Annotated in this window: 103 protein-coding genes and 2 pseudogenes; 57 read left to right on the top strand and 48 right to left on the bottom strand. The window is 70.2% G+C overall.

The window, feature by feature from the left end:
* The 3 genes and pseudogenes from AB4112_RS30670 to AB4112_RS30660 all read left to right on the top strand — a co-directional run.
* Positions 1-315, top strand: a pseudogene (locus AB4112_RS30670) (hypothetical protein); the annotation flags it as partial.
* 256 nt (positions 316-571) lie between these two features.
* The gene (gene lepA, locus AB4112_RS30665; RefSeq protein WP_441725233.1) at positions 572-2,380 is read left to right on the top strand and encodes a translation elongation factor 4; all 1,809 of its coding nucleotides are present in this window, start codon (positions 572-574) and stop codon (positions 2,378-2,380) included.
* 239 nt (positions 2,381-2,619) lie between these two features.
* A complete protein-coding gene (locus tag AB4112_RS30660; RefSeq protein WP_441725231.1) occupies positions 2,620-2,931 on the top strand; it encodes a hypothetical protein in 312 nt (103 codons plus the stop codon).
* A 6-nt stretch (positions 2,932-2,937) separates the two neighbouring features.
* Here AB4112_RS30660 and AB4112_RS30655 read toward each other — a convergent pair whose 3' ends face one another.
* Positions 2,938-3,354 (bottom strand): ester cyclase, encoded by a 417-nt coding sequence (locus tag AB4112_RS30655; RefSeq protein WP_441725228.1) that lies wholly within the window; start codon positions 3,352-3,354, stop codon positions 2,938-2,940.
* Between the two features lie 212 nt (positions 3,355-3,566).
* Here AB4112_RS30655 and AB4112_RS30650 point away from each other — a divergent pair, with 212 nt between their 5' ends.
* The gene (locus tag AB4112_RS30650) at positions 3,567-5,003 is read left to right on the top strand and encodes an MFS transporter (protein ID WP_441725225.1); all 1,437 of its coding nucleotides are present in this window, start codon (positions 3,567-3,569) and stop codon (positions 5,001-5,003) included.
* Positions 5,004-5,007: 4 nt separating this feature from the next.
* Here AB4112_RS30650 and AB4112_RS30645 read toward each other — a convergent pair whose 3' ends face one another.
* The 4 genes from AB4112_RS30645 to AB4112_RS30630 are packed head-to-tail and all read right to left on the bottom strand — an operon-like array spanning position 5,008 to position 8,807.
* Positions 5,008-6,078, bottom strand: a complete 1,071-nt coding sequence (locus AB4112_RS30645; RefSeq protein WP_441725222.1) for a sulfate/molybdate ABC transporter ATP-binding protein — start codon at positions 6,076-6,078, stop codon at positions 5,008-5,010.
* Between the two features lie 5 nt (positions 6,079-6,083).
* Positions 6,084-6,974 (bottom strand): sulfate ABC transporter permease subunit CysW, encoded by an 891-nt coding sequence (cysW, locus tag AB4112_RS30640; RefSeq protein ID WP_441725219.1) that lies wholly within the window; start codon positions 6,972-6,974, stop codon positions 6,084-6,086.
* Entirely contained in the window at positions 6,962-7,837 is an 876-nt protein-coding gene (gene cysT, locus AB4112_RS30635; RefSeq protein WP_441725216.1) for a sulfate ABC transporter permease subunit CysT, read from the bottom strand. The genes cysW and cysT overlap by 13 nt, the downstream gene beginning before the upstream one ends.
* A complete protein-coding gene (locus AB4112_RS30630; RefSeq protein ID WP_374710673.1) occupies positions 7,800-8,807 on the bottom strand; it encodes a sulfate ABC transporter substrate-binding protein in 1,008 nt (335 codons plus the stop codon). The genes cysT and AB4112_RS30630 overlap by 38 nt, the downstream gene beginning before the upstream one ends.
* A 300-nt stretch (positions 8,808-9,107) precedes the next feature.
* On the opposite strand from AB4112_RS30630, the gene glpD reads away from it, so the two are divergent.
* From glpD to AB4112_RS30595, 7 genes are all read left to right on the top strand, one after another.
* Positions 9,108-10,646 (top strand): glycerol-3-phosphate dehydrogenase, encoded by a 1,539-nt coding sequence (gene glpD / locus AB4112_RS30625; protein WP_441725213.1) that lies wholly within the window; start codon positions 9,108-9,110, stop codon positions 10,644-10,646.
* A complete protein-coding gene (locus AB4112_RS30620; protein WP_309800702.1) occupies positions 10,643-11,755 on the top strand; it encodes an ABC transporter ATP-binding protein in 1,113 nt (370 codons plus the stop codon). Before glpD ends, AB4112_RS30620 begins: the two co-directional genes overlap by 4 nt.
* Before the next feature lie 4 nt (positions 11,756-11,759).
* Positions 11,760-12,845 (top strand): ABC transporter ATP-binding protein, encoded by a 1,086-nt coding sequence (locus AB4112_RS30615; RefSeq protein WP_441725210.1) that lies wholly within the window; start codon positions 11,760-11,762, stop codon positions 12,843-12,845.
* 3 nt (positions 12,846-12,848) lie between these two features.
* A complete protein-coding gene (locus tag AB4112_RS30610; RefSeq protein ID WP_309800706.1) occupies positions 12,849-13,721 on the top strand; it encodes a carbohydrate ABC transporter permease in 873 nt (290 codons plus the stop codon).
* Positions 13,718-14,521 (top strand): carbohydrate ABC transporter permease, encoded by an 804-nt coding sequence (locus AB4112_RS30605; protein ID WP_441725207.1) that lies wholly within the window; start codon positions 13,718-13,720, stop codon positions 14,519-14,521. The genes AB4112_RS30610 and AB4112_RS30605 overlap by 4 nt, the downstream gene beginning before the upstream one ends.
* 12 nt (positions 14,522-14,533) lie before the next feature.
* Positions 14,534-14,812 carry a DUF2160 domain-containing protein gene (locus tag AB4112_RS30600; protein WP_441725204.1) on the top strand — a complete coding sequence of 93 codons (279 nt, stop codon included), beginning with the start codon at positions 14,534-14,536 and terminating at the stop codon, positions 14,810-14,812.
* Positions 14,813-14,899: 87 nt separating this feature from the next.
* The gene (locus AB4112_RS30595; protein WP_374710675.1) at positions 14,900-16,690 is read left to right on the top strand and encodes an ABC transporter substrate-binding protein; all 1,791 of its coding nucleotides are present in this window, start codon (positions 14,900-14,902) and stop codon (positions 16,688-16,690) included.
* A gap of 319 nt (positions 16,691-17,009) precedes the next feature.
* Here AB4112_RS30595 and AB4112_RS30590 read toward each other — a convergent pair whose 3' ends face one another.
* The gene (locus AB4112_RS30590; protein ID WP_441725201.1) at positions 17,010-17,381 is read right to left on the bottom strand and encodes a hypothetical protein; all 372 of its coding nucleotides are present in this window, start codon (positions 17,379-17,381) and stop codon (positions 17,010-17,012) included.
* 149 nt (positions 17,382-17,530) lie between these two features.
* The gene (locus tag AB4112_RS30585) at positions 17,531-18,913 is read right to left on the bottom strand and encodes an FAD/NAD(P)-binding protein (RefSeq protein WP_441725198.1); all 1,383 of its coding nucleotides are present in this window, start codon (positions 18,911-18,913) and stop codon (positions 17,531-17,533) included.
* 160 nt (positions 18,914-19,073) lie between these two features.
* Between AB4112_RS30585 and AB4112_RS30580 the strand changes: the two genes are divergently transcribed.
* The 3 genes from AB4112_RS30580 (at position 19,074) to folE (ending at position 20,946) form a co-directional block, all read left to right on the top strand.
* On the top strand, positions 19,074-19,541 hold the full coding sequence (locus AB4112_RS30580) for an OmpA family protein (RefSeq protein ID WP_441725195.1): 468 nt from the start codon (positions 19,074-19,076) through the stop codon (positions 19,539-19,541).
* Positions 19,542-19,799: 258 nt separating this feature from the next.
* Complete coding sequence (apaG, locus tag AB4112_RS30575; RefSeq protein WP_309800715.1) at positions 19,800-20,192, top strand: Co2+/Mg2+ efflux protein ApaG; 393 nt, start codon at positions 19,800-19,802, stop codon at positions 20,190-20,192.
* Between the two features lie 106 nt (positions 20,193-20,298).
* The gene (gene folE / locus AB4112_RS30570; RefSeq protein WP_441725191.1) at positions 20,299-20,946 is read left to right on the top strand and encodes a GTP cyclohydrolase I FolE; all 648 of its coding nucleotides are present in this window, start codon (positions 20,299-20,301) and stop codon (positions 20,944-20,946) included.
* A 21-nt stretch (positions 20,947-20,967) separates the two neighbouring features.
* On the opposite strand, the gene AB4112_RS30565 is transcribed toward folE, so the two are convergent.
* The 4 genes from AB4112_RS30565 to AB4112_RS30550 all read right to left on the bottom strand — a co-directional run bounded on the left by AB4112_RS30565 (position 20,968) and on the right by AB4112_RS30550 (position 22,449).
* Positions 20,968-21,405, bottom strand: coding sequence for a DUF6984 family protein (locus AB4112_RS30565; RefSeq protein ID WP_441725188.1), 438 nt, complete (start codon positions 21,403-21,405; stop codon positions 20,968-20,970).
* Positions 21,406-21,447: 42 nt separating this feature from the next.
* Entirely contained in the window at positions 21,448-21,690 is a 243-nt protein-coding gene (locus tag AB4112_RS30560; protein ID WP_441725185.1) for a hypothetical protein, read from the bottom strand.
* Positions 21,691-21,752: 62 nt separating this feature from the next.
* On the bottom strand, positions 21,753-22,103 hold the full coding sequence (locus AB4112_RS30555; protein WP_441725182.1) for an MmcQ/YjbR family DNA-binding protein: 351 nt from the start codon (positions 22,101-22,103) through the stop codon (positions 21,753-21,755).
* A gap of 157 nt (positions 22,104-22,260) precedes the next feature.
* The gene (locus tag AB4112_RS30550) at positions 22,261-22,449 is read right to left on the bottom strand and encodes a zinc-finger domain-containing protein (protein ID WP_441725179.1); all 189 of its coding nucleotides are present in this window, start codon (positions 22,447-22,449) and stop codon (positions 22,261-22,263) included.
* 116 nt (positions 22,450-22,565) lie between these two features.
* Between AB4112_RS30550 and AB4112_RS30545 the strand changes: the two genes are divergently transcribed.
* Positions 22,566-23,564, top strand: a complete 999-nt coding sequence (locus tag AB4112_RS30545) for an ABC transporter ATP-binding protein (protein ID WP_441725177.1) — start codon at positions 22,566-22,568, stop codon at positions 23,562-23,564.
* A 262-nt stretch (positions 23,565-23,826) separates the two neighbouring features.
* Here AB4112_RS30545 and AB4112_RS30540 read toward each other — a convergent pair whose 3' ends face one another.
* On the bottom strand, positions 23,827-27,399 hold the full coding sequence (locus tag AB4112_RS30540; RefSeq protein WP_441725174.1) for an ABC transporter ATP-binding protein: 3,573 nt from the start codon (positions 27,397-27,399) through the stop codon (positions 23,827-23,829).
* 168 nt (positions 27,400-27,567) lie between these two features.
* On the opposite strand from AB4112_RS30540, the gene AB4112_RS30535 reads away from it, so the two are divergent.
* Entirely contained in the window at positions 27,568-28,476 is a 909-nt protein-coding gene (locus tag AB4112_RS30535) for a LysR family transcriptional regulator (protein WP_441725171.1), read from the top strand.
* Positions 28,477-28,642: 166 nt separating this feature from the next.
* Positions 28,643-29,590: an alpha/beta hydrolase gene (locus AB4112_RS30530; protein WP_309800734.1), complete on the top strand. Its 948-nt coding sequence runs from the start codon at positions 28,643-28,645 to the stop codon at positions 29,588-29,590.
* On the opposite strand, the gene AB4112_RS30525 is transcribed toward AB4112_RS30530, so the two are convergent.
* The 8 genes from AB4112_RS30525 to AB4112_RS30490 form a co-directional block, all read right to left on the bottom strand.
* Positions 29,550-30,746, bottom strand: coding sequence for an adenylate/guanylate cyclase domain-containing protein (locus AB4112_RS30525; protein ID WP_441725168.1), 1,197 nt, complete (start codon positions 30,744-30,746; stop codon positions 29,550-29,552). The two genes, AB4112_RS30530 and AB4112_RS30525, sit on opposite strands and share 41 nt — an antisense overlap.
* A gap of 341 nt (positions 30,747-31,087) precedes the next feature.
* Positions 31,088-32,077: an N-acetyl-D-Glu racemase DgcA gene (dgcA, locus tag AB4112_RS30520; RefSeq protein ID WP_441725165.1), complete on the bottom strand. Its 990-nt coding sequence runs from the start codon at positions 32,075-32,077 to the stop codon at positions 31,088-31,090.
* Positions 32,074-33,087, bottom strand: coding sequence for an N-acetyltransferase DgcN (gene dgcN, locus AB4112_RS30515; protein WP_441725162.1), 1,014 nt, complete (start codon positions 33,085-33,087; stop codon positions 32,074-32,076). The genes dgcA and dgcN overlap by 4 nt, the downstream gene beginning before the upstream one ends.
* Before the next feature lie 335 nt (positions 33,088-33,422).
* The gene (locus tag AB4112_RS30510) at positions 33,423-34,004 is read right to left on the bottom strand and encodes a F0F1 ATP synthase subunit B family protein (protein ID WP_309800742.1); all 582 of its coding nucleotides are present in this window, start codon (positions 34,002-34,004) and stop codon (positions 33,423-33,425) included.
* Positions 34,001-34,492 (bottom strand): F0F1 ATP synthase subunit B family protein, encoded by a 492-nt coding sequence (locus AB4112_RS30505; protein WP_309800744.1) that lies wholly within the window; start codon positions 34,490-34,492, stop codon positions 34,001-34,003. The genes AB4112_RS30510 and AB4112_RS30505 overlap by 4 nt, the downstream gene beginning before the upstream one ends.
* Before the next feature lie 60 nt (positions 34,493-34,552).
* The gene (locus AB4112_RS30500) at positions 34,553-34,780 is read right to left on the bottom strand and encodes an ATP synthase subunit C family protein (RefSeq protein ID WP_309800745.1); all 228 of its coding nucleotides are present in this window, start codon (positions 34,778-34,780) and stop codon (positions 34,553-34,555) included.
* Between the two features lie 60 nt (positions 34,781-34,840).
* The gene (locus tag AB4112_RS30495; protein ID WP_309800747.1) at positions 34,841-35,563 is read right to left on the bottom strand and encodes a F0F1 ATP synthase subunit A; all 723 of its coding nucleotides are present in this window, start codon (positions 35,561-35,563) and stop codon (positions 34,841-34,843) included.
* Between the two features lie 3 nt (positions 35,564-35,566).
* Positions 35,567-35,938, bottom strand: a complete 372-nt coding sequence (locus AB4112_RS30490) for an AtpZ/AtpI family protein (RefSeq protein ID WP_309800749.1) — start codon at positions 35,936-35,938, stop codon at positions 35,567-35,569.
* Between the two features lie 246 nt (positions 35,939-36,184).
* Here AB4112_RS30490 and AB4112_RS30485 point away from each other — a divergent pair, with 246 nt between their 5' ends.
* The gene (locus AB4112_RS30485) at positions 36,185-37,468 is read left to right on the top strand and encodes an MFS transporter (protein WP_441725155.1); all 1,284 of its coding nucleotides are present in this window, start codon (positions 36,185-36,187) and stop codon (positions 37,466-37,468) included.
* 100 nt (positions 37,469-37,568) lie between these two features.
* Positions 37,569-38,363 (top strand): exodeoxyribonuclease III, encoded by a 795-nt coding sequence (locus AB4112_RS30480; protein ID WP_441725152.1) that lies wholly within the window; start codon positions 37,569-37,571, stop codon positions 38,361-38,363.
* 153 nt (positions 38,364-38,516) lie between these two features.
* Here the strand turns inward: AB4112_RS30480 and AB4112_RS30475 are convergent, their stop codons facing one another.
* The 3 genes from AB4112_RS30475 to AB4112_RS30465 are packed head-to-tail and all read right to left on the bottom strand — an operon-like array spanning position 38,517 to position 42,157.
* On the bottom strand, positions 38,517-39,011 hold the full coding sequence (locus tag AB4112_RS30475; protein WP_441725149.1) for a class I SAM-dependent methyltransferase: 495 nt from the start codon (positions 39,009-39,011) through the stop codon (positions 38,517-38,519).
* A gap of 8 nt (positions 39,012-39,019) precedes the next feature.
* Complete coding sequence (locus tag AB4112_RS30470; protein ID WP_309800757.1) at positions 39,020-39,472, bottom strand: cyclic nucleotide-binding domain-containing protein; 453 nt, start codon at positions 39,470-39,472, stop codon at positions 39,020-39,022.
* Between the two features lie 30 nt (positions 39,473-39,502).
* Positions 39,503-42,157 (bottom strand): ABC transporter transmembrane domain-containing protein, encoded by a 2,655-nt coding sequence (locus AB4112_RS30465; RefSeq protein ID WP_309800759.1) that lies wholly within the window; start codon positions 42,155-42,157, stop codon positions 39,503-39,505.
* 295 nt (positions 42,158-42,452) lie between these two features.
* On the opposite strand from AB4112_RS30465, the gene AB4112_RS30460 reads away from it, so the two are divergent.
* The 11 genes from AB4112_RS30460 (at position 42,453) to AB4112_RS30410 (ending at position 55,320) form a co-directional block, all read left to right on the top strand.
* Positions 42,453-43,655 (top strand): glycosyltransferase family protein, encoded by a 1,203-nt coding sequence (locus AB4112_RS30460; protein WP_309800762.1) that lies wholly within the window; start codon positions 42,453-42,455, stop codon positions 43,653-43,655.
* A 21-nt stretch (positions 43,656-43,676) separates the two neighbouring features.
* The gene (locus AB4112_RS30455; RefSeq protein ID WP_441725144.1) at positions 43,677-44,963 is read left to right on the top strand and encodes a glycosyltransferase family 4 protein; all 1,287 of its coding nucleotides are present in this window, start codon (positions 43,677-43,679) and stop codon (positions 44,961-44,963) included.
* Positions 44,960-46,069 carry a glycosyltransferase family 4 protein gene (locus AB4112_RS30450; RefSeq protein WP_441725141.1) on the top strand — a complete coding sequence of 370 codons (1,110 nt, stop codon included), beginning with the start codon at positions 44,960-44,962 and terminating at the stop codon, positions 46,067-46,069. Before AB4112_RS30455 ends, AB4112_RS30450 begins: the two co-directional genes overlap by 4 nt.
* Positions 46,066-46,650: a histidine phosphatase family protein gene (locus tag AB4112_RS30445; protein ID WP_441725138.1), complete on the top strand. Its 585-nt coding sequence runs from the start codon at positions 46,066-46,068 to the stop codon at positions 46,648-46,650. The genes AB4112_RS30450 and AB4112_RS30445 overlap by 4 nt, the downstream gene beginning before the upstream one ends.
* Positions 46,647-47,801, top strand: a complete 1,155-nt coding sequence (locus tag AB4112_RS30440) for a glycosyltransferase family protein (RefSeq protein WP_441725136.1) — start codon at positions 46,647-46,649, stop codon at positions 47,799-47,801. Before AB4112_RS30445 ends, AB4112_RS30440 begins: the two co-directional genes overlap by 4 nt.
* Before the next feature lie 125 nt (positions 47,802-47,926).
* Entirely contained in the window at positions 47,927-48,721 is a 795-nt protein-coding gene (locus AB4112_RS30435; protein ID WP_441725133.1) for a polysaccharide deacetylase family protein, read from the top strand.
* The gene (locus AB4112_RS30430) at positions 48,718-49,284 is read left to right on the top strand and encodes a hypothetical protein (protein WP_441725131.1); all 567 of its coding nucleotides are present in this window, start codon (positions 48,718-48,720) and stop codon (positions 49,282-49,284) included. The genes AB4112_RS30435 and AB4112_RS30430 overlap by 4 nt, the downstream gene beginning before the upstream one ends.
* Positions 49,285-49,303: 19 nt before the next feature.
* Entirely contained in the window at positions 49,304-51,190 is a 1,887-nt protein-coding gene (locus AB4112_RS30425; RefSeq protein WP_309800777.1) for an ABC transporter ATP-binding protein, read from the top strand.
* Entirely contained in the window at positions 51,187-53,100 is a 1,914-nt protein-coding gene (locus AB4112_RS30420; RefSeq protein WP_309800778.1) for an ABC transporter substrate-binding protein, read from the top strand. Before AB4112_RS30425 ends, AB4112_RS30420 begins: the two co-directional genes overlap by 4 nt.
* A gap of 37 nt (positions 53,101-53,137) precedes the next feature.
* Entirely contained in the window at positions 53,138-54,136 is a 999-nt protein-coding gene (locus AB4112_RS30415) for an ABC transporter permease (RefSeq protein WP_309800781.1), read from the top strand.
* Entirely contained in the window at positions 54,133-55,320 is a 1,188-nt protein-coding gene (locus tag AB4112_RS30410) for an ABC transporter permease (protein ID WP_309800783.1), read from the top strand. The genes AB4112_RS30415 and AB4112_RS30410 overlap by 4 nt, the downstream gene beginning before the upstream one ends.
* Before the next feature lie 110 nt (positions 55,321-55,430).
* Here the strand turns inward: AB4112_RS30410 and AB4112_RS30405 are convergent, their stop codons facing one another.
* From AB4112_RS30405 to AB4112_RS30395, 3 genes are all read right to left on the bottom strand, one after another.
* Positions 55,431-56,321: a class I SAM-dependent methyltransferase gene (locus tag AB4112_RS30405; protein ID WP_441725125.1), complete on the bottom strand. Its 891-nt coding sequence runs from the start codon at positions 56,319-56,321 to the stop codon at positions 55,431-55,433.
* Entirely contained in the window at positions 56,318-57,151 is an 834-nt protein-coding gene (locus tag AB4112_RS30400) for an MBL fold metallo-hydrolase (RefSeq protein ID WP_309800787.1), read from the bottom strand. The genes AB4112_RS30405 and AB4112_RS30400 overlap by 4 nt, the downstream gene beginning before the upstream one ends.
* A 214-nt stretch (positions 57,152-57,365) precedes the next feature.
* A complete protein-coding gene (locus AB4112_RS30395) occupies positions 57,366-58,067 on the bottom strand; it encodes a response regulator transcription factor (protein WP_309800789.1) in 702 nt (233 codons plus the stop codon).
* 56 nt (positions 58,068-58,123) lie between these two features.
* On the opposite strand from AB4112_RS30395, the gene AB4112_RS30390 reads away from it, so the two are divergent.
* Positions 58,124-58,651: a L,D-transpeptidase family protein gene (locus tag AB4112_RS30390; RefSeq protein ID WP_441725120.1), complete on the top strand. Its 528-nt coding sequence runs from the start codon at positions 58,124-58,126 to the stop codon at positions 58,649-58,651.
* Here the strand turns inward: AB4112_RS30390 and AB4112_RS30385 are convergent.
* Positions 58,611-59,318, bottom strand: coding sequence for a YggS family pyridoxal phosphate-dependent enzyme (locus tag AB4112_RS30385; RefSeq protein ID WP_441725117.1), 708 nt, complete (start codon positions 59,316-59,318; stop codon positions 58,611-58,613). The two genes, AB4112_RS30390 and AB4112_RS30385, sit on opposite strands and share 41 nt — an antisense overlap.
* Before the next feature lie 364 nt (positions 59,319-59,682).
* On the opposite strand from AB4112_RS30385, the gene AB4112_RS30380 reads away from it, so the two are divergent.
* The 5 genes from AB4112_RS30380 (at position 59,683) to holA (ending at position 65,712) form a co-directional block, all read left to right on the top strand.
* Positions 59,683-60,855 carry a porin gene (locus AB4112_RS30380; RefSeq protein ID WP_309800794.1) on the top strand — a complete coding sequence of 391 codons (1,173 nt, stop codon included), beginning with the start codon at positions 59,683-59,685 and terminating at the stop codon, positions 60,853-60,855.
* A 74-nt stretch (positions 60,856-60,929) separates the two neighbouring features.
* The gene (locus tag AB4112_RS30375) at positions 60,930-61,466 is read left to right on the top strand and encodes a DUF3576 domain-containing protein (RefSeq protein ID WP_309800795.1); all 537 of its coding nucleotides are present in this window, start codon (positions 60,930-60,932) and stop codon (positions 61,464-61,466) included.
* Between the two features lie 145 nt (positions 61,467-61,611).
* Positions 61,612-64,191: a leucine--tRNA ligase gene (gene leuS / locus AB4112_RS30370; RefSeq protein WP_441725112.1), complete on the top strand. Its 2,580-nt coding sequence runs from the start codon at positions 61,612-61,614 to the stop codon at positions 64,189-64,191.
* On the top strand, positions 64,178-64,690 hold the full coding sequence (gene lptE / locus AB4112_RS30365; RefSeq protein ID WP_309800798.1) for an LPS assembly lipoprotein LptE: 513 nt from the start codon (positions 64,178-64,180) through the stop codon (positions 64,688-64,690). Before leuS ends, lptE begins: the two co-directional genes overlap by 14 nt.
* Complete coding sequence (gene holA, locus AB4112_RS30360) at positions 64,687-65,712, top strand: DNA polymerase III subunit delta (RefSeq protein ID WP_441725107.1); 1,026 nt, start codon at positions 64,687-64,689, stop codon at positions 65,710-65,712. Before lptE ends, holA begins: the two co-directional genes overlap by 4 nt.
* Before the next feature lie 337 nt (positions 65,713-66,049).
* Here the strand turns inward: holA and AB4112_RS30355 are convergent, their stop codons facing one another.
* The 4 genes from AB4112_RS30355 to mnmG all read right to left on the bottom strand — a co-directional run bounded on the left by AB4112_RS30355 (position 66,050) and on the right by mnmG (position 70,405).
* Positions 66,050-66,940 carry a ParB/RepB/Spo0J family partition protein gene (locus AB4112_RS30355; protein ID WP_309800801.1) on the bottom strand — a complete coding sequence of 297 codons (891 nt, stop codon included), beginning with the start codon at positions 66,938-66,940 and terminating at the stop codon, positions 66,050-66,052.
* A complete protein-coding gene (locus AB4112_RS30350) occupies positions 66,937-67,770 on the bottom strand; it encodes a ParA family protein (protein ID WP_441725102.1) in 834 nt (277 codons plus the stop codon). Before AB4112_RS30350 ends, AB4112_RS30355 begins: the two co-directional genes overlap by 4 nt.
* Positions 67,763-68,392, bottom strand: coding sequence for a 16S rRNA (guanine(527)-N(7))-methyltransferase RsmG (gene rsmG, locus AB4112_RS30345; RefSeq protein WP_441725099.1), 630 nt, complete (start codon positions 68,390-68,392; stop codon positions 67,763-67,765). The genes AB4112_RS30350 and rsmG overlap by 8 nt, the downstream gene beginning before the upstream one ends.
* A 129-nt stretch (positions 68,393-68,521) precedes the next feature.
* Positions 68,522-70,405 (bottom strand): tRNA uridine-5-carboxymethylaminomethyl(34) synthesis enzyme MnmG, encoded by a 1,884-nt coding sequence (gene mnmG / locus AB4112_RS30340; RefSeq protein WP_441725096.1) that lies wholly within the window; start codon positions 70,403-70,405, stop codon positions 68,522-68,524.
* A gap of 68 nt (positions 70,406-70,473) precedes the next feature.
* On the opposite strand from mnmG, the gene AB4112_RS30335 reads away from it, so the two are divergent.
* Positions 70,474-71,037 (top strand): SecDF P1 head subdomain-containing protein, encoded by a 564-nt coding sequence (locus tag AB4112_RS30335; protein ID WP_441725093.1) that lies wholly within the window; start codon positions 70,474-70,476, stop codon positions 71,035-71,037.
* A gap of 222 nt (positions 71,038-71,259) precedes the next feature.
* Here the strand turns inward: AB4112_RS30335 and mnmE are convergent, their stop codons facing one another.
* Together mnmE and AB4112_RS30325 are read right to left on the bottom strand one after the other, a co-directional pair.
* Complete coding sequence (gene mnmE / locus AB4112_RS30330) at positions 71,260-72,579, bottom strand: tRNA uridine-5-carboxymethylaminomethyl(34) synthesis GTPase MnmE (RefSeq protein WP_441725090.1); 1,320 nt, start codon at positions 72,577-72,579, stop codon at positions 71,260-71,262.
* Between the two features lie 244 nt (positions 72,580-72,823).
* Positions 72,824-73,072, bottom strand: a complete 249-nt coding sequence (locus AB4112_RS30325; RefSeq protein WP_309800812.1) for a DUF6489 family protein — start codon at positions 73,070-73,072, stop codon at positions 72,824-72,826.
* A gap of 119 nt (positions 73,073-73,191) precedes the next feature.
* Between AB4112_RS30325 and AB4112_RS30320 the strand changes: the two genes are divergently transcribed.
* On the top strand, positions 73,192-75,219 hold the full coding sequence (locus AB4112_RS30320) for a thioredoxin domain-containing protein (protein ID WP_441725087.1): 2,028 nt from the start codon (positions 73,192-73,194) through the stop codon (positions 75,217-75,219).
* Positions 75,216-75,707, top strand: coding sequence for a methylated-DNA--[protein]-cysteine S-methyltransferase (locus AB4112_RS30315; protein ID WP_441725084.1), 492 nt, complete (start codon positions 75,216-75,218; stop codon positions 75,705-75,707). The genes AB4112_RS30320 and AB4112_RS30315 overlap by 4 nt, the downstream gene beginning before the upstream one ends.
* Positions 75,708-75,854: 147 nt before the next feature.
* Here AB4112_RS30315 and AB4112_RS30310 read toward each other — a convergent pair whose 3' ends face one another.
* Positions 75,855-76,256, bottom strand: a complete 402-nt coding sequence (locus tag AB4112_RS30310) for a type II toxin-antitoxin system VapC family toxin (protein WP_309800818.1) — start codon at positions 76,254-76,256, stop codon at positions 75,855-75,857.
* Positions 76,256-76,501, bottom strand: coding sequence for a type II toxin-antitoxin system VapB family antitoxin (locus AB4112_RS30305; protein WP_309800820.1), 246 nt, complete (start codon positions 76,499-76,501; stop codon positions 76,256-76,258). Before AB4112_RS30305 ends, AB4112_RS30310 begins: the two co-directional genes overlap by 1 nt.
* A gap of 393 nt (positions 76,502-76,894) precedes the next feature.
* On the opposite strand from AB4112_RS30305, the gene AB4112_RS30300 reads away from it, so the two are divergent.
* From AB4112_RS30300 to AB4112_RS30285, 4 genes are all read left to right on the top strand, one after another.
* Entirely contained in the window at positions 76,895-77,590 is a 696-nt protein-coding gene (locus AB4112_RS30300; RefSeq protein ID WP_441725081.1) for a dienelactone hydrolase family protein, read from the top strand.
* A gap of 9 nt (positions 77,591-77,599) precedes the next feature.
* A complete protein-coding gene (locus AB4112_RS30295; protein WP_441725078.1) occupies positions 77,600-78,574 on the top strand; it encodes a quinone oxidoreductase family protein in 975 nt (324 codons plus the stop codon).
* Positions 78,575-78,775: 201 nt separating this feature from the next.
* Positions 78,776-79,237 carry a GNAT family N-acetyltransferase gene (locus AB4112_RS30290; RefSeq protein ID WP_441725075.1) on the top strand — a complete coding sequence of 154 codons (462 nt, stop codon included), beginning with the start codon at positions 78,776-78,778 and terminating at the stop codon, positions 79,235-79,237.
* 15 nt (positions 79,238-79,252) lie between these two features.
* Complete coding sequence (locus AB4112_RS30285; RefSeq protein ID WP_441725072.1) at positions 79,253-79,639, top strand: DUF1801 domain-containing protein; 387 nt, start codon at positions 79,253-79,255, stop codon at positions 79,637-79,639.
* A 14-nt stretch (positions 79,640-79,653) separates the two neighbouring features.
* Here the strand turns inward: AB4112_RS30285 and AB4112_RS30280 are convergent, their stop codons facing one another.
* The 3 genes from AB4112_RS30280 to AB4112_RS30270 form a co-directional block, all read right to left on the bottom strand.
* Positions 79,654-80,040 (bottom strand): ester cyclase, encoded by a 387-nt coding sequence (locus tag AB4112_RS30280; protein WP_441725069.1) that lies wholly within the window; start codon positions 80,038-80,040, stop codon positions 79,654-79,656.
* A 99-nt stretch (positions 80,041-80,139) separates the two neighbouring features.
* The gene (locus AB4112_RS30275) at positions 80,140-81,024 is read right to left on the bottom strand and encodes a DMT family transporter (protein WP_441725066.1); all 885 of its coding nucleotides are present in this window, start codon (positions 81,022-81,024) and stop codon (positions 80,140-80,142) included.
* Positions 81,025-81,230: 206 nt separating this feature from the next.
* Entirely contained in the window at positions 81,231-82,052 is an 822-nt protein-coding gene (locus AB4112_RS30270) for an AraC family transcriptional regulator (protein WP_441725063.1), read from the bottom strand.
* Between the two features lie 99 nt (positions 82,053-82,151).
* Here AB4112_RS30270 and AB4112_RS30265 point away from each other — a divergent pair, with 99 nt between their 5' ends.
* The 3 genes from AB4112_RS30265 (at position 82,152) to AB4112_RS30255 (ending at position 83,926) form a co-directional block, all read left to right on the top strand.
* Positions 82,152-82,598 (top strand): SRPBCC family protein, encoded by a 447-nt coding sequence (locus tag AB4112_RS30265; RefSeq protein ID WP_441725060.1) that lies wholly within the window; start codon positions 82,152-82,154, stop codon positions 82,596-82,598.
* Positions 82,585-82,941, top strand: coding sequence for an ArsR/SmtB family transcription factor (locus AB4112_RS30260; RefSeq protein ID WP_441725058.1), 357 nt, complete (start codon positions 82,585-82,587; stop codon positions 82,939-82,941). Before AB4112_RS30265 ends, AB4112_RS30260 begins: the two co-directional genes overlap by 14 nt.
* Before the next feature lie 79 nt (positions 82,942-83,020).
* Positions 83,021-83,926: an aminoglycoside phosphotransferase family protein gene (locus AB4112_RS30255; RefSeq protein WP_441725055.1), complete on the top strand. Its 906-nt coding sequence runs from the start codon at positions 83,021-83,023 to the stop codon at positions 83,924-83,926.
* Positions 83,927-83,935: 9 nt separating this feature from the next.
* Here the strand turns inward: AB4112_RS30255 and AB4112_RS30250 are convergent, their stop codons facing one another.
* On the bottom strand, positions 83,936-84,844 hold the full coding sequence (locus AB4112_RS30250; RefSeq protein WP_441725052.1) for an SDR family oxidoreductase: 909 nt from the start codon (positions 84,842-84,844) through the stop codon (positions 83,936-83,938).
* A 90-nt stretch (positions 84,845-84,934) separates the two neighbouring features.
* Between AB4112_RS30250 and AB4112_RS30245 the strand changes: the two genes are divergently transcribed.
* A complete protein-coding gene (locus AB4112_RS30245) occupies positions 84,935-85,501 on the top strand; it encodes a TetR family transcriptional regulator (RefSeq protein WP_441725049.1) in 567 nt (188 codons plus the stop codon).
* A gap of 25 nt (positions 85,502-85,526) precedes the next feature.
* Here the strand turns inward: AB4112_RS30245 and AB4112_RS30240 are convergent, their stop codons facing one another.
* A complete protein-coding gene (locus AB4112_RS30240) occupies positions 85,527-85,967 on the bottom strand; it encodes a hypothetical protein (protein WP_441725047.1) in 441 nt (146 codons plus the stop codon).
* Positions 85,968-86,222: 255 nt separating this feature from the next.
* Here AB4112_RS30240 and AB4112_RS30235 point away from each other — a divergent pair, with 255 nt between their 5' ends.
* Together AB4112_RS30235 and AB4112_RS30230 are read left to right on the top strand one after the other, a co-directional pair.
* Positions 86,223-86,879: a DsbA family oxidoreductase gene (locus AB4112_RS30235; protein ID WP_309800845.1), complete on the top strand. Its 657-nt coding sequence runs from the start codon at positions 86,223-86,225 to the stop codon at positions 86,877-86,879.
* Between the two features lie 85 nt (positions 86,880-86,964).
* Positions 86,965-87,360, top strand: a pseudogene (locus AB4112_RS30230) (DUF1801 domain-containing protein); the annotation flags it as partial.
* Between the two features lie 121 nt (positions 87,361-87,481).
* Here AB4112_RS30230 and AB4112_RS30225 read toward each other — a convergent pair.
* A complete protein-coding gene (locus AB4112_RS30225; protein WP_441725043.1) occupies positions 87,482-88,126 on the bottom strand; it encodes a TetR/AcrR family transcriptional regulator in 645 nt (214 codons plus the stop codon).
* Positions 88,127-88,255: 129 nt separating this feature from the next.
* Between AB4112_RS30225 and AB4112_RS30220 the strand changes: the two genes are divergently transcribed.
* Both AB4112_RS30220 and AB4112_RS30215 read left to right on the top strand, forming a co-directional pair.
* A complete protein-coding gene (locus AB4112_RS30220) occupies positions 88,256-89,344 on the top strand; it encodes an HlyD family secretion protein (RefSeq protein ID WP_309800850.1) in 1,089 nt (362 codons plus the stop codon).
* On the top strand, positions 89,341-90,933 hold the full coding sequence (locus AB4112_RS30215) for a DHA2 family efflux MFS transporter permease subunit (protein WP_441725039.1): 1,593 nt from the start codon (positions 89,341-89,343) through the stop codon (positions 90,931-90,933). The genes AB4112_RS30220 and AB4112_RS30215 overlap by 4 nt, the downstream gene beginning before the upstream one ends.
* A 13-nt stretch (positions 90,934-90,946) precedes the next feature.
* On the opposite strand, the gene AB4112_RS30210 is transcribed toward AB4112_RS30215, so the two are convergent.
* The 5 genes from AB4112_RS30210 to hemE form a co-directional block, all read right to left on the bottom strand.
* Positions 90,947-91,306: a hypothetical protein gene (locus tag AB4112_RS30210; RefSeq protein WP_309800855.1), complete on the bottom strand. Its 360-nt coding sequence runs from the start codon at positions 91,304-91,306 to the stop codon at positions 90,947-90,949.
* Positions 91,307-91,512: 206 nt separating this feature from the next.
* Positions 91,513-92,769, bottom strand: a complete 1,257-nt coding sequence (rho, locus tag AB4112_RS30205) for a transcription termination factor Rho (protein ID WP_309800857.1) — start codon at positions 92,767-92,769, stop codon at positions 91,513-91,515.
* Positions 92,770-93,033: 264 nt separating this feature from the next.
* A complete protein-coding gene (hemJ, locus tag AB4112_RS30200) occupies positions 93,034-93,468 on the bottom strand; it encodes a protoporphyrinogen oxidase HemJ (protein ID WP_309800858.1) in 435 nt (144 codons plus the stop codon).
* A gap of 90 nt (positions 93,469-93,558) precedes the next feature.
* Entirely contained in the window at positions 93,559-94,611 is a 1,053-nt protein-coding gene (gene hemH, locus AB4112_RS30195) for a ferrochelatase (protein WP_441725035.1), read from the bottom strand.
* 2 nt (positions 94,612-94,613) lie between these two features.
* Entirely contained in the window at positions 94,614-95,684 is a 1,071-nt protein-coding gene (gene hemE / locus AB4112_RS30190) for a uroporphyrinogen decarboxylase (RefSeq protein WP_441725032.1), read from the bottom strand.
* A gap of 366 nt (positions 95,685-96,050) precedes the next feature.
* Between hemE and AB4112_RS30185 the strand changes: the two genes are divergently transcribed.
* The 5 genes from AB4112_RS30185 to dnaQ all read left to right on the top strand — a co-directional run bounded on the left by AB4112_RS30185 (position 96,051) and on the right by dnaQ (position 99,894).
* A complete protein-coding gene (locus tag AB4112_RS30185) occupies positions 96,051-96,884 on the top strand; it encodes a pyruvate, water dikinase regulatory protein (RefSeq protein ID WP_309800862.1) in 834 nt (277 codons plus the stop codon).
* Positions 96,881-97,477: a Maf family protein gene (locus AB4112_RS30180; RefSeq protein WP_309800864.1), complete on the top strand. Its 597-nt coding sequence runs from the start codon at positions 96,881-96,883 to the stop codon at positions 97,475-97,477. Before AB4112_RS30185 ends, AB4112_RS30180 begins: the two co-directional genes overlap by 4 nt.
* 250 nt (positions 97,478-97,727) lie before the next feature.
* Positions 97,728-98,573, top strand: coding sequence for a shikimate dehydrogenase (locus tag AB4112_RS30175; protein ID WP_441725029.1), 846 nt, complete (start codon positions 97,728-97,730; stop codon positions 98,571-98,573).
* A complete protein-coding gene (gene coaE / locus AB4112_RS30170; protein WP_441725026.1) occupies positions 98,573-99,217 on the top strand; it encodes a dephospho-CoA kinase in 645 nt (214 codons plus the stop codon). The genes AB4112_RS30175 and coaE overlap by 1 nt, the downstream gene beginning before the upstream one ends.
* A complete protein-coding gene (gene dnaQ / locus AB4112_RS30165; RefSeq protein ID WP_309800869.1) occupies positions 99,217-99,894 on the top strand; it encodes a DNA polymerase III subunit epsilon in 678 nt (225 codons plus the stop codon). Before coaE ends, dnaQ begins: the two co-directional genes overlap by 1 nt.
* Positions 99,895-99,957: 63 nt before the next feature.
* Here the strand turns inward: dnaQ and secB are convergent, their stop codons facing one another.
* Both secB and AB4112_RS30155 read right to left on the bottom strand, forming a co-directional pair.
* On the bottom strand, positions 99,958-100,461 hold the full coding sequence (gene secB, locus AB4112_RS30160) for a protein-export chaperone SecB (protein ID WP_309800871.1): 504 nt from the start codon (positions 100,459-100,461) through the stop codon (positions 99,958-99,960).
* Between the two features lie 141 nt (positions 100,462-100,602).
* Positions 100,603-101,133: an FxsA family protein gene (locus AB4112_RS30155; RefSeq protein ID WP_309800873.1), complete on the bottom strand. Its 531-nt coding sequence runs from the start codon at positions 101,131-101,133 to the stop codon at positions 100,603-100,605.
* Positions 101,134-101,331: 198 nt separating this feature from the next.
* Between AB4112_RS30155 and AB4112_RS30150 the strand changes: the two genes are divergently transcribed.
* The gene (locus AB4112_RS30150) at positions 101,332-102,018 is read left to right on the top strand and encodes a Tim44/TimA family putative adaptor protein (protein ID WP_309800876.1); all 687 of its coding nucleotides are present in this window, start codon (positions 101,332-101,334) and stop codon (positions 102,016-102,018) included.
* Positions 102,019-102,237: the final 219 nt, after the last annotated feature.

The raw sequence follows: 102,237 nt of genomic DNA, 5'->3' as shown, positions 1-102,237 counted from the left end.
GCCCCCGCCCCTCAGGCCGCGGCCGCCCATCCCGCGGTGGCGGCAAGCCATCCGCCGGTGGCGCCGAGCCGTCCCGCGGTGGCGGCGAGCCATCCGCCGGTGGCGGCGAGCCATCCGCCGGTGATCGCCCAGGCCCCGGCGCGCCAGCCGGTGGCGGCCGCCCGGCAGGCCCCGCCCCGTCCGGTCCAGGCGGAGCGGGCGGCCCGGCCACCGGTCCATGTGGCGCAGCCGCAGCACCGGCCGCCGCCCCAGCCCGAACGCCGCCCGCTCCCGCCGCCGGAGCAGCGCAAGCCGGGCGACCCGCTCCAGAACTGACGCGTTGCCTCCAGCCCCCCAATCGTCATTGCGAGGAGGCAAAGCCGACGAAGCAATCCATCGCGCCGCACGAACGGCCCGATGGATTGCTTCGCTGCGCTCGCAATGACGGGGTTGGGAATGCCGCAAAAGTCCCCGCCGGCGGGAACACGGCCCCGCCCGGTTTCGGCCGGCTTTCCCGGCCTGCGGGCGGCGACATTGCGCCGGGCGGTCCGGGCCCTTATGTTCCGGGCCGATCAAGGCTTCAGGCGCACCGATGAGCTCTCCCCAGGACCATATCCGCAACTTCTCGATCATCGCCCATATCGACCACGGCAAATCGACCCTTGCCGACCGGTTGATCGAGCGCTGCGGCGGGATGGAGATGCGCGAGATGAAGGCGCAGATGCTGGATTCGATGGACATCGAGCGCGAGCGCGGCATCACCATCAAGGCGCAGACCGTGCGCCTGGGCTACACCGCCAAGAACGGCGAATCCTATCAGCTGAACCTGATGGACACGCCCGGCCATGTCGACTTCGCCTATGAGGTCAGCCGGTCGCTCGCCGCCTGCGAGGGTTCGCTGCTGATCGTCGACGCCTCGCAGGGCGTCGAGGCGCAGACCCTGGCCAATGTCTACCAGGCGATCGACGCCAACCACGAGGTGGTGCCGGTCCTCAACAAGATCGACCTGCCCGCGGCGGAGCCGGAGCGGATCCGCCAGCAGATCGAGGACGTCATCGGCATCGACGCCTCCGACGCCGTGCTGATCTCGGCCAAGACCGGCATCGGCATCGACGACGTGCTGGAGGCCATCGTCCACCGCCTGCCGGCGCCGAAGCACGCCGACCCCGAGGCGCCGCTGAAGGCGCTGCTGATCGACAGCTGGTACGACCCCTATCTCGGCGTCGTCATCCTGGTGCGGGTGGTCGAGGGCACGCTGAAGGTCGGCCAGAAGGTGCGCTTCATGGCGACGGGTGCGGCGCGCGAGCTGGACCGCGTCGGCTATTTCACGCCCAAGGCGATACAGGTGCGCGAACTCGGCCCCGGCGAGGTCGGTTTCATCACCGCCGGGATCAAGGAGATCGCCGAGACCAAGGTGGGCGACACCCTCACCGAGGACCGCCGCCCGGCCGCGGCGCCGCTGCCGGGCTTCAAGCCCTCGGTCCCCGTGGTGTGGTGCGGCCTGTTCCCGACCGACGCTAACGATTTCGAGCGGCTGCGCGACAGCCTGGGCAAGCTGGCCCTCAACGACGCCAGCTTCCATTTCGAGGCCGAGACCTCGGCCGCGCTGGGCTTCGGCTTCCGCTGCGGCTTCCTGGGCCTGCTGCATCTCGAGATCATCCAGGAGCGGCTGGAGCGGGAATTCGACCTCGACCTGATCACCACCGCGCCGTCGGTGGTCTACAAGCTGCAGATGACCGACGGGTCGGTGCTGGACCTGCACAACCCGTCCGACATGCCCGATGTGATGAAGATCGCCCGGATCGACGAGCCCTGGATCAAGGCCACGATCATGCTGCCGGACGAGTATCTCGGCGGCATCCTGCAGCTGTGCACCGAGCGGCGCGGCGAGCAGATCGAGCTGACCTATGTCGGCGGCCGCGCCATGCTGGTCTACCGCCTGCCGCTGAACGAGGTGGTGTTCGACTTCTACGACCGGCTGAAGTCGATCAGCCGCGGCTATGCCAGCTTCGACTACCAGATCGACAGCTACCGCGAGGGCGACCTGGTGAAGCTGTCGATCCTGGTGAACCAGGAGCCGGTGGACGCCCTGGCCATGATCGTCCACCGCAGCCAGGCCGACCGCCGCGGCCGGCATCTGTGCGAGCGGCTGAAGGACCTGATCCCGAAGCAGCTGTTCAAGATCGCGATCCAGGCGGCGATCGGCGGCAAGGTGATCGCCCGCGAATCGCTGGCCGCGCTGCGCAAGGACGTGCTGGCCAAGTGCTATGGCGGCGACATCAGCCGCAAGCGCAAGCTGCTGGACAAGCAGAAGGAAGGCAAGAAGCGGATGCGCCAGTTCGGCGAGGTCGAGATCCCGCAGAGCGCCTTCATCGCCGCCCTGAAAATGGGTGATCAATAGTCGGCCTCGCACCGGCACCGGCCTTCTTGTCCAACGTCATTCCCGCGAAAGCGGGAATCTCGTCGAAGTGGCGAAGAGATCCCATGTCTGCGCCGCAGCACTCCGTGCCGCGCCGCGCACGGGATGACGTCGGCCGGCTTGCCTACCAGAGCGCAGACAGTGCGGAACTTCGCGGCGATCGTCGATGTTGCGCATAGGCACCCGCGGCGATGCGGGCGCGATGCGAGGGAGGCTGTGCCATGACGACCGAGATCGAGCCGGTGATCGTCTATGAGGCGGATGGCAAGCAGAAGCTGCTCGGCCGCGCCGACGAACTGGTGGCCTGGCTGGGCTCGCTGTTCCAGACCGTCTCCGACGACCGCAGCGTCGAGCATGAGCGGGCCGGGCTGAAGCGCGAGGAGATCCTGACCCAGATCGACGCGCTGCTGCGCGACGTGAAGGGCGACATCGCCGCCGGCAAGCCGGTGCTGAGCCCCGCGACCCGGGGCGAGGCGGTGGCGCTGATCGCCACCTTCCACACCGTGCATCCCGCCACCGGCAAGCTGCCTTAGCGCAGGTCACATCGCGGTCGGGTCCAGCTCGCGCGGGACATGGCCGAGCTGCTGCAGCAGGCCGAGCTTGTCCCACGCGTCCCAGATCCGCGTCGCCTTGCCGCCCTCGATCCGGGCGAAGGACAGGCCGCTGATGTCGACCGCCACCGGCCCGGACGGCCCGATGGCGGAGCCGCGGGCCCGCCAGCGCAGCGCGACGCGGTCGTCGTCGGCGACGGCGTCCTCGACCGTGAACTGCAGCTCCGGCATCCGCTCCTGCAGCCTGGCGTAGAGCTCCTTCAGCTCGCCCTTGGAGCGGCCGACGCCGCTGTGCATGTCGGTCGCGGCGCAGCTGTCGCACAGGATCTCGTCCGCCGCCTCGATCCGCCGTTCGTTCCACACCTCCTGGAACCAGCGGCGGCCCAGCACCTCGTTGGGATGCATGTCGTCCTCCCCTCGTGACCTCGCCAGTATAGGCCCGGGGCCGCATCGCCAGCCCGGCCGATCGGACAAGGCCCCGGCGGCCGCCCCGCGCCCGGCTCATGGCTGCCCGCGCCCTGCGACTCATTGCGCCGTCCCGGCTGATACGCCGTGGCTGCATTGGTGCCCGCCGGCCGCTGCCGCGATGATGGCGGCTCCGGAGCGATGGGACCGAGATGGACGCGACGACCAAGCTGCCCGACCGCAAGGCCGTGCAGGCAGACGGGCTGCCGGTGCCGCGCCGCTACGGCGCCATGCTGGCGATGTCGATCGCCATCGCCGTGTCGGTGCTGGACATCGCCATCGCCAACACCGCGCTGCCCACCATCGCCATCGACCTGCAGGCCAGCCCGGCCGCCTCGGTCTGGGTGGTCAACGCCTACCAGCTGGCGCTGGTGGTCTCGCTGCTGCCGCTGGCGGCGCTGGGCGAGATCATCGGCTACCGCACCGTCTACATGGCTGGGCTGGCGCTGTTCACCGTCGCCTCGGTGGCCTGCGCCCTGTCCTGGTCGCTGCCCAGCCTGACCGCGGCGCGGGTGCTGCAGGGCTTCGGCGCCAGCGGCATCATGAGCGTGAACGCGGCGCTGATCCGCTTCATCTACCCCAGCCGGCTGCTCGGCCGCGGGATCGGCTTCAACACCCTGATCGTGGCGATCTTCTCCGCCCTCGGTCCCACCGTCGCCGCCGGCATCCTGGCGGTCGCGTCCTGGCAGTGGCTGTTCGCCGTCAACCTGCCGCTCGGCATCATCGCGTTGGCCGTGGCGCTGCCGACCCTGCCCTACACCGCGCGGTCGACCCACCGCTTCGACCTGATCAGCGCCGCCCTGAACGCCGGCGCCTTCGGCCTGCTGATCGTGGCGATCGGTGAGGGCGCACACCGGGCGTCGGCGCTCGAGGTCGGGCTGGAGCTCGCCGGGGCGGTGCTGTTCGGCGCGCTGCTGGTGCGCCGGCAGGCGGAGCATCCGGCGCCGCTGCTGCCGCTCGACCTGTTCCGCCGGCCGATCTTCGCCCTGTCGGCGCTGACCGCCGCCTGCTCCTTCGCCACCCAGGGTCTGGCCTTCGTCGCCCTGCCCTTCTACTTCCAGGGCACGCTGGGCCGCAGCGCGGTCGAGACCGGCCTGCTGATGACGCCGTGGCCGGTGGTGGTGGCGATCATGGCGCCGATCGCCGGCCGGCTGTCGGATCGCTATTCCGCCGGGGTGCTGGGCGGCATCGGCCTGGCCATCCTGTGCCTGGGCATGGTGCTGATGGCCCTGCTGCCGCCGGAGCCGAGCGTGCTGGACATCTGCTGGCGCATGGCGCTGTGCGGCTGGGGCTTCGGCTTCTTCCAGGCGCCGAACCAGAAGGCGCTGATCGCCAGCGCCCCGCCGCATCGCAGCGGCGGCGCCAGCGGCATCGTCGCCCAGGCGCGGCTGCTGGGCCAGACCATCGGCGCCGCCCTGGTGGCGCTGTGCTTCAGCCTGGCGGCGGTGCACGGGCCGGCCCTGGCCCTGGCGGTGGGCGCCGGCTTCGCCGGGGCGGCCAGCATCGCCAGCTTCCTGCGCCTGCTGCCGAACGACCCGAGCCGGCGGCCGCAGCGGGTCGATCCGATCGACATCGACCCGATCGAGTAAGAACCTACCGTTCGGCGGCGAAGACGAAGGGCTGGGGCAGGCGCAGGGCCACCGCGTCGCCCACGGCCAGCGTCGGCAGGTCGGCGGCGTAGCGGTCGGCCTCGATCCGGATCGGGTCGGGCGACAGCGTCGTCTCGGCCTCGATCGTCACCGTGGTGGCGCTGTGCAGCACCCGCCGGGCGGTGCCGGCGACCACGCCGTCGCCTGCGGTGCCGGGCGGCACCAGCCGGATGGCGCGGGGCCGGATGTCGGCGATGGCCCGGCTGCCGCCGGCCAGCCCCCGGGTGTCGGCCGGCAGGCGCAGCCCGGCGATCTCCACCGTGCCGCCCTCGGTCACCGTGCAGGGCAGGCGGTTGACGTCGCCGAGGAAGCTGGAGACGAAGGCGGTGGCCGGGCGGTCGACCAGCGCCGCCGGGTCGCCCTGCTGTTCGATCCGCCCGTCGCGCATCACCACCACCTGGTCGGCCAGCTCCAGCGCCTCCTCCTGGTCGTGGGTGACGAACAGGCTGGTCAGGCCGGAGCGGTCGTGCAGTTCGCGCAGCCACACCCGCAGCTCCTTCCGCACCTTGGCGTCGAGCGCGCCGAAGGGTTCGTCGAGCAGCAGCAGCTTGGGTTCGATCGCCAGGGCGCGGGCCAGGGCGACGCGCTGGCGCTGGCCGCCCGACAGCTGGCGCGGATAGCGCCCGCCGAGGCCGGGCAGGTGCACCAGGGCCAGCAGCTCCTCGACCCGGCGGGTGATCTCGCTCTTCGCCGGGCGGGTGGCACCGGGGCGCACCTGCAGGCCGAAGGCGATGTTGCCGAACACCGTCATGTGCCGGAACAGGGCGTAGTGCTGGAACACGAAGCCGATGCGGCGCTGGCGCGGCCGCACCGCGGCGATGTCGGTGCCGTCGACCAGGATCTGCCCGGCATCGGCGCGCTCCAGCCCGGCGATGATGCGCAAGAGCGTGGTCTTGCCCGAGCCGGAGGGGCCGAGCAGGGCGACGAAGGCGCGGTCCGGCACCTCCAGCTCGATGCCGTCGAGCGCGAAGACCGGGCCGAAGCGCTTGGTCAGGCCTTGGATGGCGATCGGCATACGGCTCAGCTCTCCGCGGAATCGAAGCGGTCCGAGCGGAACCGCCATTCGAGCAGGGTCTTCAGCACCAGGGTCACCAGCGCGAGGCCGGCGAGCAGCGAGGCCACGGCGAAGGCGCCGACGAAGTTGTACTCGTTGTAGAGGATCTCGACCTGCAGCGGCATGGTGTTGGTGACGCCGCGGATGTGGCCGGAAACCACCGAAACCGCGCCGAATTCGCCCATCGCCCGGGCATTGCACAGCAGCACGCCATACAGCAGCGCCCATTTGACGTTGGGCAGCGTCACCCGGAAGAAGGTCTGCCAGCCGCTGGCGCCCAGCAGCACCGCCGCCTCCTCCTCGTCGGTGCCCTGGTCCTGCATCAGCGGGATCAGCTCGCGCGCCACGAAGGGCAGGGTGACGAAGATGGTGGCGATGACCAGGCCGGTGACGGTGAAGATCACCTGGATGCCGTGGTCCTTCAGGAACGGCCCGAACCAGCCATTGGCCCCGAACACCAGCACGTAGATCAGGCCCGAGATCACCGGCGAGACCGAGAAGGGCAGGTCGACCAGCGTGGTCAGCAGGCTCTTGCCCGGGAATTCGAACTTGGCGATGGCCCAGGCGGTGGCCAGGCCGAAGATCGTGTTCAGCGGCACGGCGATGGCCGCGACGATCAGGGTCAGCCGGATCGCCGCCAGCGAATCGGCGCTGCCGATGCCGGCGAGATAGGCGGCGAAGCCCTTGCGCATCGCCTCGGTCAGCACGACCGCCAGCGGCAGCACCAGGAAGATGCCGAGGAACAGGGCGGCGATCGCGATCAGCGCGACGCGGATGCCCAGCGGCTCTTCCCACGGCCGCTGCGCCGGCTTGAGGCGCCTGCGCGCTGCCGCCAGCGTGTTGGTCAGTCCGCCCATTTGCGGCTCCAGCGCTGCAGCAGGTTGACCACCAGGATGATGACGAAGGACGCGGCCAGCATCATCGACCCGATGGTGGCGGCGCCGGCGTAGTCGTACTCCTCGAGCCGGATGACGATCAGCAGCGGTGCGATCTCTGACAGGCCGGGGATGTTGCCGGCGATGAAGATGACCGAGCCGTATTCGCCGACCGCGCGGGCGAAGGCCAGGATGAAGCCGGTGAGGATCGCAGGCAGCAGGGGCGGCAGCACCACCCGCCACACCACCTGCCAGCGCCGGGCGCCGAGGGTCGACGCCGCCTCCTCGATCTCGCGGTCGAGATCCTCCAGCACCGGCTCGACCGTGCGCACCACGAAGGGCAGGCCGATGAAGACCAGGGCGATGAAGATGCCGGGCGGGCCGAAGGCGGCCTTGATGCCGATGTCCATCAAGGGTCCGCCGAGCCAGCCCTTGGGCGAGTACAGCGACGCCAGGGCGATGCCCGCCACCGCTGTCGGCAGGGCGAAGGGCAGGTCGATCAGCGCGTTCATCAGCGGCCGGCCATAAAAGCGGTAGCGCACCACCACCCAGGCGACCAGCGTGCCGAACACGACGTTGACCGCCGCCGCCAGCAGCGACAGGCCGAAGCTGAGCTTGAGCGCGCCGAGCGTGCGCGGCGAGGAGACCACCCGCCACACGCCCTCGGCCCCGAGCTCCCAGGGCCGAATCACCAGCGCCGCCAGAGGCAGCAGCACCAGCAGCGCGAGATAGGTGAGGGAGAAGCCGAGGGTCAGCCCGAATCCCGGCAGCACGCCGACATGGCGTGATGCCGGGGGCGGGCTCTCTCTAGCCCTTTCGGTAGATCTGATCGAAGGTGCCGCCATCCGAGAAATGTGTCTTCTGTGCTTTCTGCCAGCCACCGAACAGGGGGTCGTCGATGGTGATCAGGTTGACCGCGGGAAAGGCGTCCTTGTACTTCGCCGCGACCTCGGGCGAACGCGGACGGTAGAAGTTCTTGGCCGCGATGTCCTGCCCTTCCGGCGAATACAGGAATTCGAGGTAGGCCTGGGCGACGGCGCGGGTGCCGTGGGCATCGACCACCTTGTCGACCACCGCGACCGAGGGTTCGGCCAGGATCGAGATCGACGGCACCACGATGTCGAACTCGTCGGGGCCGAGTTCCTTGACCGCGAGGAAGGCCTCGTTCTCCCACGCCAGCAGCACGTCGCCGATGCCGCGCTGGACGAAGGTGGTGGTGGAGCCGCGGGCGCCGGTGTCCAGCACCGGGACATTGGCGAAGATCTTCTGCACGAACTCCGCCGCCGTCTTGTCGTTGCCGCCGGGCTGCTTCAGGGCGTAGCCCCAGGCCGCGAGGTAGTTCCAGCGCGCCCCGCCCGAGGTCTTCGGGTTCGGGGTGATGACCTGGACGCCTTCCTTGGTCAGGTCCGGCCAGTCCTTGATGCCCTTTGGGTTGCCCTTGCGCACCAGGAACACGATGGTCGAGGTGTAGGGCGCGCTGTTGTCCGGCAGCTTCTTCAGCCAGTCCTTGTCGATCAGCCCCTTGGCGGCGATGGCGTCGACGTCATAGGCCAGGGCCAGGGTGACGACGTCGGCCTGCAGCCCGTCGATCACCGACCGCGCCTGGGCGCCGGACCCGCCATGCGAGGCCTCGATGGTCAGGGTGTCGCCGGTCTTGGCCTTCCACTGTTCGGCGAAGGCCGCGTTGATCTTCTGGTACAGCTCGCGCGTCGGATCGTAGGACACGTTGAGCAGCTTGATGTCGGCCGCATGCGCCGTGGCCGAGGCCAGCGCAATGGCCGCCGCGGCCAGCAGCCGAGTGGTCATGGTTCGCATGACTCGACCCTCCAATGTTCGTGTTGTGTGTCGACGCGGCGTCGCGGGACAGTAAGGCGGGGAAAAGCGACGAACGCAATCTCTATTTTACATCAAATGCAACGATCGGATGTAGATTATACGATCGAAGACAGTTATTTACACGTTCGCGTTTGCCCTTCGCTTTCGCACATGCACACGGCCGATCGGACGTGATCCTGCGCAATCGGCGCGAATTCCGATTGCATCGGAAAGCAGGCCGATGCAGATTTTCGTTTGCGAATATCGAAAGCGGCGATGCCGCAAACAGAGGCAGGAAACGTGACTGAGGTGCTGTACGACCTCCTGGTCATCGGCGGCGGCGTCAACGGCGTCGGCATCGCACGCGATGCGGTGGGGCGCGGCCTGTCCGTCCTGCTGTGCGAGAAGAACGACCTGGCCGGCGCCACCTCCTCGGCCTCGACCAAGCTGATCCATGGCGGCCTGCGCTACCTCGAATACTACGAGTTCCGGCTGGTCCGCGAGGCGCTGATGGAGCGCGAGGTGCTGCTGCGCTCCGCCCCGCACATCATCCGGCCGCTGCGATTCGTGCTGCCGCACGACCGGTCGATGCGGCCGGCCTGGATGGTGCGGATCGGGCTGTTCCTCTACGACCATCTCGGCGGCCGCAAGATCCTACCGGCCAGCCACGGGCTGAAGCTGCGCGGCGGCGCCATCGGCCGGGTGCTGCGGCCGGAGCTGACGCGCGGTTTCGAATATTCCGACTGCTCGGTCGACGACGCCCGGCTGGTGGCGCTGGCGGCGCTGGATGCGCGCGAGCGCGGCGCCGAGATCCTGACCCGCACCGCCTGCGTCGCGGCGAAGCGCGCGGGCGACCGCTGGATCGCGACGCTCCGTAGCACCGATGGGCGCAGCGACGACGGGACCGAGCGGCAGGTGGCGGCGCGCGGCCTGATCAACGCGGGCGGCCCCTGGGTCAAGCATGTGCTGAACGACACGGTCGGCCTGCCCGGCGCCAGCAAGGTCCGGCTGGTCAAGGGCAGCCACATCGTGGTGCCCAAGCTGTATGACGGGCCCGAGGCCTTCATCCTGCAGAACGCCGACCGGCGCATCGTCTTCGTCATCCCCTATGAGGGGAAATTCTCGCTGATCGGCACCACCGACCTGGACTATCACGGCGACCCGACCGGCGCCGCGATCACGCCGGAGGAGACCGCCTATCTGTGCGAGGCGGTCGGCCGCTGCTTCACCGCCGGACCGACGCCGGACGACGTGGTCTGGAGCTATGCCGGGGTGCGGCCGCTCTACGATGACGGGTCGTCCAGCGCGTCGGAGGCCACCCGCGACTATGTGCTGGAGCTGGACGCCCCCGCCGGCCAGGCGCCGGCGCTGTCGGTGTTCGGCGGCAAGATCACCACCTTCCGCCGGCTGTCCGAGCACGCGCTGGAGAAGCTGGCGCCGGTGATGGCGATCAAGGGCAAGCCCTGGACCGCCGCCGCCGCCCTGCCCGGCGGCAACATGCCGGACGCCGATTTCGAGGGCTTCCTGGCCACGCTGCGCGCCGCCCGGCCCTGGCTGCCCGAGGCGCTGGCCCGCCGGCTGGCACGGGCCTACGGCACCCGGGTCGACCGGCTGCTGGGCACGTCCCAGTCGCTGGAGGATCTCGGCCGCGACTTCGGCGCCGGGCTGACCGAGGCCGAGCTGGAGTACCTGGCCGACCAGGAATGGGCGCGGACCGCCGACGACGTGCTGTGGCGCCGGTCCAAGCTGGGCCTGCACATCCCGGCCGCGGCGCATGGCGCCATCGACGACTGGCTGCGGGCGCGGAACTCGCAGCCCCGGGAAAGGGCCGCATCGTGACCCTCGTGCTCGACGGCGTGACCAAGGAGGTGGGGGCCGAGCTGCACATCGCGCCGCTCGACCTGACCCTCGAACCCGGCACCCTGACCGTGCTGCTGGGCCGCACCCAGGCCGGCAAGACCACGCTGATGCGGCTGATGGCGGGCCTCGACCGGCCGACCCGCGGCAAGGTCCTGGCCGATGGCCGCGACGTCACCGGCGCCTCGGTGCGCAAGCGCGACGTCGCCATGGTCTACCAGCAGTTCATCAACTACCCCTCGAAGACGGTCTACGACAACATCGCCTCGCCGCTGCGGCTGCAGGGCCTCGGCCGCGCCGAGGTCGACCGCAAGGTGCGCGAGACCGCGGCGATGCTGCGGATCGACCGGTTCCTGGAGCGGCTGCCGGGCGAGCTGTCGGGCGGCCAGCAGCAGCGCACCGCGATTGCCCGCGCCCTGGTCAAGGATGCCGGCCTGCTGCTGCTGGACGAACCCTTGGTCAATCTCGACTACAAGCTGCGCGAGGAGCTGCGGGCCGAGCTGTCGGAGATCTTCCGCCGCGGCAAGGCGATCGTGGTCTACGCCACCACCGAGCCGGCCGAGGCGCTGATCCTGGGCGGCCGCACCGCGGTGCTGGACGAGGGAAGGCTGCTGCAGATCGGGCCGACGGTCGAGGTGTTCCAGCACCCGGCCTCGACCAAGGTGGCGGAGGTGTTCAGCGACCCGCCGATGAACATCGGCCCGGCCGAGGTGGCCGACGGCGCCTTGCGGCTGGCCGACGGCGTCGCCGTGCCGCTGGCCGGCCACCTCGCCGGGCTGGCGGCCGGCCCCTGCACCGTCGGGGTGCGGCCGAGCCATCTGCGCCTGGGCGACGCCGGGCCGGGCGAAGCGTCGGTCGCGACCGAGGTCCAGCTGGCCGAGATCAGCGGATCCGAGACCTACATCCATTTCCACTTCGGCGACCGGCCCTGGGTGGCGCAGCAGACCGGGGTGCACAAGCACCCGCTGGGCACGCCGGTGACGATCGCGATCGACCCCCGCCGGATCTATGTGTTCGACGCGGCCGGACGGCTGGCGGCCGCCCCGCAGCGGGCCCCCGACGCCAGGCCCACACTAGCCAGGAACGGGTGAGGACATGGCCCGCATCGAGCTCAAAGCCCTCGCCCACAGCTACAAGCCGAACCCGACCGAGCCGTCGGACTATGCCCTGCGGCCGATGGACATGGTGTGGCAGAGCGGCCGCGCCTACGCGCTGCTGGGCCCGTCCGGCTGCGGCAAGACCACGCTGCTGAACATCATCTCCGGCCTGGTGACGCCGAGCCACGGCCAAGTGCTGTTCGACGGCACCGACGTCACCCGGGCGTCGCCGGAGCAGCGCAACATCGCCCAGGTGTTCCAGTTTCCGGTGGTCTACGACACCATGACGGTGGCCGAGAACCTGGCCTTCCCCTTGCGCAACCGGAAGCTGCCGAAGCCGGAGATCGCCACCCGCGTCGCCGAGGTGGCGGAGATGCTGGAGCTGACGCCGGTGCTGAAGCGCCGCGCCCGCGGCCTGGACGCCGACGAGAAGCAGAAGATCTCGCTGGGCCGCGGCCTGGTGCGCAAGGACGTCGCCGCGATCCTGTTCGACGAGCCGCTGACGGTGATCGACCCGCATCTGAAGTGGCAGCTCCGGCGCAAGCTGAAGGAGGTGCACGAGCAGGTGCGCACCAGCCTGATCTACGTCACCCACGACCAGGTCGAGGCACTGACCTTCGCCGATGAGGTGATCGTGATGTATGACGGCCAGGTGGTGCAGATCGGCACGCCGCAGGCCCTGTTCGAGCGGCCGGCCCACACCTTCGTCGGCTATTTCATCGGCAGCCCCGGCATCAACCTGCTGCCCTGCGTGGTCGACCAGGGCGACGCCGTGGTCGATGGCGGCCGCATCCCGCTGTCCGCCGCGACGCTGCAGGGGGTCGCGGGCTTCCTGCAGGGCGGCGCCGGCACGCTGGAGATCGGCATCCGGCCGGAATTCCTGGAGATCGCCGACAGCGGCGTGCCGGCGGCGGTGACCGCGGTCGACGACCTCGGCACCCATGCCATCGTCACCCTCCGGCTGGGCAGCGCCACGGTGAAGGCCAAGCTGGGCGAGGACCGCCGCCTGTCCGGCGACACCGCGTTCCTGCGCTTCCCGCCGGAGCGCACGCTGCTTTACGCCGACAGCAGGCTGGTGAGCTAACCCATGGACAAGACCCCGAACAACGCCGCCTGGCTCCTGGTCCTCCCGGTCGTGCTGCTGGTGGCCTTCAGCGCCATCATCCCGCTGATGACCGTGGTGAACTATTCGGTGCAGGACATCTTCGGCCCCGGCCAGGGCGTCTTCGTCGGCACCGAATGGTTCGAGCAGGTGCTGCAGGACGACCGGCTGCAGGCCGCCCTGGGCCGGCAGCTGATCTTCAGCTTCTGCGTGCTGGCGATCGAGATCCCGCTCGGCGTCCTGGTGGCGCTGTGCATGCCCGCGCGCGGCTGGGCCGTGTCGGTCACCCTGGTGGTGCTGGCGCTGCCGCTGCTGATTCCCTGGAACGTGGTCGGCACCATCTGGCAGATCTTCGCCCGCCCCGACATCGGCCTCGCCGGGGTGCTGATCAACCGGCTGGGCATCGACTACAACTACACCGGCGATTCCTTCGACGCCTGGATCACCGTGCTGGTGATGGACGTCTGGCACTGGACCTCGCTGGTCGCGCTCCTGGGCTATGCCGGGCTGCGCTCGATCCCGGACGCCTTCTACCAGGCGGCGCGGATCGACGGCGCCTCGCGCTGGGCGGTGTTCCGCTACATCCAGCTGCCGAAGATGACCGGGGTGCTGCTGATCGCGCTGCTGCTGCGCTTCATGGACAGCTTCATGATCTACACCGAGCCCTTCGTCCTGACCGGCGGCGGGCCCGGCAACGCCACCACCTTCCTGAGCCAGGAGCTGACCAAGATGGCGGTCGGCCAGTTCGACCTGGGGCCGGCGGCGGCGTTCTCGATCATCTACTTCCTGATCATCCTGCTGTTCTCGTGGCTGTTCTACACGGTGATCACCAACCTCGGGAAAGGCGACGCGTCATGAGCCCGCGCACCCGCGCCGTCATCCTGGTCGTGTACATGGTCTTCCTGCTGCTGCCGATCTACTGGCTGGTGACCATGTCGCTGAAGGAGAACCAGGAGATCCTGTCGGGCTTCACCCTGTTCCCGCAGAAGCTGAGCATCGCCAACTACGTCACCATCTTCACCGACCAGTCCTGGTATTCCGGCTACATCCACTCGATCACCTATGTGCTGATGAACATGTTGATCTCGGTGCTGGTGGCGCTGCCGGCGGCCTATGCCTTCAGCCGCTACCGCTTCATCGGCGACACCCACATGTTCTTCTGGCTGCTGTCGAACCGGATGTCGCCGCCGGCGGTGTTCCTGCTGCCGTTCTTCCAGCTCTATTCCGCCATCGGGCTGATCGACACGCCCTACGCCGTGGCCCTGGCGCATTGCCTGTTCAACGTGCCGCTGGCGGTGTGGATCCTGGAAGGCTTCATGTCGGGCATCCCGAAGGAGATCGACGAGACCGCCTATATCGACGGCTACTCGTTCCCGCGCTTCTTCCTGACCATCTTCGTGCCGCTGATCCGCGGCGGCATCGGCGTCACCGCCTTCTTCTGCTTCATGTTCTCCTGGGTCGAGCTGCTGCTGGCCCGGACCCTGACCTCGGTCGAGGCCAAGCCGATCGCCGCCACCATGACCCGCACGGTCAGCGCCGCCGGCATGGACTGGTCGCTCTTGGCCGCCGCCGGCGTGCTGACCATCATCCCCGGCGCGATCGTGATCTGGTTCGTCCGCAACTACATCGCCAAGGGCTTCGCCCTGGGCCGGGTGTGAGGAGGCGACGCCATGACCCTGGAATGGATGTCCTGGACCGCGCCGACCGCCTGGTTCTTCTGCGGCATCGCGGCGCTCCTGGTCTGCATGACGGCGTGGCAGCTGGCCTCGCCCTCGGTGCCGCGGCGCGGCCTGCTGCCGCTGACCACCACCCGCGGCGACCGGCTGTTCATCGGCCTGCTGGGCGCCGCCTTCATCCACCTTGCCTGGATCGGGCTGGCCTCGGGCAGCCTGTGGTACGGCTCCGCGATCGCCGTCGTCTGGATGATCGCGCTGATGCGGTTCGGATGAGCTGACGCGATGAGCTGACGCTTGGCCGGACCAGGCCCCGGGACAGGGGTCGGAATGCTTGTTTCACGTGAAACACGGGGAGAGATCATGACCAAGATGCAGCACGACGCGCCGGGCGGATTCCCGGTCCATCGCCGGACCCTCCTGCGCGGCGCCTCGGCGCTGGGCCTGGCCGCCGCGGTGCCGGGCTTCGCCCGCCGCGCCTTCGCGGCCACGACGGAGGAAATGACCGCCGCCGCCAAGAAGTGGGTCGACACCGAATTCCAGCCCTCGACGCTGTCCAAGGACGCGCAGATGAAGGAGATGGAGTTCTTCATCAAGGCGGCCGAGCCGTTCCGCGGCATGGACATCAACGTGGTGTCCGAGACCCTGACCACCCACGAATACGAGTCGAAGACGCTGGCCCGCGCCTTCTCCGAGATCACCGGCATCAACCTGAAGCACGATTTGATTCAGGAAGGCGACGTGATCGAGAAGCTGCAGACCCAGATGCAGTCCGGCCAGAACATCTATGACGCGTATGTCAACGACAGCGACCTGATCGGCACCCATTTCCGCTACGGCCAGGCCGTGCCGCTGTCCGATTTCATGACCGGCGACGGCAAGGATTTCACCCTGCCGACGCTCGACGTCGACGACTTCATGGGCAAGAGCTTCACCACCGCGCCCGACGGCAAGCTGTACCAGATCCCGGACCAGCAGTTCGCCAACCTGTACTGGTTCCGCCATGACTGGTTCAGCGACCCGAAGCTGCAAGAGCAGTTCAAGGCCGCCTACGGCTACGACCTCGGCGTGCCGGTCAACTGGTCGGCCTATGAGGACATCGCCGACTTCTTCACCAACAAGGTCAAGGAGATCAACGGCGTCCGCGTCTGGGGCCACATGGATTACGGCAAGAAGGACCCGTCGCTGGGCTGGCGCTTCACCGACGCCTGGCTGTCGATGGCCGGCGCCGGCGACAAGGGCATCCCGAACGGTCTGCCGGTCGACGAATGGGGCATCCGGGTCGAGGGCTGCCGCCCGGCCGGGTCCAGCGTCACCCGTGGCGGCGACACCAACGGCCCGGCCGCGGTGTACGCCCTGGACAAGTACATCGAGTGGCTGAAGAAGTACGCCCCGCCCGAGGCGGCCGGCATGACCTTCTCCGAGGCCGGGCCGGTGCCGGGCCAGGGCAACATCGCCCAGCAGATCTTCTGGTACACCGCCTTCACCGCCGACCTGACCAAGCCGGGCCTGCCGGTCGTGAACGAGGACGGCACGCCGAAGTGGCGCATGGCGCCGTCGCCGCACGGCCCGTACTGGGAAGAGGGCATGAAGCTGGGCTACCAGGATTGCGGCTCCTGGACCCTTTTGAAGAGCACCCCGAAGGAGCGGCAGCAGGCGGCCTGGCTGTACGCCCAGTTCTGCATCTGCAAGTCGACCTCGCTGAAGAAGCTGCAGGTCGGCCTGACCCCGATCCGCGACAGCGACATCCGCTCCAAGGCGATGGACGAGATGGCGCCGAAGCTGGGCGGGCTGGTCGAGTTCTACCGCAGCCCGGCGCGGGTTGCGTGGACGCCCACCGGCACCAACGTTCCGGACTATCCGCGGCTGGCGCAGCTGTGGTGGCAGAACGTGGCCGAGGCGGTGACCGGCGAGGTCACGCCGCAGCAGGCGATGGACAACCTGGCCAAGCAGCAGGACCAGGTGCTGGCGCGGCTGGAGCGGGCCGGCAACCTCGGCGATTGCGGGCCGAAGCTGAACGAGGAGAAGGACGCGCAGTACTGGTACGACCAGCCCGGCGCGCCCAAGCCCAAGCTGGAGAACGAGAAGGAGAAGGGCCAGACCGTGGCCTATGACAGCCTGCTGCAGGCCTGGAAGGAAGGGAAGGTGCGGTAGAGATCATTTGTAAACGCTACTGGTGCGGCCGTCTGGCGGCGGTTTCTTCGCTTCCGGTGCTCACGGACCAACGTCCGCTGCGCTCCGGCTCTCGAAACCACCGCCAGCCGACTCACACCAGCGCATTTCCAAACGATCTCTCGGCCTCTCCCTCCACTGTCATTGCCGGGCTTGACCCGGCAGTCCGGGGCCGTTGAGATCCTCTGGATGCCCGGGCCGAGCCCGGGCATGACAGTTTCTGGAGCTTGGACGATATAAGAAGAAGGTCGCAGTTGCGCGCCTTTGAGATTTACTGTTCCCGTCTATAGTGCCAAAGACCCTAGAGGCTGGGGTGGTTGAGAATGGAAGTGACGCCCATGATTTGCGTCTTTTTACATTTTGTAAAAGGCATATCGAGATCCTGAAGACATATATTGAAGCGGATATGAAAATCTTTCTCTGGATCCGTAGTCGTAAACTCTAAAGATACCCAATACCCACTAATTTCATGGGACGATCTTCGGGCGTCAAAATATCGACTCGATTGTGAGGCTCGCAACACGTCTTCGGGATCTGCCTTGCACCCGGTCAGGGATTGGATCAGGGCGTCCCCGGCTTCACCCCAGAGTGAGCCTCTGGGGTTCGGCCGGTCGAGTTGCTCTTCGACCAGAGCCACCACCTGCTGACCAGTCAGAGCGCAGTCGCGCACCATGAGGACTCTCTCCTCTTCCCGCGTGACAAAGGCGCACGCCGCTGATGATGCCCCCACGAGCATCGCCACCATCAATCCGAAGATGACGCCTCTCGTCGACAACACGCTCTGGCCTCGCGACAAGTCTTACCCTCCGATTTCAAGGGCTCTCAGATCCCCGGATCGAATCCGCGCCGTGGGACGGAGCCCAGGGCGTCGGCGCCGCTGAGCAGCGCATCCGCCACCTCGGCGCATTGCCGGCGGATGTCGGGCACGGCGGTGATCTCCCAGAACGCGCCGCGGGTCGGCGGCCCGACAGCGTAGAGCCGCGGCGAGGCCACGCCGTCATGCCCGATCAGCCGCCCGGCGGCATCGATGTCGAGGCCGAGGCGCAGCCGGTCCGGCCGCGCCACGCCGCCGGCCAGCAGCGACCGCAGCAGCGGGTCGTCGCTGCGGCCGGGATCGGTCTCCGGCCCGCTGGCCAGGACCAGGCGGCAGATCGACCGGGTCTCGTCCGCCGCGGCGCCCCGCCGGCGCAGCGTCACGCTCAAGCCCTCCTCGATGGCCGTCACGGCACCAAGCCGGCCAGCCAGGACCTGCAGCTGGCCCGAGGCCATCATCGCCCCGACCGTGTCGGCGATGGCCGGCGCCACGCGGTGGCGGTGCACGTCCCACCACGGCCGGAGATGGCGCAGGAAGCGCCGCGCCTGGGTCTCGTCCCAGGCCTGCCACATCCGTTGGGTGAAGGGGCGCAGCCCGTCGATCACGGCGCGCCAGTCGCCGCCCGCCGCCTCGGCCTCGCGGCACAGCGCCCGCAGCCGGCGCAGCAGCGCCAACGCCGGCAGGCCGACGAAATCCGCCGCCGCCAGCGTTGCCGGCTTGCTGGCGACGCCGCGATGCGGCCGCGGCACCAGCCCGCGCCGCGACACGGCCAGCACCTTGCCGCGATGGTCCTGCGCCGCGAGCCCGGCGGCGATGTCGACCATGGTCAGCCCGGTGCCGAGAATCAGCACGGTCTCGTCGGGCAGGATCGAGGGCAGGCACGCATCCTCCGGCCCCACCAGGATCCGGCCCGGCACGTCCGGTAGGGGAATCGGCGCGGTCGGCGGCGCATTGCCGGTGCACAGCGCCACGGCGTCGATCCGTTCGGTCCGGCCGGAGGCCAGGCGCAGCGTTACCCCCGCCTCGTCGCGGTCCAGCGCCACCGCCGCATCCGCCAGCATGGTCAGGCCGCCGGGGAAGTCGCGCCCGGCGGCGGCCAGCGTGTCGGCGACATAGTCGCCGTAGAACCGGCGCGGCAGGTACGGCTCGTCGCCGGCGCCATGCGCCTGGGCCCAGCGCTGGAAATCCTCCGGCTCGTCCGGGAAGGCGCTCATATTCGCGGTGCGCACATTCAAGAGATGGGCGGGATGCGGCGTGCCATAGGCCATGCCCCGGCCGGGCGGGCCGCCGCGTTCGACCAGCACGACCTGCGCCGCGCCGGCGGACCGGCGCAGCAGCTGGACCGCGAGCAGGCATCCGGTGAAACCGGCGCCGATGATGGCGATGCGCATGATCCTCCAGCCGCAACTTCGACTCCGCATGGTAGCCGCGTCCTCCCCGATCCGGCCACTGATGGATCGCCGCGCCGGAGAACGGGCCGCCACGGCGCCATGCCGCCTCGCCGCCGCCATGGTGGAGCCCTATGCTGCCGGCCGATTCGGAGGCAGGGCGATGACCGGACGGTTCCTGGCGGCAATGGCGATGGCGGCGGTGCTGGCGGCGGGCTGCGTGCCGTCGCGCACCCCGGTGAAGCTGCCGGAATCGGTGCCGCTGGAGCGGCCGCTGTCGGCCGACATCCGCTATGTCTTCTTCGCCCCGGGCAAGGCTGCCATCACCCCGCCGGGCGACGCCGCCATCGCCGCCGCGGTGGTCGAGGATGCGCGGCGCCGGGCCAAGGGCCCCCTGCCCCGCCTGACCGTCACCGGGCACACCGATTCCAGTGGCCCCGGATCCGGCAACACCGCTGTGGCGCAGCGCCTGTCGCTGCGGCGGGCCGAGGCGGTGGCGCGGCGGCTGGCCGCTGCGGGGATCGCGCCGGACCGCATCGCCGTCAGCGGCGCCGGCGCCGCCGACCCGCTGCTGCCGGCCCCGCCCGGCACGCCGGAGCCGGCCAACGACCGGGTCGAGATCGGCTTCTAAGAGACCGTTTGGAAACGCGCTGGCGTGAGTCGGCTGGTGGTGGTTTCGAGAACCGGCGCGCAGCGGACATGGTCGTCCGTGAGCACCGGAAGCGCAGCAACCGCCATCAGGCGGCCACGCCGGCGCGTTTCCAGACGGTCTCGCGGGGGCCAGCCATGCCGGGCCGGCAGCCGTCGCAATTGGACGAGCGGGCCCGCGGCCCCATATAGTCTGCTCGGGATCGATGGCGCGGCTCGCGCCTGAAGCGGATCGAGGTTCATGTACACAGCGGAAACCCGGGCGATCGAAGTGTCGGTCGAACCGGTCTATCTCGAGGACGAATCCTCGCCCGACGAGCACCACTACGTCTGGGCCTACACCGTCCGCATCACCAATCGCGGGCTGGAGCGGGTGCAGCTGCGCAACCGCTACTGGCGCATCACCGACGATTTCGGCCGGGTGCAGGAAGTGCGCGGCAAGGGCGTGGTCGGGGTCGAGCCGGTGATCGAGCCGGGCAAGGACTTCCAGTACACCAGCGGCGCGCCGATCGCGACGCCGTCCGGCATCATGGTCGGCACCTATGAGATGGAGACGCCGGGCGGCGAGCGCTTCGACGTGGCGATCCCGGCCTTCTCGCTGGACAGCCCGCACCGCACGATGCGGCTGAACTGACGTGGCGCATCACGGATCACACCCCGAGGGCCCGGCGGACGACGCCGCCTCGTCCACACCGCCGACCCCGTCCGGCATCGACACCCCGTCCCGAAAGGCCGGCCCCATGACCCGCATCCCCTTCTCGCCCGTGGCCGCCGCCAATGTCGCCAATGCCGTGACGCCCGCCGCCGGGGCCGATCAGCGGCCGAGCCGGGCCGAGGCCGAGGACGCGGTGCGCGTGCTGCTGCGCTGGGCCGGCGAGGACATCGCGCGCGAAGGCCTGCGCGACACGCCGAAGCGGGTGGTGAAGTCCTATGAGGAGTTCTTCCGCGGCTATCACGAGGACCCGGTCGAACTGCTGTCCCGCACCTTCGAGGAGGTCGAGGGCTATGACGAGATGGTGCTGCTGCGCGACATCGACTTCGAGTCGCATTGCGAGCACCACATGGTGCCGATCATCGGCAAGGCGCATGTCGCCTACCTGCCGAGCCGGCGGGTGGTCGGCATCTCCAAGCTGGCGCGGGTGGTTGACGCCTATGCCAAGCGGCTGCAGATCCAGGAGCGGCTGACGGCGCAGGTGGCGACCGCGATCGACGAGGTGCTGAAGCCGCGTGGCGTGGCGGTGATGGTGTCGTCGCAGCACCACTGCATGACCACGCGCGGCGTGCACAAGCACGGCACCCAGATGATCACCAGCTACATGACCGGCGCCTTCCGCGAGGACTCCCAGCTGCGCCGCGAATTCCAGATGATGCTCGGGATGCCGGTCTGAGGACCACCCCGGACCCTGCCGTCACCGCTTAACGGTCAGGTCCCGGCGGGACGGTGGCTGCCGAAGGGGTGAGGAATCGACCTTCCAGGCGTCGACCTCAAAGAGATCGCCCTGTTGGTCGAGATTCAGGGCGAACGACACCAGGACTCCATCCACGTCGACATAGGCAAGCTCGGCAACGCCGGCCGCCCCCAGCTTTCGCTTTGTCTCACCTTGCGGGGCGACGAACCGGATGGAGCCCATACCGCCATCCAGCATGTCGCGGACGCGCAGCGTGTCGAGCACCTCCGGGCTCCTGAGCGCCGCATCCAACGAGGACGCCTCGATCAGTGCCGACAGGACCTGTCGCTCCCATTCATGCAGCGACCGAATCGGCTGCCAGGCAAGGCAGGCCTCGTAGTCCGTTGCGGCAAGGGGCGGCATCTTCTTCTCGGCTATCAGTATCTCATCAGGCACCATGGGCGATGCTATTACGGTGCCGGAGCCGGTGATGCGGGCATCTCAGTTCCGCGGCGCGTCGTGCAGTTCGATCCGGCCCGCCGCCTTGCTGCCGCAGCGGGTGCAGCGCAGGGTCTGCTCCAGCCGGAACAGCCGGGCGTCGGGGCCGTAGCGCTTGACCAGCAGGGGGCGGTTCAGCGCCCGGCTGCGGGCGCAGCGGCCGCATTTCGCGACGATCGCCGTGCCGGCCGACAGGTCGCTCAGCCGCAGCCCGATATCCCAATTGTTCCTGATCTGTTCTCGCATTTGAGCAAAATACGACTCGATGCGACCGATGGGGAGTCCTTTTCAACGGAGCAGCGTGGTTCTCAGGCCCCCAGAATCTCCGCCCGCGCCACCCGGGTCAGCTTGGCCAGCACCAGACGGTGGGCCTCGCCCAGATAGGCGCGGAGATCGTCCGCCGGCAGGGCGTCGAGGGCGGCTGCCACCCATTTCGCCCGGGCGAGATAGGGCGCCGGGCGGATGCCCGGCTGTTCCACCAGCAGGATGTAGGAGAATTCGGAGGCCTTGAACCAGGCTTCCGGCGCGCCGCGCGACAGGCCGGCCAGGATGGTGAAGATCTTGCCACCGACCTTGAACACATGCGCCCCGCCCCATTGCACGCTCAAGCGCGCGCCGGGCAGGGACAGGCAGAATTCCTCGAGCGCGTCGGGCGTCATCGACGCATATGCCCAAAGCCCGTTCGAGAATGCGCTGATGTGAGTCGGCTGGCGGTGGTTTCGAGAACCGGCGCGCAGCGGACGTTTGGTCCGTGAGCACCGGAAGCGCAGAAACCGCCGTCAGACGGCCACAGCAGTAGCATTGTCGGATGGGCTTTCAATGGCCGTGGCGGTTGGCCTTCTTGACGAAGCGGCGGCCACAATAGTTGCACACCACTTCGGACTGATGCGCGATCGGGTAGTAGACCATGGGGTGGCCCAGCGGCGCGCCGCCGCCGTCGCACCCGACGGTCTCGACATCGCGGTCGACTTCGATGACCTCTGGCGACTGAAGGACGGGCTGCATGGCTGGGGCTTCCTGGCGAACAGTGGGCGGCAACACGGACGGCCGGGCATCATTGCCCGGATCACGGCCGGATGATACCCATGGCGCCCAACCGATCAACCATTTCGCACGGGATCATGGCCGCCGAGCCGTCGCTTACCCCGCAATCCGGCGCCGCACCGGAGAGCGCCATCCGGCTGCGCGGCCTGACCAAGACCTATCGCGGCCGCAACAAGCAGCCGGACAAGCTGGCCCTGCGGCCCACCGACCTCGACATCCCCGCCGGCTCGATCTTCGGCCTGCTCGGCCCCAACGGCGCCGGCAAGTCGACCCTGATCAACATCCTGGCCGGGCTGGTCACCAAGACCGCCGGCGACGCCTGGATCTGGGGTTACGACATCGCCCGGTCGCCGCGCCAGGCCCGCGCCGCGATCGGGGTGGTGCCGCAGGAGCTGAACATCGACCCGTTCTTCACCCCGCGCGAGCTGCTGGACCTGCAGGCCGGCCTCTACGGCGTGCCGAAGCGGGAGCGGATCACCACCGAGATCCTCGAGGCGGTGGGGCTGGCCGATAAGGCCGACAGCTACGCCCGCACCCTGTCCGGCGGCATGCGGCGGCGGCTGATGGTGGCCAAGGCCATGGTGCATTCGCCGCCGGTGCTGGTGCTGGACGAGCCGACCGCCGGCGTCGACATCGAGCTGCGGCGCAGCCTGTGGGCCCATGTCCGCGCCCTGAACCGGGCCGGCACCACCATCGTCCTCACCACCCACTACCTGGAGGAGGCGGAGGAGATGTGCGACCGGATCGCGATCATCGACCAGGGCCGCATCGTCGCCTGCGACAGCACCGCCAACCTGCTGTCCAGTGTCGACAGCAAGACCATGGTGGTGAGCCTGAGCGAGCCGCTGGCCGCCCTGCCCCCCGGCCTGGCCGGGCGCGGCATGGAGCTGGCCGCGCCGACCCGGCTGGTGGTGCGCTACCGCCCCAGCGAGACCCGGCTGGGTGACCTGTTGACCCTGATGGACCAGAACGGCGTGCGCATCGCCGATCTGAGCACGGAAGAGACCGACCTGGAGGACATCTTCCTGCAGCTGACCGGCGAAGCCGCTGCGGCGCGGAGGGCAGCGGGGGAGTAGGCGCCGCCGGCGTCCCTCGTACTCCCGGTCTCATCCCCGACCTGTCATGCCACGGCTTGACCGTGGCATCCAGGGGCGGCCAGAGCAGTTCTTGGTGGCCCCTGGATTGCCCGGTCAAGCCGGGCAATGACAGAAAAGGGACCACTCCCTAAACCCCGGCGTAAGCCCGACGTAGAACTCCGCGGCCTCCTCCGCCTGCCCCTCGAACCACAGGAATGGGTGATCCGCTGCATGGGGCGGCTCCCGTCCCTGAGGTGACGGATCACTGCGCCGCATGCGCCGAGGCGAGCTGGCGCGACACCAGCTGGGCGTACAGCCCGCCGCGGGCGACCAGCGCCGCATGGGTGCCGGTCTCGGCCAGCCGGCCCTCGTCCAGCACCACGATCAGGTCGGCGTCGCGGATGGTCGACAGCCGATGGGCGATGACGATGGTGGTGCGGTCGGCCTGCAGCCGGTCCAGCGCCCGGCGCACCGCCTGCTCGTTCACCGTGTCGAGATGCGACGTCGCCTCGTCCAGGATCAGCACCGATGCGTTCTTCAGGAAGGCGCGGGCGATGGCGACGCGCTGGCGCTGGCCGCCGGACAGGGAGGTGCCGCGCTCGCCCACCGGCGAATCGAGGCCTTCCGGCAGAGTCGCCACCAGCTCGGCCAGCGAGGCGTGCCCGACCGCTTCCCGCAGCTCCGCCTCGGTCGCCTCCGGCCGGGCGATCATGATGTTGGCGCGCAAGCTGTCGTTGAACAGGTAGGTGTCCTGCGCCACCAGGGCGATGCGGCGGCGCAGATCGTCGAGGTCGTAGTCGCGCAGATCGGCGCCGTTCAGGGTGATCCGGCCCTCATCCGCGTCCCAGAACCGCATCAGCAGCTGGGCCGTGGTGGTCTTGCCGGCGCCGGAGGTGCCGACCAGCGCCACGGTCTTGCCGGCCGGGATCGCCACCGTCACCCCGGACAGGGCGCGACGGCCCTGGCCCGGATAGGTGAAGCCGACGCCCTCCAGGGTCAGCGCCGCCGCGCCGGGGTGGTCGGGCACGCCCCGCCCGTTCTCGACCGGCACCGGCTCGGCCTTCAGCCCGTAGATGCGGCGGGTGGCGCCCAGCGTGTCGGCCAGCTGGCGGCCGATCTGGGCGATTTCCGACACCGGCAGGAAGGCGGCCATGGCCAGGATGGTCAAGAGCGGCAGCAGGCCGGGGTCGATGGCGCCGCGGGCCGACAGGGCGGCGCCCGTCACCACCACCGCCAGGCCGCCGAGGCCGGTCAGGATCTCCAAGAGGCTCTGCTGCCGCGTCAGCTCGCCGAAGAAGGGCAGGCGCAGCCGGATGAAGCGGTCGGACAGGGCGTCCAGCCGGTCGCCGCGCGCCGTCTCCTGCTGGAAGGCGACGATCTCGCCCAAGCCCTGCACCGAATCGACCGCGAAGGCGCCGAGCTCTCCGGCCGCCTCGCGCGCCTCGGACCCCAGCCGGTCGACCCGGCCGCGGCCCAGCATCGGGCTCACGGCCACCGCCAGCAGGAAGGGCAGCAGCGCCAGCGCGATCCAGGGGCTGGCCCAGGCCAGCACCACCAGCACCGCGGCCGGCACCAAAGCGGCGACGAAGGCCGGCGCCACGGTGTGGGCGAAGAAGTACTCCACCAGCTCGATATCATGGGTGACCAGGGCCATCAGGTCGCCGGTGCGGCGGCGCACCAGATAGGCCGGGGCCAGGGCGTCGAGCTTGCGGAACACGTCCATCCGCATTTCGGCCAGCAGGCGGAAGGCCATGTCGTGGGCGATCCAGGATTCCAGCCAGTGCAGCACGCCGGACAGCGGCGCGACCACGGCCAGGGCCCACAGCAGCCCGCCATAGGGCTCGCCGTTCTTCAGCGCGAGCAGGACCAGGGCGCTGAGCACGCCGACGCCGATGAAGGCCACCACGCGCAGCACGCCGAAAGCGAAGGTCAGGGCCAGTTTGCCCTTCCACGGCATGGCCAGCTTCATCAGCTCGGCCACCAGCCGGCCCCAGCCCAGCCCTTCGGCCTTGAGGATGCCCTCGGTCAGCGGCTTGGCCACGGCATCGTCCTGGCCGGAGGCCTCCACGGCGCGGGCGGCCACGGGGGAGTCGATGATGGTGCCGGCCGCCGATTCGCGCGCCTGCTCGGCCATCAGCCCGGCATAGACGCCACCCTGCTGCATCAGCGCGGCATGCGGGCCGCTTTCCACCACCCGGCCGCCATCCAGCACCAGGATGCGGTCGCAGCCGATCACGCTGGACAGGCGATGCGCCAGCACCAGGGTGGTGCGGCCCTGCATCAGCCGGTCCAGCGCCTCCTGGATCACCGCCTCGTTCTCGGCGTCGACCGCGGACAGCGCCTCGTCCAGCACCAGGATCGGGGTGTCGCGCAGCAGGGCGCGGGCGATGGCGACGCGCTGGCGCTGGCCGCCCGACAGCTTCACCCCCTTCTCGCCCACCACGCTGCGGTAGCCCTGCGGCAGCGACTGGATGAAGCCGTGGATGTTGGCGGCGCGGGCGGCGGCCTCGACCTCGGCCTCCGTCGCCTCCGGCCGGCCCATGCGGATGTTGTCCTCGACCGTGCCGTGGAACAGGAAGGTGTCCTGGTTCACCGCCGAGATCATCGACCGGATCTGGTCGAAGGACAGGCCGCGCAGATCGTGCCCGCCGAGCCGGATCGTCCCCGCCTCCGGGTCGTAGAAGCGCAGCAGCAGGCGGACGATCGACGACTTGCCGCCGCCGGACGGGCCGACCAGGCCGATGCGTTCGCCCGCCCTGGCCTCGAAGCTCAGCGCCTCATGGATGGTGCGGCGGGTGCCGGGATAGCGGAAGCGCACGCCGTCGAAGGCGATGGTGGGGTCGAGCGGCCGGGCCAGCGAAGCGGCCGGGGCATCCGCCACCTCCGGCTGGTCGTCCAGCACCTGGTAGATGCCCTGGGCGGCGGACAGGCCGACCATGCCCTGGTGCAGCACCGACCGCAGCTCGCGCATCGGCCGGAAGATCTCGACCCCCAGCATCAGGATCACCAGCAGCGCCGACAGGGCCATGGCGCCGCTGTCGACCCGCCAGGCGCCCAGCGCCAGGGCCGCGGCGGCGCCGCAGGCGATGGCGCTGTCGGTGATGCCGCGGGCCAGCACATTGGTCGCCAGCACCCGCATGGTGCTGCGGAACACCGACTGGGCCTCGCGCTCCAGCACATCGGCGCGGGCCTTGCTCTGGCCGAAGGCCTTCAGCGTGGCCAGCCCCTGGACCGAATCGAGGAACTCGGCGGCGAAGGTGGAGTAGACCTTGCGCAGCCCCTGGGCGCTGCCGGTCTCGTGCCGGTGCCACAGCGCCGGGGCGAACAGGGCGACCAGGGCGAAGGCCAGCATCACCGCCGCCACCGGCAGGTCGACGAAGGCGATCGCGGCGAAGATCAGGATCGGGGTCAGCAGCGCGATCAGGAACTGCGGCAGGAACTGGCCGAAATACACCTCCAGCTGCTCCACCCCGTCGATCAGCGACAGGGTCAGCGCGCCGGAGCGGCGGCGGCCGACCGTGCCGGGGCCCAGCGTCGCGATCCGGTCGTAGATGGTCCGCCGCAGCCTGGCCTGGACCCGCGACGCCGTCTCATGCGCCACCATCACCCTGAAGTACTCGAACACGCCGCGCAGCAGCATGACGCCGGCGATCAGGCCGATCGAGGGCACCAGCTCGGCCAGCGGCCGGCCGGCGAAGACCTGGCCGATCAGCCAGCCCAGCAGCGCCAGCCGGGCGACGCCGAGCCCGACCGAGACCAGCCCGATCGCGACCGACCAGAGGATGCGCAGGCGCACCCCTTGGGTGAAATTCCACAGGCGCGGTTCGAAATGCATCGCGCGGACTCCAATGTGCCGGTGAGGACATGTCGGCCGCCGGTCGATGGATGGGTCGGGCCGCTCTGTCAGTGCACGATAATCTGAACGCTGACGTACGCCATTCGACAAATTCGAGAATGCCTTGTACGTTTTCGTTCAGAGCAGCTTTGCGGAGAAGGCCGGGCCATGGCCGCCGATTGGGACGATTTGCGGGTGTTCCTCACCCTTGCGCGCGAAGGCAACCTGACCGCGGCGGCGCGGCGGCTGGAGGTCAGCCACCCCACCGTGGCGCGGCGGGTCAAGGCGCTGGAGGACGCCATCGGCGCCCGGCTGTTCGACCGGCTGCCCGACCGCTTCGTGCTGACCGCGGCCGGCGAGGAGCTGCTGGCCGACACCGAGGCGATGGAGCGGGCGGCCGAATCGATCCAGCGCCGCAGCGCCGGCCTGGGCGACACCGCCCATGGCACGGTGCGGCTGTCGGCCGGCGAGGGCACGGCCGGCTTCCTGGCGACGCATCTGCCGCGGCTGCGGCGCGGCCTGCAATGCATCGAGATCGAGCTGGTGGCCAGCCACATGCTGGCCAACCTGTCGCGCCGCGAGGCCGACCTGATGGTGCGCGAGCAGGTGCCTGATATCGCCAGCATCGTGGCGCGGCGGCTGGGCCGGGTGGAATATGCGATCTACGCCGCCCGCGGCCGCGCGGTGCCGGACACCGGGCCGGAGGCGCTGCGCCAGCTGACCTGGGTCGGCTTCGACGAGGAGCACAGCTACATGCCGGGGCAGGCCTGGGTGGCCGAGCTGCTGGACGGCGCCCGCCCGGCGGTGCGGGTCAACAACTGGCTGGTGCTGCAGGAGGTGGTGCGCAGCGGCGAGGCGGTGGCGCTGCTGCCCTGCCACCGCGGCGACCCCGACCCCGGCCTGCAGCGGCTGGGGCCCGTGATCGCGGAGGTCGGGGTCGACCAGTGGCTGCTGGTGCATCGCGACCTGCGCGCCCTGTCGCGGGTGCGCCGGGTGATGGATTCGCTGGTCGCCCTGTTCCGGGAGCAGCGCGACCTGCTGGAAGGCCGGCTGCCCGAAGACGCCGTGACGCCTTGATCGTGCCGCCGTGATGGCGGATGACAATGGCGATGAGCGACAGATGCCCGTGATGAGAACCGTGCCCCGCGCCGCCATGCCCGAGTCCCGATTTCCTCTTCTGTGTCGCCTGTTTCCCGTCCTCGCCCTGCTCCTGCTCGCCGCCTGCGGGGGGATGAGCCAGCCGATGGGCGGGCAGACCGCGGCGCCGCAGCTGGCGGCGGAGGCGATCGTTGCCGCCGACGGCTACCGTCTGCCGCTGCGGCATTGGGGGCCGGTGGACAAGCCCCGCGCGGTGATCCTGGCGCTGCACGGCTTCAACGAATACGGCAACGCCTTCGACGACCCGGCCCGGTTCTGGGGCCAGCTGGGCATCGCCACCTACGCCTATGACCAGCGCGGCTTCGGCGCCACCGCCCGGCGCGGCATCTGGCCGGGAACGAACACCCTAACCGCCGACGCCGCCGCGACGCTGCGGCTGCTGGAGGCGCGCCATCCCGGCGTGCCCCTCTACCTGCTGGGCGAAAGCATGGGCGGCGCCGTGGCGATCCTGACCGCGACCGCGCCCGGCCATCCGCCGATCGCCGGGCTGATCCTGTCGTCGCCGGCGACCTGGGGCCGGCAGACCATGGCCGCCCTGCCGCGGGCCACGCTGTGGCTGAGCCGCCTGCTGATCCCGGGCATGACCTTCACCGGCCGCGACCTGGGCATCCAGGCCAGCGACAACATCCCGATGCTGGTCGCGCTGGGCCGCGACCCGCTGTACATCCGCGCCACCCGGGTCGACACCATCGACGGGGTGGTCGACCTGATGGGCCGGGCCTCGGACGCGGTGGCGGAGATCGCCGAGCCGACCCTGGTGCTGATGGCGGAGCATGAGCAGGTGCTGGCGCCGGAATCGGTGGAACGGCTGCTGCAGCGGCTGCCGCGACGGCCGGATGTCGTGGTCGCGTCCTACAGCCGCGGCTGGCACTGGCTGCTGCGCGACCTCGGCCGGCGGGCGCCGCAGCGCGACATCGCCGACTGGGTGCTGCACCCCGGGCCGGCCCTGCCCTCAGGGGCGGACCAGCGCGGTGCCGCCCGCCGGGACCTGGTTACGCCACCGGCTCCGGCACGGGCAGCTGCAGGGGGCTGAACACCTCCTGCTCCTCCGACACGCCGCGCAGGCTGAACCGGCCCATCGGCTCGGCCTCGACCTCCGCGATGGCGCGGAAGGCCTCGGTCATCAGCGGGCGGCGGCCGGTGATCCGGCACAGCGCCTCGACCCGGCTGGCCAGGTTCACCGCCGGGCCGATCACCGTGAAGTCCAGCCGGTCGGCGGCGCCGATGTTGCCGTACATCACCTCGCCGATGTGCAGCGACAGGCCGTAGTCGAGCGCCGGCAGCCCGTCGGCGGCGCGGCGCTCGTTCAGCGCGGCCATGCCGTGTTCCGCCATCGCCGAGGCCGCCAGGGCCTTCAGCGTGGCCGCCCGCGCGCCCTCGTCATCGACCGGGAAGATCGCCAGCATGGCGTCGCCAATGAACTTCAGGATCTCGCCGCCAGATTCCTGCACCGCGGCGGCCATGGTCTCGAAATAGCTGTCGAGCGAGGCGACGATCTGCTCGCGCCCGACCTTCTCGCTCATCGCGGTGAAGTCGCGCAGGTCGCAGTACCAGATCGCGGCGTTCAGCGATTCGGACATGCCGCGGCGGATCTGGCCGCTCAGGATCCGCGCCCCGGCGTCGTGGCCGACATAGGTGTCGAGCAGGTTGACCGCGGTGGCGCGCAGCGAGTGGATCTCGATCAGCCGGGTCAGGATCGGCATCAGCCGGTCGATCTGGGCCAGCGCCTCCTCGGGGAAGCCGCCCTCCTCCCGGGTGGCGAAGGAGATGGCCGAGCGCCGGCCGCTGCTGAAGCTGAGGCCGAACAGGGCATAGTCGGTCAGCCCTTCGTCGCGGAACTCGACCAGGACGGGGTAGTCGAGCTGGGCCTTGGGGCCGACCAGACGGCGGCGCAGCGCGTCCGCGCCGTTGTCGATCACCTCGCGGATCGGGCTGTCCTGGTATTCCGGCGCATCCCGGTTCTCCCACAGGCCGCGGCGGCGCTCGATCGCGCCGGAGCCGCGCCAGATGTAGGCGGTGCCGAAATAGAGCGGGTGCAGCGCCGGGATGATGGCGAGGCCGCGCGCCACCGGCACGCCCTGCGATTGCAGTCTTTCACAGAATTCCTGCAGCAGCAGGCCGGTGTCGCGGATGGTCGGCGCCTCATAGAGCAGCCAATCCAGCGTGGGGGAGCCGGTACAGCTCGTCATCGTCTGGTCTTTCTCGATCACGATGCCCATTTTCCCGCCCCTCGCAGCACAACCCTCTTCATCTAGGCGCGCCACACCCGGATTTCGAGTCAGGCGCCCCTGCACTGCGCAAAATGGGCAGCAGACCCCGGCAACATGTCTGCGCAGCATGCCCGACATCGGCCGCGGTGGCGAGATGGCGCCGATGCCGCAGGGGCCGCGGTATCGGTCCGGATTCCTTCGCCGGCCAAACTGGGGGATGACGCCGATGCCGACTGGCACGCCGTGGCGCGAATCGGAGCTCCAGAAGCTGTGGGCGACGCAGGCGGTCAGCGCCGCCCGGCGGCGTTGCTATTGCCCTCTCAGCCCCAGAGCGAGGAGTCGGGCGGCCAGACGGTGGCGCCGTCGTAGCGCAATGCCGGGTCGTGGTCCCGGGCCAGCAGCAGCGGGCCGTCGAGGTCCACCACCTCCGCCCCCTGGGCCACCAGCGTCGCCGGCGCCATGGCCAGCGACGAGGCGACCATGCAGCCGACCATCACGGTGAAGCCGCGCTCGCGCGCCGCGTCGCGCAGGCGCAGCGCCTCGGTCAGCCCGCCGGTCTTGTCGAGCTTGATGTTCACCATGGCGTATTTGCCGACGCAGTGCTCCAGGCTCGCGGTGTCGTGGCAGCTTTCGTCGGCGCAGAGCGGGATCGGGCTTTGGAACCCCTTCAGCGCGCCGTCCTCCGCCGCCTTCAGCGGCTGCTCGATCAGCTCCACCCCGAGCTCGGCGAAGGCGGAGCCGAAACGCTCAAGGTGCCCGATCGACCAGGCCTCGTTGGCGTCGACCACCAGCCGGCTGGCCGGCGCGTTCGCCCGCACCGCCTGAACCCGCTCCAGGTCGCCGTCGCCGGTCAGCTTCAGCTTGAGCAGCGGGTGATGCGCCGCCTCCCGCGCCGCCTGGCCCATGCTTTCGACGCTGCCGAGGCTGAGGGTGAAGACGGTGGTGACCGGGCCGGGTTCGGGCAGGCCGGCCAGGGCCCAGGCCGGCACCCCGGCCAGCTTGGCCTCGAGGTCCCACAGCGCGCAGTCGACGGCGTTGCGCGCGGCGCCGGCCGGCAGCAGCGCCTGCAGCGCCGGGCGGTCGGCCCCGGCGGCGATTTCCGAGGCCACCGATTCGATCTGCGCCCGGACGCTGTCGAGACTTTCGCCATAGCGGGCATAGGGCGTGCATTCGCCGCGGCCGACCAGGCCGCCGGCCGCGACCTCGGCGATCAGGGTGCGCGCCTCGGTGCGGCTGCCGCGCGAGATGGTGAAGACGCCGCGGATCGGCCAGACCGCCTCGCGGACCGACAGCTGACGGCCCATGGTCATTGAACCTTCAGGGGGGCCAGCCGATCGACGATGGCGCCGACCCCGGTGCGCACCGGGTCGGCCGCCGGCAGGCCGTAGCGGTCCTCCGCCTCCTTCAGCGTCCGCTCCGCCGTCTGCGGGTCGAGCGCCGAGGTGTTGAAGGCGAGGCCGACGACCTTGGCGTTCGGGCTGGTCAGCCGGGCGCAGCGTTCGTTCAGGGCGATGCAGTCGGCGATGTCGGGCACCGGCGATTTCGGCAGGCCGCGCATGTGCGGCCGCCCCGGCTCGTGGCACATCACCAGCGCCTCGGCCTGGGCGCCGTGCAGCAGGCCGAGCGACACCCCGGCATAGGAGGCGTGGAACAGCGACCCCTGGCCCTCGATCAGGTCCCAATGGTCCGGGTCGTTGGCCGGCGACAGCCATTCGGTGGCGCCGGAGATGAAGTCGGCGACCACGGCATCGACCGAGACGCCGCCGCCGGCGATCAGGATGCCGGTCTGGCCGGTGGCGCGGAAGTCGGCCTTCAGCCCGCGGGCCCGCATCTCGCGCTCGAGCGCCAGCGAGGTGAACATCTTGCCGACCGAGCAGTCGGTGCCGACCGTCAGCAGGCGCCGGCCGCTTCTCGGCTCACCGGTGGCGACGTCGAAGTCGCGGTCGGGGTGGCGCACGTCGAACAGGCTGCGGCCGAGGGCCCGGGCCCGTTCGGCCACCGCGGGCAGGTCGGCGATGCGGTTGTGCAGGCCCGAGGCGATGTCCATGCCGAGGTCGAGCGCCCGCAGCATGGTGTCCTGCCACAGCTCCGAGACCCGGCCGCCGCGGTTGGCGACGCCGATGATCAGCGTCTGGGCGCCCTTGGCCGCCGCCTCCTCCAGGGTCAGGTCCGGCAGGCCGCAGGTGGCGCGGCAGCCGTCCAGCCGCAGCTGGCCGACGCAGCCGTCGCGGCGCCACTGCGCCACGCCATAGGCGGTCTTGGCGGCAAGCTGGTCCCCGGCGTCCCCCAGGAACAGCAGATACGGGCGCCTGATATCCACGATGCGAAGCTCCTCGGGCAACGGTCGCCGCGAGTGTACCGGGAATCGACAGGCAGGCCAGGAACGCGGCATCCGCATGTCATAACCGGCGGTCACGGTCCGGCGGCGGTTGCGGGCGTGATGGATGGACGGCCCGTGCCCCTGTTTCTTGTCATGCCACGGCTTGACCGTGGCATCCAGGGGCGGCCAGAGCGGCTCTTCGTGGCCCCTGGATTGCCCGGTCAAGCCGGGCAATGACAATCAGGACGAGCCGCGCTCAGGGTGACAGCCGACGTCCCAAAACGAAAAGGCCCGGTCGAAACCGGGCCTGTCCGTGTCGTCGGGTCCGCCGCGGATCAGTGCAGCTTGCCGCCGAGATCCTCGATCGCCGCGTCGAGCAGGGCCGAGCCCTTGGCCGGGTCGGCCGCGAGCTGGCCGCCGACCAGGGTCCGCGCCGCCGAGACCGCGACGTTGACCGCGGTCGACCGCACCTCGGCCACGGCCTGGGCCTCGGCCTGGGCGATGCGCTCCAGCGCCATGACCTCGCGCCGCTTCATCGCCGCCTCGATGTCGACCGCCGCCTTCTCGCGCAGACGCACCGCGTCGTGCTTGGCGCGCTCGATGATCGCCGCAGCTTCCGCCGCCGCCTCGCGCTGGCGTGCCTGCGCCTTGGCGAGATAGGCCTCGGCTTCGCTGCGCAGCCGCTCCGCCTCGGCCAGATCCTCGCGGATCCGGTCGGTGCGCTTGTCGAGCACGCCGAGGATGGCCTTGCGGGCCTTCAGCGCCAGGATGACGAGGAGGACCAGCAGCGCCGCGGCGAGCACCAGCTCGACCGCGCTGTGGGTGTCCTCTTCGACATGCTCGACATGGGCGACCTCGCCCTGGGCGTAGGCGGCGCCGATGAAGAGCTGGTTCGCGATGGTGTCGAGAACGCTCATCGCACTCCTCCCAGCGCGCCGTCGACCGCGGCGGACACCGCGGCCTTGTCGGGCGCGCCGCCGGTCAGCTTGGCGGCCAGCACCCCGGCCACCTCGGTCGCGATGTCGCGGGCGTCGGCCTTGAGATCGGCGCGGATCTTGCCGATCCGGACCTCGGCCTCGGTGGTCCGCGCCGCGAGCTCGGCGGCGAAGGCGGCCTGACGGCGCGCCGTCAGCTCCGCAATCTCCTGGTTCGCGGCGGCGACGGCGGCATGCGCCTCGCCCCGCGCCTTGGCGAGCGCGGCCTCATAGGCCTGGGCGACCGTTTCGGTCTCGCCGCGCGCGGCTTCCGCCCGCTCCAGATCGCCGGCGATCTTGGCGGCGCGCAGATCGAGCGTCTCGGCCAGCCGCGGCAGCAGCACGCGGGACAGCACGTAGTAAAGCGCGATGAAGACGACCGCCAGCCAGAAGATCTGGGAGGCGAACCATGCGGGATTAAACTGTGGCATCCGACTCCCCCTGCCGGGCCGACCGCCGTGGCCGGCCCATGACGGTTGGCAGTGAGACCGTCAGCCGAACAGCGAGATCAGCGCGACGATCAGGGCGAACAGCGCGATGGCTTCCGTCACGGCGAAGCCGATCCAGATGCTGGCGCCGATCTCTTCCTTGGCCGCCGGGTTCCGGGCCAGGGCGCCGATGTAGCTGGCCCACACATTGCCCACGCCGATGCCGGCGCCGATCATGCCGATCGCAGCGAGGCCCGCGCCGATGAACTTGGCAGCAGCGACGAGTTCCATGATGTCTTCCTTCGTGGATGGATACGGTTTGCTACGGACGTTTCGCGGGCTCGCGAAGCGTCAGTGGAGGTGCAGCGCGTCGTGCAGGTACACGCAGCTGAGGATGGCGAAGATGTAGGCCTGCAGCGCGGCGATGAAGAGTTCCAGCATCGTCAGCGGGACCAGGAAGGCGAAGGGCACGACGCCGGCGACGCCCATGGCGATGACGAAGCCGCCGATCACCTTCAAGAGCACGTGGCCGACCGTCATGTTGGCGAACAGTCGGACCGACAGGCTGATCGGCCGGGAGAGGTACGAGATGATCTCGACCGGGATCAGGATCACCGCGGTCCACAGCGGCGCGCCGTGCGGGAAGAACATCCTGAAGTAGCCGGTGCCGTGCCGCGCGAAGCCGATCACCGTGACGCCGAGGAAGACCACGAAGGCCAGGGCGAAGGTGACGATGATGTGGCTGGTGAAGGTGAACGTGCCGGGAATGATCCCGATCACGTTGCCGAACAGGATGAAGATGAACAGCGTGAAGATGAAGGGGAAGTACTTCATCCCCTCCTTGCCGGCGTTCTCGCGGATCATGTTGGCCACGAGCTCGTACAGCATCTCGGCGAAGGACTGCAGGCGGCCCGGCACCAGGGCCCGGCGGCTGCCCCCGAGGAACAGCACCGCCGAAGCGGCCGCCGCGGCGATCACCATGAAGAGCGAGGAATTGGTGAAGGAGAGATCCAGACCGCCGATGTCGACGTGCAGGATCTTCTGGATCTCGAACTGCTCGATTGGCGACGCCACGCCTTATCTCCCGCCCCGGTTGCGCTCCGCCTGGTCGGCGATGCGCTTCGCCTTCGCCTCCCGGTCCAGCTCGACGCCGGTCCGGTAGACATTCATCATGCCGGCCACGGCCCCCAGGATGAAGAATAGAATCAACAACCAGGGCCGCGTGCCGAGCCATTGGTCGAGACCCCAGCCGATCCCGGCGCCGACCACGATCGCAGCGAGCAACTCGACTGCGATTCGCAGGCCGGCAGCCATGCCAGCACGGCCGACATCACGCCCCTCGTAGCCCTTTGCCTCGCGCCCCGCCCCAGGCAATCTCGCCTTCGCCTCTCTCAAGCGACGGTCGAGTTCCTCGGGCGAAGACGGCGGGTCTCGGTCATTCTGGGTCACAATGTCGGACACCCTTTCGGGCGGCGGCCACCCCCACCTCAAGCGGCGCGCACCTTAGTGTCGGCAGGGGGCTCCGTCAAGGCGACAAAACCGGCCGATTCCGGCGGCGTTGCGCGATGGCGCGATTTCCCGCCCGACCCCCGCGCGAGGGGCCCGAGAAAACGCCGTCCGAGGCACCGCCGGCGGCCCTGGCGGCAGCGCGCGCCGACAGGCTAGGATCGGGCCGGCCGCTGCCAGGGGATCACCATGCTCAGCCCGCTTCTCGCCGTTGCGGCGATCCTCGCCGGCATCACCATCGTCTCGCTCGGCCAGGGCGTGTTCGGCACCTTGGTGCCGATCCGGCTGACCGAGGCCGGGCTGTCCGCCGACCGGGTCGGGCTGGTGGTCTCGGCCAGCGCCTTCGGCTTCCTGATCGGCTGCCTGTTCGTCGCCCGGGTGATCCGGCTGGTCGGCCATATCAGGGCGTTCTCGGCCTTCGCCGCCGCCTCCTGCCTGGCCGGGCTGGCACTGCCCTGGACCGTCGGCCTGCCCGGCTGGTTCGCCCTGCGCCTGGCCATGGGCTTCTGCTCCGCCGGGCTGTTCATGATCGCCGAGAGCTGGCTGAACGAGCTGACGCCGCGGCACCTGCGCGGCCGCATCCTGACCAGCTACGTCGTGGTGATCATGCTGGCGCTGGGCGCCGGCCAGGCCCTGCTGACCGTGGTCGACACCAGCGACATCCTGCCCTTCGTCCTGGCGTCGGCCGCCTTCACCCTGGCGCTGATCCCGGTGACGCTGACCCGGTCGCGCTATCCCAGCGTGCCGCACGCGATCCGCCCGATCCTGCGCAAGGCCTACCGCAACTCGCCGGTCGGCGCGGTCGGCTGCGTCGTGGTCGGGCTGGTCGCGGCGACGCTGCAGGGCATCGCCCCGATCTGGGGGGTGCAGCGCGGCTTCTCCACCGCCGAGATCGCGACGCTGATGGCGGCGACCCAGATCGGCGGCCTGCTGTGCCAATGGCCGCTGGGCTGGCTGTCCGACCGGATCGACCGGCGCTGGGTGATCCTGGGCGCCGCTTTGGCCACCATCGTCGCCGCGCTGGGCAGCATCGCCGCCGGCCAGCACACGCTGGCGCTGCTGATCGCGCTGTTCGCGCTGTGGGGCGGCATGGCCGAGGCGATCTACCCGCTGTCGGTCGCCCATGCCAACGACCACGCCAAGCCGCAGGACTATGTCTCGCTGGCCGGCACGCTGCTGATCCTGTGGTCGATCGGGTCCTCCACCGGCCCGCTGATCGCCACCCTGGCGATGGATCGGTTCGGCCCGGACGCGCTGTTCGTCTATGTCGCGGTGCTGGTCGGCGCCTTCGCCGTCTTCGTGCTGTGGCGCATGGCCCGGCGCGGCCGGGTCGCCGCCGAGGAGGCCGAGCAGTTCGTCGGCCTGGCCGCCGCCGGCAGCCCGGCCCCGGCCGAGCTGGACCCCCGCATCCGGCCGGAGGACGAGGCCGCGCCCGGCGCCGACGACTGCGAGGACGTGCCGCCGCCGTGGTGAGGCGGTAGCCCGCCGCGCCGGTTCTGGTCAGGCGCGCCCGTCTGGTCAGTCACGGCGGCCTCGGCTAGGGTCGCGGCCGCCTCTCGCTCAAGGACCCCGCATGCGCATCGCCACCTGGAACATCAACTCCGTCCGCCTGCGCCAGGAGCTGGTGCTGCGCCTGATCGACGAGGCGGCGCCGGACATCGTCTGCCTGCAGGAGACCAAGACCCCCGACCACAGCTTCCCGCACCAGCCCTTCATCGACCGCGGCTATCCCCACATCGCGATCGCCGGGATGAAGGGCTACAACGGTGTCGCCGTGATCTCGCGTCTGCCGATCGAGAGCCACGAGATCCGGCACTGGTGCGGCAAGGAGGATTGCCGCCACATCGCCGTGCGCCTGCCCGACGGCACCGAGGTCCACAACCTCTACATCCCGGCCGGCGGCGACATCCCCGACCCGGCGGTGAACGAGAAATTCAAGCACAAGCTGCAGTTCCTGGACGAGATGACCGCGTGGTGGCCGGCCAACCGGCGGCCGGACCAGAAGATGATCCTGGTCGGCGACCTGAACATCGCGCCGCTGGAGCACGATGTGTGGTCGCACAAGCAGCTGCTGGACGTGGTCAGCCACACCCCGATCGAGGTCGCGAAGCTGGGGGCGATGCAGTCGACCCTGGGCTGGGTCGACAGCGCCCGCCAGTTCGTGCCGCCGGACCAGAAGCTGTACACGTGGTGGAGCTATCGCGCCGCCGACTGGCAGCTGTCGGACCGCGGCCGCCGGCTGGACCACATCTGGGTCACCCCGGCGCTGGCCGGCGGGCTGAAGGCCCACCGCACCCTGCGCGAGGCCCGCGGCTGGGAGCCGAAGCCGAGCGACCATGTGCCGGTCGTGGTCGACGTGGAGGTTTAAGCGGCCTGAGGCACCGCGTTACCGGACATAACCCGTCATCCCGTGCGCGCTGCGGCACGAGGTGCTGCTGCGCAGACACGGGATCTCCTCTCGATTCCGACGAGATTCCCGCTTTCGCGGGAATGACGGCTTGGGGTTGAGAACCCTCGCCCCTCAGGCCAGAGGCCGCCGGTACAGGTAGTACCGCCCGGCCGAGACCCCGTCGGGTTCCGGCAGTTCCTCCCAGCCCGGCGTGTCGAAGCCGATATTGGCGACGATGATGCCGCCCGGCGCCAGCACCGGGGCCAGCAGGGGCGCCAGCGCCGCCGCCAGGCCGCGGTTGGCGGCGTCGTCGCCGGTGCCGAGATCGGCATGGATCAGCGCCACGCCGTCGCGGTGGCTGGCGGCGAAGACCGGCATGGTCTGCAGCACGTCGCCCAGCACCATGCGGTCGGTCGGCGGGATGCAGCCGGGATGGGCGGCGACGCGGCGGTCGAACACCCAGATCGCCCGGTCCGGCATCTTCTCGCGCAGATGGTCGTAGGTGCGGCCGTTGCCGAGGCCGAGTTCCAGCACGTCGCCCGGCAGGCCGGCGATGGCGCGGACCGCCCAGTCGAGGCAGGCGCGCTGCGCCTGCATCCGGCGGATGAAGCTGTCTAATCGACTCACGATCCGGATCAGGCCGCGGTCTGGCGGGCGCGGGCCGCTTCCTTGGTGGTCCGTTCGAGACGGAGCGCGAGCACGCGCATGATCTCGATCGCCATCTGGGGGAATTCGGTGATCATGCGGAAGAACTGGTCCTTTGCGATGACGAGCGCGGTGACGTCGGATCTGGCCTGCACCGTCGCGGTGCGGGGTACGTCGCACAGGATGGCGATCTCGCCGACGAAGTCGTTGCGGCCGACCCCCGCCACGGTCAGCGGACCGTTCGCGGTGTCGACGATCACATCGGCCTCGCCGTCGATGATGATGAAGGCGGCGCGGCCGATCTCCCCCTGCCGGCACAGCACCTGACCCGCGGGGAAGCGGACGCGTTCGCTGGTGAAGGCCAGCAGCTTCAGCTTCGACGTGTCGATATTCGCAAAAAGCGGTATCCGCTTCAGGAGTTCGACTTCTTCCGCAAGGCTCACCGATCCATCCTCCAGCTCCCTGTTCGCATTCTACTCCGCTTCCAGCAATTCGTGCAGCGCGCTGCCGTCGCTGTTGAGCGATTGGAATTCGCCGCGTTCGACGATCCGGCCGTGCCGCATCACCACCACGTCGGCGTATTCACGGGCCATGCTGGGCCGATGCACGCCCCAGATCAACCCGCGGCCTTCGCGCAGCTCGCGGATGGCGCGGTGTACCCGGCTCTGCGCCGCGCCGTCGAGGGCCGAGGTGGCCTCGTTCAGCAGCATCAGATCCGCGTTCTTCAAAAGCGCCCGACCGAGGCCGACCTTCTGCCGCTGCACCAACGACAGGCGGCTGCCGGCGACGCCGACCGAGAAGTCGAGCCCGACCGCGATCACGCTGTCGCGCAGCTCGACCTCGTCGACCACGGTCTGGATCAGGGTCTGCACCCGTTCCGCCGCGTCCGGCCGGCCGTAGCGGATCTTGCCGAACAGGATGTTGTCCTGCAGCGACGCCGCCTCGTTGAAGCGGTCGGCGTCGAAGAACTCGATGTGCCGGCGCAGATCCTCCGGCAGCTCGGCGGCGAAGACCTTGCGGGCCTGCAGCAGCCGCTCCTGCAGGTCGGCCTCGAACACGCCGAGGCGGTGGCGGGACGGCACCAGCTTGAACGGCAGCGACAGCAGCCGGGTGCGGTCGGCCGGCCGCAGCGTGGCGGTGCCCTCCTTCTTCACTCGCATCACGATCGGCTGGAACTCCGGCAGGTCCTCCGACCCGATGAAGCTGAACTGCTCGAAGAACTCGTGGCCGGGCGGCAGGTCGGCGAACAGCTCGACCATGGTCTCGGCCATCTGGGCGCCGACCTTGAGGAAATCCTCCATCAGGCCGGTGCGCTCGAGCACCCCGAGCACATACTCGTTCTCGGCCAGCGCGTCATAGGCGAAGACCGGCCCGACCGGGGTGCCGAACAGCAGGTTCTCGGCCACCGAGGCGGAGCTGTTGAAGCGGTCGGCGTCGTACAGCTCGACCAGGTCGCCGAGGTCGGATTCGGCCAGGGTCTTGCGCACCGAGACCCGCGCCGCCAGCACCCGGTCGGCGATCTCAGGGGCGCGGTCGGCATCGATCGTGCCGTTCAGGCCGATGCGGTAGACGTCCTGCTCCATGTCCACCGCCTGCAGGATCTCCAGCGCCCGGTCCTCCAGCGCCTCCGGCCCCTCGACGCCGGCAGCGGCGTAGTCGATCCAGTCGGCGTTGATGTCGTAGTCGGTGTTGCCGGCCACCCGCGCCTCACTGGCCCGCCGCGCCCGGCGGCGCTTGGCCGCGTCGTCCTCGTATTCCTTTTCGCGCACCGGGCGGTGCGCGAGGCCGTAGTAGAGGTTCGAGCGCAGGGTGCCGGTGAACATGTAGCTGTGGGTGCCGACATAGGCGATGCGCCGGCCGACCACCGCCTCGCTCAGCGTCTCGAAGTCATAGTCGCCGAGGCGGATCTTGCCGCTGGTCGGCGCCAGCAGCCGGGCCATCATCAGCATCAGCTCGTCCTTGCCGACGCCGGCACCGACCACCGCGACATGGCCGTCGGTCGGGAAGGTGGCGGTCAGCCCCTCGATCACGGTCATGCCGCTGTCGTCGACCAGGGCGACGGCGGAGAAGCTGAGCTCCTTCGGCAGCGGCCCCTCGATCACCTCGTCGCTGGTGAGGCGCTCGACCGGCAGCAGCTCGGGCGGCTGGAACTGCTCCACCACCTGCTCGTACTTGATCCGGATGTCGGCCTGGTTCTGGTAGTAGTCGAGCAGGTCCTTCCACGGCGACGCCAGGTCCTTGTAGGCGGCCAGCACGGCCACCAGCGCGCCGAGCTGGATGCTGCCGCGGATCACCAGGTAGCCGCCGATCGCGTAGAAGAAGAACGGCGTCAGCTGGTTGATGAAGTTGTTCAGGAACTTGATGAAGAACTTGCGGTTGTAGATCTCGAACCGGATGTCGTAGATCGTCCCCAGCCGGTCGGAAAAATCCGCCAGATGCGTCGCGGTGGCGTCGTTGGCGTGCATGTCGGCGATGCCCGAGACGGACTCGCCGATGCGGTCGGCCAGCTTGCGCACCGTCCGCACCCGCTCCTTGCCCAGCTGGTTCACGCGCTTCTGCAGCCGCGGGATCAGCCACCCCTGCATGGGGTACAGCGAGACCGCCGCCGCCCCCAGGATGGGGTCCTGCACGAAGATGAAGTAGATGTAGACGATCAGCGTCCCGGCCGCCCAGATCGGCGCCACGAACGCATCGCCGATGAAGCCGCCGAGCGGCTCGACCTCGGAGGTGATCATCGGGATCATCTCGCCCTGCGAGGTCTTGCGGAAATGGGTCAGCGGGAAGCGCAGGATGCGGCAGTACAGCTCGTAGCGCAGGCGGCGCAGCATGCGCTCGCCCAGCTTGCCCTTGTAGACGTTGATGTAGAGCTTGAACCCGCCGTTGACGAACACCAGAACCAGGAACATGAACGACAGCAGCAGCAGGTATTCGATCCGGTCGAACTGGAACCCGAGAAATAGTTTTGGAAAATCCTTCGCGCCCTTGTCGTCGATCGCGCCGTTGACGATCTGTTTCGGCAAGTCGAGGGAGTAGTAGACGAAGGGAAACGAAACCAGGGTGATGATCAGGATATAGATCTGTTCGCGTCTGCTGTGCCGCAGAACGAATTTAAAGATATTCGAGTCCATCGCGATCCAGGTCCAGCCTCGCACGGCAACGGCAGGACCATAGCCCGAACCGCCCGCGCCGCAAAGCCGCTGACATGGCCATGCCGGGGACATGCGGCAACCCCGCGCGGCGGCCTCCGCCCTCGCACCGTCATGGTCGGCGGCATGCGCGCCGCCCGCCATCCCGCCTCCACCAATCCCGCCCCTGCGACGGCGTCGCGGGTGACGGGCCGGAAAGCTTCGTGTTAAAAGGCGCGCGGGGCGGCAGGGGCCGCCCGTGCCGGCCCGCTCCGGGTCCCCACGCGACAAGGCTTGCATGGCGAAGCGCACCGCTCAGGCCCGTATCCTGATCTACAGCCATGACAGCTTCGGCCTCGGACACCTGCGCCGGTGCCGCACCATCGCCCATTCCCTGGTGGCGCGGCACAGCGACCTGTCGGTGCTGATCCTGTCGGGATCGCCGATCATCGGCAGCTTCGATTTCCGCAGCCGGGTCGACTTCGTCCGCATCCCCGGGGTGATCAAGCTGCGCAACGGCGACTACACCTCGCTGTCGCTGCACATCGACATCGAGGAGACGCTGGCGATGCGCGCCTCGATCATCGAGCACACCGCGGCGATCTTCGACCCCGACCTGTTCATCGTCGACAAGGAGCCGCTGGGCCTGCGCGGCGAGGTCAAGCAGACGCTGGAGATGCTGCGCGACCGCGGCGCCCGCACCGTGCTGGGCCTGCGCGACGTGATGGACGAGCCGTCGCTGCTGGCCCCGGAATGGGAGCGCAAGAACGTCGTCCCCGCGCTGGAGAGCCTGTACGACCACATCTGGATCTACGGCCTGCCGGAGATCTGCGACCCGCTGGAGGAGATCGAGCTGCCCGATTCGGTGCGGGCCCGGATGACCTACACCGGCTATCTCAGGCGGCGGGCGCCGACCAACATGCCGGCCGACCTCCCGCTGCTGCGCGACCCCTACATCCTGGTCACCCCCGGCGGTGGCGGCGACGGCGAGGATCTGGTGGACTGGGTGCTGTCGGCCTACGAGCTGGACCGCACCATGCCCTGCGGCGCGCTGATCGTGCTGGGCCCCTTCATGCAGCGCGAGCGCCAGGCTGAGTTCATGGCCCGCGCCGCCAAGCTGGGCGACGTCACGGTCATCACCTTCGACGCCCATATCGAGAACCTGATGACCCGCGCCGCCGGCGTCGTCGCCATGGGCGGCTACAACACCTTCTGCGAGATCCTGTCCTTCGACAAACGGGCGCTGCTGGTGCCCCGGGTGCGGCCGCGGCTGGAGCAGCACATCCGGGCCGAGCGCGCCGCCGAGCTGGGCCTGGTCAGCATGCTCGACCAGGACGGGCCCGGCGATCCGGCGGTGATGGTGCGGGCCTTGCGCGCGTTGCCCGACCAGCCCTTGCCCTCGACCCGGTTCCCGCCCGGCCTGCTCGACGGGCTCGACGTCGTCGACCGGCTGGCGATGGCCGCGATCGCCCCGTCCTCCTCGATCCGGCAGAGCGCCTGAGTCCACAGCATGATCGAGCGGATGCAGAGTGAACCGGCCGGGCGCGGCCCGACCGCGCCGGCGGGGCGCGGCCTGACGGCCATCGTGGTGAAGGGCTATCCCCGGCTGTCGGAGACCTTCATCGCGCAGGAGATCCTGGGGCTGCAGCAGCTGGGCCAGCGCCAGCTGATCGTGTCGCTGCGCCACCCGACCGACACGCTGGTGCATGAGCTGAACCGCCAGATCACCGCGCCGGTGCTGTACCTGCCGGAATACCTGCATGACGAGCCGGAGCGGGTGGCGGCGGCGCGCGACTGGGCCCGCGCCCAGCCCGGCTACGCCGCCGCCTACGCCGCCTTCCGCCGCGACCTGCGGCGCGACCCGACCCCGAACCGCTGGCGCCGCTTCGGCCAGGCCTGCGTGCTGGCGCGCGAGCTGCCGCCGGAGACCAGCTGGATCTACGTCCATTACCTCCACACCCCGGCCTCGGTCGGCCGCTACGCCGCGCTGATCCGCGGCCTGCCCTGGAGCGTCTCGGCCCACGCCAAGGACATCTGGACCACGCCGGAATGGGAGCTGCGGGAGAAGCTGGCCGAGGCCCGCTGGGCGGCGACCTGCACCGCGGTGAACCACAGCTATCTCACCGGGCTGGCGCCCGAGACCGGCCGCGTGTCGCTGGTGCATCACGGCCTGGACTTCGCCCGCTTCCCCGATCCGATCGCCCGGCCGCGGCGTGACGGGCGCGACCCGGCCGACCCGGTGCGGCTGATTTCGGTCGGCCGCGCCGTCGAGAAGAAGGGCTTCGACCGGCTGCTCGACGCCTTCGCCGCCCTGCCGGCCGGCCTGGCCTGGCGCTGGACCCATATCGGCGGTGGCGCGCTGCTGGTCGACCTCAAGGCCCAGGCGGCGCGGCTGCACCTGGCCGACCGGATCGAATGGCGCGGCGCCCTGACCCAGGATTCGGTGCTGGCCGCGCTGCTCGACTCCGACCTGTTCGTGCTGACCGCGCGGATCGCCGAGGATGGCGACCGCGACGGTCTGCCCAATGTGCTGATGGAGGCCCAGGCCACCGGCCTGTGCTGCCTGGCCAGCGCCGTCTCGGCGATCCCGGAGCTGATCCGCGACCGCGAGACCGGGGTGCTGGTGCCGCCCGACGACGTGCCGGCGGCGGCCGACGCCCTGGCCGGGCTGATCGCCGACCCCGCCCGCCGCGCCCGGCTGGGCGCCGCCGGCGCCGCCCGGGTGCGCCGTGATTTCGGCTTCGCCGTCGGCCTGGCCAAGCTGGCCCGCCGCTTCGGCCTGCCGGCGCCGGCCGCCGCCTCCGGATGAGGGTCGCCTTCTACGCGCCGATGAAGCCGCCGGGGCACCCGGTGCCCTCGGGCGACCGGCGCGTGGCACGGCTGCTGATCGAGGCGCTGCGGCGCGGCGGGCACGAGGTCCGCATCGCCAGCCGGCTGCGCAGCTGGGATCCGGGGCTGGACCCGGCCCGGCCGGCGCGGATCCAGGCGCTGGGCGGCCGCATCGCCGAGGCCCTGGTCCGGCGCTGGCGCGCGGCGGCGGACCGGCCCGATGTCTGGTTCACCTACCACCTCTACCACAAGGCGCCGGACTGGCTGGGCCCGCCGGTGGCGGTCGCGCTCGGCATCCCCTATGTCGCCGCCGAGGCCTCGCATGCGCCGCGCCGCGCCGAGGGGGCCTGGGCGGCCGGGCACCGGGCGGCGGCGGCGGCGATCCGCCAGGCCGCGGCGCTGCTGACCTTCAGCGCCCGGGACRCCGCCGGGCTGCAGGCCCTGGCGCCGGCCGGGCGGATCGTGCGGCTGCCGCCCTTCCTCGACACCACGCCCTTCGCCTCGATCACGCGGCAGCCGGCCGAGCCGCCGCGGCTGCTGGCCGTCGGCATGATGCGGGAGGGCGACAAGGCCCGGTCCTATGCCCTGCTGGCCGGGGCGCTGCGCCGCCTGCAGGACCGCCCCTGGACCCTGACCGTGATCGGGGACGGACCGGCGCGGCCGCAGATCGAGCCGCTGTTCGACCCCGCCCGCACCCGCTTCCGCGGGGCGCTGCCGCCCGAGGCGATGCCCGCCGCCCTGGCCGAGGCCGACCTGCTGGTGTGGCCGGCGGTCAACGAGGCCTTCGGCATGGCGCTCTTGGAAGCCCAGGCCGCCGGGCTGCCGGTGGTGGCCGGGGCAGCCGGGGGCGCCGATGGCGGCGTGGCCGCGATCGTGCGCGACGGCGAGACCGGCCTCTTGGCCCCCGCCGGCGACGAGGCCGGCTTCGCCGCCGCCGTCGCCGCCCTGCTCGACGACCCGGCCCGGCGCCGGGCGATGGGCGACGCTGCCCGCGTCAACGCCGTGGCCGGTCACGATATCGCCCAGGCCGCCGCAATCCTGGACCGCACGCTGCACGAGGTGACCGGGCGCGAGGTGACGCCATGACCCGCCTCCTCGTCCTGCGCCACGGGCCAACCGAATGGAACGCGCAGCGCCGCATCCAGGGCCATGCCGACATCCCGCTGTCGGAGGCCGGCCGCGCGGCGGTGGCGCAGTGGCGCCTGCCCGGCTGGGCGGCCGGCTGGGACGTGCTGGCCAGCCCGCTGGCCCGGGCGCTGGAGACCGCCCGGCTGCTGGGCCTGGACCCGGAGCCGGAGCCGGCGCTGACCGAGCTGGACTGGGGCGAGTGGGAGGGCCTGCGCCTGTCCGACAAAAGCCGGATCGACCCGGCGGAGCTGGCCGAGCGCGAGGCCCTGGGCGTCGACTTCCGCGCCCCCGGCGGCGAGTCCTACCGCGAGGTCCAGGACCGGCTGGCGCCGCTGCTGCTGCGGCGTGCCGCCACGGGGCGGGATACCATCGCCGTCTGTCATCGCGGCGTCATCCTCGCGCTCTATGCCTGGGCCGCCGGATGGACCATGATCTCCGATGCGCCGGATGGGTTGCAGTGGGGCTGCGGACACTTGTTTCGGCTTGAGGGCACAGGGGCGCCGGTGATCGACCGGCTGAACATATCTTTGGCGGCATGAAGCTTCTGTTCCACGTCCAGCATCTGCTCGGCATCGGCCATGTCCGGCGCGCCGCGGCGATCACCCGTGCCCTGGTCGAGGCCGGCTTCGCCGTGACCGTGGCCCAGGGCGGCTTTGCCGTGCCCGGCACCGACTGGGGCGGCGCCGAGGTGGTGCCGCTGCCGCCGGTGCGGTCGGCCGACACCGGCTTCCGCACCCTGCTGGACGCCGAGGACCGGCCGATCGACACCGGCTGGAAGAAGCGCCGCGCCGCCGAGCTGCTGGCGCTGCACGCCCGGGTGCGGCCCGACATCCTGCTGGTCGAGACCTTCCCCTTCGGCCGCCGCGCCTTCGCCTTCGAGCTGGTGCCGCTGCTGGAGATCGCCCGCCGCGCCGTGCCGCGGCCGCTGGTCGCCAGTTCGGTCCGCGACATCCTGGTCGACAAGAACGACCCGGCCAAGGTCGAGGGCATGGCCGACACCGCCCGCGCCCTGTTCGACCTGGTGCTGGTGCATGGCGACCCCGCGGTGATCCCGTTCGAGGCCAGCTTCCCGCCGGCGCCGCGCATCGCCGACCTGATCCGCTACACCGGCTATGTCGGCGCCCGGCCGACCCGCGAGGCGCCGCCGGGCGACGGCGTCGACGAGATCGTGGTCTCGGTCGGCGGCGGCGCGGTCGGCGCCGAGCTGCTGCGCGCCGCCCTGGCCGCCCGGGCGATCTCGGCCCAGCGCGACGCCCGCTGGCGCCTGCTGGCCGGCCCCGACCTGCCCGCCGGGACCATGGCCGAGCTGGCCGCCGTGGCGCCCGACGGGGTCGTGGTCGAACCGGCCCGGCCGGACTTCCCGAGCCTGCTGGCGCGCTGCCGGCTGTCGATCAGCCAGGCCGGCTACAACACCGTGATGGACGTGATGCGGGCCGGCTGCCGCGCCGTCTTCGTGCCCTTCGCCGCGGAAGGCGAGACCGAGCAGACCCGCCGGGCGGAACTTCTCGCCGCCCGCGGCCATTGCCTGGTGGTGCCGGAACAGGGACTGACATCGGAGCGGCTGGCCCGCGCGGTGGACGACGCGGTCGCAGCACCTCCGCCACCGCGCGCCACCCTGGCGCTGGACGGCGCCCAGGCCGCCGCCCGCCTGCTGCGCGACGCCGCGGCGGGAAAGCGGAGCGCCGCATGAGCGGAACCGGGGCGTGCGCATCGGCCGAAAGATCCGGGCTTTCCCCGGGCTGTGACGGCGGAGGGCTTGCCGCCCGGCCGCGCCCTGCGGCTATAGTGCCGCTTTCGCCCGGACCTTCCCTGTCGATGCCCGTGCCCTTGGAACCCCCTGCCCCGCCCGCCGCCAACGACCCCTGGACGGACCTGCGCGCCGAGCTGGACCGCTGGTCCGCACTCGGCCGCCGGGCCAGCTTCTGGTGGCGCGACGACGATGCGGTGGCGCCGAGCCCGGAACTGGACCGGCTGCTGGCCCTGGCCGCGCGCCATGACCGCTGGGTCGCCCTTGCCGTCATCCCCGCCGAGGCCACCCCGGCGCTGGCCGCGCGCCTGGCCAGGACACCCGCCGTGGTGATCCAGCATGGCTGGGCGCACCGGTCGCACGCCCCCGCCGGCGAGAAAACCGCCGAGCTGGGCGACCATCGGCCGGCCGAGGCGGTCCTGGCCGAGCTGATCGCCGGCCGGACCCGGCTGGCATCCCTGTTCGGCGACCGCTTCCGCCCGGCGCTGGCGCCGCCCTGGAACCGCATCGGCCCAAGCCTGAGCGCCCGGCTGGGCGAGGCCGGGCTGACCGTGCTGTCAGGCTTCGGCCGGCGCGAGGCCGGGGCCGGCCCGGCGCGGCTGAACACCCATGCCGACCCGATCGACTGGCGCGGCGGCCGCGGCTTCGCCGGCGTCGACCGGGTGCTGGCGCCGATCCTGCAGCACCTGGCCGAACGCCGCACCGGCGGCGCCGACCCGGACGAGCCGACCGGCCTGCTGACCCACCACCTGGTGCACGACCCGGAGGGCTGGATCTTCCTCGACGCCCTGCTCAGCGCCCTCGGCCGCCACCCGGCCGCGGCGTGGCCCGATCCCGATGCCCTGTTCGGAGCCCGGCCATGACCGCCCACCGCTACGCCATGTCCGAGCTGGCCGGCGACTACGGCCGCGGCGCGGTCGGGCTGGTGCTGACCGCGGGCCCGCTGGTCGCGCTGCCGATGCACTGGATCGTGACCACGGCCTTCGCCGCCGCGGCGCTGATCTTCCTGGCCTTCCTCGCCCGCACCTGGCTGCGCCACCGCAGCCTGATCGAGGCCGACGACCAGGGCATCGTCGCCCACGGGCCGCTCGGCACCCGCATCCTGTGGCGCGACCTGACCAGCTTCCGGATGCGCTACTTCTCGGTCCGGCGCGACCGGCAGCACGGCTGGATGCAGCTGGAGCTGCGCGGCGGCGGCCGGCGGCTGAAGATCGAATCCAGCATCTCCGGCTTCGACGAGATCGCCTCCGCCGCCCATGACGCGGCGCTGGCCAAGGGGCTGGCGATCGACGATTCCAGCCAGGCCAACCTGATGTCGCTGGGTGTCGTCGCCCCCAGCGCCGGCCTGGCCGAGCGCTGGGGCGTGCGCCCGACGGTCAATGGGCCCGCTGCGAGCGGAACCGCCGCCGATGGGCCCGAAGAGTGAAGAGGCGGGGCCGGCACCGATGACCGATATCCTCCGCCTCAAGGACCTGCGCATCGGCTTCGCCGTGCCCGGCGGCATGCTGGAGGCGCTGCGCGGCGTGTCGATGCGGGTGCCGGCGGGCAAGACCGTCGCCGTGGTGGGCGAGAGCGGCTCGGGCAAGTCGGTGCTGTCGCAGGCGGTGATGGGCATCCTGCCCAGCAACGGCCGCGTCACCGGCGGGCAGATCCTGTTCTCCGACCCCGACAAGCCCGGCACCGTCGTCGACCTGGCCAAGCTGGCGATCGAGAGCCCCGACTACCGCGCCATCCGCGGCGGCCGGATCTCGATGATCTTCCAGGAGCCGATGACCTCGCTGTCGCCGCTGCACACCATCGGCAACCAGATCGTCGAGGCGGTGCGGCTGCACCGGCCGGCCGGCCCGGCCGAGGCCCGCGACCTGGCCCGCGAGATGCTGCGCCTGGTCGGCTTCCCCAACCCGGCCCGGGCGCTGCGGACCTATCCCTTCGAGCTGTCGGGGGGCTTGCGCCAACGCGCCATGATCGCGATGGCCCTGGTCTGCCGCCCCGCCCTGCTGATCGCCGACGAGCCGACCACGGCGCTTGATGTCACCATCCAGGCGCAGATCCTGAAGCTGATGCTGGACCTGCAGTCCGAACTGGACATGGCGATCCTGATCATCACCCACGACCTCGGCATCGTCGCCAACATCGCCGACGAGGTGGTGGTGCTGTACCGCGGCGAGGTCATGGAATCCGGCCCGCTGGAGGCGATCTTCGCCAATCCCGGCCACCCTTACCTCAAGGCCCTGCTGCGCGCCGTGCCCCGCTTCGACATGGGGCTGGAGCGGCTGACGCCGATCCGCGAGATCGCGCAGGGCGACGGCCACATGCTGGCGGCACGCAAGCGGGTGTGGACCCCGGCGGCGGAGGCGGCCGGGCCGCTGCTGAAGGTCGAGCACATCACCAAATCCTTCGCCATCCGCAACAGCGGCCTGTTCGGCGGCGGCCCGGCCGAGACCATCAAGGCGGTCGACGACGTCTCCTTCACCATCCGCCGCGGCGAATGCCTGGGCCTGGTCGGCGAATCCGGCTGCGGCAAGACCACGCTGTCGAAGATCCTGATGCGGGCCCTGACGCCGGACGAAGGCACCATCCGCTTCAACGACCACGGCAAGCCGGTCGACGTCGGCGCGCTGGAGGGCGAGGATCTCAAGGCCTTCCGCCCGCGCATGCAGTTCATCTTCCAGGACCCGTTCAGCTCGCTGAACCCGCGGATGACGGTGTTCGACATCCTGACCGAGCCGCTGACCATCCACGGCATGGGCTCGATGGCCGAGCGCAAGGCGATCGCCAAGGAGCTGATGACCCTGGTCGGACTCGACGTCCGCTACCTCCAGCGCTATCCGCACAGCTTCTCCGGCGGCCAGCGCCAGCGCATCGGCATCGCCCGGGCCCTGGCGCTGAAGCCGGACCTGGTGATCTGCGACGAACCGGTCTCGGCGCTGGACGTCTCGATCCAGGCCCAGATCCTGAACCTGCTGAAGGACCTCAAGGACCGGCTGGGCCTGACCTACCTGTTCATCAGCCACAACCTGGCGGTGATCGACTACATCGCCGACCGGATCATGGTGATGTGCCGCGGCCGGGTGGTCGAGACCGCGCCGCGGGCCGACCTGTTCGCCCGGCCGACCCACCCCTACACCCGCGCGCTGCTGGCGGCGGTGCCGGCGCCGGACCCGACGCGGCGCCTGGACTTCGCCGCGCTGATGGACGGCCGCGCCTCCGACCCCGCGGCCTGGCCGGCCCCCTTCACCCTGCGGCCCGACACGCCGAGCCGGCTGGTCGAGATCGGCAAAGGCCATTTCGTGCGGGCCACCGAGGACATTGCGTTGGAACTGGCCTCATGATCCGGACCCTCGGAGCCCTCGCGGTCCTTCTGGCCCCCCTGCTGTCCGCAGCCGCCCCGGCGGCGGCCGGCGCGCTGCCGGCGCTGGTCGAGACGCCGATCTACGAACAGGCGGTGGCCCAGGGCAAGCTGCCGCCGATCGCCCAGCGCCTGCCGCAGGTGCCGTCGGTGGTCGACATGGCGGCGGAGAACAAGGAGCCGGGCCGGTCCGGCGGCGAGATCGCCTGGTTGGTCGGCCGGGCCCGCGACATCCGCATCATGAACACCTACAGCTACGCCCGGCTGGTCGGCTACGGCACCGACTTCAAGCTGTATCCGGACATTCTGCAGTCGATCGACGTCGAGGGCGAGAAGACCTTCACCCTGCATCTGCGGCCGGGCCACAGATGGTCGGACGGCCAGCCCTTCACCAGCGACGACTTCCGCTTTTCCTGGCAGGACGTGGAGCTGAACAAGGACCTGATGCCCTACGGCCCGGATGCGCGGCTGATCGTCGACGGCGAGATGCCGAAGGTCGAATTTCCCGACGCGGCCACGGTGCGCTATTCCTGGTCCAAGCCGAACCCGGAATTCTTGCCGGGGCTGGCTGGGGCCACGCCGCTCTACATCTACGCGCCGGCGCATTACCTGAAGCAGTTCCACAAGAAATATGCCGATGCGAAGGCCCTGGAGGCTCTGGTCAGGCAGTCGGGCACCCGCAACTGGGTGGCGTTGTACAACCTGCGCAGCAAGCTGGGCGATTCGGCCAATCCGGATCTGCCGGAGCTGGAGCCCTGGATCAACACCACCCGGGCGCCGGCGGAGCGCTTCGTCTTCGTGCGCAACCCCTACTACCACCGTATCGACAGCCAGGGCCGGCAGCTGCCCTATCTCGACCGGGTCATCGTCAACGTCGCCGAGGGGTCGCTGATCCCGGCCAAGGCCGGCGCTGGCGAGGCCGACCTGCAGCAGCGCGGCCTGCGCTTCGACAACATCAGCTTCCTCAAGGCGGGCGAGGAGTCCGGCCAGTACAAGGTGCGGCTGTGGCCGACGGCGCTGGGCTCCGAGGTCGCGCTGTACCCGAACATGAACTGCAACGACAAGGATTGGCGGGCGCTGAACCGCGACGTGCGGTTCCGCCGGGCCCTGTCGCTGGCGATCAACCGCGATGAGATCAACCAAGTGGTGTTCTTCGGCCTGGCCCGGCCGAGCCAGAACACCGTGCTGCCGGAATCGCCCTATTACGACGCCGCCCTGGCCACGGAGTGGACCCAGTTCGACCTCGACAAGGCCAACGCCCTGCTGGACGAGGCCGGGCTAGGCAACAAGGACAGCGACGGCATCCGCCTGATGCCGAACGGCCGCCGGCTGGAGGTCGTGGTCGAGAGCACCGGCGAGCGCAGCATCGAGGCCGACATCCTGCAGCTGATCAAGGACAGCTGGGCCAAGATCGGCGTCGCCCTCTACACCACCCAGTCGCAGCGTGACGTGTTCCTGCAGCGGGTGTTCTCCGGCGACGCGGTGATGTCGGTGTGGCAGGGCATCGACAATGCCCTGGTGACCCCGACCACGGTGCCGTCGGAGCTGGCGCCGGTGGACCAGAACTGGCTGCAGTATCCGAAATGGGGGCAGTACGTGCAGACCAAGGGCACCGCCGGCGAGAGGCCCGACGTCGACTTCGCGCAGCGGCTGATGGCGCTGTACGGGGAATGGCAGACCACCGCCGACGACGACCGCCGCAGCGCTATCATCCGCGAGATGATCAAGATCCAGGCCGACGAGGTGACCTCGATCGGCACGGTCCAGGGCGTGATGGCCCCGGTCGTGGTCAAAACCCGGCTGCACAACGTGCCGAAGAAGGCCATCCTGTCCTGGGACCCCGGCGCGCATTTCGGCATCTACCACCCCGACACCTTCTGGGTGGACCCATGACGGCGGGGACGGACATGACCCACAGGGTGGCGCCGCGATGCTGAGCTATATCGCCCGCCGCATCCTGGTGATGATCCCGACCCTGCTCGCGATCAGCTTCATCAGCTTCGCCATCATCCAGCTGCCGCCCGGCGACTACCTGACCACCATGGTCAACGAGCTGAGAAGCCGCGGCGAATCGCTCGACCCGAACCAGATGCAGTTCCTGCGGGAGAACTACGGCCTCGACCAGCCGTTCCTGCTGCAATACCTGTCCTGGCTGGGCAACGCCCTGCGCGGCGATTTCGGCTGGTCCTTCGAGTACAACCTGCCGGTGACGGCGGTGGTCGGCGACCGCATGTTCCTGACCATCCTGCTGACCTTCGCCACCACGATCTTCATCTGGCTGGTGTCGTTCCCGATCGGCATCTATTCGGCGACCCACCAGTACAGCATCGGCGACTACGGCCTGACCCTGCTGGGCTTCCTCGGCCTGGCGACGCCGAACTTCCTGCTGGCGCTGGTCATGCTGTACCTCGCCCACAAATGGTTCGGCACCTCGATCGGCGGGCTGATGGACCCGGAGTATCTCGACCAGCCGATGAGCTGGGGCAAGTTCGTGTCGGTGCTCGGCCATCTCTGGGTGCCGGTGATCGTGATCGGCACCTCGGGCACCGCCGCGATGATCCGGCGGCTGCGCGCCAACCTGCTGGACGAGCTGCAGAAGCAGTACTACGTCACCGCCCTGGCCAAGGGCATGCGGCGGCGCCGGGCGCTGCTGAAATACCCGCTGCGGATGGCGCTGAACCCGTTCATCGCCGACATCGGCAACATCCTGCCGCACCTGATCTCCGGCGCCACCATCGTCTCGGTGGTGCTGAACCTGCCCACCACCGGCCCCCTGCTGCTGTCGGCGCTGCAGAGCCAGGACATGTACCTGGCCGGATCCTTCGTGCTGTGGCTGGCCATGCTGACCGTGATCGGCACCCTGGTCTCGGACCTGGCGCTGGCGGTGCTGGACCCCCGCATCCGGCTGTCGGGGGGCGCGGTGAAATGAGCGACATCCCGGCGCCCCCGCCGCGCGACCCCGGCCGCGACCCCACGCATTACGTCAGCCCCGCCGTCTGGGACCCCTACCAGGAAGCGCCGCTGACCAAGCAGCAGGAGCGGTACTTCCTGGCCTCGCAATGGCGGATCATGTGGTGGAAGCTCAAGCGCCACCGCCTGGCCGCGATCTCCGGCCTGGTGCTGCTGCTGGCCTATCTCTCGATCCTGGTCAGCGAGTTCCTGGCGCCCTATGCGCTGGACAGCCGCCACACCGGCTACATCTACGCGCCGCCGCAGCAGGTCCGGCTGTTCCACGACGGCAGCTTCGTCGGCCCCTATGTCTACGGCTACCAGTATTCCCTCGACATGGATTCGATGAAGCGGGTCTACACCGAGGACAAGACCCAGGTGCAGAGCCTGCGCTTCTTCTGCCAGGGCGACAGCTACCGGTTCTGGGGCCTGTTCGAGGCGGACCTCCACCTGGTCTGCCCGGCCCAGGGCGGCACCGTCTTCCTGCTCGGCACCGACCGGCTGGGCCGCGACATGCTCAGCCGCATCGCCTACGGCGCCCGGATCTCATTGACCGTCGGCCTGATCGGCGTCTCGGTCAGCTTCCTGCTCGGCATCGTCATCGGCGGCATCGCCGGCTATTACGGCGGCTGGATCGACAATGTCGTGAACCGGCTGATCGAGGTGATCCAGAGCTTCCCGCAGCTGCCGCTGTGGATGGCGCTGTCGGCGGCGCTGCCGGTGACCTGGAGCCCGATCCTGGTCTTCCTGGGCATCACCATCATCCTCGGCCTGGTGGAATGGACCGGGCTGGCCCGGTCGGTGCGGTCGAAGCTGCTGGCCCTGCGCGAGGAGGATTTCTGCGTCGCGGCGCAGCTGATGGGCGCCAAGCCGCGGCGCATCATCTTCCGCCACCTGCTGCCCAGCTTCATGAGCCACCTGATCGCCTCGGCCACCCTGACCATCCCGGGGATGATCCTGGGCGAGACCGCGCTGAGCTTCCTCAACCTCGGCCTCAGGCCCCCGGTCACCAGCTGGGGCGTGCTGCTGAACGAGGCGCAGAACATCAACGTGGTCGCGCTGTACCCCTGGCTGCTGCTGCCGGTGGTGCCGGTGATCGTGGTGGTGCTGGCGTTCCAGTTCTTCGGCGACGGCCTGCGCGACGCCGCGGATCCCTACCGGTAGGGCGGCCGCCCCCTTCCGTCATTGCGAGAAGGCGAAGCCGACGAAGCAATCCATGCCAGGCGGCGCCATGGATTGCTTCGCTACGCTCGCAATGACGAGGAAGGAGCTGGCTACAGATACGCCAGCGGCGGGCTGGTTTTCTCGAGCCAGAGGCTGGTCTCGGGCGTGCCGGGCCGCAGCGGCAGCTTGCCGACCACGCCGGCCTCGAGCGCCGCCGTCATGCGGGTGGCGACGTAGTGGCTGGCGAAGACCGGCCGGAAACTGCCCCCGGCCAGCAGCGGCGCCACCACCTGCTGCTCGTTGTAGCCGCGCCAGCCCCATTCCGACGGGTACGGGTCGGGCAGGCAGATGTCGTGGATATGCACCAGCACGCCCGGCGGCAGGCAGGGCAGCACCTGGTTCACCAGGAAGTCCACATCCGTGCCGGGCATGGCGATGTGGCTGGAATCGATGAACAGGATGTCGCCCTCGGCGAGGTCGCGATAGGGCTCGGTCCCCGCCTCCTGCACCGTCTGCTCGAGATGGGTGACGCCGAGCTGGTCGATCGCCGCCCGCGGGGCCGGGTCGATGGCGGTGAATTCCATCGCCAGGTCGCCGTCGATCGCCGCCCGCACCATGAAGCGGGTGGAATGGCCGGAGCCGACCTCGACGATCCGGGCCGGCTGCCGCGCCCGCACCATGGAATAGGCGGCGGCGGCGTCGAGCCGGGCGAACCAGCCCTGGGACCAGCGCGGCTGCGGCGGCGGCGAATCGCGCTCGGTCTCGCCGATCGCCAGCAGCGCGTCGCGATAGCCGTCGATGACGTCGAGCACGGCCTGGAACACCGGCTCGGAAGAGCGGAACAGCGCCTCGTAGCCGGCATAGGGCAGGATCGTGTCCGGCACCTCGTCGGCATAGCTGCAGGGAATGAAGAAGCCCTTCGGCCGGCGGCCGAACAGCGTGGCAAGGCCAAGGCGCCAGCGTCGCAGGCGGCGGCCGAAATCAGGAGGTACAGTGGTCAAGGGTGCAACGTCATGCCTTCGTGGGCGACCAGCGTTCCGGGACGCCGACGGTCGGCAGCATCCGCGATCCGGTCCAGGAACGCGTCATCGTGATTGGGATCGTGGTGGAACAGGACGGCCCGGCCGACCCCCGCCGCATCGGCGAGGCGCAGCGCCTCCTGCCAGGTGGAATGGCCCCAGCCGACAAATCTCGGATACTCCTCATCCGTGAACATGGCGTCATACACCATGATGTCGGCCCCGCGAACGAAATCGACGATGACCGGGTCCGGCCCGTCCGGCCGATGCTCGGTGTCGGTGATGATGCAGATGCTCTTGCCCCCGACATCGATGCGGTAGCCGCAGGCGAGGTTCGGGTGGTTGAGCCAGCAGGTGTTGAGCTTGAGGCCCGGGAAGGGCTCCATCGGGGTGCCGCAGTCGAAATCGTGATACTCGCAGTCCTGGAAGATGCCGATCGGCACCGGGAACAGCGGCGCCATCATCGTCTCACACAACACCGAGTAGATCGATTTGTTCTGCGGCTTCAGGTGACCGGCCCAGAATCGCACCTTGCGGCCCTTGACGTAGGCCGGCTTGAAGAACGGCACGCCGCAGACATGGTCCCAATGGGTGTGGGTGAAGAAGACGTCGACCTCCGGCCGCCCCTCCTCCATCAGCCGGTGGCCGAGGTCGCGCAGGCCGGTGCCGCCATCGATGATCAGCAGGTCGTCGCCCCGCCGGATCTCGATGCAGCTGGTGTTGCCGCCATAGCGCATGTTGCTGGAGGCAGGACAGGCGATGCTGCCGCGCACGCCCCAGAACCGGAGCATCAGGTCGCTTGTCTTCGCCATCGGCGCGTCAGTCTGGCTCTCGGCGCGCGGGAAAATCTCCGTCACGTCCGAGGACGCCGGCGGAGGGAACTCTCGCGCACCGACTCTCGCGAGTCGAGGGAAAAGGTCTTTTCGGCATATTTATGGTGGAGCACGTCCAGCCGTCTGTGTCTGTGTCGTCCGTCACAGGCCCTGGCGTCACAGGCCCTGGCGTCACAGGCCCCGGGGTTCCCTGTCATGGGCCGGCCGCGGCGCCGAGGGCATAGCCGCCCGGCACGGTGAGCAGCAGCGCCGGCCGCGCCGGATCGGGCTCGATCTTGCGGCGCAGGCGATAGATATGGGTCTCCACCGTATGCGTCGTCACCCCCGAAGCATAGCCCCACACCGCATCGAGCAGCGCGTCGCGCGACACGGTGGCGCCGTCCTGCCGGCGCAGATGGCGCAGGATCGCCGCCTCCTTGGCGGTCAGCCGCACCTCGCGCCCGTCGGAGATGCGCACCAGGCCCAGCCCGGTGGGGTCGAAGCGGTAGGGCCCGAGATCCGGGTCCGGCCGGTCCTGGCCGCGCCGCGCCAAGGCGGCCCGCAGGCTGGTCAGGAGGACGCCGATCCGGATCGGCGGGCGCAGCACCGCATCGGCCTCGGCGAACGGCTCCGCCCGGTCGCCGATCGCCAGGATCGGGCCGGCCAGGCCAGCCGCGCGCAGGCCGGCGCACAGGGTCTCCGGAGTCGGGTCGGCCAGGGCGTCGTCGACGATCGCGGCGGCGAAATCGGCCGCCGCCACCGCGGCCAGCGCCGCCGCCGCCTCGGCCACCACGGTCGCGGCGAACTCCGGCGACGCCGCGAACTGCTCGCCGAGCAGCGCGCGCAGCGCAGCGCTGCCGCAGGCGACCAGCAGCGGCTTCCGGAGATCGGCGATGACGGAGAGGGTGTCAGCCATGGCGGGGCCAATCTAACATGCCGCGCGGCAATGGCGACGGAATGGAGCGAGGCGACATGGATTTCGAGGTCTCGCCCGAGGGCTGGGTCGATTGGGGCGCCGGGCGGCGGCGCTGCGCCCTGGGCAAAGGCGGGGTGCGGGTGGACAAGCGCGAGGGCGACGGCGCCACCCCGGCCGGCCGGTTCGCGCTGCGCCGCCTGCTGTACCGGCCGGACCGCGGCCCGGTCCCGGCCACCGCCTTGCCCGCCCTGGCCATCGCGCCCGCCGACGGCTGGTGCGACGACCCCGCCGACCCCGCCTACAACCGGCCGGTCCCCCTGCCCCACCCGGCCCGGCACGAGCGGCTGTGGCGCGACGACGCGCTGTACGACCTGGTGATCGTCATCGGCCACAACGACGACCCGCCGGCCGCCGGGCTGGGCAGCGCCGTGTTCATCCACCTGGCGCGGCCGGACTGGGGCCCGACCGAGGGCTGCGTCGCCCTCGCCCGGGCCGACCTGGTCGACCTGCTGGCGGCCGCCGCGCCGGGCGATTCGCTGGTGGTCAGGCCTCCGCCGGCCGATCGGCCGGCCGCTCTGGACTGACGCGGAGTCCGAACAGGGCGGTGCCGACCCGGACATGGGTGGCGCCGTAGCGCACCGCCGTCTCGAAATCGTCGCTCATGCCCATGCTCAGCACCGGCAGGCCGAGCCGCGCGGCGAGGTCGGCGAGCAGGGCGAAATGCAGGGCCGGCGGCTCGTCGACCGGCGGGATGCACATCAGGCCGCGGATCGACAGGCCGCACTCCTCGGCGCAGAGCCGGTGGAAGGCCTCGACCTCGCTTGGCGCCACCCCGGCCTTCTGCGGCTCCTCGCCGGTGTTGACCTGGATCAGGCAGTCGAGCCGCCGCCCGGCCGCCGCCATCGCCTCGGCCAGGCTGCGCGCCAGCTTCGGGCGGTCGACCGTCTCGATCACGTCGAACAGCCGCACCGCGTCCTTCGCCTTGTTGGTCTGCAGCGGGCCGATCAGCCGCAGCTGCAGGTCCGGATGCGCCGCCCGCCGTTCGGCCCAGCGCGCCTGCGCCTCCTGCACCCGGTTCTCGCCGAAGACCCGATGGCCGGCGGCCAGCGCGGCCTCGACCCGCTCCTCCGGCTGGACCTTGGAGACGGCGACGAGGGTGACCGCGGCGGGGTCGCGGCCGGCGGCGCGGGCGGCGGCGGCGATCCGCAAGCGGATCGCGGCAATGCTCTCGGCAAGTGTGATGGTCGTCATAGTGCGACAATCCAGCACAACGATGCTGCTTTGCAACGCCGGCCGCCGGATTGCGACCCGGCGCCGCTGTGGACGGACCGCATGGGACGGCCGGCCCGGGGCTTGAAACCCGCCCGGCGGTGCCCGCTTTCGCTGCGCCGCGAGAGATCGGATCCGGTATGCATTCTAAGCCTCTGATCACTCTGTTGCAATTGGACCACAGCTCCTGGCTTTTGTGACTTCTGTGCAACTTGCGGATTGTCGGGTGGCATGGCTGCCCCGTATAACCTGCACATCGACGCCATTCGCGCCCTGGCCGTGGTGTCGTCTTCGAGGGGACATCTAAGGGACATCCGGCCTTGCGGCCGCGTTAGGAGGTTTGGAAATGAAGAAGATTCTGCTCGGTGGTTCGGCGCTCGCCGTCGCCGCGATGGCGTCGGTGCCGGCCTCGGCCGCACTGGAAGTGAAGATCAGCGGTTTCGTTGGCTTCGAGGCCGCCGCGATTTTGGACACCTCGGGCACGGACGGCACCCGTGATCGCGACTATGATTTCGGCTCCACCGGCCGTCTGCAGTTCGACATCAAGAACGTGACCGATTCGGGCCTGGAATACGGCGCCCGCATCCGTCTGAACACGATCAACCGCAAGGACGGCGTCAACACCGACCGTACCTATGTCTACGTCAAGGGCGGCTTCGGCACGATCGTGTTCGGCGACGCGCCGGGCACGGGCGGCGACTTCGGCTACATCTTCGCGCACGACTCGGTGGTCTCGGGCATGGGCCTCGCCGGCAGCTTCGGCGACAACCTCGACGGCCGGTACAGCTACGGCGGCTCTGACTTCATGTCGCTCGACCCGACCTACCACTCGGGCCTCGGCAACGACACCAAGATCAAGTACTCCTCGCCGACCTTCGCCGGCTTCAGCTTCGGCATCGACTTCACCCCGGTCGTCGGCGGCAAGAGCCATTCCGGCCCCGGCGGCATCAACGACCTGACCAACGACGGCACCACGCTGTTCGAGAACGTCGTCACCGGTGCCTTCAACTACACCGGCGACTTCAGCGGCCTGTCGCTCATCGTCGCCGGCACCGCGACCTACGGCAACGGCGTCGGCATTCACGACACCCCGGGCTCGGGCCACTTCGATCTCGAGACCTACACCCTCGGCGCCCAGGTCGGCTCCGGCGGCATCACCGGCAGCGTGAACTGGGTCAACACCTCCAGCGGCTTCGCTGGCGGCGCCACCGACAAGTCGTTCAACACCGTCGCGGGCAGCTTGGCGTACCAGTGGAACCAGTTCGAGTTCGGCCTCGGCTACGCCTACACCTGGGCCGACAAGAACAACGACCTGACCGGCTCGTTCAGCAACGACGCCAACGACCTGAAGGACAACCACATCGTGTCCGGCACGGTCGTCTACAACATCGCGCCGGGCCTGAACACCTGGGTCGATCTGACCTGGGAGCGTCAGAACTTCCGCAAGCTGGGCGCCTTGGTCCAGAAGAGCAGCCTGGACAACACCGTCCTGAGCACGGGTGTGCAGCTGTCGTTCTGATCGGCTGACAATCCTCTGGCCTAAAACGAGGGAGCGGCTATGATGCCGCTCCCTTTTTCTATCTGGCGTGCCGCATGTCGCCGAGACTCCTGATCGCCCTGCTGACGGCCGTCCTGTCCGTTGCCGCCTGCTCCGACGACATCAAGGTGGGCCCAACCCCGGATATCGGCCCCGGGCGCGAGAAGGTCGCTCCACCCGGCCAGAGCGCCTTCGGCCCGAACGGGCTGACCTTCGGCCCCGGCGCCAGCAAGTCCAAGGACCTCGGCGAAGGCGCCATCCTGGGCGTGAACGCCTTCCTGTGGCGCGCCAGCCTCGACACCGTGTCCTTCATGCCGATCACCAGCGCCGACCCGTTCGGCGGCACCATCGTGACCGACTGGTACACGGCCCCCACCACCCCGGGCGAACGCTACAAGCTGAACGTCTACATCCTCGGCCGCGAGCTGCGCTCCGACGGCGTGCGGGTCAGCGTCTTCCGCCAGGTCCAGGGCAAGGGCGGCTGGTCCGACGCCCCGGCGCCCAACACCATGTCGGCAGCGTTGGAGGACACCATCCTGACCAAGGCCCGCCAGCTGCGCATCACCGGTCTCGAGAACTCGACGCCGCAATAGCCCCGCCGCAAGGTCGTTTCGAATCAGGGCGCCGCGGGATTGATCCCCGGCGCCCTTTCCTTGTAAATGCCTAGGCGGCTTTGCCTTGGCCCGGCCAAGGCAAAGCTGCATCGTTTTTGGCCTCTTCCGGCACCAGAGCATCGAGATGTCCCGCTACAACCACCGAGAAACCGAAGCGCAGTGGCAGGCCGTGTGGCGGGACCGCGGCACCTTCCGGCTCGAGACGCTCGGCGACCGGCCGAAATACTACGTGCTGGAGATGTTCCCCTACCCCTCCGGGCGCATCCATATGGGCCATGTCCGCAACTACACGCTGGGCGACGTGGTGGCCCGGCACCGCCGCGCGCTGGGCTGCGACGTGCTGCACCCGATGGGCTGGGACGCCTTCGGCCTGCCGGCGGAGAACGCGGCGATCGAGCGCGGCGCCCATCCGGCCGCCTGGACCTATGAGAACATCGCGGCGATGCGCGGCCAGCTGCAGTCGATGGGCCTGTCGCTGGACTGGGACCGCGAGATCGCGACCTGCCATCCCGACTACTACCGCCACGAACAGAAGATGTTCCTCGACTTCCTGAAGGTGGGCCTGGCCTACCGGCGGGACTCCTGGGTCAACTGGGACCCGGTCGAGAACACCGTGCTGGCCAACGAGCAGGTGATCGACGGCCGCGGCTGGCGCTCCGGCGCCCTGGTCGAGCGCCGCAAGCTGAACCAGTGGTTCCTGCGCATCACCGAATACGCCGACGAGCTGCTGGCGGCGCTGCCGACGCTGGAGCGCTGGCCGGAGCGGGTGCGGCTGATGCAGGAAAACTGGATCGGCCGGTCGGTCGGCGCCCGCGTCACCTTCCCGCTGCAGGGCCGTGAGGACGGGCTGGAGATCTTCACCACCCGGCCGGACACGCTGTTCGGCGCCAGCTTCTGCGCCCTGTCGCCGGACCACCCGCTGGCCGACGAGATCGGCCGCGCCCGCCCCGAGGTGGCCGAGTTCGTGGCCGAATGCCGCCGCAGCGGCACCAGCGAGGCGGCGATCGAGTCCCAGGAGAAGCGCGGCATCGACACCGGGCTGCGCGCGGTGCATCCGCTGGATCCCACGATCACGGTGCCGGTCTATGTCGCCAATTTCGTGCTGATGGAATACGGCACCGGCGCCATCTTCGGCTGCCCGGCGCATGACCAGCGCGATTTCGACTTCGCCCGCGCCTACGGCCTGCCGATCATCCCGGTGCTGTGGCCGGCCGGCGAGGCGCGGCCCGACGGCGCCGCCCTGGCCGAGGCCATGGTCCTGGCCGACGGCGTCTTCGACTACGACATCGGCCCGCTGACGCCGGCGAAGCCGGTCACGGTGGCCGAGGCCAAGGACATCGCCATCGCCGCCCTGCAGCAGCGCAAGGCGGGCGAGGGCACGGTGCGCTACCGGCTGCGCGACTGGGGCGTGTCGCGCCAGCGCTACTGGGGCTGCCCGATTCCGATCATCCATTGCGAGGCCTGCGGCATCGTCCCGGTGCCGGAAGACCAGCTGCCGGTGACCCTGCCGGAGGATGTGACCTTCGACCAGCCGGGCAACCCGCTGGACCGGCACCCGACCTGGAAGCATGTGGCCTGCCCGAGCTGCGGCGGCAAGGCGGTGCGCGAGACCGACACCTTCGACACCTTCTTCGAATCCTCCTGGTACTTCGCCCGCTTCTGCTCGCCGCGCAGCGACCAGGCCTTCGACCGCGCCGCGGTCGACCGGCTGCTGCCGGTCGACCAGTATGTCGGCGGCGTCGAGCATGCGGTGCTGCACCTGCTGTATGCCCGCTTCTTCACCCGGGCGCTGAAGCGCTGCGGCTATCTCGGGGTCGACGAGCCCTTCGCCGGGCTGTTCACCCAGGGCATGGTCACGCACCAGACCTATCGCGACCGCGACGGCGCGTGGCTGTACCCGACCGAGGTGTCGCGCGACGAGGCGGGCACCTGGACGACGCTGTCCGATGGCGGGCCGGTCACGGCCGGCCGCATCGAGAAGATGTCGAAGTCCAAGCGCAACACGGTCGACCCGCAGATCATCATCGACACCTACGGCGCCGATGCCGCCCGGCTGTTCATCCTGTCCGACAGCCCGCCGGACCGGGACATGGAATGGACCGAGGCCGGCATCGAAGGCGCCTGGCGCTACCTGCAGCAGCTGTGGCGGCTGGTGACGGAATGCCCGGTCGAGCTGCCGGCCGCCGGCACCCCGGTGCCGAACGGCTTCAGCCCGGCGGCGGAAGGGCTGCGCCGGGCGCTGCACCGGACCATCGCCGCCATGGGCGAGGACCTGGAGCGGTTCCACTTCAACAAGGCCGTGGCCCGCATCCGCGAGCTGACCAACCTGGTCGGCAAGATTGAGGGGACAGGGCAGGGCGAGGCCTGGGCGCTGCGCGAGGCGTTCGACGGCATCATCCGCCTGATCGGCCCGATGGTGCCGCATATCGGCGAGGCGCTGTGGCAGCATCTCGGCCATGACGGGCTGCTGGCCGACGCCGCCTGGCCGGAGGCGGATCCCGCCTTGCTGGTCGAGAACACCGCCACGGTCGCGGTCCAGGTCAACGGCAAGCTGCGCGCCACCCTGATCCTGCCGCGCGACGTGGACGAGGCGACGGCGCGGGACGCCGCCCTGGCCGACGCCAATGTCGCGCGCGCCCTGGAAGGCCGCACCGTCCGCAAGGTCATCGTCGTCCCGAATAGGATCGTCAATGTCGTGGGCTAACTGGGCTAGACGCGCAGCGCCGCTGCTGCTGATCCTCGCGCTCGGGGCCTGCGGGCTGCGGCCGCTCTACGGCACCAACTCGGTCGGCGCGGCGATGTCAGACCGGCTGGGGACGATCAGTGTCGGCGTCATCGGCGACCGGACCGGCCAGATCCTGCGCACCGAGCTGATCCGCACCCTGAATCCGCAGGGCCGGCCGGCCCAGCCGGCCTATGACCTCGGCGTCAGCGTGGCCGAGACCCAGCAGGACGTGAACATCGTCAGCGACCTGACCACGACCCGCAGGAACCTGACGCTGACCGCCAGCTTCGTGCTGACCGACCGCAAGACCGGCCAGCCGGCCTTCTCGGATTCGGTCAACGAGATCACCAGCTACAACATCCTGGCCGACCAATACACCACCCTGATCGGCGAGCGCGATGCGCGCGAGCGGGCGCTGCACGCCATTGCCGAGGACATCCGCACCCGCCTCGCGCTGTATTTCGACCGCCACCCGTGAAACTGCCGCCGAACCGGATCGACGGCTTCGTCCGCCGGCCCGAGCCCGGCATCCGCGCGGTGCTGCTGTACGGCCCCGATTCCGGGGCGGTGCGCGACTATGCCGACACCCTGGCGCGCGGCGTGGTCGACCCGCCGACCGACCCGTTCCGCGTCGCCGAGCTGGCCTCGGCCGAGATCGGGCGCGACCCGGCCCGGCTGGTCGACGAGGTCTTCGCCATGTCGCTGTCCGGCGGGCGGCGCCTGGTGCGGGTGCGCGACGCCACCGATGCCGTGGCGCCGGCGCTGGAGGCCGCGCTGAAGGGCGGCGAGAGCGACACCCTGATCGTGCTGGAGGCCGACGAGCTGACCCCGCGCTCGGCCCTGCGCAAGCTGGGGGAGGGGGCGGACACGGTCGCCACCATCGCCTGCTACATGCCGGATGAGGAGGCGATCGGCCGCTTCATCCACCGCCAGCTGGCGGATGCCCGGGTCGCGGTCGACGGCGAGGCCGAGCATCTGCTGGCGACGCTGCTGGTGGGCGACCGCCAGATCGCCCGGCGCGAGGTCGAGAAGCTGATCGCCTATGCCGGGGAGGGCGGCCGCATCGACCTGGAGGCGGTGCGGGCCAGCATCGGCGACGCCACCGAGCGCTCGCTCGACGACCTCGCCATGGCGGTGGCCGAGGGCGACCTGGAGGGGGTCGACCGCGCCCTGGCCAAGCTGCTGTCGGAGGGCGGCGAGGCGATCGGCATCCTGCGCGCGGTGCAGCGCCACTTCCTGCGGCTGCACCAGCTGGCGGTGATGATCGACGGCGGCGACGCGCCGGACGCGGCGATGGCGGCGCTGCGGCCGCCGGTGTTCTTCAAGGCCAAGGCGGCGATCCGCGGCCAGGCCCGGCGCTGGAACCAGGCCCAGCTCGGCGAATCCCTGCGCCGCCTGATCGACGCCGAAGCCGAATGCAAACGCACCGGCCGCCCGCCCGAGACCGTCTGCGCCGCGACGCTGATGGCGATCGCACGGGCGGCGGCGCGGAAAAGCTGAACGATTTCAGTTAGTTGCGTTGAAGGCCTCTCCGCCCTTACCTGTCATTGCCCGGCTTGACCGGGCAATCCAGGGGCCACCAAGGGCCGTTCTGGCCGTCCCTGGATGCCACGGTCAAGCCGTGGCATGACAAAGGAGGGGAGCGCGGTCCTTCCCCTCGTCATTGCGAGCGCAGCGAAGCAATCCATCGGGCCGCTCGTGCGGGACCATGGATTGCTTCGTCGGCTGCGCCTCCTCGCAATGACGGAGGGGCTGGCTGGGCGGGCATGGTCCGGACTGGATCGATCGTACGCATTGCCTCTCCCGCCTGGCGGAAGAGGCACGTGAACGGCGCCGCCTACCCCCGCAGCCGGCGCATCAGGTCGCTGAACTGGTCGAGATCGGCGTAGTGGATGCGCATCACGCCGCTGGTCTTGGTGGTGGCGTCGATCGCCACCTTGAAGCCCAACCGGCGCTGGATGTCCTCCTCCAGCGCCACCAGGTTGGCGTCGCGCACCGGCCGCGGCGGGGCAGGGGGCTGGTCGCGGCCGTCGCGGGCCAGCTGCTCGGTCTGGCGGACGTTGAGCCCCTTGGCGACCACCTTCCGCGCCGCCGCCTCCGGGTCCGGGCAGCCCAGCAGGGCGCGGGCGTGGCCGGCGCTGAGCAGGCCGTCCTGCAGCATCGCCAGCACCGTGTCCGGCAGGTCGAGCAGGCGCAACGTGTTGGCGATGTGGCTGCGGCTCTTGCCCACCTCGCGCGACACATCCTCCTGGGTCAGCGCGAATTCGGCGATCAGCCGCTGATAGCCCTCGGCCTCCTCCAGCGCCGTCAGGTCCTGGCGCTGGACGTTCTCGATGATCGCGAACTGCAGCGCCTCGCGGTCCGACATCGGCCGGATCACCACCGGCACCTCGTGCAGCTTGGCCTTCTGTGCCGCGCGCCAGCGGCGCTCGCCGGCGATGATGTGGTAGCGGTCGGTCTTGCCCTCGACCGGCCGCACCAGGATCGGCTGCAGCACGCCCTGGGCCTTGACCGATTCGACCAGCCGGTCCAGCTCGGCCTCGTCGAACTTCCGTCGCGGCTGGAACGGGCCGGGGCTCAGGAACTCGACCGGCAGGCTGCGCGGCGCCCGATGCGACTCCGGCGTGCCGGCGGCGGCGATGTCGGCCTCGTCGGCCTCGCCGAACAGGGCGTCGAGGCCGCGGCCCAGGCTGGCGCGGCGGCGGGGGGTGGTTTCGGCCGCGCTCATGCAGCACTCCTCTGTTCTTCGCGCTTCAGCATCTCGGAGGCGAGGTGGATATAGGCCTGGGCGCCGGCCGAGGCGAGGTCGTAGACCAACACCGGCTTGCCATGCGACGGCGCCTCGGAGACGCGGACGTTCCTCGGGATCACCGTCTCATAGACCTTGGCGCCGAGATGCTGGCGCACGTCGCGCGCCACCATGTCGGACAGGTTGTTGCGGCGGTCGTACATGGTCAGCACGATGCCCTGCATCTCGAGCGCCGGGTTGAAGCCCTTGCGCACCCGCTCGATGGTCCGGATCAGGTGGCTGAGGCCCTCGAGCGCGTAGAACTCGCATTGCAGCGGCACCAGCACCGCATCGGCCGCGGTCAGCGCGTTGAGAGTGAGGAGGCCGAGCGAGGGCGGGCAGTCGATCAGGATGTAGTCGTAGCCGTCGGCGCCCGGCCGCAGCGCGCTGCGCAGCCGGTATTCGCGGCGCACCGCCTCGACCAGCTCGATCTCGGCGCCGGCGAGGTCGACCGAGGCCGGCACCAGCATCAGCCCCGGCACCTCGGTCGGAACCGACGCCTCGGCCACGGCGATGCTGCCGAACAAGAGGTCGTAGGAGCCCAGGCCGCGCTTGGCCCGCGGCAGGCCGAAGCCGGTCGAGGCGTTGCCCTGGGGGTCGAGGTCGATCACCAGCACCCGCTTGCGCACCGCGGCCAAAGCGGTGGCCAGGTTGATGGTGGTGGTGGTCTTGCCGACGCCGCCCTTCTGGTTGGCGATGGCGATGGTGCGGGTGACGCGCGGCCCATCGGCCTGCACGCTTACGGTCTTCGTGTGCGCGTCGTCAGCCACGGGCGAACCCCTCGATGCGGATGAGCACGGCCTCGGGATCGGTCCGGCTCGGATGGAGGTCGACGGTCATCTTCGGCGATGCGGCCGGGCCGGTCAAATGAACGCCGGTCAAATCGGCAGCGGCCAATTCGGCCTCGGCGGTGCGGCCCTTGGGGAAGATCGCGACCGTGTGCGGCCCGGCGAAGCGCGCGGCATGGCCCAGCAGGACGGGCAGGGGGGCCAAGGCGCGGGCGGTCACCACATCGGCGACGAAGGGTGCGACCTGTTCGATCCGCTTGGCGTGCACCGTGACCGGCGCCGATGTTTCACGTGAAACAACGCGCAGGAACTCGGCCTTGCGCTGGTCGCTCTCCACCAGATGGGTCTCGAGGCCGGTGGCCAGCGCCAGCACCAGCCCGGGAAAGCCGGCGCCGCTGCCGAGATCGACCAGCACGCGGGCCCCGGCCGGGATCAGCGGCACCAGCTGCAGCGAATCCTCGAAATGCCGGCGCCGCAGATCGGCCAGCGTCGACGGCGCCACCAGGTTGATCGCGCCTTGCCACTTGCGCAGCAGCGTCTCGTAGCGATCGAGCTTTTCGGCGAGGTCTGGGGGGAGGGGGGCGACTTCAAGGGCGGCGGTCATGATGGCCTCAGCCCCCCTTTCGTCATTGCGAGGAGGCGAAGCCGACGAAGCAATCCATGCCCGCTCTGGRCTGCACGATGGATTGCTTCGCTGCGCTCGCAATGACGAGGGAAGAGGAGACGGCCGCGCTCAAGCCCTGGCACGACGGTCATCCCCCTCTCGCCGGACATGCTTCAGCAGCGCCACCAGCGCCGCCGGGGTCACCCCGGGCAGCCGCGCCGCGGCCCCCAGCGTCGGCGGGCGCGAGCGCTTCAGGATCTGGCGGATCTCGGTCGACAGGCTGCCGATGGCGTCGACGTCCAGCTCCGGCGGCAGGGCCAGCCCCTCGTCGCGGCGGAAGGCGCGGATGTCGGCCTCCTGGCGGTCGAGATAGCCGGAATACTTGGCCTCGATCTCGACCTGCTCGGCCACCACCGCCGGCCACTCCGCCAGCTCCGGCCAGATCGCCGACAGGGCGGCGAGGTCGATCTCCGGCAGGCGCAGCAGGTCCATGCCGTCGCGCCGGACGCCGTCCTGGTTGACCGCCAGCCCGTGGCGCCGCGCCTCGGTCGGGGTCAGCGACAGCTCCCGGATCCGGCCCCGCGCCGCCTCCAGCGCCGCACTCCTGCGGGCGAACAGCGCCTGGCGCTCGGCCCCGACGCAGCCGGCGGCGATGCCCTTGGCGGTCAGCCGCTGGTCGGCGTTGTCGGCGCGCAGCACCAGCCGGTATTCGGCGCGCGAGGTGAACATGCGGTAGGGCTCGGGCACGCCGCGCGTCACCAGATCGTCGATCATCACCCCGGCATAGGCCTCGGCCCGGTCGAGGACCAGCGGGTCGCTGCCGGCCACGGCGCGGGCGGCGTTCAGCCCGGCCAGCAGCCCCTGGGCCGCGGCCTCCTCATAGCCGGTGGTGCCGTTGATCTGGCCGGCCAGGAACAGCCGCGGCACCGCCCGCAGCATCAGCGACCGGTCGAGCTGCCGCGGGTCGACGAAATCGTATTCGATGGCATAGCCGGGGCGCAGGATCACCGCCCGCTCCAGCCCCGGGATGGCGCGCACCAGCCCCTCCTGCACGTCGCGGGGCAGGGAGGTGGAGATGCCGTTGGGGTAGACCGTCGGGTCGTCCAGCCCTTCCGGCTCCAGGAAGATCTGGTGCCGCTGCTTGTCGGCGAAGCGCACCACCTTGTCCTCGATCGAGGGGCAGTAGCGCGGCCCGACGCTGTCGATCTGGCCGGAATACATCGGCGCCCGGTGCAAATTGGCGCGAATCAGGTCGTGCCCGGCCGGGGTGGTGTAGGTGATGAAGCAGGAGATCTGCGGCACCGTGATCCGGTCGGTGAGGTCGGAGAACGGCACCGGCGGGTCGTCGCCCTTCTGCTCCTCCAGCGCCGCCCAGTCGATGGTGCGGCCGTCGAGCCGCGGCGGCGTGCCGGTCTTGAGCCGGCCGAGGCTGAGGCCGAGCCGGTGCAGCGTGTCGGCCAGGCCGATCGACGGCGCGTCGCCGACCCGGCCGGCGGGGATCTGCTCCTCGCCCATATGGATCAGGCCGCGCAGGAAGGTGCCGGTGGTCAGCACCACGGCGCCGGCGGCCAACGTCCGGCCATCGGCCAGGACGACACCGGAGACGGCGCCGGCCGAATCGAAGGTCAGGTCCTCGACCGAGCCGGCGACGAGGTCGAGATCCGACTGCTCGGCCAGCACCGCCTGCATCGCCTGGCGGTACAGCTTGCGGTCGGCCTGGGCGCGGGGCCCGCGCACCGCCGGGCCCTTGCTGCGGTTGAGGACGCGGAACTGGATGCCGGCGCGGTCGATCACCCGGCCCATGACGCCGTCCAGCGCATCGATCTCGCGCACCAGATGGCCCTTGCCCAGGCCCCCGATCGCCGGGTTGCAGGACATCTCGCCGATCGAGTCGAGCCGCTGGGTGACCAGGGCGGTGCGCGCGCCGAATCGGGCCGCCGCCGCGGCGGCCTCGCAGCCGGCATGGCCGCCGCCGACCACGATCACATCATATCTGTTGAGGGGCCGTTCCATGGCGGCGGACTTTACGGAGGCGGCGGGGCAGGGTCAAATGCGCCCGACGAAAAAAGCCGATGTTTCACGTGAAACATCGCGGACTCGAGGAAATCCACCCGGTGCTGTCCATCGTCTCCGCCCTCGCCAGCGCCGCCTTCGCCCTCGGCACCGCCCTGACCCTGCCGATCGCCGGTCCTGCGCCGGCCGTGGCGTCACCCGCGGCGGAGATCGAGTTCCGGCTGGCGGAGACCGCGCCGGGGCCGGGGCTGACCCGGTTCGACCGCGACGACCAGGCCGTCTACCTTCACCCGGAGGTTCTGATCTCCGCGGCGGACATCGCCTCCGCCGACCAGAAGGTCGACCCGCTGTGGGGGCAGCCGGTGGTCTCGCTGGTGCTGACCCCCGCCGGCCGCGACCAGCTGGCCCGCATCACCACCGGCCATGTCGGCCAGGCCCTCGCCATCGTGGTGGACGGATCGCTGCTGACCGCCCCGATCATCCGCGAACCGATCCTGGCCGGCGGCCTGCAGATCAGCGGCCTGGACAGCCTGGAGCAGGCCACGGACCTGGCTCGTAGACTCGACGGGGCCGCGGACAAGCCCGGACGCTCGCTGGCCGAGGCGCTGGAGGAGCGGTTCGGGCTGCGGTGAGTGACGGCCGATGTTTCACGTGAAACATCGGAAGGGGTGGCTCTGGGTCTGAGATGGATTGCTTCGCTGCGCTCGCAATGACGGGGAGGGGTGAGAGGCCGCCCCAAAAGCCGTCATTGCGAGGAGGCAACGCCGACGAAGCAATCCATGGCGCCGCACGAGCGGCTTGGGCCGGGCCTCGCCCCACCCGGGCAACCCCCACTGATGTTTCACGTGAAACACTCACTTGCCGATGCAGAAGCTGCCGAACAGCAGGTCGAGCATGTCCTCGATGTCGACCCGGCCGGTGATGCGGCCGAGGGCGCGCAGGGCCAGGCGCAGGTCCTCGGCCGCCAGCTCCGGCAAGGGCGCGGACGGCACCCGGGCCAGGGCGTCGGCGGCATCGAGCAGCGCCGCGCGGTGGCGGGCGCGAGTCAGGGCGGGGGAGCCGTCGCCGGTCAGCCGGCGCTCCACAGCCTCGGCCAGTACGTCGAGCAGGCGGTCGAGGCCGGCGCCGCTGCGCACCGAGATCGCGATCTCGTCCGGCGCCAATACGGCATCAGGTGCCCGGTCGATCTTGTTGGCGACGCGGATCGCATCCGGCCCCGGGCCCAGCGCCGGGTCGAACGGGGCGGCCGCCGCGGCATCGCGGATCACCAGCCGGAGATCGGCCTCGGCGGCGCGGCGGTGGGAGCGGCGGATGCCCTCGGCCTCGATCGCGTCGGTGGTGTCGCGCAGGCCGGCGGTGTCGGCCAGCACCACGGGAAAGCCGCGCAGGTCGAGCGCGACCTCGACCACGTCGCGCGTGGTGCCCGGCCGGTCGGAGACGATGGCCGCGTCGCGCCGGGCCAGGGCGTTGAGCAGGCTGGACTTGCCGGCATTGACCGGGCCGAGGATGGCGATGTGCACGCCGTCGCGCAGCCGCTCGCCACGGCCGGCGTCGTCGAGATGGTCGGCGATGGCGGCGGAGACTTCGGCGACGATGGCCTCGGCCTCGGCGGCAAGGTTCGGCGGCAGGCCCTCATCCGGGAAGTCCAGCGCCGCCTCGGTCATGACAAGGGCCCGCATCAGCCCGGCGCGCCAGCCCTCATAGAGCCGGCCGAGCGCGCCGCCGAGCTGGCGCAGCGCCTGCAGCCGCTGGGCCCGGGTCTCGGCATCGACCAGGTCGGCGACCGCCTCGGCCTCGGTCAGGTCCAGCTTGCCGGCCTGGAAGGCGCGGCGGGTGAATTCGCCCGGCTCGGCCGGCCGCAGCCCGTCGATCCGCGACAGCGCCTCGATGACGCCGCGGGTCACGGCCCGGCCGCCATGCAGATGCAGCTCGGCGACATCCTCGCCCGTGTAGCTGGCGGGGCCGGGGAACCACAGCACCAGGCCGCGGTCGAGCGCCGCGCCGTCGGCCGGGTCGCGCAGCTCGGCCAGGGTCGCGACGCGAGGGGCGGGCAGGGGGCGCCGGGTCAGGGCGGCCAGCGCCGGCCCGGCCCCGGGGCCGGAGAGCCGCAGCACCGCCACCCCGCCGCGCCCGGCCGGGGTAGCGGGGGCGAAGATGGTGTCGCGGGCGGTCATGGTGTGGCGGTCCGGGAGGGCGATGTTTCACGTGAAACATCCCATAACGAGTCCCCCCTCCCCCTGCGGGAGGGGGCTAGGGGGAGGGGGTTCTCTCGGCCCGAGCGGATCGGCGGCAACGGCACTCCTCGCCTGCAGGTGCCCAGGTTTCCGCGCGCGGACGCGCGCAGACCCCTCCCCCTAACCCCCTCCCGCAAGGGGAGGGGGGACTTAATTTGATCGTCCATCACGTGAGTATCTGTGATCAGGACTTGCCGCCCTTGGTGCCGCCGGTCATGCCTTGCCAGAAGGCGCGCTGCAGCGTCTCGAAGCCTTCGATACTGGCCGGCAGCCAGGTCTTCATCAGCGCCTCCGGCTCCATCGCCGCGAGGTTGGCGCGCATCCGGGTCTCCAAATCCTTCATCAGCGCCTGCTGCATCGGGGCGACATCGGGCAGGCCGAGGAACGTGCGGGCCTCCTCCGGCGTGCAGTCGATATCGACGGTGACTTTCATTTGATGTCTCCGGGCATAGGATGCCTTCGGGTCGGGTTGGCGGCGTCGGCAATCCGCGAGAGTATAGCCACGAAGCCGGTGATTGGCCGCAAGGGTCGTCACACACAGGAACAGGTCGCATGCCGAACCGTCTTGCCCAAGAGACCAGCCCCTACCTGCTGCAGCACGCCGACAACCCGGTGGACTGGCAGCCCTGGGGGGCCGAGGCCTTCGCCCGGGCCCGCGCCGAGAACAAGCCGGTGCTGCTGTCGGTCGGCTACGCCGCCTGCCACTGGTGCCACGTGATGGCGCATGAGAGCTTCGAGGACCCCGCGGTGGCCGCCGTGATGAACGAGCTGTTCGTGTCGATCAAGGTCGACCGCGAGGAGCGGCCGGATGTCGACACCCTCTACCAGTCGGCGCTGGCGCTGCTGGGCCAGCAGGGCGGCTGGCCGCTGACCATGTTCCTGACCGCCGATGGCGAGCCGTTCTGGGGCGGCACCTATTTCCCGCCGACCAACCGCTGGGGCCGCCCCGGCTTCACCGACGTGCTGCGCGCTTTGGCCGACACCTATGCCACCGAGCCGGAGAAGGTGACCGGCAACGTCACCGCCTTGGCCGAGGCGCTGGCAAAGCAGTCGGAGAACCGGGCCGGCGCCGGGCTGGACCGCGACGTGCTCGACGAGGTGGCGGAGCGGATGGCCGGCCAGATCGACCCGGTGTGGGGCGGGCTGCGCGGCGCGCCTAAATTCCCCCAGCCCGGAATCCTCGAGCTGCTGTGGCGCGGCTGGCGCCGTACGCGTCATGCTGGGTCGGGCCGTACGCCTTGGCGCGACGCGGTGCTGCGCACGCTGACCGCGATGAGCCAGGGCGGGATCTACGACCATCTCGGCGGCGGCTTCGCCCGCTACTCCACCGACGAGGAATGGCTGGCGCCGCATTTCGAGAAGATGCTGTACGACAACGCCCAGCTGGTCGGCCTGCTGACCCTGGCCTGGCAGGAGAATCGCGACCCGCTCTATGCCGCAAGAGTGGCGGAAACCGTGGCCTGGATCGAGCGCGAGATGATCGCCGAGGGCGGTGCCTTCGCCGCCACGCTGGACGCCGACAGCGAGGGCGAGGAGGGCCGCTTCTATGTCTGGAGCGAGGCCGAGATCGACGCCGCGCTGGGCGACCGGTCGGCCGTGTTCAAGCACACGTACGACGTCTCGGCCCATGGCAATTGGGAGGAGAAAAACATCCTCAACCGCCGGCATCACCCGGCGCTGGGCGACGATACGGCCGAGGCGGCGCTGGCGGCCGACCGGGCCGTACTCCTCGACCTCCGGGGGGCACGCGTACGGCCGGGCTGGGACGACAAGGTGCTGGCCGATTGGAACGGGCTGATGATCGCGGCCCTCGCCCGTGCCGCCCAGGCCTTCGACCGGCCGGACTGGATCGCCCTGGCCGAGACCGCCTTCGCCGCCGTGGTGCGGCAGCTCGGAGATGGCGATCGCCTCGCCCATGCCTGGCGGCGCGGCAGGGCGACCGCGCCCGGGCTGCTCGATGACTATGCAGACATGGCGGCGGCGGCGCTGGCGCTGCACGAGGCGACGGAGCATGCCGCCTATCTCGAAGACGCCAGACGCTGGACCGCGGTGCTCGACAGCCATTTCTGGGACGATTCGCGCGGCGGCTATTTCATGACCGCGGATGACGGCGAGGCGCTGATCGTCCGCACCAAATCGGTCTATGACGCGGCGGTGCCGGCCGGCAACGGCACCATGCTCGGGGTGCTGGCGCGGCTGCACCTGCTGACCGGCGACCGGCGTTACAGCCAGCGCGCCGAGGCGCTGGTCACCGCCTTCGCCGGCGAGCTGCAGCGCAACTTCATCCCGCTCGCCACCTGGCTGAACCATGCCGAGGACTGGATGGAGCCGCTGCAGGTCGTGGTGATCGGCCCCCGGGACGACCCCGCGACCGTGGCGCTGCTGCGGGCGGTGCACCGCCGGTCGCTGCCCGGCCGGCTGCTGCTGCGGCTGGACCCCGGCGCGGCGCTGCCGGAGGGCCACCCCGCCGCCGGCAAGACGATGCTGGACGGGCGGCCGACCGCCTATCTCTGCCGCGGGCCGGTTTGCCAGGCGCCGGTGACCACGCCGGAGGCGCTGCTGGAGCTGATCGGGTCATGAAACGCGCCGCCGCCCCGGCCGACCGGGCCACCGCCACCATCGACACCCCGGTCGGGCCGGTGCGGATCACCGTGGCCGGCGGCGTGGTGGCCGCGGTCGACCACACCCAGGATCCGCCCGACGACGCGCCGCCGAAGGACAAGCTGCTGCGCAAGGCGATCCGGCAGATCGAGGAGTATTTCGCCGGCAAGCGCCGCCGCTTCGACCTGCCGATGGCCCCGGCCGCCAGCCCGTTCCAGGCGCGGGTGCGGCAGGCGGTGATCGACATCCCCTATGGCGAGGCGGCGTCCTATGGCGGCGTGGCGCACATCCTGAACAGCGGCCCGCGCGCGGTCGGCCAGGCCTGCGGCCGCAACGACCTGGTGCTGCTGGTGCCCTGCCACCGCGTCATCGGCGCCGGCGGCAGCCTCGGCGGCTACGGCAGCACCTCCGGCCTGGAGCGCAAGCGCCGGCTGCTGGCGTTCGAGGGGTATGAGGGGCGGTTCTAGGACGGCCTTGGAGGAGAGGCCCCTTCCTCACCCGTCATTGCGAGCGCAGCGAAGCAATCCATGCCAGACCCCGCCACCCGGCCCCGCGGCCTCGCATGGATTGCCGCGCCCCTGCGGGGCTCGCAATGACGATGGGGGGTCGGCCGCTCAGGCCGGGGTGATGTCCGTCAGCGCGAAATCGTCGCCCTTGAACAGCAGCGGCGAGCGATAGTAGCGGGCGCAGGCATAGGCGAAGCAGTCGCCCAGGTTGAGCTGCGCAGGATGCCCCCGGCCCTTGCCGTATTGGGCGAAGGCGGCCAGGGCCATCGGTCCCGCCGAGGGCGGGATCGACAGGACGTTGATGCCCATCAAGTCCAGGAACCTGGCCACAGCGTCCGCCGCCACATCCACGTCCAGCGCGAGAATGCGCGCCACCGCGGCGCCGGCCTCGAACACCGCGATGGGAGAGGTGATCGGCGTCTTCTCGGCCTTGGACAGCCGGTCGGCGAAGGCGGCGGCATCCTGTTCGTCAGTCATCATTGCCACCAGGGCGGAGGCGTCGACGAACATCAGGGTGTCCCGCTGAGGTCGTCGAAGAACGCCTTGTCCGCCGGCTGCCCCTTTCCGGGGTTGCCGAGCGCCCGCAGGTTGCGGCAGAACTGCACCGCGAGATCGGCCTTCCGGGGTTTCGCCAGCTCATGGGCGAGTTCGCGCTCCAGCGCCTCATGGACCGCCTCGGTCAGCCCGACGCCCTTGGCCTTCGCGACCTTGCGTGCCAGGGCGTCGGTGTCCGGATTTTTGATGTGGAACGCCACGGTATAGCCTCGCTGGTGTATCCGTCTATCCAATATAGTGTATCCTGGCATGCGATTCAGCACGGCGGATTCCCGGTGACCGCCTGTCCGGCTCCCTCTTCCTGTCATTGCCCGGCTTGACCGGGCAATCCAGGGCCACCAAGAGCGGCTCCGGCCGCCCCTGGATGCCACGGTCAAGCCGTGGCATGACAGCGAAGGGGCGCGATGGGTCGAGACCCGGCGTCGAAGGAAAATGTCGAGCTTTTGAGCTTCATTGCGACAGTTCAGGCCGCGAGCGACTCTTCCCGATCCCCGCCCTCCAGCCGCCGTGACAAGCGCGGCGTCGTCCGGGTATCGTCCTTCCGCTTCGACCGACCGCTTCGTCCACCGTAACGCTCGAGGGAGAGCGCATTCATGGCGACAGTCACCATCACCGCTGCCGATGGCGGCCGCTTCAACGCCTATCTCGCGCGCCCCGCCTCGGGGTCCGGGCCGGGCGTCCTGGTCATCCAGGAGATCTTCGGGGTCAATGCGGTGATGCGGCAGATCTGCGACGATCTCGCCGCCCAGGGCTATGTCGCGCTGTGCCCCGATCTGTTCTGGCGGCAGGAGCCCGGCATCGACATCACCGACAAGTCGAAGGCCGAGATGGACAAGGCCTTCGCCCTGTTCGGCAGCTTCAACGAGACCGCCGGGGTCGAGGACCTGATCGCCTCGCTCGCGACGCTGCGCGACCTGCCGGAATGCAGCGGCCGCGCCGGCGCCATGGGCTATTGCCTGGGCGGCCGCCTGGCCTTCCTGATGGCCACGCGCTCGGACGCCGACTGCGCCGTCAGCTACTACGGCGTCGGCATCGACAAGCTGCTGGGCGAGGCCAGCGCCATCACCCGGCCGCTGATGCTGCACATCGCCGAGCAGGACCAGTTCGTGCCGCCCGAGGCCCAGGCCCAGATCCGCGCCCGCATGGCGTCGCTGCCGACCGTGACGGTGCACGCCTATCCCGGCCTCGACCACGCCTTCGCCCGCGTCGGCGGCGACCATTACGACGCGGCCGGCGCCACGCTGGCCAACGGCCGCACCGCCGCCTTCCTCAAGACCCATCTCGGCTGAGAGCACCCCATGGTCCACGCCATCCGCATCCACGAGACCGGCGGCCCCGACATCCTGCGCTGGGAGGCGGTCGAGGTGCCGGCCCCCGCCGAGGGCGAGCTGCGCATCCGCCACACCGCCATCGGCCTGAACTACATCGACACCTATATCCGCGACGGGCTGTACAAGACGCAGCTGCCCCTGGTCCTGGGCCAGGAGGCGGCGGGCGAGGTGCTGGCCGTCGGCCCCGGCGTCGCCGGCTTCAAGCCCGGCGACCGCGTCGCCTACGGCAACGGCCCGACCGGCAGCTATGCCGAGGAGCGGGTGATCCCGGCCGAGAAGGTGGTGAAGATCCCCGACGGAGTGAACGATCGCACCGCCGCGGCGATCATGCTGAAGGGGCTGACCAGCTGGTACCTGCTGCGCCGCACCTTCCCGGTCCAGCCGGGCCAGACCATCCTGTTCCATGCCGCGGCCGGCGGCGTCGGCCAGATCGCCTGCCAATGGGCCAAGCATCTCGGCGCCACCGTGATCGGCACCGCCGGCGGGCCGGAGAAGGTGGCCATCGCCCGGGCCAATGGCTGCGACCATGTGATCGACTATTCCAGCGAGGATTTCGTCGCCCGCGTCCGTGCCATCACCGGCGGCAAGGGCGTGCCGGTGGTCTATGACGGCGTCGGCAAGACCACCTTCGAGGGCTCGCTGGACTGCCTGTCGCCGCGCGGCATGATGGTGACCTTCGGCAACGCCTCCGGCCCGGTGGCGCCGATCAGCCCGCTGGTGCTGTCGCAGAAGGGGTCGCTGTACCTGACCCGGCCGACGCTGGCCACCTACATCGCCGCCCGGTCGGAATACGAGGCGGCGGCGGCAGAGCTGTTCGATGTGGTGGCCAAGGGCGCGGTGAAGATCTCGATCAACCAGACCTACCCCTTGCGCGAGACCGCCCAGGCCCATCGCGACCTGGAGGCGCGCAAGACCACCGGCTCGACCGTGCTGCTGCCGTAAGGCAGGGCCGACTGGAACGGCCTCTCCCGCCACGCCGCGGGAGCCTTTCAGAAGGGCTGCTCATCCCTTGCCGTCATTCCCGCGAAAGCGGGAATCTCGTCCCGCCGGTTCTGGTGTCGCGAGATCCCCGCTTTCGCGGGGATGACGGATTGGGGGAATTGTCAAAAGCCCAGGCGAGCCCACCCACCACAGGAGCCCCGCATGTCCGGCGACCTCACGATCCGCCCCGTTTCCCGGCAGGATTACGACCGCTGGCTGCCGCTGTGGGACGGCTACAACGCGTTCTACGGCCGGTCGGGCCCGACCGCGCTGGCGCCCGACATCACCCGGACGACCTGGGACCGCTTCTTCGACGCCTATGAGCCGGTGCATGCGCTGGTGGCGGAAAGCGGCGGCGCGCTGCTCGGCCTGACCCATTACCTCTACCACCGCAGCACCACAGCGATCGCGCCCAGCTGCTACCTTCAAGACCTGTTCACGACCGAGGCGGCGCGCGGCAAGGGCGTCGGCCGGGCGCTGATCCAGGGCGTCTACGACCGGGCCCAGGCCGCCGGCTGCCCCCGCGTCTACTGGCAGACCCACGAGACCAACCAGACGGCGATGCAGCTCTACGACAAACTCGCCGAACGCTCCGGCTTCGTGGTCTACCGCAAGCTGTTCTGAAGGAGCCGTGACATCATGAAGGACTGCTCGACCACCACGGGCGACGCCTCCCGGCTGATCGACGCGCGGATCGCGGAGCTGGGCGACTGGCGGGGCCAGACTCTCGCCCATGTCCGCGGCCTGATCCGACAGGCGGTCCCCGACGTGGTCGAGGAGTGGAAGTGGCGGGGCGTGCCGGTGTGGTCCCAGGGCGGGATCCTCTGCACCGGCGAGACCTACAAGAGCGTGGTGAAGCTGACCTTCGCCAAGGGGGCGTCGCTGCCGGACCCCTCGGGCCTGTTCAACTCCAGCCTCGAAGGCAACACCCGGCGCGCCATCGATCTGCGCGAGGGCGAGGACATCGATGCGGAGGCCTTCGCAGCGCTGGTCCGGGCGGCCGCCGCCCTGAACGGGGCGCGGTAGGCGAGGGCCGCGCTTCAGATCTGAGCTTCGATGGCCGCCTTGTCGATGACGGACCACACCGTCACGATCTTCCCGTCCCGGAATTCATAGAACACGTTCTCGGTGAAGGAGACTCTTCTGCCGTTCACCGGCAGGCCGAGGAACTGTCCCTTCGGCGTGCAGTCGAAGCCCAGCCGGCTCGCGACGTGGGGCGGATCGGCCACCAGCAGCTGGATGGTGAACTGCAGGTCCGGAATCTCCCGGAAATCCCGCTCCAGCATCTCGCGATACCCCGACAGCCCGAGATGGCGGCCGTTGCGGCTCGCCTCGTCATGGACGAACTGCCCCAGCCTCGGCCAGTCCTGCGCGTTCAGGCAGGCAATGTAGGCGCGGTAGAGGGCGGAGATTTCGGCTTTGGTCACGGGGCCTGTCCTTCGAAACGGTCCCTGCCGCAGGGCAGGGCGAGGGGAAAGTCTAGAGTCAAAGACGATGGGCCGGAATTCGGTTCCCTCCGGCCAGGCTCACCCCCGCCGCCCGGTCGCGCCCAGCAGCACGCCGGCGAGGACCAGGACCAGGCCGGCGATGCGGGCCGGGGTCAGCGGCTCGCCCAGCAGCAGCACGGCGAAGACCACGGCCGAGGCCGGGGCGAAGGCGGTGAACAGCGCCGCCTGCGTCCCCGTGGTGCGGGCGGTGCCGGCGAACCACAGCAGGAAGCCCAGCACCGTCGGCACCACCGCGTAATAGGCCACCGCGGCCAGGGCGGTCGGCGCCGCCGCCAGCGCCGCCCAGTCGCGCTCCAGCAGCACCGCCGGGACCAGCGACAGCACCAGCCCCAGCCCGGTCATGACCGCCGACTGCACCAGCGGCGGCAGGGCGACGTGCAGCCGCTTGTTCAGCAGGATGAACACCGCCTCGCAGGCCACCGCGCCCAGCACCAGCAGGGTGCCGGCGAGGGTGGAGGCCGGACCGTCGCCGCGCGCGCCCAGCGTGACCGCGACGGCTCCCGCCGTGGCCAGGGCGGTGGCGGCCCAGTCCCGGCCGCCCTGGCGCTCGCGCAGCGCCACCGCGGCGAACAGCGTGGTCATGGCGGGCAGGGTGCCCAGCACCACCCCGGCATCGGCGGCGGAGGTCAGGCCGGTGCCGGCGATCAGCAGCACGGTGTAGCCGACGCTGCCGGCCCCCGCCTGCACCGCCAGCAGGGCCAGGTCGCGCCGGCCCAGCCGCGGCCACGGCACCCGGCGGGCGCGCAGCAGCAGCCAGAACAGCGGGAAGGCGATCAGGAAGCGCAGGGCGGTGGCGGTGAAGGGCGGCAGGCCGGCGCCGGCGAGGCGGCTGGCCACCACGGTGCTGCCGACGCCGATCATCGCCAGGGTCAGGCAGGCATATCCGGAGAGTCGCTGGGTCATGCCCGAGCTATCGCAGGCAGCGGTGCGCGCCGTCTTGAACGGGATTGCAGGCGCGCCTCAGGCCAGATCGCGCCGACGGAACCCCACCCCCGTCATTGCGAGCCCCGCAGGGGCGCGGCAATCCATGCCAGGCCGCGGGTCGGATGCGGCGGGGTCTGGCATGGATTGCTTCGTCGGCTGCGCCTCCTCGCAATGACGACGAGGGGTTACGCCACAGCCATGCGGTAGCGACCAGGCGTGACCCCCAGCTGGCGGAGGAAGGCGCGGGTCAGGTGGCTCTGGTCGGCGAAGCCGGCCTCCGCCGCCGCCTCGGCCGGGGTGCGGCCGCGGGCCAGCAGCTGCCGCGCCAGATGCACCCGGCGCTGCACCAGATAGGCGTGCGGCGTGATCCCGACCTCGCGGGCGAAGCCGCGCAGCAGCTGGAACCGGCTGATGCCCGACAGCGCCGCCAGCTCGGCCAGGGTCGCCGGCAGCTCCGGCGCGCCGTCCAGCCGCCGCAGGGCCCGGGCCACGCTGGGGGCGGGGCCGCCGGACGGGGCGGGGGCCACGCCGTGCCGGCGCTGGACATGGGCCAGGGCGCGCAGCAGCGCCTCCTCGCCGGCCAGGCGGTCCGGCCGCGCCGCGGTCAGGCCGGCGAACAGCCGGGCGAAGTGCCGGGCCAAGAGCGGGTCCTGCGCCACCGGCCGCACGATCTCGACCGGGCCCGCGGCCTCCTCGGCCAGCTCGCCGGCCACCAGGGCCGGGTCGAGATAGATCATGCGCCAGCCGCGGGCGGCGCCGCCGGCCGGCGCGCCGTCATGCATCTCGCCGGGATTGACCATGATGACGTCGCCGGCCCCGGCCTCGACCGCGCCGATGCCGCTCCACGACCGCTGTGCGCCGAAGCCGATCACGCCGATGCCGAACTGGTCGTGCGAATGGCGCGGGAAATGGTGGGTCGAGGCCAGGGTCATGGCATCGATGCCCGGCACCGCCGACCGGTGCTGCTCGACATGATGGGTGCGGGGGGCGCGCATGCCCTGGACCATAGCGCATCCGGCGGCGGCGATCGCGATCCGGAATAGCAACTTATCGGTTGCGCTTTCGGCCGGCATCGGCCATGAATAGGCAACAAGGAGGTTGCCCTTATGACCGATCGGATCACGAAGAGCATCGAGCTGCGCGCGCCCGTCGAGCGGGTGTGGCGCGCTTTGACCGACCCCACCGAATTCGGCACCTGGTTCCGGGTGAGGCTGGAGGGCCCCTTCGTGCCCGGCCAACTATCGCGCGGCCGCATCACCCATCCCGGCTACGAGCATGTGGTGTGGGAGGCCAGGGTGGTGGCGATGGACGAGCCGCGCCTGTTCTCCTTCACCTGGCATCCCTATGCCGTCGATCCCGCGGTGGATTATTCGCAGGAGACGCCGACCCTGGTCGAGTTCCGGCTGGCGCCGACCGCGGCCGGGACCCGGCTGGTGATCGTCGAATCCGGCTTCTGTGCGTTGCCGGCCCACCGCCGGGCCGAAGCCCTGCGCATGAACCAGGGCGGATGGGAGCAGCAGATCCGGAACATCCGGGCCCATGTCGAATCCTAGCGTCGCGGCCCCCGCCCCACATCCGGCCGCCATCCCGCACCCTGCCGCGGTGTTCGCGGCGCTGGGCGACCCCACCCGCCTGTCGCTGCTGATGACGCTCAGCGACGGGCAGAGCCGGTCGATCGCCGCGCTGTCGGCGGACACCCGGCTGACCCGGCAGGCCGTGACCAAGCACCTGCATGTGCTGCAGCATGCCGGCCTGGTCAGCAGCCTGCGCCGCGGCCGCGAAAGCCGCTTCGCCTACCGGCCCGACCCGATCGCCGAGGCGCGGTCCTATCTCGACACGGTGTCGGCGCAATGGGACGACGCCCTGTCGCGGCTCCGCGCGCTGGTGGAGGGCTGAGCGGGATCGGCGCCGTTGCCAAGCCGCGGACCCTCGTGGATACAGGGTGGATCGGTCCACAGCCACAAGGTCGCCGCAGATGCCGGATGAAGAGGCGGTTCGCATCGACGAGGCCCTGGTGGCCCGGCTGGTCGCCACCCAGTTCCCGCATTGGGCGGATCTGCCGATCCGGCCGGTGCAGTTCGGCGGCTGGGACAACCGCACCTTCCATCTCGGCGACCGCATGACGGTGCGGCTGCCGAGCAGCGCGGCCTATGTCCTGCAGGTGGAGAAGGAGCATCGCTGGCTGCCGCTTCTGGCCCCGGTGCTGCCGCTGCCGATTCCGGCACCCCTGGCCAAGGGCGCGCCGGGCGAGGGCTATCCCTGGCCCTGGTCGGTCTATCGCTGGCTCGACGGCGAGACCGCGGCGGCCGGGCGGATCGCCGATCTCAGTGGGTTCGCGACCGCGCTCGGCCGGTTCCTGGTCGCGCTGAAGCGGGCCGATGCCACCGACGGGCCGCCGGCGGGGCCGCACAACTTCTTCCGCGGCGGGTCGCTGGCCGTCTATGACGCGGAGACCCGGCAGGCGATCGCCGCCCTCGGCGGCCGGATCGACGGCGCCGCCGCGACCGCGGTGTGGGACGCGGCCCTGGCGGCGACCTGGCATGGCGACCCGGTGTGGTTCCACGGCGACATCAGCGTCGGCAACCTGCTGGTCCAGGACGGACGGCTGAGCGCGGTGATCGATTTCGGGACCTCGGGCGTGGGCGACCCGGCCTGCGACCTGGTGATCGCCTGGACCCGGTTCGACGGCGACAGCCGCGCGGCGTTCCGCGCCGCCCTGCCCAGCGACCCCGCGACCTGGGCCCGCGGCCGCGGCTGGGCGCTGTGGAAGGCGCTGATCGTCTACGCCCAGCTGCCCGGCACCACCCCCGACCCGGTCGAGGCGGAAAAGTCCCGGCGGGTGATCGACGCCGTGCTGGAAGATCACGCCGAGCTGGCTTAGGCCATCGTTTCAGCGATAGCCGGTGGCGTCGGCGGGCTTTCCGGCATCCTGGACCTCCGGCACATAGCGCCAGGCGTCGGGGCGGGACCCGTCGAGATCGGTGAAGCCGTAGACCTGGGCCAGCCCGCCGCTGGACAGCGACTGCCCGTTCGACAGCGCCCGGTCCGGGTCGGCCGCCAGGGCCGCCACGGCGCGCCCCAGGAAGCGCGGGGTCTCGGAGATGATGAAGTGCGGCTGGACCTTGGTGGCGTCGCGCCAGGTCTCCTCGGTCACGCCATAGGCGTCCAGCATCATCTCGGACCGCATCCATCCCGGGGTGACGCAGACCGCGGTGGCGCCATGCGGGGCGAGGTCCCTGGCATGGGCCCAGGCCATCCGCGTCGCCGCCACCTTGACCAGGTCGTAGAAGGGCGACAGCCGATAGTGGTCGGCATTGTAGTCCGCGGTGCCGTCGGTGACCTCGACCAGCAGGCCGCCCGGCCGCTCGATCAGGAGCTTCAGGGCGTGGTGCGCCGTGACCAGATGGGTGTCGATGCCCAGGCGCAGCAGGCGCAGGCCCTTCCGCAGATCGTGCTCCCAGACCGGCTTGTTCCACTCCATCAGCTTTTCGCCGCCCCAGATGTCGTTGACCAGGATGTCGAGGCGCCCCTGCTCGGCGCGGATGCGGTTGACCAGCCGGCCGACATCCTCGGCGACGAGATGGTCGACCTGGACGGCGATGCCCTGGCCGCCCAGGGCCGTGACCATCTCCGCCGTCTCCTCGATGGTCTCCGGCCGCTCATACTCGGATGGGTGGTCGCGCGTCGTCCGCCCGGTGACATAGACCGTGGCCCCGGCGGCGCCGAGCTCGACCGCGATGCCCCGGCCCCCGCCGCGCGTGCCGCCGGCGACCAGGGCGACCTTTCCCGACAGCGTCATCGATTCCTCCCGGATATGGGCCACGGGCCGGTTGGCAGCCCGGTCCGATGCGGTATATAAACGATTGTTCGGTTATAAACGGAAGTCAAGATGCCTCGGCGCAAGACCCTGTCGGACGAGGAGGTGCTGGCGGCGGCGCACAGGCTGATGCACGAGAGCGGGCCGGAGGCGCTGACCTTCGCCACCCTGGCCCAGGCCTGCGGCCTGTCGGCCTCGACCCTGGTGCAGCGCTTCGGCAGCAAGGCCCAACTGGTGCGCAGCACGCTGATGCGGGCCTGGGACCGGCTGGACGAGAAGACCGCCGGGCTGGCGGCGACGGTGCCCAGGACCGCGGCCGGCGCGGTGCGGATGCTGTCGGCGCTGTCGCGGGACTATGGCGGGATCGAGGCCTATGCCGACGGGCTGCTGATCCTGCGTGAGGATCTGCGCGATCCCGCCCTGCGGTCGCGCGGCGCCGCCTGGAAGGCCGCGCTGTCCGACGCCCTGGAGGACTGCTTCCGGCAGGTGCCCGATGCGCCGCCGGGCATCGGCCTGCTGATGGCGTCGCAATGGCAGGGGTCGCTGCTGTGGTGGAGCTTCGACCCGCAGGGCGATGTCGACCGCTACGTTGAGGACAGCCTCAACCGCTTCGTGGCCGCCTTCGTCACTCCGGGGTGACGAAGGCGGCTACATCCCGAGGCGATCACTGATATTGCTGCTGCTGCTGTTCCTGCCACCGCTCCTGCTGCTCCTGCTGCTCTTCCATCTGGCGCTGCTGTTCCTGTTGCTGCTGCCACTGCTCGCGCTGGTCCTGCTGCTGCTGCCAGTATTCCTGCTGCTCCTGCTGGTCCTGCGCCTGGCGCTGCCGCTCCTGCTCGTCGTCCTGCTGCCGCCGCATCTGCTCCTGCTGCTGGCGGTACTGCTCCTGCTGGTAGAACTGCTGCTGCTGTTGCTGCTGCGAATCGTCGTAGCCCTGCGGCTGATAGGGGTCGACCGCCGCATGGTCGTAATATCCGCCGCCGCCATAGTCCGTCTGGCAGCCGGCCAGCGCGGCCAGGCAAAGCACCGTCAGGGCGCCCGCGACCCCGCGGCCGAGGCGCCTGCGCGCCGGATGATCTCGTTCCACCTGAAGTGAAGCCGTCACGCTCTCGTCCTCCCGGAATGGCGGCGCGTTGGACAAGCACACAACTCGCGGCCGGCCGCCCTGTTCCCCGGGGCGCCGAGATGCCGGGGCCAGCGGGTGGACGAGCCGTCCACCTCCGTCACCGGCGCATCCGAGCCATGCGATCCCCCGCCGCCGCTTGACCGCGGGCCCGCTTTGTTCTCCGCTGGGCGAGCTTCTCCCCTCCCTGCCGCCATGCGGGTCATGGCGGCGCGACGCATCCGGAAAGTGATTGCCATGCCGGCCCAGACCACCCCGATCAGGATCGACTTCGTCTCCGACGTCTCCTGCCCCTGGTGCGCGATCGGCCTCAACGCGCTGGAACAGGCGGTGCGGCGGCTGGACGGCGAGGTGGCGGTCGAGCTGCACTTCCAGCCCTTCGAACTGAACCCGCAAATGGCGCCCGAGGGCGAGGACGTGGTCGAGCACCTCACCCACAAATACGGCGGGTCCGCCGCCCAGATCGCGCAGAACCAGGAGGGCATCCGCCAGCGCGGCGCCGCGGTGGGCTTCACCTTCGACTTCGGCCAGCGCCGCCGCATCTACAACACCTTCGACGCCCACCGCCTGCTGCACTGGGCCGAGCAGGAGGGCCGCCAGCGCGAGCTGAAGCATGCGCTGTTCGCCGCCTATTTCACCGATGGCGAGGATGTCGGCTCGCATGCCGTGCTGGCGCGGGTGGCCGGCGAGGTCGGGCTGGACGCCGACCGGGCGGCCGCCATCCTGGCCGGCAGCGAATTCGCCGAGGACGTGCGGGCCCAGGAGCGGTTCTACCAGGACCACGGCATCCGCGCGGTGCCGGCGATCGTGTTCAACCAGCGGCACCTGATCGAGGGCGGCCAGCCGGTCGAGGTGTTCGAGCAGGCCCTGCGCCGGATCGCGACGGAAGGCTGAAGGGCCGGCCTCAGCCGAAACTCCGCAGGATTTATCAGATCGGTCCGTGCGAGAGAGTGGTGACGCAGCAGGTCGGGAGCAGGCGATGACGTCGTCACCGAAGCGCGCATCGCTCGCCGGCCCAGCGATGCCACCCGGGGTCTCAGCGGCGTTCGAGGCCTGTCCGCCCGCCATCCGGGCACGGCTCCTGACGGTGCGGCGGCTGATCTTCGAGACGGCGGCTGCGACGGAGGGGGTCGGCCCCCTCACCGAGACGCTCAGATGGGGCCAGCCGGCCTATCTGACCGCGGCCACCGGCAGCGGCAGCACGATCAGGCTGGGCTGGCCGCGCGCCGCGCCCGAACGCTGCGCGGTCTACTTCCACTGCCGGACCACGCTGGTTGCGACATTCCGGGCGCTGTTCTCCAACGAGCTGGCCTTCGAGGGAAACCGTGCGATCCTGCTGGGCGCGTCCGATCCCTTGCCGGAAGGCCTGCTGGCCGCCTGTTTGGCGATCGCGTGTGGTTGCGAGAACCGGCGCGCAGCGGACGTTTGGGTCCGTGAGCACCGGAAGCGCAGCAACCGCCATCAGGCGGCCGCGCCGGCGTGGTTCCAGACGGCCTCTAAGGTGTTGGCGCGGCCGGGGCAGCGTAGGCGCGCAGGAAGGCGTCGACGCCGCTGCGCAGCCCGCGCTCGATCCGCTCCTCGCTCGGAATCTCGAGGCCCAGCTCGAGACGCATCTTCATGTGGCCGAGGATCATGGCGCCGAACTGCTCGGCCGCCAGCTCCGGGTCCGGCACCGCCAGCTGGCCCCGTTCGGTGGCGGCGGCGAAGAACGTGGCCAGGTGCGCCTTGCCCTGGCCGGGGCCGGCGTCATACATCATCCGCCCCAGCTCCGGAAACCGGGCGGCCTCCGCCATGACGCTGCGGTACACCTTGTTCACATCGGGGTGGAGGATGAAGCGCAGCAGCGTGCCGCCGGCCTCCATCAGCGCGGCGCGCAGGTCATCCGGCGGCGGCGACATCGCCGCCAGCAGCTCATAGACCCGGCAGGCGCTGCCGACCATGGCGGTGAACAGCTCCTGCTTGCTGGTGAAATGCGCGTAGAGCGTGGCCTTGGACACCCCGGCCTCCCGCGCGATCGCGTCCATGCTGGCCGCGCCGAAGCCCTGCTCGAGGAAGACCGTATACGCCGCCTCCAGGATCTGGGCGGGCTTCCGGCTGGCCGTGGCTGGCGGGGGAAGCGTGTCGAGAAGGGGGCGGGTCATGGCTCTCAGGGATACACCGGGATTGAACTAAACTGAACCGTTCAGTTTGATCTTGACAACACATAGTCCGATCCGCACCTTCCCGCAACAAGACTGAACGGTTCAGTTCACCCCTGCCCGGTTGCCCCCATGCGCAAGCCCATCATCGTCGTCGCCGCCCTGATCGCCGCCGCCGGCGCTGGCTATTTCGGCTATCACTGGTGGACCGTCGGCCGGTTCCTCGAGACCACCGACAACGCCTATGTGCAGAGCGACACCGCCACGCTGAGCCCGCAGGTCGAGGGTTCGGTGGTCGAGGTGCTGGTCACCGACAACCAGATGGTGAAGGCCGGCGCGCCGCTGATCCGCATCGACGACCGCGACTACCGCGCCCAGGTGGCGCAGGCGAAGGCGGAGCTGGCGGGCCAGCAGGCGACGCTGGCCTCGATCGAGCAGCAGCTGGCGCTGCAGGGGTCGATGATCGCCCAGGCCACCGCCACGGTCGACCAGGCCACCGCGACCCTGGCCCAGTCCGGCAACGACCTGGAGCGCGCGCGCCGGCTGTGGGAGTCCCGCAACGGCAGCCAGCAGGCCTTCGAAACCGCCGACACCGACCAGAAGCGCGCCACCGCCGCCCTGGCCAGCGCCCAGGCCGCCCTGGCCAACCAGCAGGGCCAGACGGCGATCCTGGAGGCGTCGCGCCGCCAGGCCCAGGCCCAGATCGAAAAGCTGACCGCCGCGGTCGACCTGGCCCAGATCAGCCTCGACCGCACGGTGATCCACGCACCGGTCGACGGCGTGGTCGGCAACAAGGGGGTCGAGGTCGGGCAGTATGTCAAGGCCGGCACCCAGCTCCTGTCGATCGTGCCGCTGCCGAAGGTCTATGTCGTCGCCAACTTCAAGGAGACCCAGCTCTCCGACATGCGGGTGGGCCAGAGCGTGGCGCTGAGCATCGACGCCTTTCCCGGCAAGTCGCTGACCGGCCATGTCGAAAGCTTCGCCCCGGCCAGCGGCGCCGAATTCAGCCTGCTGCCGCCGGAGAACGCGACCGGCAACTTCACCAAGGTGGTGCAGCGCGTGCCGGTGCGGATCGCCCTCCCGATCGACAACCAGCTCAGCGGCCTGCTGCGCCCCGGCCTGTCGGTCGGCGTCTCGGTCGACACGCGGGAGGAGGGGACCGGCCCGCTCCTGGCCAGCGGCATCTTCGGCGCCGCGGTGGCGGCCGAGCTGCGTCAGTGACCGCGGTGACGGCGACCGCGGCGGCGCCCGTGCCGGCCGCGGCGAAGAAGGCCGGGCCCTCGACGCGCGAGACCCTCGGCTTCTTCACCATGGTCGTCGGCATGTTCATGGCGATCCTGGACATCCAGATCGTCTCCAGCTCGATCAGCGAAATCCAGGCCGGGCTGTCGGCCAGCCCGGACGAGATCAGCTGGGTGCAGACCGCCTATCTCATCGCCGAAGTGGTGATGATCCCGCTCTCCGGCTTCCTGTCGCGGCTGTTCTCGACCCGGATCCTGTTCGTCGTCTCGGCGGCCAGCTTCACCCTGTCCAGCGTCGCCTGCGCCATGGCCTGGAACATCGAATCGATGATCCTGTTCCGCGCCGTGCAGGGCTTCCTCGGTGGGGCGATGATCCCAACCGTCTTCGCCGCCTCCTTCATCCTGTTCCCGCCCGAGAGGCGGGCCGGGGTCTCGGTGCTGATCGGCCTGGTCGCCACCATGGCGCCGACCATCGGGCCGACGCTCGGCGGCTACCTGACTCAGGCCTTCTCCTGGCACTGGCTGTTCCTGATCAATGTCGTGCCGGGCGTGATCGTCACCGCCGGCGTCTGGTTCCTGGTCGATTTCGACAAGCCGAATTTCAGCCTGTTCAAGGGGTTCGACTTCGCCGGGCTGGGCCTGATGGCGACGTTCCTCGGCAGCCTGGAATACGTGTTCGAGGAAGGGCCGCGCTACGACTGGCTCGAGGACCACGCGATCTTCACCTTCGCGGTGATCGGCGTCCTCGCCGGCATCGGCTTCTTCCTGCGGGTGCTGACCGCGAAGAATCCGATCGTCGACCTGCGCGCCTTCGCCGACCGCAACTTCGCCGTCGGCTGCCTGTTCAGCCTGATCATCGGCGTCGGCCTCTACGGCGCGGTCTATATCGTGCCGCTGTTCCTGGCCCGCGTCCGCGGCCTGAACAGCCTGCAGATCGGCGAGATCATGTTCGTCACCGGCCTGTTCCAGTTCGCCTCGGCGCCGATCGCCGGGATGCTGTCGAAGAAGCTGGACCTGCGGGTGATGCTGGGCATCGGGCTGGTGGCCTTCGGCACCGGCGTCTACCTGATGACCTGGATCACCGCGGATTGGAGCTTCTGGGAGCTGTTCTGGCCTCAGGCCATCCGCGGCATGTCGCTGATGCTGCTGTTCCTGCCGATCAACACCCTGGCGCTGGGCACTTTGCCGCCGGACAAGATCAAGAACGCCTCCGGCCTCTACAACCTGATGCGCAACCTCGGCGGCGCCTTCGGCCTGGCCGGCATCAACACGGTGATGATCGACCGGGCGGCGTTCCACACCTCGCGCATCGCCGACCATGTCACCATGACCAACCCGCAGGTGCAGGCGATGGTGGGCAATCTCAGCCAGAAGTTCACCGCGGCCGGGGTCGGCAACCCCGACCTGGCGGCGGTCAGGACGCTCGACAACATGGTGCTGCAGCAGTCCCAGGTGCTGACCTTCGCCGACTGCCTGCTGCTGATGGCGCTGCTGTTCTACGCCGGGCTGCTGCTGATGCCGCTGCTGCGCATGCCGAAGCAGGCGAAGCCGCCGGCCGAGGCGCATTGAGAAGGTCGGGCGGTCAGCTGAAGACCGCCCCGTCGGCGCCGTAGCTGTTGATCAGGCGGCAGCTCTCACGGTCGTAGACCACCACCACGCTGCCCGGGCGGCCCGCCAGCTTCACCCAGATCTGCCGCTGCGAGAACGTCCGGATATACGCATCCTGAACCGGCTGCTGATAGATGCTGGCAAGCGATGCGGCGGTCAGCCGGTAGCCCGCAAGCTGCCCCGCGATCTGCGGCGCGCACTGGTTGCCGCCCAGCATCTGGTCGACGGTCTGCACCAGGGCGGCGTCCGGCGTCGCCGGCGCCGGTCCGGATGACACGCAGGCGGCAAGGCCGGTGCCGGCGAGAAGAATCGCGACGGCCGGGATCGATCGCATGAAAGCCACGCTAACCACCCTCAAGGTTAGGACCATTCCCTAGATGGGCGTTCCCGCCCGCCAATCAATCGCATGACCGCAGGGCCCGGCCGTTTTCACGGCGAAGATCTCTTCCCGAGGCGGGTTCCCCACCGGCCAGCGGACAACAAAAAGGCCGCCGGTCCTGCGACCGGCGGCCTGCCTGGCATCGAACGCCGGGGCGCCCGTTACTGGTTCATGCTGTCGAAGAAGTCCGAATTCGACTTGGTGTGCTTCAGCTTCTCCATCAGGAACTCCATCGCATCCGTCGGCCCCATCGGCATCAGGATCCGGCGCAGCACCCACATCTTCGACATGGTGGCCTTGTCGACCAGCAGCTCTTCCTTGCGGGTGCCGGACTTGCCGATGTCGATCGCCGGGAAGGTCCGGCGGTCCGACAGCTTGCGGTCCAGGATCACCTCGGAATTGCCGGTGCCCTTGAACTCTTCGAAGATCACCTCGTCCATCCGGCTGCCGGTGTCGATCAGCGCGGTGGCGATGATGGTCAGGCTGCCGCCTTCCTCGATGTTGCGCGCGGCGCCGAAGAAGCGCTTCGGCCGCTGCAGCGCGTTGGCGTCGACGCCGCCGGTCAGCACCTTGCCGGAGGACGGCACCACGGTGTTGTAGGCGCGGGCCAGGCGGGTGATGGAGTCGAGCAGGATGACGACATCCTTCTTGTGCTCGACCAGGCGCTTGGCCTTCTCGATCACCATCTCGGCCACCTGGACGTGGCGCGTCGCCGGCTCGTCGAAGGTGGAGGAGATGACCTCGCCCTTCACCGACCGGTCCATGTCGGTCACTTCCTCCGGCCGCTCATCGATCAGCAGCACGATCAGGAAGGCGTCGGGGTGGTTCTCGGCGATCGAATTGGCGATGTTCTGCAGCATCACCGTCTTGCCGGTGCGCGGCGGCGCCACGATCAGGGCGCGCTGGCCCTTACCGAGGGGCGAGACCAGATCGATGATCCGGCCGGTGACGTTCTTCTTGGTCGGGTCGTTCAGCTCCATCCGCAGCGCTTCGTCGGGATAGAGCGGCGTCAGGTTGTCGAAGGTGACCCGGTGGCGGACCCGGTCGGGGTCCTCGAAGTTGATCTGGTTGACCTTGGTCAGAGCAAAATAATGCTCGTTTTCCTTCGGCGCCCGGATCTCGCCCTCGATGGTGTCGCCGGTGCGCACCCCGAAGCGGCGGATCTGCTGCGGCGACACGTAGATGTCGTCCGGGCCGGGCAGGTAATTCGATTCCGGGGACCGGAGAAATCCGAACCCGTCGGACAGGACTTCAAGAACGCCTGATCCAAAAATGGCAACGTCGTTTTCGGCCAGCTGCTTGAGGATGGCGAACATCATGTCCTGCTTGCGCAGCATGCTCGCGTTCTCGACCTCAAGCTCCTCGGCATAGGCCAGGAGCTCGCTGGGCGCTTTGTCTTTCAGTTCTTGCAGATGCATGGGGACCCTGATGGGCGTGGGCAGATCGTCGGCGTCGCGACGTCTTTGGATTGTTTTCTCGGCAGGAAGCTCGATCTCGCGGCGCGAAGGGCTCGACCGCGTCGGCGTATCGATGATCGCCGGAAGACCGTTGAGAACAACAGATGGTTATCGAAGGACCTGCCGCAAGTCAATCACGCGACCCTTTGGCGGTCCTATTTTCGTCATTCCCGCTTTCGCGGGAATGACGAGCAAGGGAATTGGAGGGTGACGGCCTGAGGCCGTTCAGAACGGCCGCACGATCACCATGACCACGATGATCAGCAGCAGCAGCGCCGGAACCTCGTTGGCGATGCGGAAGAAGCGTTCGCTGTGCTGGTTGCGGCCCTCGGCGAAAGCGCGGCGCCACCGCATGCACAGATGGTGCAGCACCAGCAGGATCACAACCCCCGTCAGCTTCACATGCAGCCAGCCCTGCTGCAGCAGCGACGGGTCAATGGTCAGCATGGCGATGCCGAACACCAGGGCCAGCACCACCGAGGGCAGCATGATGCCGCGCATCAGCCGCCGCTCCATGATCGAGAAGCGCTCGTATTCCGGCGTGCCCGGCGCGGTCTGGCTGTGATAGACGAACAGCCGCGGCAGATACAGCATCCCGGCCATCCACGAGATCACGAAGAAGACGTGGAACGCCTTGATCCAGAGGTAGTAAGCCGCCATCCGTCTCTCGCTCCCTATGCCGCTTTACCGGTGTTCCGATACCTCGGAACACCGACTCTGCAAACTCCAGCGCGATTCAGACCCTGATCCTCAGGAACTGAGGCTCAGGGTCATCGCGCTGGGGCACCCCGAAAACGCCGCCGGGCAGATCCGGCCGCCGTCGCCGGCCTCGCATGTCGATCCCCGGCGATGCCCGGCCCGCACCAGGTCGGCCAGGCCGGCGATGAAGCCCTCGTCGGCGCCGACCGTCGGCACCCGCAGGTAGCACGGCGCGCCGCCCTCGTCAGCCAGCTTGCGGTATTCGATGTCCAGCTCGACCAGCGTCTCGGAATGCTCCGACACGAAGGCGATCGGCACCACCACGATAGGCCGCCCGGCATGCGCCGCCTCATGGATCACCGCCTCGGTCGACGGCTCGATCCATTTCAGCCGGCCGACCCGGCTCTGATAGGTCGACACCCAGTCGAGGTCGGGGATGCCCGAGGCCTCGGCCAGCGCCGCGGCGGTGCGCTCGCACTGCCACTGATAGGGATCGCCGGCCTTGACGATCTTCTCCGGCAGGCCGTGCGCCGAGAACAGCACCCGCGGCCGGCCATGCGCCGCCGCCTCGGCATGGGCCGCCCGCAGCCCGGCGGCCATGGCGGCGATGAAGCGGCTTTCGGTGGGATAGCAGCAGACCGCCCGGGTCGGCACGTCCAGCCGGGCGATCCTGCAGGCATCGCGCCACACCCGCATCGACGAGCCGGTGGTGGTGGTCGAGAACTGCGGGTACAGCGGCAGCAGGATGACCTCGTCCGGCGCGAAGTCCTTCACCAGCATCGCCGTCTCCTGGCTCATCGGATGCCAGTAGCGCATGGCGATGAAGGCCTTGACCTCGCCCAGGTCGGCCAGCTCCGCCTCCAGCGCCCGGGCCTGGGCCTCGGTGTTGGGCAGCAGCGGCGAGCCGCCGCCGATCTCGGCATAGATGTCCTTGGCCACCCGGGTCCGCTTCCTGGCGATCGCCCAGGCCAGGATGACCCGCAGCGGGTTGGGCAGGCGGATGATGGCGGGGTCGGCGAACAGGTTGAACAGGAACGGCCGGATCGCGTCCGGATTGTCGGGTCCGCCCAGGTTGAACAGGACGATGGCGATCCGCCGGCTCATGCTCACCCCTTCCTGCGCAGATGCTTGACCAGGGCTCCGACATGCTCCGGCGGGGTCCGCTGCTGCACGCCATGGCCGAGGTTGAAGACGAACGGGCCGCGGCCCAGGGCGTCTACGATCGCATCGGCGGCCCGGATCATCGGGTCGCCGCCGGTCACCAGGAAGACGGGGTCCAGATTGCCCTGCACCGCCGCCTTGGGCTGCAGCGCCCGCGCCGCCCAATCCAGCGGCACGCTGCCGTCCAGCCCGACCGCATCGACCCCGGTGCCGGCGAGGTAGCGCTCGTACAGCAGCCCGGCGCCGCGCGGGAAGCCGATGATCGGCACGCCGGGGGCGCCGGCCCGCACGGCATCGACGATCCGCCGGGTCGGCGCGATCACCCAGCGGTCGAACTCCGCCGCCGGCAGCACCCCGGCCCAGCTGTCGAACAGTTGCACCGTCTCGGCCCCGGCCGCGATCTGGCGCAGCAGATAGGCGCTGGTGGCGTCGACCAGCAGGTCGACCAGCCGGGCGAAGGTCTCCGGCGCCCCGAAGGCCAGCCCCTTCACCGCGGCGTATTCCTTGCTGCCCCCGCCCTCGACCATATAGGTCGCCACCGTCCAGGGAGCGCCCGCGAAGCCGATCAGCGCCACCTCGGGGGGGAGGAGGCCGGCGACCCGGCCGACGGTCTCGTAGACCGGTCCCAGCACGTCGTGGAGGCGGTCGGCGGACAGCCGGCCGATGCCGGCGGCGTCGGTCACCGGCGCCAGCTTCGGGCCTTCGCCCTCGACATAGTCCAGCGCCTGGCCCAGCGCGTGCGGCACCACCAGGATGTCGGAGAACAGGATCGCCGCATCCAGCCCGTAGCGGCGGATCGGCTGCAGCGTCACCTCCGCGGCCAGCTCCGGGTTGTAGCACAGGTCCAGGAAGCTGCCGGCCCGGGCGCGGACGGCGCGGTATTCCGGCAGGTAGCGCCCGGCCTGGCGCATCAGCCAGACCGGCGGGCGGGCCAGGGCCTCGCCGGCCAGGGCGCGCAAAAACGGCTTCTCGGATCTGGTCACGGTCTCTCCCCCGGTGCGGCCATCCTTTACCATGAAGAGAGTCCTTTAGAATTGAGGTAGGCAGTGGATGGCTGTGGATAACGGGGATTGTGACTCTTCCCCATTCCATCCACAGGGTTGCCCCCAGCCGATCGGCAAAGCCTGTGGAAAGCGGGGATGACACGACCGACTCGCTACACCCTCGCGCTTCCCCCTGTCCACAATGTGCGGGACGACTCGACGTCGCATCCGGCCGTCCCGGCGGCCCGGCACAGCGGTCGGGATTCTCGCCCCCAGCCTGATGGAAGAGTCGAGGAATCAGCGGTCAGCGGGCATGGAATCGCGTCAAGCCCCCCTGAAACGCGTTCCATCCCCATTTTGCCCACAGACAATCCCCAAGCCTCGGGATAAAACAGGGCTATGGCGCAGACCAAGACATTCCACCTACATCTCGTTTCGGATTCGACGGGTGACACCATTCATAGTGTTGCCCGCGCCTGCCTCGCCCAGTTCGAGGGGGCGGAGCCGGTGGAGCACTTCTGGAACCTGGTGCGCACCAACCGCCAGCTCGACCTGGTGGTCGAGGAAATCCGCGCCCATCCCGGCATCGTCGTGTTCACCCTGGTCGATGACGGGCTGCGTCACCGCCTGCTGGATGTCTGCGGCACGCTGGGCGTGCCCTGCATCTCGGTGCTCGACCCGATCATGGCGGCGCTGGCGCAGCAGCTGGGCATGGCGGTGCATGGCCGGCCCGGCCGGCAGCACATGATGGACGCCGCCTATTTCCACCGCATCGAGGCGATGGACTACGCCCTGGGCCACGACGACGGCCATCTGGTGCGCGACCTGCACCAGGCCGACGTCATCCTGGTCGGCGTGTCCCGCACCTCGAAGACCCCGACCTGCCTCTATCTCGCCAATCGCGGGGTCAAGGCGGCGAACGTGCCCTTCGTGCCCGGCCTGCCGCTGCCGGAGGATCTGCACAAGGTGACCCGGCCCCTGGTGGTCGGGCTGACCAAGGACCCGGAGCGGCTGGTGCAGCTGCGCCGCAACCGGATGCAGATGCTGAACCAGGCCCAGACCACCGACTATGTCGACCCCGAGCAGGTGCGGTCGGAGGTGGCGGAGGCCCGGCGCTATTTCGCCAAGCACCGCTGGCCGGTGCTCGACGTCACCCGCCGCGCGATCGAGGAGACGGCGGCGGAGATCCTGTCGCTGCTGGCCCGGCGTGGCCGCAATGCGGGGATTCCGTGAGCGGCATCGTCCTGGCCTCCGGCAGCGCCACCCGCCGGGCGATGCTCGAGGCGGCCGGCGTCGCGCTGGCGGTCAGCGCCGCCGCGATCGACGAGGGCGAGGTCAAGGCCTCGATGCAGGCCGAAGGCGCGTCCCCGGGCGATGTCGCCGAGATGCTGGCCGGCATGAAGGCGCGCCGGATCTCGCTGCGCCATCCCGGCGCCCTGGTGATCGGCGCCGACCAGATGCTGGAGTGCGACGGGGTCTGGTACGACAAGCCGGCGGATCGTGACGCGGCCCGGGCCCAGCTGCTGGCGCTGCGCGGCCGCACCCACACCCTGACCTCGACCGCGCTGGCGATGCGCGACGGCGAAAGGCTGTGGCACAGCACCGACACGGCGCGGCTGACCATGCGATCGTTCAGCCATCTGTTCCTCGAGACCTATCTCGACGCGGTCGGCCCGGCCGTGCAGTCCTCGGTCGGCGCCTACCAGCTCGAAGGCTGGGGCGCCCAGCTCTTCGCCCGGATCGAGGGCGACCATTTCACCATTCTCGGCCTGCCGCTGCTGCCGCTGCTCGGCTTCCTGCGCGACCAGGGGGTTCTGCCGTCGTGAGGGGACAGGATCGGGCCTTGTTCAGGCCTTCTTTTTCTAGTCCCCCCTCCCCTTGCGGGAGGGGGTTGGGGGAGGGGTCTGCGCGCGTCCGCGCGCGTATCGGCAAAAGTCCGATTGAGCGGATGGCCGCATATGCCATGGGTTTGGCCGGATCGGGCCGAGAGAACCCCCTCCCCCTACCCCCCTCCCGCAAGGGGAGGGGGGACTCCTATGGCTTCGGCCGGCTGCTGCAATCTGATGGACATTTTCCATGCTGACCGCAAAGGGCCGCCTGGCCGGGGTGATCGGCTGGCCGGTCGGGCATTCCCGCTCGCCGCAGCTGCATGGCCATTGGCTGGCGCGCCACGGCATCGACGGCGCCTATGTGCCGCTGGCGGTGGCGCCGGACCGGCTGGAGGCGGCGCTGCGCGGCCTCCCTGCGCTCGGCTTCCGCGGCTGCAACGTCACCGTGCCGCACAAGGAGGCGGCGATGGCCCTGGTCGATGAGCTCGACCCGCTGGCCCGCCGCATCGCCGCGGTCAACACCATCGTGGTGCGCGAGGATGGCAGCCTGTTCGGCACCAACACCGACGGCTTCGGCTTCCTGGCCAACCTGCAAGCGGGGGCGCCGGCATGGTCGGCCGGGCAGGGGCCGGCGGTGGTGATCGGCGCCGGCGGTGCTTCGCGCGCCATCATCGTCGCCCTGACCGATGCCGGCGTGCCCGAGATCCGGCTGGCCAACCGCACCCGCGCCCGGGCCGAGAAGCTGGCGGCGGAGCTGGGCGGGCCGATCACCGTGATCGACTGGGCCGATCGCGCTGCGGCGCTGGACGGCGCCGCCCTGCTGGTCAACACCACCACCGAGGGCATGCAGGGACACGCCGCGCTGGACCTGCCGCTCGATGCGCTGCCGCGGGCGGCGCTGGTCAACGACATCGTCTATGTCCCGCTGGAGACGCCGCTGCTGGCGGCGACGCGGGCCCGCGGCCATCAGGTGGTCGACGGCATCGGCATGCTGCTGCACCAGGCGCGGCCGGGCTTCGAGGCCTGGTTCGGGGTGGCGCCGGCGGTCGATGCCGCGCTGCGGGCCGCGGTGCTGGGACCGGGACAGGGCTGATGCGGATCCTGGGCCTGACCGGCTCGATCGGCATGGGCAAGTCCACGGCGGCGGCGATGTTCCGACGCGACGGCATCGCCGTGCACGACGCCGACGCGGTGGTGCATGACCTGCTGCGCCATGGCGGGGCGGCAGTGCCGGCGGTGGAAGCGGCCTTCCCTGGGGTGGTGCGCGACGGCGCGGTCGACCGGCGGGCGCTGGGGGCGCAGGTGTTCGGCGACCCGGCGGCGCTGCGCCGGCTGGAGGCGATCCTGCACCCGCTGGTGCGCCGCCGGCTGCGCCGCTTCCTGCGGCAGGCCGGGCGGCGCGGCGACGCGCTGGTGGTGCTCGACATCCCGCTGCTGTTCGAGACCGGGGGCGAGCGCTTCTGCGACGGCGTCGCCGTGGTCAGCGCGCCGCGGCTGCTGCAGCGTCAGCGGGTGCTGGCGCGGCCGGGGATGACGACCGAGAAATTCGCCGCCATCCTGGCGGCACAGATGCCGGACCGTGATAAACAGCGGCGGGCGGATTGGGTGGTGCCGACCGGCCTCGGCCGCAGGGCGTCGCGGCTCGCCCTCCGGGCGGTGCGGCGCCAGGCTTTGGCCCGGCCGGGGCGGCGCTGGCGGCCCTCGATGGCCCTCGATCAACGTGGGAATATGGTGTGATGCGCGAGATCGTTCTGGACACCGAAACCACCGGCTTCCATGCGCTGGGCGGCGACCGCCTGGTCGAGATCGGCGGGGTCGAGATGATCAACCACGTCCCGACCGGTGCGTCCTACCACGTCTACATCAACCCGGAGCGGCTGGTGCCGATGGAGGCGCAGCGGGTGCACGGGCTGACCGACGAGTTCCTGGCGGACAAGCCGGTCTTCGCCGAGGTGGTGGACGGCTTCCTCGAATTCATCGGCGACGCCCAGCTGGTGATCCACAACGCCGATTTCGACATGAGCTTCCTGAACGCGGAGCTCGGCCGGCTCGGGCTGAAGCCGATCCCGATGGTGCGGGCGACCGACACGCTGGCGATCGCCCGCCGGCGCTTCCCCGGCGCCCAGGCCTCGCTCGACGCCCTGTGCCGGCGCTTCGGCATCGACAATTCCGGCCGCACCCTGCACGGCGCGCTGCTCGATGCGCAGCTGCTGGCCGAGGTCTGGCTGGAGATGTGCGGCGGGCGCGAGCCCGGCCTGGCCATCAGCACCTCGGTCGAGATCACCGAGACCACGATCACGATCGAGCGCGTCGCCCGCCCGCCGCGGCCGCACGCCCCGACCGAAGCGGAGCTGGCAGCCCATCTCGCCTTCATCCAGGGCCTGGCCGACCCGATGTGGCTGAAGGAAGGCTGAGGGGAAGGGGCAGCTCCCGGCACCCCCGGCCCAAAGCAAAAAGCACACGGGCGAAGCCGCGTGTCAGTTCACGGTCGGCTGCGGCTGGCCCTCGGCCTCCGAGCGGGCGCGCAGGGCGGCCAGCTGGCGGCGGAACAGCTCGGTGAAGTCGATCGGCTGGATCAGCAGCGGCGGGAAGCCGCCGTTGCGCGTCGCCTCGGCGATGACCGACCGGGCGAAGGGGAACAGCAGGCGCGGCGCTTCGATCAGCAGCAGCGGTGCGGTCTGCTCCTTGGTGACGTTGGCCAGGGCGACCACGCCGCCATAGCTCAGCTCGCACAGGAAGGTCGCGGCGTCGCCGGTCTTGGCCTCGGCCTTGATGTGCAGCACCACCTCGAAGGCGTTGTCGGCCAGCTGCTGGGTGCGGACGTCGACATTGACGGTCACCTGCGGCGGCGTGGCGGCCTGGGTCAGGCTGCGCGGCGCGTTCGGGTTCTCGAAGGACAGGTCCTTCACATACTGCGCCGAAATCTGCAGCGACGGCTGCAGTTGCTGCGCCGCGTCGGGCTGCTGGTTGACGTCCGACATGAAAATCTCCCTGAAACTCGGGCGGGGAGCTCTGACTGGGCTCCTGCCGGCGAAAAGACGGCGTCTCGCTAGCACGGAACCCGCAGCCGGGACAACCGGGGTTGGGCAGGGGACCCGGCTCGGTCGGTGACCCCGGCGCGACTACTTGTCGTCGCCGCGGTGCGACCCGCGGTCCTCTCCCCAGCGCGACTGCTCGATCCGCGGCAGCGAGGGATCGGCGGCGTTGGGGTCGACCTCGGTGTAGTCGGCGTCGATCACCGGGCCGCCGGGGCCCCGTGCCCCGGGGCCGCGGGCGCCGGGCCAGACGGTGAAGCCGCCGCGGCGCTTGGCCTGGGCTCCCAGCCAGCGGATCACGAAGCGCCGCACCGGCGGCAGCAGCAGCGGCAGGGCGAAGGCGTCGCTGAGGAATCCGGGGAAGATCAGCAGCAGCGCCGCCAGCACCAGCAGTGCTGCATGCGCCACCGGCTCGGCCGGCGGCTCGCCCCGGCTCAGCGCCGACTGCATCTCGCGCAGGGCCAGCAGCCCCTGGCGCTTGAGCAGGATCGACCCGATCACGCCGATGGCCACGAACAGCAGCAGGGTGACTGCAACGCCCAGCCAGCGGCCGACCAGGATGAAGACGGTGATCTCGGCCAGGACCGGGACAAGAAGCAGCAGGGCGAGCAGCGGCATGAGTTTCCCTTGCCGTTTGGGGGTCGGCGGCCTATCTGTCGGGGAGCAGGCGTCGTTCCTGATCCGCGCATCCTGGCCCGGAAGGCCGTCCGCCGGTTTGGTCGTCGGACGGGCCGACAACAGAGGTAATGTCGCGCGGCGCCCGGGTCCAGAGCGACGCATTCGCCCAGGCAGGGCGCGCGACAGGTGAAGGGACCGATGGGCGAAGGCTCTTTCCTCGATATTCTGGTTCTGGCGGCGATCGCCGGATTCCTGATTCTGCGGCTGCGCAGCGTGCTCGGCCGCCGCACGGGGACCGAGCAGCGGCGTCCGAATCCGCTCGCCACCCAGCAGCAGCCCCCGGCGCGGCCGGAGCCGCGGTCGCCCGACCGCGCCCCCGACAACGTCGTGGCCATGCCGGACCGTCCGCGCGGCGCCGCCAACGGCGATGGCGGGATGGCCAACGGCCTGACCCAGATCAAGATCGCCGACCGCAGCTTCAGCGAAAGCAGCTTCGCCGGCGGTGCCCGCGCCGCCTTCAAGATGATCGTCGAGGCCTTCGCCCGCGGCGACACCGCGACACTGCGGCCGCTCTTGTCCGACGAGCTCTACGACGAATTCAGCGAGGCGATCCGCGAGCGCCTGGCCGCCGGCCACACGCTTGAGGAGACGGTGGAATCGGTCGACCGGGCCGAGATCATCGACGCCCGCATGGATGGCCGCACCGCCTTCGTCACCATCCGCATCGGCTCGCGCCAGAAGACGGTGCTGCACGATGCCGACGGCACCGTGATCGACGGCAACCCCGACCAGACGGTCGAGGTCACCGACATCTGGACCTTCTCGCGCAACACTCGCGCCACCGACCCGAACTGGGCGCTGGTCGAGACCCGCGAATCCCACTGAGCCGGGTATGACGGCCGCCCCAACCCGCCAGCGCCCGGGATGCGGCCGTCCGGTCAAGGACTCCGACCGCTGATCCGGCATGGCCAGACCCCGAAAACCGAGCGAGGAAGAGCGCCGACTCTGGCGGCTCGTGATGCAGGACGTCGTGCCGTTGCGGCCGCTCGCGCCCGCGCCGCCGCCCCCTGCGCCCGAGGCGGCGCCACCGCCGCAGCCTAAGCC

Origin of the sequence: Inquilinus sp. 2KB_23, assembly GCF_052115705.1 — a bacterium.
Taxonomy (GTDB): domain Bacteria; phylum Pseudomonadota; class Alphaproteobacteria; order DSM-16000; family Inquilinaceae; genus Inquilinus; species Inquilinus ginsengisoli_A.
The sequence above is the reverse complement of the archived record's forward strand: the minus strand, read 5'-3'. Positions and strand labels throughout refer to the sequence as shown.

What these genes read in the sequence shown, in the direction of transcription:
- lepA (WP_441725233.1), top strand. Translation starts at nt 572, where the DNA reads ATGAGCTCTCCCCAGGACCATATCCGCAACTTCTCGATCATCGCCCAT.
- AB4112_RS30660 (WP_441725231.1), top strand. Translation starts at nt 2,620, where the DNA reads ATGACGACCGAGATCGAGCCGGTGATCGTCTATGAGGCGGATGGCAAG.
- AB4112_RS30655 (WP_441725228.1), bottom strand. Translation starts at nt 3,354, where the DNA reads ATGCATCCCAACGAGGTGCTGGGCCGCCGCTGGTTCCAGGAGGTGTGG.
- AB4112_RS30650 (WP_441725225.1), top strand. Translation starts at nt 3,567, where the DNA reads ATGGACGCGACGACCAAGCTGCCCGACCGCAAGGCCGTGCAGGCAGAC.
- AB4112_RS30645 (WP_441725222.1), bottom strand. Translation starts at nt 6,078, where the DNA reads ATGCCGATCGCCATCCAAGGCCTGACCAAGCGCTTCGGCCCGGTCTTC.
- cysW (WP_441725219.1), bottom strand. Translation starts at nt 6,974, where the DNA reads ATGGGCGGACTGACCAACACGCTGGCGGCAGCGCGCAGGCGCCTCAAG.
- cysT (WP_441725216.1), bottom strand. Translation starts at nt 7,837, where the DNA reads ATGGCGGCACCTTCGATCAGATCTACCGAAAGGGCTAGAGAGAGCCCG.
- AB4112_RS30630 (WP_374710673.1), bottom strand. Translation starts at nt 8,807, where the DNA reads ATGCGAACCATGACCACTCGGCTGCTGGCCGCGGCGGCCATTGCGCTG.
- AB4112_RS30615 (WP_441725210.1), top strand. Translation starts at nt 11,760, where the DNA reads ATGGCCCGCATCGAGCTCAAAGCCCTCGCCCACAGCTACAAGCCGAAC.
- AB4112_RS30610 (WP_309800706.1), top strand. Translation starts at nt 12,849, where the DNA reads ATGGACAAGACCCCGAACAACGCCGCCTGGCTCCTGGTCCTCCCGGTC.
- AB4112_RS30605 (WP_441725207.1), top strand. Translation starts at nt 13,718, where the DNA reads ATGAGCCCGCGCACCCGCGCCGTCATCCTGGTCGTGTACATGGTCTTC.
- AB4112_RS30600 (WP_441725204.1), top strand. Translation starts at nt 14,534, where the DNA reads ATGACCCTGGAATGGATGTCCTGGACCGCGCCGACCGCCTGGTTCTTC.
- AB4112_RS30595 (WP_374710675.1), top strand. Translation starts at nt 14,900, where the DNA reads ATGACCAAGATGCAGCACGACGCGCCGGGCGGATTCCCGGTCCATCGC.
- AB4112_RS30590 (WP_441725201.1), bottom strand. Translation starts at nt 17,381, where the DNA reads ATGGTGCGCGACTGCGCTCTGACTGGTCAGCAGGTGGTGGCTCTGGTC.
- AB4112_RS30585 (WP_441725198.1), bottom strand. Translation starts at nt 18,913, where the DNA reads ATGCGCATCGCCATCATCGGCGCCGGTTTCACCGGATGCCTGCTCGCG.
- AB4112_RS30580 (WP_441725195.1), top strand. Translation starts at nt 19,074, where the DNA reads ATGACCGGACGGTTCCTGGCGGCAATGGCGATGGCGGCGGTGCTGGCG.
- apaG (WP_309800715.1), top strand. Translation starts at nt 19,800, where the DNA reads ATGTACACAGCGGAAACCCGGGCGATCGAAGTGTCGGTCGAACCGGTC.
- folE (WP_441725191.1), top strand. Translation starts at nt 20,299, where the DNA reads ATGACCCGCATCCCCTTCTCGCCCGTGGCCGCCGCCAATGTCGCCAAT.
- AB4112_RS30565 (WP_441725188.1), bottom strand. Translation starts at nt 21,405, where the DNA reads ATGGTGCCTGATGAGATACTGATAGCCGAGAAGAAGATGCCGCCCCTT.
- AB4112_RS30560 (WP_441725185.1), bottom strand. Translation starts at nt 21,690, where the DNA reads ATGCGAGAACAGATCAGGAACAATTGGGATATCGGGCTGCGGCTGAGC.
- AB4112_RS30555 (WP_441725182.1), bottom strand. Translation starts at nt 22,103, where the DNA reads ATGACGCCCGACGCGCTCGAGGAATTCTGCCTGTCCCTGCCCGGCGCG.
- AB4112_RS30550 (WP_441725179.1), bottom strand. Translation starts at nt 22,449, where the DNA reads ATGCAGCCCGTCCTTCAGTCGCCAGAGGTCATCGAAGTCGACCGCGAT.
- AB4112_RS30545 (WP_441725177.1), top strand. Translation starts at nt 22,566, where the DNA reads ATGGCCGCCGAGCCGTCGCTTACCCCGCAATCCGGCGCCGCACCGGAG.
- AB4112_RS30540 (WP_441725174.1), bottom strand. Translation starts at nt 27,399, where the DNA reads ATGCATTTCGAACCGCGCCTGTGGAATTTCACCCAAGGGGTGCGCCTG.
- AB4112_RS30535 (WP_441725171.1), top strand. Translation starts at nt 27,568, where the DNA reads ATGGCCGCCGATTGGGACGATTTGCGGGTGTTCCTCACCCTTGCGCGC.
- AB4112_RS30530 (WP_309800734.1), top strand. Translation starts at nt 28,643, where the DNA reads ATGGGCGGGCAGACCGCGGCGCCGCAGCTGGCGGCGGAGGCGATCGTT.
- AB4112_RS30525 (WP_441725168.1), bottom strand. Translation starts at nt 30,746, where the DNA reads ATGACGAGCTGTACCGGCTCCCCCACGCTGGATTGGCTGCTCTATGAG.
- dgcA (WP_441725165.1), bottom strand. Translation starts at nt 32,077, where the DNA reads ATGACCATGGGCCGTCAGCTGTCGGTCCGCGAGGCGGTCTGGCCGATC.
- AB4112_RS30510 (WP_309800742.1), bottom strand. Translation starts at nt 34,004, where the DNA reads ATGAGCGTTCTCGACACCATCGCGAACCAGCTCTTCATCGGCGCCGCC.
- AB4112_RS30505 (WP_309800744.1), bottom strand. Translation starts at nt 34,492, where the DNA reads ATGCCACAGTTTAATCCCGCATGGTTCGCCTCCCAGATCTTCTGGCTG.
- AB4112_RS30500 (WP_309800745.1), bottom strand. Translation starts at nt 34,780, where the DNA reads ATGGAACTCGTCGCTGCTGCCAAGTTCATCGGCGCGGGCCTCGCTGCG.
- AB4112_RS30485 (WP_441725155.1), top strand. Translation starts at nt 36,185, where the DNA reads ATGCTCAGCCCGCTTCTCGCCGTTGCGGCGATCCTCGCCGGCATCACC.
- AB4112_RS30480 (WP_441725152.1), top strand. Translation starts at nt 37,569, where the DNA reads ATGCGCATCGCCACCTGGAACATCAACTCCGTCCGCCTGCGCCAGGAG.
- AB4112_RS30465 (WP_309800759.1), bottom strand. Translation starts at nt 42,157, where the DNA reads ATGGACTCGAATATCTTTAAATTCGTTCTGCGGCACAGCAGACGCGAA.
- AB4112_RS30460 (WP_309800762.1), top strand. Translation starts at nt 42,453, where the DNA reads ATGGCGAAGCGCACCGCTCAGGCCCGTATCCTGATCTACAGCCATGAC.
- AB4112_RS30455 (WP_441725144.1), top strand. Translation starts at nt 43,677, where the DNA reads ATGCAGAGTGAACCGGCCGGGCGCGGCCCGACCGCGCCGGCGGGGCGC.
- AB4112_RS30445 (WP_441725138.1), top strand. Translation starts at nt 46,066, where the DNA reads ATGACCCGCCTCCTCGTCCTGCGCCACGGGCCAACCGAATGGAACGCG.
- AB4112_RS30440 (WP_441725136.1), top strand. Translation starts at nt 46,647, where the DNA reads ATGAAGCTTCTGTTCCACGTCCAGCATCTGCTCGGCATCGGCCATGTC.
- AB4112_RS30435 (WP_441725133.1), top strand. Translation starts at nt 47,927, where the DNA reads ATGCCCGTGCCCTTGGAACCCCCTGCCCCGCCCGCCGCCAACGACCCC.
- AB4112_RS30430 (WP_441725131.1), top strand. Translation starts at nt 48,718, where the DNA reads ATGACCGCCCACCGCTACGCCATGTCCGAGCTGGCCGGCGACTACGGC.
- AB4112_RS30425 (WP_309800777.1), top strand. Translation starts at nt 49,304, where the DNA reads ATGACCGATATCCTCCGCCTCAAGGACCTGCGCATCGGCTTCGCCGTG.
- AB4112_RS30420 (WP_309800778.1), top strand. Translation starts at nt 51,187, where the DNA reads ATGATCCGGACCCTCGGAGCCCTCGCGGTCCTTCTGGCCCCCCTGCTG.
- AB4112_RS30415 (WP_309800781.1), top strand. Translation starts at nt 53,138, where the DNA reads ATGCTGAGCTATATCGCCCGCCGCATCCTGGTGATGATCCCGACCCTG.
- AB4112_RS30410 (WP_309800783.1), top strand. Translation starts at nt 54,133, where the DNA reads ATGAGCGACATCCCGGCGCCCCCGCCGCGCGACCCCGGCCGCGACCCC.
- AB4112_RS30400 (WP_309800787.1), bottom strand. Translation starts at nt 57,151, where the DNA reads ATGGCGAAGACAAGCGACCTGATGCTCCGGTTCTGGGGCGTGCGCGGC.
- AB4112_RS30395 (WP_309800789.1), bottom strand. Translation starts at nt 58,067, where the DNA reads ATGGCTGACACCCTCTCCGTCATCGCCGATCTCCGGAAGCCGCTGCTG.
- AB4112_RS30390 (WP_441725120.1), top strand. Translation starts at nt 58,124, where the DNA reads ATGGATTTCGAGGTCTCGCCCGAGGGCTGGGTCGATTGGGGCGCCGGG.
- AB4112_RS30385 (WP_441725117.1), bottom strand. Translation starts at nt 59,318, where the DNA reads ATGACGACCATCACACTTGCCGAGAGCATTGCCGCGATCCGCTTGCGG.
- AB4112_RS30380 (WP_309800794.1), top strand. Translation starts at nt 59,683, where the DNA reads ATGAAGAAGATTCTGCTCGGTGGTTCGGCGCTCGCCGTCGCCGCGATG.
- AB4112_RS30375 (WP_309800795.1), top strand. Translation starts at nt 60,930, where the DNA reads ATGTCGCCGAGACTCCTGATCGCCCTGCTGACGGCCGTCCTGTCCGTT.
- leuS (WP_441725112.1), top strand. Translation starts at nt 61,612, where the DNA reads ATGTCCCGCTACAACCACCGAGAAACCGAAGCGCAGTGGCAGGCCGTG.
- lptE (WP_309800798.1), top strand. Translation starts at nt 64,178, where the DNA reads ATGTCGTGGGCTAACTGGGCTAGACGCGCAGCGCCGCTGCTGCTGATC.
- AB4112_RS30355 (WP_309800801.1), bottom strand. Translation starts at nt 66,940, where the DNA reads ATGAGCGCGGCCGAAACCACCCCCCGCCGCCGCGCCAGCCTGGGCCGC.
- rsmG (WP_441725099.1), bottom strand. Translation starts at nt 68,392, where the DNA reads ATGACCGCCGCCCTTGAAGTCGCCCCCCTCCCCCCAGACCTCGCCGAA.
- mnmG (WP_441725096.1), bottom strand. Translation starts at nt 70,405, where the DNA reads ATGGAACGGCCCCTCAACAGATATGATGTGATCGTGGTCGGCGGCGGC.
- mnmE (WP_441725090.1), bottom strand. Translation starts at nt 72,579, where the DNA reads ATGACCGCCCGCGACACCATCTTCGCCCCCGCTACCCCGGCCGGGCGC.
- AB4112_RS30325 (WP_309800812.1), bottom strand. Translation starts at nt 73,072, where the DNA reads ATGAAAGTCACCGTCGATATCGACTGCACGCCGGAGGAGGCCCGCACG.
- AB4112_RS30320 (WP_441725087.1), top strand. Translation starts at nt 73,192, where the DNA reads ATGCCGAACCGTCTTGCCCAAGAGACCAGCCCCTACCTGCTGCAGCAC.
- AB4112_RS30315 (WP_441725084.1), top strand. Translation starts at nt 75,216, where the DNA reads ATGAAACGCGCCGCCGCCCCGGCCGACCGGGCCACCGCCACCATCGAC.
- AB4112_RS30310 (WP_309800818.1), bottom strand. Translation starts at nt 76,256, where the DNA reads ATGTTCGTCGACGCCTCCGCCCTGGTGGCAATGATGACTGACGAACAG.
- AB4112_RS30300 (WP_441725081.1), top strand. Translation starts at nt 76,895, where the DNA reads ATGGCGACAGTCACCATCACCGCTGCCGATGGCGGCCGCTTCAACGCC.
- AB4112_RS30295 (WP_441725078.1), top strand. Translation starts at nt 77,600, where the DNA reads ATGGTCCACGCCATCCGCATCCACGAGACCGGCGGCCCCGACATCCTG.
- AB4112_RS30290 (WP_441725075.1), top strand. Translation starts at nt 78,776, where the DNA reads ATGTCCGGCGACCTCACGATCCGCCCCGTTTCCCGGCAGGATTACGAC.
- AB4112_RS30285 (WP_441725072.1), top strand. Translation starts at nt 79,253, where the DNA reads ATGAAGGACTGCTCGACCACCACGGGCGACGCCTCCCGGCTGATCGAC.
- AB4112_RS30275 (WP_441725066.1), bottom strand. Translation starts at nt 81,024, where the DNA reads ATGACCCAGCGACTCTCCGGATATGCCTGCCTGACCCTGGCGATGATC.
- AB4112_RS30270 (WP_441725063.1), bottom strand. Translation starts at nt 82,052, where the DNA reads ATGGTCCAGGGCATGCGCGCCCCCCGCACCCATCATGTCGAGCAGCAC.
- AB4112_RS30265 (WP_441725060.1), top strand. Translation starts at nt 82,152, where the DNA reads ATGACCGATCGGATCACGAAGAGCATCGAGCTGCGCGCGCCCGTCGAG.
- AB4112_RS30260 (WP_441725058.1), top strand. Translation starts at nt 82,585, where the DNA reads ATGTCGAATCCTAGCGTCGCGGCCCCCGCCCCACATCCGGCCGCCATC.
- AB4112_RS30255 (WP_441725055.1), top strand. Translation starts at nt 83,021, where the DNA reads ATGCCGGATGAAGAGGCGGTTCGCATCGACGAGGCCCTGGTGGCCCGG.
- AB4112_RS30250 (WP_441725052.1), bottom strand. Translation starts at nt 84,844, where the DNA reads ATGACGCTGTCGGGAAAGGTCGCCCTGGTCGCCGGCGGCACGCGCGGC.
- AB4112_RS30245 (WP_441725049.1), top strand. Translation starts at nt 84,935, where the DNA reads ATGCCTCGGCGCAAGACCCTGTCGGACGAGGAGGTGCTGGCGGCGGCG.
- AB4112_RS30235 (WP_309800845.1), top strand. Translation starts at nt 86,223, where the DNA reads ATGCCGGCCCAGACCACCCCGATCAGGATCGACTTCGTCTCCGACGTC.
- AB4112_RS30225 (WP_441725043.1), bottom strand. Translation starts at nt 88,126, where the DNA reads ATGACCCGCCCCCTTCTCGACACGCTTCCCCCGCCAGCCACGGCCAGC.
- AB4112_RS30220 (WP_309800850.1), top strand. Translation starts at nt 88,256, where the DNA reads ATGCGCAAGCCCATCATCGTCGTCGCCGCCCTGATCGCCGCCGCCGGC.
- AB4112_RS30210 (WP_309800855.1), bottom strand. Translation starts at nt 91,306, where the DNA reads ATGCGATCGATCCCGGCCGTCGCGATTCTTCTCGCCGGCACCGGCCTT.
- rho (WP_309800857.1), bottom strand. Translation starts at nt 92,769, where the DNA reads ATGCATCTGCAAGAACTGAAAGACAAAGCGCCCAGCGAGCTCCTGGCC.
- hemJ (WP_309800858.1), bottom strand. Translation starts at nt 93,468, where the DNA reads ATGGCGGCTTACTACCTCTGGATCAAGGCGTTCCACGTCTTCTTCGTG.
- hemH (WP_441725035.1), bottom strand. Translation starts at nt 94,611, where the DNA reads ATGAGCCGGCGGATCGCCATCGTCCTGTTCAACCTGGGCGGACCCGAC.
- hemE (WP_441725032.1), bottom strand. Translation starts at nt 95,684, where the DNA reads ATGGTAAAGGATGGCCGCACCGGGGGAGAGACCGTGACCAGATCCGAG.
- AB4112_RS30185 (WP_309800862.1), top strand. Translation starts at nt 96,051, where the DNA reads ATGGCGCAGACCAAGACATTCCACCTACATCTCGTTTCGGATTCGACG.
- AB4112_RS30175 (WP_441725029.1), top strand. Translation starts at nt 97,728, where the DNA reads ATGCTGACCGCAAAGGGCCGCCTGGCCGGGGTGATCGGCTGGCCGGTC.
- coaE (WP_441725026.1), top strand. Translation starts at nt 98,573, where the DNA reads ATGCGGATCCTGGGCCTGACCGGCTCGATCGGCATGGGCAAGTCCACG.
- dnaQ (WP_309800869.1), top strand. Translation starts at nt 99,217, where the DNA reads ATGCGCGAGATCGTTCTGGACACCGAAACCACCGGCTTCCATGCGCTG.
- secB (WP_309800871.1), bottom strand. Translation starts at nt 100,461, where the DNA reads ATGTCGGACGTCAACCAGCAGCCCGACGCGGCGCAGCAACTGCAGCCG.
- AB4112_RS30155 (WP_309800873.1), bottom strand. Translation starts at nt 101,133, where the DNA reads ATGCCGCTGCTCGCCCTGCTGCTTCTTGTCCCGGTCCTGGCCGAGATC.
- AB4112_RS30150 (WP_309800876.1), top strand. Translation starts at nt 101,332, where the DNA reads ATGGGCGAAGGCTCTTTCCTCGATATTCTGGTTCTGGCGGCGATCGCC.